The 115,343-nt window shown below is 52.7% G+C and carries 107 protein-coding genes, 3 tRNA genes, 2 rRNA genes and 1 riboswitch (1 of these 113 running past the window's edge); of the genes, 92 read left to right on the forward strand and 20 right to left on the reverse strand.

Features of this window, described 5'->3' with window-relative positions; all coding sequences use genetic code 11:
• Window positions 1-148: 148 nt before the first annotated feature.
• The 13 genes from rrf (PT964_RS05885) to PT964_RS05945 all read left to right on the forward strand — a co-directional run bounded on the left by rrf (PT964_RS05885) (window position 149) and on the right by PT964_RS05945 (window position 10,977).
• A 5S ribosomal RNA gene (gene rrf / locus PT964_RS05885) occupies window positions 149-265 on the forward strand.
• 662 nt (window positions 266-927) lie between these two features.
• Window positions 928-1,044, forward strand: a 5S ribosomal RNA gene (gene rrf, locus PT964_RS05890).
• A 557-nt stretch (window positions 1,045-1,601) separates the two neighbouring features.
• Window positions 1,602-3,062 (forward strand): IMP dehydrogenase, encoded by a 1,461-nt coding sequence (gene guaB, locus PT964_RS05895; RefSeq protein ID WP_274362412.1) that lies wholly within the window; start codon window positions 1,602-1,604, stop codon window positions 3,060-3,062.
• Between the two features lie 135 nt (window positions 3,063-3,197).
• On the forward strand, window positions 3,198-4,478 hold the full coding sequence (locus PT964_RS05900; RefSeq protein ID WP_274362413.1) for a D-alanyl-D-alanine carboxypeptidase family protein: 1,281 nt from the start codon (window positions 3,198-3,200) through the stop codon (window positions 4,476-4,478).
• Between the two features lie 90 nt (window positions 4,479-4,568).
• Window positions 4,569-5,450, forward strand: a complete 882-nt coding sequence (pdxS, locus tag PT964_RS05905) for a pyridoxal 5'-phosphate synthase lyase subunit PdxS (RefSeq protein ID WP_274362414.1) — start codon at window positions 4,569-4,571, stop codon at window positions 5,448-5,450.
• 48 nt (window positions 5,451-5,498) lie between these two features.
• Window positions 5,499-6,089 carry a pyridoxal 5'-phosphate synthase glutaminase subunit PdxT gene (pdxT, locus tag PT964_RS05910; protein ID WP_274362415.1) on the forward strand — a complete coding sequence of 197 codons (591 nt, stop codon included), beginning with the start codon at window positions 5,499-5,501 and terminating at the stop codon, window positions 6,087-6,089.
• A gap of 16 nt (window positions 6,090-6,105) precedes the next feature.
• Window positions 6,106-7,386 (forward strand): serine--tRNA ligase, encoded by a 1,281-nt coding sequence (serS, locus tag PT964_RS05915; protein WP_274362416.1) that lies wholly within the window; start codon window positions 6,106-6,108, stop codon window positions 7,384-7,386.
• An 83-nt stretch (window positions 7,387-7,469) separates the two neighbouring features.
• Window positions 7,470-7,559 (forward strand) — tRNA-Ser (locus PT964_RS05920).
• Between the two features lie 602 nt (window positions 7,560-8,161).
• Entirely contained in the window at window positions 8,162-9,730 is a 1,569-nt protein-coding gene (locus tag PT964_RS05925; protein WP_274362417.1) for a methyl-accepting chemotaxis protein, read from the forward strand.
• 33 nt (window positions 9,731-9,763) lie between these two features.
• Window positions 9,764-10,177 carry a chemotaxis protein CheW gene (locus tag PT964_RS05930; protein WP_274362418.1) on the forward strand — a complete coding sequence of 138 codons (414 nt, stop codon included), beginning with the start codon at window positions 9,764-9,766 and terminating at the stop codon, window positions 10,175-10,177.
• 93 nt (window positions 10,178-10,270) lie between these two features.
• Window positions 10,271-10,618, forward strand: coding sequence for a hypothetical protein (locus tag PT964_RS05935; RefSeq protein ID WP_274362419.1), 348 nt, complete (start codon window positions 10,271-10,273; stop codon window positions 10,616-10,618).
• Entirely contained in the window at window positions 10,615-10,803 is a 189-nt protein-coding gene (locus tag PT964_RS05940) for a hypothetical protein (protein WP_274362420.1), read from the forward strand. Before PT964_RS05935 ends, PT964_RS05940 begins: the two co-directional genes overlap by 4 nt.
• A 6-nt stretch (window positions 10,804-10,809) precedes the next feature.
• On the forward strand, window positions 10,810-10,977 hold the full coding sequence (locus PT964_RS05945) for a small acid-soluble spore protein P (RefSeq protein ID WP_274362421.1): 168 nt from the start codon (window positions 10,810-10,812) through the stop codon (window positions 10,975-10,977).
• Window positions 10,978-11,034: 57 nt separating this feature from the next.
• Here the strand turns inward: PT964_RS05945 and PT964_RS05950 are convergent, their stop codons facing one another.
• Together PT964_RS05950 and PT964_RS05955 are read right to left on the reverse strand one after the other, a co-directional pair.
• A complete protein-coding gene (locus PT964_RS05950) occupies window positions 11,035-11,787 on the reverse strand; it encodes a hypothetical protein (RefSeq protein WP_274362422.1) in 753 nt (250 codons plus the stop codon).
• A 109-nt stretch (window positions 11,788-11,896) separates the two neighbouring features.
• Window positions 11,897-12,565 (reverse strand): glycosyltransferase family 4 protein, encoded by a 669-nt coding sequence (locus PT964_RS05955; RefSeq protein ID WP_274362423.1) that lies wholly within the window; start codon window positions 12,563-12,565, stop codon window positions 11,897-11,899.
• A 187-nt stretch (window positions 12,566-12,752) separates the two neighbouring features.
• Here PT964_RS05955 and PT964_RS05960 point away from each other — a divergent pair, with 187 nt between their 5' ends.
• A complete protein-coding gene (locus PT964_RS05960; RefSeq protein ID WP_274362424.1) occupies window positions 12,753-13,025 on the forward strand; it encodes a hypothetical protein in 273 nt (90 codons plus the stop codon).
• Between the two features lie 60 nt (window positions 13,026-13,085).
• On the opposite strand, the gene PT964_RS05965 is transcribed toward PT964_RS05960, so the two are convergent.
• The 4 genes from PT964_RS05965 to PT964_RS05980 all read right to left on the reverse strand — a co-directional run bounded on the left by PT964_RS05965 (window position 13,086) and on the right by PT964_RS05980 (window position 16,192).
• Window positions 13,086-13,358 carry a hypothetical protein gene (locus PT964_RS05965; RefSeq protein ID WP_274362425.1) on the reverse strand — a complete coding sequence of 91 codons (273 nt, stop codon included), beginning with the start codon at window positions 13,356-13,358 and terminating at the stop codon, window positions 13,086-13,088.
• Window positions 13,359-13,508: 150 nt separating this feature from the next.
• Entirely contained in the window at window positions 13,509-13,742 is a 234-nt protein-coding gene (locus tag PT964_RS05970; RefSeq protein ID WP_274362426.1) for a cold-inducible protein YdjO-related protein, read from the reverse strand.
• A 76-nt stretch (window positions 13,743-13,818) separates the two neighbouring features.
• Entirely contained in the window at window positions 13,819-14,496 is a 678-nt protein-coding gene (locus tag PT964_RS05975; RefSeq protein WP_274362427.1) for a TraX family protein, read from the reverse strand.
• Window position 14,497: 1 nt separating this feature from the next.
• The gene (locus PT964_RS05980) at window positions 14,498-16,192 is read right to left on the reverse strand and encodes a M3 family oligoendopeptidase (protein WP_274362428.1); all 1,695 of its coding nucleotides are present in this window, start codon (window positions 16,190-16,192) and stop codon (window positions 14,498-14,500) included.
• A 261-nt stretch (window positions 16,193-16,453) separates the two neighbouring features.
• On the opposite strand from PT964_RS05980, the gene PT964_RS05985 reads away from it, so the two are divergent.
• From PT964_RS05985 to PT964_RS05995, 3 genes are all read left to right on the forward strand, one after another.
• On the forward strand, window positions 16,454-17,035 hold the full coding sequence (locus tag PT964_RS05985) for a histidine phosphatase family protein (protein WP_274362583.1): 582 nt from the start codon (window positions 16,454-16,456) through the stop codon (window positions 17,033-17,035).
• 14 nt (window positions 17,036-17,049) lie between these two features.
• Entirely contained in the window at window positions 17,050-17,793 is a 744-nt protein-coding gene (locus PT964_RS05990; RefSeq protein ID WP_274362429.1) for a metallophosphoesterase family protein, read from the forward strand.
• An 87-nt stretch (window positions 17,794-17,880) separates the two neighbouring features.
• Window positions 17,881-18,399 (forward strand): hypothetical protein, encoded by a 519-nt coding sequence (locus tag PT964_RS05995; protein ID WP_274362430.1) that lies wholly within the window; start codon window positions 17,881-17,883, stop codon window positions 18,397-18,399.
• 311 nt (window positions 18,400-18,710) lie between these two features.
• Here PT964_RS05995 and PT964_RS06000 read toward each other — a convergent pair.
• Window positions 18,711-18,784 (reverse strand) — tRNA-Pro (locus PT964_RS06000).
• Between the two features lie 227 nt (window positions 18,785-19,011).
• On the opposite strand from PT964_RS06000, the gene PT964_RS06005 reads away from it, so the two are divergent.
• Entirely contained in the window at window positions 19,012-19,416 is a 405-nt protein-coding gene (locus tag PT964_RS06005; protein ID WP_274362431.1) for a hypothetical protein, read from the forward strand.
• Between the two features lie 110 nt (window positions 19,417-19,526).
• Here the strand turns inward: PT964_RS06005 and PT964_RS06010 are convergent.
• From PT964_RS06010 to tadA, 5 genes are all read right to left on the reverse strand, one after another.
• A tRNA-Arg gene (locus PT964_RS06010) sits at window positions 19,527-19,601 on the reverse strand.
• 89 nt (window positions 19,602-19,690) lie between these two features.
• A complete protein-coding gene (locus PT964_RS06015) occupies window positions 19,691-20,389 on the reverse strand; it encodes a Crp/Fnr family transcriptional regulator (protein WP_274362432.1) in 699 nt (232 codons plus the stop codon).
• A gap of 26 nt (window positions 20,390-20,415) precedes the next feature.
• Window positions 20,416-21,534, reverse strand: a complete 1,119-nt coding sequence (locus PT964_RS06020; protein WP_274362433.1) for an HD-GYP domain-containing protein — start codon at window positions 21,532-21,534, stop codon at window positions 20,416-20,418.
• A gap of 137 nt (window positions 21,535-21,671) precedes the next feature.
• A complete protein-coding gene (locus PT964_RS06025) occupies window positions 21,672-22,136 on the reverse strand; it encodes a GNAT family N-acetyltransferase (protein ID WP_274362434.1) in 465 nt (154 codons plus the stop codon).
• Complete coding sequence (gene tadA / locus PT964_RS06030; protein ID WP_274362584.1) at window positions 22,133-22,627, reverse strand: tRNA adenosine(34) deaminase TadA; 495 nt, start codon at window positions 22,625-22,627, stop codon at window positions 22,133-22,135. The genes PT964_RS06025 and tadA overlap by 4 nt, the downstream gene beginning before the upstream one ends.
• 235 nt (window positions 22,628-22,862) lie before the next feature.
• Between tadA and ychF the strand changes: the two genes are divergently transcribed.
• From ychF to glyA, 10 genes are all read left to right on the forward strand, one after another.
• Window positions 22,863-23,963, forward strand: coding sequence for a redox-regulated ATPase YchF (gene ychF / locus PT964_RS06035; RefSeq protein ID WP_274362435.1), 1,101 nt, complete (start codon window positions 22,863-22,865; stop codon window positions 23,961-23,963).
• 163 nt (window positions 23,964-24,126) lie between these two features.
• Window positions 24,127-25,203 (forward strand): peptide chain release factor 1, encoded by a 1,077-nt coding sequence (gene prfA / locus PT964_RS06040; RefSeq protein ID WP_274362436.1) that lies wholly within the window; start codon window positions 24,127-24,129, stop codon window positions 25,201-25,203.
• 11 nt (window positions 25,204-25,214) lie between these two features.
• Window positions 25,215-26,090, forward strand: a complete 876-nt coding sequence (prmC, locus tag PT964_RS06045; RefSeq protein WP_274362585.1) for a peptide chain release factor N(5)-glutamine methyltransferase — start codon at window positions 25,215-25,217, stop codon at window positions 26,088-26,090.
• An 840-nt stretch (window positions 26,091-26,930) separates the two neighbouring features.
• Window positions 26,931-27,614, forward strand: a complete 684-nt coding sequence (gene spoIIR, locus PT964_RS06050) for a stage II sporulation protein R (RefSeq protein WP_274362437.1) — start codon at window positions 26,931-26,933, stop codon at window positions 27,612-27,614.
• Between the two features lie 51 nt (window positions 27,615-27,665).
• Window positions 27,666-28,772 carry an L-threonylcarbamoyladenylate synthase gene (locus PT964_RS06055; protein ID WP_274362438.1) on the forward strand — a complete coding sequence of 369 codons (1,107 nt, stop codon included), beginning with the start codon at window positions 27,666-27,668 and terminating at the stop codon, window positions 28,770-28,772.
• A gap of 111 nt (window positions 28,773-28,883) precedes the next feature.
• Entirely contained in the window at window positions 28,884-29,444 is a 561-nt protein-coding gene (locus tag PT964_RS06060) for a manganese efflux pump MntP (RefSeq protein WP_274362439.1), read from the forward strand.
• A 60-nt stretch (window positions 29,445-29,504) separates the two neighbouring features.
• The gene (locus tag PT964_RS06065; RefSeq protein ID WP_274362440.1) at window positions 29,505-30,095 is read left to right on the forward strand and encodes a low molecular weight protein arginine phosphatase; all 591 of its coding nucleotides are present in this window, start codon (window positions 29,505-29,507) and stop codon (window positions 30,093-30,095) included.
• A 54-nt stretch (window positions 30,096-30,149) separates the two neighbouring features.
• Window positions 30,150-30,229: riboswitch (ZMP/ZTP riboswitch) on the forward strand.
• A gap of 90 nt (window positions 30,230-30,319) precedes the next feature.
• On the forward strand, window positions 30,320-30,778 hold the full coding sequence (gene rpiB / locus PT964_RS06070; protein WP_274362441.1) for a ribose 5-phosphate isomerase B: 459 nt from the start codon (window positions 30,320-30,322) through the stop codon (window positions 30,776-30,778).
• Between the two features lie 74 nt (window positions 30,779-30,852).
• Window positions 30,853-31,458 (forward strand): TIGR01440 family protein, encoded by a 606-nt coding sequence (locus tag PT964_RS06075; protein ID WP_274362586.1) that lies wholly within the window; start codon window positions 30,853-30,855, stop codon window positions 31,456-31,458.
• 53 nt (window positions 31,459-31,511) lie between these two features.
• Entirely contained in the window at window positions 31,512-32,759 is a 1,248-nt protein-coding gene (glyA, locus tag PT964_RS06080) for a serine hydroxymethyltransferase (RefSeq protein WP_274362442.1), read from the forward strand.
• 61 nt (window positions 32,760-32,820) lie between these two features.
• Here the strand turns inward: glyA and PT964_RS06085 are convergent, their stop codons facing one another.
• Entirely contained in the window at window positions 32,821-33,828 is a 1,008-nt protein-coding gene (locus tag PT964_RS06085; protein WP_274362443.1) for a Gfo/Idh/MocA family protein, read from the reverse strand.
• Window positions 33,829-34,131: 303 nt separating this feature from the next.
• On the opposite strand from PT964_RS06085, the gene PT964_RS06090 reads away from it, so the two are divergent.
• Complete coding sequence (locus PT964_RS06090) at window positions 34,132-34,959, forward strand: endonuclease/exonuclease/phosphatase family protein (protein ID WP_274362444.1); 828 nt, start codon at window positions 34,132-34,134, stop codon at window positions 34,957-34,959.
• 12 nt (window positions 34,960-34,971) lie between these two features.
• On the opposite strand, the gene PT964_RS06095 is transcribed toward PT964_RS06090, so the two are convergent.
• From PT964_RS06095 to spoIIP, 4 genes are all read right to left on the reverse strand, one after another.
• Window positions 34,972-35,547: a permease gene (locus PT964_RS06095; RefSeq protein WP_274362445.1), complete on the reverse strand. Its 576-nt coding sequence runs from the start codon at window positions 35,545-35,547 to the stop codon at window positions 34,972-34,974.
• Between the two features lie 279 nt (window positions 35,548-35,826).
• The gene (locus tag PT964_RS06100) at window positions 35,827-37,473 is read right to left on the reverse strand and encodes an RNA polymerase sigma factor (protein WP_274362446.1); all 1,647 of its coding nucleotides are present in this window, start codon (window positions 37,471-37,473) and stop codon (window positions 35,827-35,829) included.
• Between the two features lie 472 nt (window positions 37,474-37,945).
• On the reverse strand, window positions 37,946-38,281 hold the full coding sequence (gene ymzB, locus PT964_RS06105; RefSeq protein WP_482194165.1) for a protein YmzB: 336 nt from the start codon (window positions 38,279-38,281) through the stop codon (window positions 37,946-37,948).
• Window positions 38,282-38,372: 91 nt separating this feature from the next.
• Complete coding sequence (gene spoIIP, locus PT964_RS06110) at window positions 38,373-39,647, reverse strand: stage II sporulation protein P (RefSeq protein ID WP_274362448.1); 1,275 nt, start codon at window positions 39,645-39,647, stop codon at window positions 38,373-38,375.
• Between the two features lie 188 nt (window positions 39,648-39,835).
• Here spoIIP and upp point away from each other — a divergent pair, with 188 nt between their 5' ends.
• From upp to PT964_RS06175, 13 genes are all read left to right on the forward strand, one after another.
• A complete protein-coding gene (gene upp, locus PT964_RS06115) occupies window positions 39,836-40,465 on the forward strand; it encodes a uracil phosphoribosyltransferase (protein ID WP_274362449.1) in 630 nt (209 codons plus the stop codon).
• A gap of 47 nt (window positions 40,466-40,512) precedes the next feature.
• Window positions 40,513-41,637 carry a non-hydrolyzing UDP-N-acetylglucosamine 2-epimerase gene (gene wecB / locus PT964_RS06120; protein ID WP_274362587.1) on the forward strand — a complete coding sequence of 375 codons (1,125 nt, stop codon included), beginning with the start codon at window positions 40,513-40,515 and terminating at the stop codon, window positions 41,635-41,637.
• Window positions 41,638-41,805: 168 nt separating this feature from the next.
• Complete coding sequence (locus PT964_RS06125; RefSeq protein WP_274362450.1) at window positions 41,806-42,027, forward strand: hypothetical protein; 222 nt, start codon at window positions 41,806-41,808, stop codon at window positions 42,025-42,027.
• Window positions 42,020-42,397 carry an ATP synthase subunit I gene (locus PT964_RS06130; RefSeq protein ID WP_274362451.1) on the forward strand — a complete coding sequence of 126 codons (378 nt, stop codon included), beginning with the start codon at window positions 42,020-42,022 and terminating at the stop codon, window positions 42,395-42,397. Before PT964_RS06125 ends, PT964_RS06130 begins: the two co-directional genes overlap by 8 nt.
• An 8-nt stretch (window positions 42,398-42,405) precedes the next feature.
• Window positions 42,406-43,203 (forward strand): F0F1 ATP synthase subunit A, encoded by a 798-nt coding sequence (atpB, locus tag PT964_RS06135; protein WP_274362452.1) that lies wholly within the window; start codon window positions 42,406-42,408, stop codon window positions 43,201-43,203.
• 87 nt (window positions 43,204-43,290) lie between these two features.
• Window positions 43,291-43,506 carry a F0F1 ATP synthase subunit C gene (gene atpE, locus PT964_RS06140; RefSeq protein ID WP_274362453.1) on the forward strand — a complete coding sequence of 72 codons (216 nt, stop codon included), beginning with the start codon at window positions 43,291-43,293 and terminating at the stop codon, window positions 43,504-43,506.
• 112 nt (window positions 43,507-43,618) lie between these two features.
• Window positions 43,619-44,110 carry a F0F1 ATP synthase subunit B gene (atpF, locus tag PT964_RS06145; RefSeq protein ID WP_337995009.1) on the forward strand — a complete coding sequence of 164 codons (492 nt, stop codon included), beginning with the start codon at window positions 43,619-43,621 and terminating at the stop codon, window positions 44,108-44,110.
• Window positions 44,107-44,652, forward strand: a complete 546-nt coding sequence (locus tag PT964_RS06150) for a F0F1 ATP synthase subunit delta (protein WP_274362455.1) — start codon at window positions 44,107-44,109, stop codon at window positions 44,650-44,652. Before atpF ends, PT964_RS06150 begins: the two co-directional genes overlap by 4 nt.
• 12 nt (window positions 44,653-44,664) lie before the next feature.
• Entirely contained in the window at window positions 44,665-46,179 is a 1,515-nt protein-coding gene (gene atpA / locus PT964_RS06155) for a F0F1 ATP synthase subunit alpha (RefSeq protein ID WP_274362456.1), read from the forward strand.
• 23 nt (window positions 46,180-46,202) lie between these two features.
• On the forward strand, window positions 46,203-47,063 hold the full coding sequence (gene atpG, locus PT964_RS06160) for an ATP synthase F1 subunit gamma (protein ID WP_274362457.1): 861 nt from the start codon (window positions 46,203-46,205) through the stop codon (window positions 47,061-47,063).
• Between the two features lie 152 nt (window positions 47,064-47,215).
• Entirely contained in the window at window positions 47,216-48,604 is a 1,389-nt protein-coding gene (gene atpD / locus PT964_RS06165) for a F0F1 ATP synthase subunit beta (RefSeq protein WP_274362458.1), read from the forward strand.
• Window positions 48,605-48,621: 17 nt separating this feature from the next.
• The gene (locus PT964_RS06170) at window positions 48,622-49,032 is read left to right on the forward strand and encodes a F0F1 ATP synthase subunit epsilon (RefSeq protein WP_274362459.1); all 411 of its coding nucleotides are present in this window, start codon (window positions 48,622-48,624) and stop codon (window positions 49,030-49,032) included.
• A gap of 524 nt (window positions 49,033-49,556) precedes the next feature.
• Window positions 49,557-51,707, forward strand: a complete 2,151-nt coding sequence (locus PT964_RS06175) for a YhgE/Pip domain-containing protein (RefSeq protein WP_274362460.1) — start codon at window positions 49,557-49,559, stop codon at window positions 51,705-51,707.
• Window positions 51,708-52,259: 552 nt separating this feature from the next.
• Here the strand turns inward: PT964_RS06175 and PT964_RS06180 are convergent.
• Window positions 52,260-52,742 (reverse strand): DinB family protein, encoded by a 483-nt coding sequence (locus PT964_RS06180; RefSeq protein ID WP_274362461.1) that lies wholly within the window; start codon window positions 52,740-52,742, stop codon window positions 52,260-52,262.
• Window positions 52,743-53,126: 384 nt separating this feature from the next.
• Here PT964_RS06180 and PT964_RS06185 point away from each other — a divergent pair, with 384 nt between their 5' ends.
• The 29 genes from PT964_RS06185 to PT964_RS06325 all read left to right on the forward strand — a co-directional run bounded on the left by PT964_RS06185 (window position 53,127) and on the right by PT964_RS06325 (window position 92,034).
• Window positions 53,127-53,486 (forward strand): NADH-quinone oxidoreductase subunit A, encoded by a 360-nt coding sequence (locus tag PT964_RS06185; protein ID WP_274362588.1) that lies wholly within the window; start codon window positions 53,127-53,129, stop codon window positions 53,484-53,486.
• On the forward strand, window positions 53,471-53,989 hold the full coding sequence (locus PT964_RS06190; RefSeq protein ID WP_274362462.1) for a NuoB/complex I 20 kDa subunit family protein: 519 nt from the start codon (window positions 53,471-53,473) through the stop codon (window positions 53,987-53,989). Before PT964_RS06185 ends, PT964_RS06190 begins: the two co-directional genes overlap by 16 nt.
• Window positions 53,986-55,215, forward strand: coding sequence for an NADH-quinone oxidoreductase subunit C (locus tag PT964_RS06195; RefSeq protein WP_274362463.1), 1,230 nt, complete (start codon window positions 53,986-53,988; stop codon window positions 55,213-55,215). The genes PT964_RS06190 and PT964_RS06195 overlap by 4 nt, the downstream gene beginning before the upstream one ends.
• A 6-nt stretch (window positions 55,216-55,221) precedes the next feature.
• Complete coding sequence (locus tag PT964_RS06200; RefSeq protein ID WP_274362464.1) at window positions 55,222-56,325, forward strand: NADH-quinone oxidoreductase subunit D; 1,104 nt, start codon at window positions 55,222-55,224, stop codon at window positions 56,323-56,325.
• The gene (gene nuoH, locus PT964_RS06205; protein WP_274362465.1) at window positions 56,325-57,341 is read left to right on the forward strand and encodes an NADH-quinone oxidoreductase subunit NuoH; all 1,017 of its coding nucleotides are present in this window, start codon (window positions 56,325-56,327) and stop codon (window positions 57,339-57,341) included. The genes PT964_RS06200 and nuoH overlap by 1 nt, the downstream gene beginning before the upstream one ends.
• Before the next feature lie 21 nt (window positions 57,342-57,362).
• Complete coding sequence (nuoI, locus tag PT964_RS06210) at window positions 57,363-57,815, forward strand: NADH-quinone oxidoreductase subunit NuoI (RefSeq protein WP_274362466.1); 453 nt, start codon at window positions 57,363-57,365, stop codon at window positions 57,813-57,815.
• A gap of 1 nt (window position 57,816) precedes the next feature.
• Window positions 57,817-58,329: an NADH-quinone oxidoreductase subunit J gene (locus tag PT964_RS06215; RefSeq protein ID WP_274362467.1), complete on the forward strand. Its 513-nt coding sequence runs from the start codon at window positions 57,817-57,819 to the stop codon at window positions 58,327-58,329.
• The gene (gene nuoK, locus PT964_RS06220) at window positions 58,326-58,640 is read left to right on the forward strand and encodes an NADH-quinone oxidoreductase subunit NuoK (RefSeq protein ID WP_274362468.1); all 315 of its coding nucleotides are present in this window, start codon (window positions 58,326-58,328) and stop codon (window positions 58,638-58,640) included. The genes PT964_RS06215 and nuoK overlap by 4 nt, the downstream gene beginning before the upstream one ends.
• 18 nt (window positions 58,641-58,658) lie before the next feature.
• Window positions 58,659-60,530 carry an NADH-quinone oxidoreductase subunit L gene (nuoL, locus tag PT964_RS06225; RefSeq protein WP_274362469.1) on the forward strand — a complete coding sequence of 624 codons (1,872 nt, stop codon included), beginning with the start codon at window positions 58,659-58,661 and terminating at the stop codon, window positions 60,528-60,530.
• Complete coding sequence (locus PT964_RS06230; protein ID WP_274362470.1) at window positions 60,531-62,174, forward strand: complex I subunit 4 family protein; 1,644 nt, start codon at window positions 60,531-60,533, stop codon at window positions 62,172-62,174.
• A gap of 3 nt (window positions 62,175-62,177) precedes the next feature.
• Complete coding sequence (locus PT964_RS06235; protein ID WP_274362471.1) at window positions 62,178-63,710, forward strand: NADH-quinone oxidoreductase subunit N; 1,533 nt, start codon at window positions 62,178-62,180, stop codon at window positions 63,708-63,710.
• A gap of 158 nt (window positions 63,711-63,868) precedes the next feature.
• Window positions 63,869-66,433: a S8 family peptidase gene (locus PT964_RS06240; RefSeq protein ID WP_274362472.1), complete on the forward strand. Its 2,565-nt coding sequence runs from the start codon at window positions 63,869-63,871 to the stop codon at window positions 66,431-66,433.
• A gap of 38 nt (window positions 66,434-66,471) precedes the next feature.
• A complete protein-coding gene (locus PT964_RS06245) occupies window positions 66,472-66,726 on the forward strand; it encodes a DUF1146 domain-containing protein (RefSeq protein WP_274362473.1) in 255 nt (84 codons plus the stop codon).
• Between the two features lie 281 nt (window positions 66,727-67,007).
• Window positions 67,008-68,333: a UDP-N-acetylglucosamine 1-carboxyvinyltransferase gene (gene murA / locus PT964_RS06250; protein WP_274362474.1), complete on the forward strand. Its 1,326-nt coding sequence runs from the start codon at window positions 67,008-67,010 to the stop codon at window positions 68,331-68,333.
• Between the two features lie 225 nt (window positions 68,334-68,558).
• Complete coding sequence (gene spoIID, locus PT964_RS06255) at window positions 68,559-69,626, forward strand: stage II sporulation protein D (RefSeq protein WP_274362475.1); 1,068 nt, start codon at window positions 68,559-68,561, stop codon at window positions 69,624-69,626.
• A gap of 78 nt (window positions 69,627-69,704) precedes the next feature.
• Window positions 69,705-70,418: a M23 family metallopeptidase gene (locus tag PT964_RS06260; RefSeq protein ID WP_274362476.1), complete on the forward strand. Its 714-nt coding sequence runs from the start codon at window positions 69,705-69,707 to the stop codon at window positions 70,416-70,418.
• 176 nt (window positions 70,419-70,594) lie between these two features.
• Window positions 70,595-70,885, forward strand: a complete 291-nt coding sequence (gene spoIIID / locus PT964_RS06265) for a sporulation transcriptional regulator SpoIIID (protein WP_274362477.1) — start codon at window positions 70,595-70,597, stop codon at window positions 70,883-70,885.
• A gap of 142 nt (window positions 70,886-71,027) precedes the next feature.
• Window positions 71,028-72,023 (forward strand): rod shape-determining protein, encoded by a 996-nt coding sequence (mreB, locus tag PT964_RS06270; RefSeq protein WP_274362478.1) that lies wholly within the window; start codon window positions 71,028-71,030, stop codon window positions 72,021-72,023.
• Between the two features lie 19 nt (window positions 72,024-72,042).
• Window positions 72,043-72,930 (forward strand): flagellar hook-basal body protein, encoded by an 888-nt coding sequence (locus tag PT964_RS06275; protein WP_274362479.1) that lies wholly within the window; start codon window positions 72,043-72,045, stop codon window positions 72,928-72,930.
• Window positions 72,927-73,790, forward strand: a complete 864-nt coding sequence (locus tag PT964_RS06280; RefSeq protein ID WP_274362480.1) for a flagellar hook-basal body protein — start codon at window positions 72,927-72,929, stop codon at window positions 73,788-73,790. Before PT964_RS06275 ends, PT964_RS06280 begins: the two co-directional genes overlap by 4 nt.
• Window positions 73,791-73,817: 27 nt before the next feature.
• Entirely contained in the window at window positions 73,818-74,051 is a 234-nt protein-coding gene (locus PT964_RS06285; protein WP_274362481.1) for a DNA-directed RNA polymerase subunit beta, read from the forward strand.
• Between the two features lie 186 nt (window positions 74,052-74,237).
• A complete protein-coding gene (fabZ, locus tag PT964_RS06290; RefSeq protein ID WP_274362482.1) occupies window positions 74,238-74,663 on the forward strand; it encodes a 3-hydroxyacyl-ACP dehydratase FabZ in 426 nt (141 codons plus the stop codon).
• Between the two features lie 23 nt (window positions 74,664-74,686).
• Window positions 74,687-76,402 (forward strand): phospho-sugar mutase, encoded by a 1,716-nt coding sequence (locus PT964_RS06295; protein ID WP_274362483.1) that lies wholly within the window; start codon window positions 74,687-74,689, stop codon window positions 76,400-76,402.
• 19 nt (window positions 76,403-76,421) lie between these two features.
• A complete protein-coding gene (locus tag PT964_RS06300; protein WP_274362484.1) occupies window positions 76,422-78,479 on the forward strand; it encodes a DUF5693 family protein in 2,058 nt (685 codons plus the stop codon).
• On the forward strand, window positions 78,452-79,570 hold the full coding sequence (gene csaB / locus PT964_RS06305; protein ID WP_274362485.1) for a polysaccharide pyruvyl transferase CsaB: 1,119 nt from the start codon (window positions 78,452-78,454) through the stop codon (window positions 79,568-79,570). Before PT964_RS06300 ends, csaB begins: the two co-directional genes overlap by 28 nt.
• A gap of 12 nt (window positions 79,571-79,582) precedes the next feature.
• On the forward strand, window positions 79,583-80,332 hold the full coding sequence (locus PT964_RS06310; RefSeq protein WP_274362486.1) for a WecB/TagA/CpsF family glycosyltransferase: 750 nt from the start codon (window positions 79,583-79,585) through the stop codon (window positions 80,330-80,332).
• Between the two features lie 147 nt (window positions 80,333-80,479).
• The gene (locus PT964_RS06315; RefSeq protein WP_274362487.1) at window positions 80,480-81,556 is read left to right on the forward strand and encodes a glycosyltransferase family 4 protein; all 1,077 of its coding nucleotides are present in this window, start codon (window positions 80,480-80,482) and stop codon (window positions 81,554-81,556) included.
• Window positions 81,557-81,822: 266 nt separating this feature from the next.
• Window positions 81,823-87,387: an S-layer homology domain-containing protein gene (locus tag PT964_RS06320; RefSeq protein ID WP_274362488.1), complete on the forward strand. Its 5,565-nt coding sequence runs from the start codon at window positions 81,823-81,825 to the stop codon at window positions 87,385-87,387.
• Between the two features lie 456 nt (window positions 87,388-87,843).
• The gene (locus tag PT964_RS06325) at window positions 87,844-92,034 is read left to right on the forward strand and encodes an S-layer homology domain-containing protein (protein WP_274362489.1); all 4,191 of its coding nucleotides are present in this window, start codon (window positions 87,844-87,846) and stop codon (window positions 92,032-92,034) included.
• Window positions 92,035-92,319: 285 nt separating this feature from the next.
• Here the strand turns inward: PT964_RS06325 and PT964_RS06330 are convergent, their stop codons facing one another.
• Both PT964_RS06330 and PT964_RS06335 read right to left on the reverse strand, forming a co-directional pair.
• Complete coding sequence (locus PT964_RS06330; RefSeq protein WP_274362490.1) at window positions 92,320-94,866, reverse strand: hypothetical protein; 2,547 nt, start codon at window positions 94,864-94,866, stop codon at window positions 92,320-92,322.
• Window positions 94,867-94,884: 18 nt separating this feature from the next.
• A complete protein-coding gene (locus PT964_RS06335; protein WP_274362491.1) occupies window positions 94,885-95,721 on the reverse strand; it encodes a stalk domain-containing protein in 837 nt (278 codons plus the stop codon).
• Between the two features lie 111 nt (window positions 95,722-95,832).
• Here PT964_RS06335 and PT964_RS06340 point away from each other — a divergent pair, with 111 nt between their 5' ends.
• The 21 genes from PT964_RS06340 to rfbG form a co-directional block, all read left to right on the forward strand.
• Window positions 95,833-96,432 (forward strand): hypothetical protein, encoded by a 600-nt coding sequence (locus PT964_RS06340; RefSeq protein WP_274362492.1) that lies wholly within the window; start codon window positions 95,833-95,835, stop codon window positions 96,430-96,432.
• Between the two features lie 87 nt (window positions 96,433-96,519).
• Window positions 96,520-96,828: an alpha/beta-type small acid-soluble spore protein gene (locus PT964_RS06345; RefSeq protein ID WP_274362493.1), complete on the forward strand. Its 309-nt coding sequence runs from the start codon at window positions 96,520-96,522 to the stop codon at window positions 96,826-96,828.
• Window positions 96,829-97,012: 184 nt separating this feature from the next.
• Complete coding sequence (gene metK / locus PT964_RS06350) at window positions 97,013-98,218, forward strand: methionine adenosyltransferase (protein WP_274362494.1); 1,206 nt, start codon at window positions 97,013-97,015, stop codon at window positions 98,216-98,218.
• A 313-nt stretch (window positions 98,219-98,531) separates the two neighbouring features.
• Window positions 98,532-101,186, forward strand: coding sequence for a stalk domain-containing protein (locus PT964_RS06355; protein WP_274362495.1), 2,655 nt, complete (start codon window positions 98,532-98,534; stop codon window positions 101,184-101,186).
• A 25-nt stretch (window positions 101,187-101,211) separates the two neighbouring features.
• The gene (locus tag PT964_RS06360) at window positions 101,212-102,381 is read left to right on the forward strand and encodes a sensor histidine kinase (protein ID WP_274362496.1); all 1,170 of its coding nucleotides are present in this window, start codon (window positions 101,212-101,214) and stop codon (window positions 102,379-102,381) included.
• 15 nt (window positions 102,382-102,396) lie between these two features.
• Window positions 102,397-103,131 carry a response regulator gene (locus PT964_RS06365; RefSeq protein ID WP_274362497.1) on the forward strand — a complete coding sequence of 245 codons (735 nt, stop codon included), beginning with the start codon at window positions 102,397-102,399 and terminating at the stop codon, window positions 103,129-103,131.
• Window positions 103,132-103,286: 155 nt separating this feature from the next.
• Window positions 103,287-103,703, forward strand: a complete 417-nt coding sequence (locus PT964_RS06370) for a hypothetical protein (protein WP_274362498.1) — start codon at window positions 103,287-103,289, stop codon at window positions 103,701-103,703.
• Window positions 103,704-104,207: 504 nt separating this feature from the next.
• Complete coding sequence (locus PT964_RS06375) at window positions 104,208-104,891, forward strand: DNA-binding response regulator (RefSeq protein ID WP_274362499.1); 684 nt, start codon at window positions 104,208-104,210, stop codon at window positions 104,889-104,891.
• A gap of 46 nt (window positions 104,892-104,937) precedes the next feature.
• The gene (locus PT964_RS06380; RefSeq protein ID WP_274362500.1) at window positions 104,938-106,647 is read left to right on the forward strand and encodes an ATP-dependent helicase ComFA; all 1,710 of its coding nucleotides are present in this window, start codon (window positions 104,938-104,940) and stop codon (window positions 106,645-106,647) included.
• A 287-nt stretch (window positions 106,648-106,934) separates the two neighbouring features.
• Window positions 106,935-107,474 (forward strand): ComF family protein, encoded by a 540-nt coding sequence (locus tag PT964_RS06385; RefSeq protein WP_274362501.1) that lies wholly within the window; start codon window positions 106,935-106,937, stop codon window positions 107,472-107,474.
• Between the two features lie 77 nt (window positions 107,475-107,551).
• Window positions 107,552-107,950 (forward strand): TIGR03826 family flagellar region protein, encoded by a 399-nt coding sequence (locus tag PT964_RS06390; RefSeq protein ID WP_274362502.1) that lies wholly within the window; start codon window positions 107,552-107,554, stop codon window positions 107,948-107,950.
• Window positions 107,951-108,036: 86 nt separating this feature from the next.
• Window positions 108,037-108,306, forward strand: a complete 270-nt coding sequence (gene flgM / locus PT964_RS06395) for a flagellar biosynthesis anti-sigma factor FlgM (RefSeq protein ID WP_274362503.1) — start codon at window positions 108,037-108,039, stop codon at window positions 108,304-108,306.
• A gap of 18 nt (window positions 108,307-108,324) precedes the next feature.
• Window positions 108,325-108,828, forward strand: a complete 504-nt coding sequence (locus PT964_RS06400) for a flagellar protein FlgN (RefSeq protein WP_274362504.1) — start codon at window positions 108,325-108,327, stop codon at window positions 108,826-108,828.
• Between the two features lie 35 nt (window positions 108,829-108,863).
• Window positions 108,864-110,441 (forward strand): flagellar hook-associated protein FlgK, encoded by a 1,578-nt coding sequence (gene flgK, locus PT964_RS06405; RefSeq protein WP_274362505.1) that lies wholly within the window; start codon window positions 108,864-108,866, stop codon window positions 110,439-110,441.
• Window positions 110,442-110,468: 27 nt separating this feature from the next.
• The gene (gene flgL, locus PT964_RS06410; protein WP_274362506.1) at window positions 110,469-111,380 is read left to right on the forward strand and encodes a flagellar hook-associated protein FlgL; all 912 of its coding nucleotides are present in this window, start codon (window positions 110,469-110,471) and stop codon (window positions 111,378-111,380) included.
• A gap of 37 nt (window positions 111,381-111,417) precedes the next feature.
• Window positions 111,418-111,987, forward strand: coding sequence for a DUF6470 family protein (locus PT964_RS06415; RefSeq protein ID WP_274362589.1), 570 nt, complete (start codon window positions 111,418-111,420; stop codon window positions 111,985-111,987).
• A gap of 69 nt (window positions 111,988-112,056) precedes the next feature.
• Window positions 112,057-112,527 (forward strand): flagellar assembly protein FliW, encoded by a 471-nt coding sequence (gene fliW / locus PT964_RS06420; RefSeq protein WP_274362507.1) that lies wholly within the window; start codon window positions 112,057-112,059, stop codon window positions 112,525-112,527.
• Window positions 112,528-112,531: 4 nt separating this feature from the next.
• A complete protein-coding gene (gene csrA / locus PT964_RS06425; RefSeq protein WP_274362508.1) occupies window positions 112,532-112,762 on the forward strand; it encodes a carbon storage regulator CsrA in 231 nt (76 codons plus the stop codon).
• A gap of 59 nt (window positions 112,763-112,821) precedes the next feature.
• Complete coding sequence (gene rfbH, locus PT964_RS06430; RefSeq protein ID WP_274362509.1) at window positions 112,822-114,381, forward strand: lipopolysaccharide biosynthesis protein RfbH; 1,560 nt, start codon at window positions 112,822-112,824, stop codon at window positions 114,379-114,381.
• 19 nt (window positions 114,382-114,400) lie between these two features.
• Window positions 114,401-115,198: a glucose-1-phosphate cytidylyltransferase gene (gene rfbF, locus PT964_RS06435; RefSeq protein WP_274362510.1), complete on the forward strand. Its 798-nt coding sequence runs from the start codon at window positions 114,401-114,403 to the stop codon at window positions 115,196-115,198.
• Window positions 115,195-115,343: the beginning of a CDP-glucose 4,6-dehydratase gene (gene rfbG, locus PT964_RS06440; RefSeq protein ID WP_274362511.1), read on the forward strand. It continues 919 nt past the right edge of the window; the window shows 149 of its 1,068 coding nt (coding positions 1-149); it begins with the start codon at window positions 115,195-115,197; the stop codon falls past the right edge of the window. Before rfbF ends, rfbG begins: the two co-directional genes overlap by 4 nt.

Raw genomic sequence — 115,343 nt, forward strand, 5'->3', positions numbered from 1 at the left:
AATGCGTGGAGCTGACGAATACTAATCGGTCGAGGGCTTATCCTAATAAGCAATACACGGAATGATGTCTCACGTTTCGCATCCGGTTTTCAGGGGGCAAGACTCCTTGAACCGCATAAATGATGTTTCTTGGCGGAAACATCGATGGTTTGGTGATAATGGCGGAAGGGAACCACGCGTACCCATCCCGAACACGAACGTTAAGCCTTCCAGCGCCGATGGTACTCGGACCGCAGGGTCCCGGGAGAGTAGGACGTCGCCAAGCCGACAACAGAGNCGTACCCATCCCGAACACGAACGTTAAGCCTTCCAGCGCCGATGGTACTCGGACCGCAGGGTCCCGGGAGAGTAGGACGTCGCCAAGCCGACAACAGAGCGCCCTTGATCGAATCAACGATCAAGGGCGCTTTTTTCGTGTCGATCTAGAACAAGGTGACGAACATGAGCCTAACGGAAACGAATGTCCGCTAAAATGGGCAAGTTTACATAATTCGGCCATTTAACGGAACGCGTTGTCCGCTAACACGGGGTTTTTTCACGATATTTTGACTTTTCAACATATTAGCGGTCATCTTGTTCCGCTAATTCGTAAAATTCCGCCGTTTGCTNCATTTAACGGAACGCGTTGTCCGCTAACACGGGGTTTTTTCACGATATTTTGACTTTTCAACATATTAGCGGTCATCTTGTTCCGCTAATTCGTAAAATTCCGCCGTTTGCTGCGAATTAGCGGACAATGTGTTCCGCTAATTTCGCTCGAAAGCGCATGCCAAGCAAATCATTACGAATGTCAGCCTGCCCCAATGTCCGGACACACGTCCAGAACGAACTGTTTCGCGACTAAATAAGAAACAGTCAACAAAAGATGGCAAACAGATTCAAAGCGTTAAAAATGGCATTTGAATGCGGTTGGCAGAAGCATCGATGGTTTGTGGGCATGGCGAAGGGGAACCACGCGTACCCATCCTGCACACGAACGTAAAGCCTTCCAGCGCCGATGGTATTCGGACCGCAGGGTCCCGAGAGAGTAAGACGTCTCCAATCCGACAACAGAGCTCAAAAACTGACCTTATTTGAACTCATAGAATCAATAATTGACTTTAACCGGCGGGAAGCCGAGAAACGAGCGCCATTTTGAGCCGTTTAAGCTCAAATAATGACATTAACCGACTAAGATGCGGCAAAGCATCGTTCATAAGCTCACGAATTGAGCTTATGCGATAAGATAGCATCAAATATTGAACTAACGTCGATGGTACATGGACCACAGCTGCCTGTGGAATCAGACGCTGCCAAGCAGACAACAGTGCGCCCACCCTGAAGTGATTACGATCATGGAGGGTTATTGTTCCAGCATATTCGCGGACAACGGATCCGTAATTCTATAGCCGAAAATGTCACAAATAAGGAACCTTATGTCCGTATTTTCTTGAGCCGCAACCATGTAATCGTACATAGATCACTACCGTATTTGGAATCCCAATTTTGTACTCATTGTGACTTCCTTGAATCTTCATATCCACTCTGATACTATGGCAATAATATCTTTCTAGAGGGCCCCCAAAAAAGGCGATCGATTGTTATATTGAGGAGGATCTGTTTTGAGCTGGGAAACGAAATTTGCAAAAGAAGGCTTAACCTTTGACGATGTGTTGCTGCTTCCGCGCAGGTCTGAAGTATTGCCGAGAGATGTGGATGTTTCCACACAAATGACGCCGAAGCTGAAATTAAACATTCCGTTAATCAGCGCCGGGATGGACACGGTAACGGAATCGAAGCTCGCCATTGCGATCGCCCGTGAAGGCGGAATCGGCATTATCCATAAGAATATGTCCGTTGCTCAACAAGCGGAAGAAGTGGACCGGGTAAAGCGCTCGGAGAGCGGCGTTATAACGAACCCGTTCTCTCTTACTCCGGAGCATCATGTGTATGACGCGGAAGAGCTGATGGGCAAGTATCGAATTTCCGGCGTTCCGATTGTCGACAACAACAACAAGCTCGTCGGCATTATAACGAATCGCGACCTTCGTTTCGTTCATGATTACTCGATTTTGATTAAAGAGGTCATGACAAAGGAAAATTTGGTTACCGCTCCGGTCGGCACTACGCTGCAAGAGGCGGAGGTCATTCTGCAGAAGCATAAGATCGAGAAGCTTCCATTGGTCGACGAGAATTATCAGCTGAAGGGTCTTATCACCATTAAGGATATCGAGAAGGCGATTCAGTTCCCGAACGCGGCGAAAGACCAGCAAGGGCGTCTCGTCGTAGGCGCCGCGGTCGGAATCGGCAAAGACACGTTCGAAAGAGCTGCGGCGCTTGTCGCCGCGGAGGTCGATATGCTGGTCGTCGATTCGGCGCACGGACATCACGTGAACATCATCGAAACGGTCCGCAAATTGCGCCAGCTATATCCGGAGCTTACGATCGTAGCCGGAAACGTTGCAACCGGAGGAGCGACCAGGGATCTCATCGAGGCAGGCGCTTCGATCGTGAAGGTGGGCATCGGACCGGGTTCGATTTGTACGACACGCGTAATCGCCGGGATCGGCGTACCGCAAGTTACGGCTATTTACGATTGTGCATCCGTTGCAAAGGAGTATAACGTTCCGATCATTGCCGACGGCGGCATTAAATATTCAGGCGATATCTCTAAGGCGATCGCGGCAGGCGCGAACGCGGTCATGATCGGAAGTCTCTTTGCAGGAACGGAAGAGAGCCCGGGGGAATCGGAAATTTTCCAAGGTCGGCGCTTTAAGGTTTATCGCGGCATGGGCTCCATCGGAGCGATGAAAGAGGGCAGCAAAGACAGATATTTCCAAGAAAATGAAACAAAGCTGGTTCCGGAAGGAATTGAAGGACGGGTTCCTTACAAAGGGCCGCTTAAGGATTCGATACATCAATTAATCGGCGGCCTGCGCGCAGGAATGGGCTACTGCGGCACGAAAAACATTGAGGAGCTGCGCAATGAGACGCAGTTTATCCGCATTACGGGCGCCGGTCTCCGCGAGAGCCATCCGCACGACGTGCAGATTACGAAGGAAGCGCCGAACTATTCGCTTTAACGACTAATGAGCAGAGCCAGCCGGTTCTGCTCATTCCTTTTTTCGGCATAAGTCTTTCGCTTCTTTTTGGCTCGTCCATTGTTATGATACAATAGTGGAATGAACGAGAATTAAATGGGTGAAGGAGAAGAAATAATGTTGGGGAAACGCACCGGTCGATTGGCCGCCATTTTATCGTGTTCGTTATTAGTGCAAGGATTGTTCGCCGGAGCGCCGCAAGCGAATGCTGCAGAGTCCGCTGATCTTGGACTTAACGTAAAAGCAGCTATCCTAATGGACGCTTCCACCGGGCAAGTCTTGTACGCATTTAACGAGGACGAACCTCGGCCTCCTGCAAGCATGGCAAAGATGATGACGGAATATTTGGTTATGGAAAAGATCGAAGAAGGCAAAATCAGCTGGGACGATCAAGTGTTTACATCGAAGAACGCCGCCGATTCGATCGGTTCCGGCCAAATGATGGCGGAAGGCAAGTCGTACCCGTTACGTAAAGTGTTTGAGGCATTATCCATATATTCGGGGAATGACGCCGCGGTCGCGCTTGCTGAGCATATTGCCGGTACACAGGATGAATTCGCCAAGATGATGAATGCTAAGGCCGATGAGATCGGATTGTCGGACGGCGCGCATTTTATCAATGCCACGGGATTGGATCGCAAGGATATGGTGGAGGAGCCTTCGATCGAGGGCGAGACGCGGATGAGCGCGAAGGATGCGGCCATTTTGGCTAGACATATTTTGACCGAGCACCCGGATGTACTTGAAATTACGAAAATCCCGCAAAAAAAGTTCGAGGAAACCGATAAATACCCGATGGTGAACTGGAACTGGATGCTTGAAGGGAATAAGGATAATAAAAACTTAAAACAATATGCGTATGAAGGCTTGGACGGTTTGAAAACAGGTTCCACCAAAGCGGCGGGTTACTGCTTTACCGGCACCGCGATGCGTAACGGCATGCGATTGATCAGCGTCGTAATGGGCGCAGGCTCCGAGAGCGCTCGGTTTAACGAAACACGCAAAGTTTTGGATTACGGCTTTAACAATTTTGAATTGAAGACGGTGCTTGTAGCCAAGACGGAGCACCCTGAAATTAAAACGGTCCACATTAAAAACGCTGCAAAACGCGATGTGCCCGTTGTGATCGGGGAAGGCCTGGAGGTTGTCGGCAAAAAAGGCGAGGACGCGCTGGAAGCGGTCGGCTACGAATTGTTTGACGAATCGAAGCTTAAGGCGCCTATGCAAGCCGGAGACCAAGTCGGGGTCGTTACTGTAAAATATGCGGGCAACGATTATCAAGTGCCGTTGATTGTGAATGAGGATGTTGAAAAGGCCGGTTGGTTCAAGAGTTTGATGCGCGGGATCGGCGACTTTTTCTCCAACTTGTTCTCAGGAATTGTAGGCTTGTTCGGATAAGGAATTCATTTGCTATAAACCGAGCGAATAATGTAATATTATATGTTAGTAATTATCGTTAATTCAGAGGATAACCGGGGGGTTGGACATATGGAAACAGGTACTTCTCGCGTAAAGCGGGGCATGGCCGAAATGCAAAAGGGCGGCGTCATTATGGACGTAATGAATGCGGAGCAAGCCAAAATCGCGGAAGCGGCAGGCGCGTCGGCGGTAATGGCGCTCGAGCGCGTTCCCGCTGATATTCGCGCTGCCGGCGGCGTAGCCCGTATGGCGGATCCGACAATCGTCGAGGAAGTGACGAAGGTCGTATCGATTCCGGTTATGGCGAAGGCTCGGATCGGACATTATGTCGAAGCGAAGGTGCTTGAGGCGCTTGGCGTTGACTATATCGACGAAAGCGAAGTTTTGACGCCGGCCGACGAAGTGTTCCACATTAACAAGAATGAATTTACGGTTCCGTTCGTATGCGGGGCCAGAGATTTGGGCGAGGCGCTCCGACGGATCGGCGAAGGCGCATCGATGATTCGTACGAAGGGTGAGCCGGGTACGGGCAATATCGTCGAAGCGGTACGCCATATGCGCATGATCGTCGGCCAAATTCGTAAGGTACAAGGCATGTCCAAGGACGAGCTGATGGCCGAAGCGAAAAATTTGGGAGCTCCGTACGATTTGCTGCTCTACGTTCACGAGAACGGAAAGCTTCCGGTTGTGAATTTCGCAGCCGGCGGCGTAGCGACTCCGGCCGATGCGGCGCTGATGATGCACCTTGGAGCTGACGGGGTATTCGTCGGTTCGGGAATTTTCAAATCCGACAACCCTGAGAAGTTTGCCAAAGCGATCGTTGAAGCGACAACGCATTATACGGATTACGGCTTGATCGCAAACCTTTCCAAGAACTTGGGTACGCCGATGAAGGGCATCGAAATTTCCAAGCTGGAAACGAATCAAAGGATGCAAGAGCGGGGTTGGTAAAACTCCCCGCTTTTTCGCATATAAGGACGGAAAGCGAGAGTGACGGTCATGAAAATCGGTGTTTTATCCTTGCAAGGCGCCGTTGCTGAGCATATTCGCATGATTGAGGCGGGGGGAGCAACCGGGGTTGCCGTCAAACGCAAGGAACAGCTAGACGAGCTGGACGGACTCATTATTCCCGGCGGCGAAAGCACGACGATCGGCAAATTAATGCGCACGTACGGGTTTATCGATGCCATTCGGCAGTTTTCCGAACAAAAAAAACCGATCTTCGGCACCTGCGCCGGGTTGATCGTATTGGCAAAGCAATTAAGCAGCGGCGAAGAGCCTCACCTTGGACTGCTTGATATAACGGTTTCCCGCAACGCGTTCGGAAGGCAGCGGGAAAGCTTCGAGGTCGACCTCCCGATGAAGGGCTGGGACAAGCCGATTCGGGCTGTATTTATCCGCGCTCCGCTCATTGAGAAGGTGGAAAGTCCGGTTGACGTTTTGGCCACATACGGTGACGGCATTGTAGCGGTTCGGGAAGGCCATTTGCTCGGAACGTCGTTCCACCCCGAGCTTACGGACGATACGGGAATGCATGAGTATTTTATAAAAATGGTGCGGGAATACGCCGCATCGACTGGTAGCCGCTAAGGAGGTCACGTTTCCATTGCTCGACATAAAATTGCTGCGTAATGATCCTGACAAAGTAAAACAATCGTTGATCAACCGGGGCAAGTCGTTGGACGATATTTCGGCGTTCGACACGCTGGACGTGAAAAGACGAAGCCTTATTCAAGAAAGCGAAGCGTTAAAAAACCGCCGAAATACGGTGTCCCAAGAAGTCGCGCAAAAGAAAAAAGCAGGAGAAGACGCAGAAGCGCTCATTCTTGAAATGCGTGAAGTCGCCGACCGGATTAAGACATTGGACGACGAAATCCGCGTGCTGGATACGGAGCTGGATTCGCTGCTGCTGGCCATTCCTAACGTGGTGCACGAATCGGTCCCGATCGGAAAATCCGAAGAGGAGAACGTAGAAGTTCGGAAGCACGGAGTTCCGCGGGAGTTTTCTTTTGAGCCGAAGCCTCATTGGGAGATTGCTCAAGATTTGGGGATTGTCGATTTCGAGGCTGCAGGAAAAGTTACCGGTTCGCGGTTCGTGTTTTACAAAGGATTAGGGGCGCGTTTAGAGCGTGCTCTAATCAATTTTATGCTTGATCTTCATACATGCGAGCACGGCTATACCGAAATGGTCCCGCCGATGATCGTCAACCGTGACAGCTTGACGGGTACCGGACAGCTTCCGAAATTCGCGGAGGATGTTTTTAAGCTCGAAAATTTGGATTATTTCCTCGTGCCTACCGCCGAGGTGCCGGTGACGAACTATCATCGGGAGGAAATTTTGTCCGCGGACGATTTGCCGAAGTATTATACGGCGTATAGCGCGTGTTTCCGTTCGGAGGCGGGTTCGGCCGGACGGGATACGAGGGGCTTGATTCGTCTCCACCAATTCAACAAGGTCGAGCTCGTAAAGCTCTCGCTCCCGGAAAATTCTTACGATGAGCTTGAGAAGATGACGACCGACGCTGAGAAGGTTTTGCAGGTTCTTGGGCTGCCGTATCGCGTCTTGGCGCTCTGTACGGGGGATATCGGCTTCTCCGCAGCCAAAACGTACGATCTGGAGGTTTGGCTGCCGAGCGGGGGGTCTTACCGCGAAATTTCGTCCTGCAGCAATACGGAGGACTTTCAGGCGCGTCGTGCGGGCATCCGTTTCCGCCGCGATCCGAAGTCGAAGCCGGAGTTCGTGCATACGTTGAACGGTTCGGGATTGGCTGTGGATCGTACGATCGCGGCGATTCTGGAAAATTACCAGCAGGAGGACGGCAGCGTCCTGATTCCTGAAGCATTGCAGCCTTATATGCGCGGAGCGACGAGGATTACCAATAAGTAATCATTGTCATTCGCTTGCGGGTTGTGATACAATGCTTGTTGTCGTCGGCTTTTTGGCCGATTGGACCGGATTTGCCGGTTCGCGGAGAGGTGGTCGAGTGGTTTAAGGCAGCGGTCTTGAAAACCGCCGTAGTCGTGAGGCTACCGTGGGTTCGAATCCCACCCTCTCCGCCATTATTTTAAATAAAATGAAAATTACATACGAGAGGGCGGGTGAGAACCTGAGAAGTGGGTTCGTCGGAGCATTAGCTTCGTTAGGATCGCTTCGCAGTCTCCAACAGCCGATGTGAATCGGCAGGAGGAGTATCCCACCCTCTCCGCCATTATTTTAAATAAAATGAAAATTACATACGAGAGGGCGGGTGAGAACCTGAGAAGTGGGTTCGTCGGAGCATTAGCTTCGTTAGGATCGCTTCGCAGTCTCCAACAGCCGATGTGAATCGGCAGGAGGAGTATCCCACCCTCTCCGCCATTATTTTAAATAAAATGAAAATTACATACGAGAGGGCGGGTGAGAACCTGAGAAGTGGGTTCGTCGGAGCATTAGCTTCGTTAGGATCGCTTCGCAGTCTCCAACAGCCGATGTGAATCGGCAGGAGGAGTATCCCACCCTCTCCGCCATACATTGAAATAACGACCCTTCGGGGTCGTTATTTTGTTAGTGCGGAAGTCAATGGCAATTTACGAGATTCAAATCATTTCGACAAAATAAGACACATCCCTTACATTATAGGTGAAAAGTCGCAGATGAGAATCGTTTAAGGGAGAGTGTCGGCATGAAAATATCTACCTTATTGAAAACGATCGGTATTTTGTTTTTGGCTTTGTCTTGTGTGCTTATTTATACGGTTCAAATGTTGAAATTCAGTTTTAGCGATGTTCGCACCGCGGTTGCCAGACAAGCGGAATTTAAGCAGCTTGGTTTGGACCTCGCCAACGCTTCGGACTATTTGACGAATGAGGCCAGACAGTACGTACAATTCGGCAATCAAGTCCATTACGACAATTACTGGAAAGAGGTTAATGAAACCAAATCCCGGGATAAAGTCGTCGCTAGGCTAAAAGAACTAAACGCTCCCCAAAGCGAGCTCGATTTAATTGCAAAAGCGAAGGATAATTCCGACGCTTTGGTAAAGACGGAGGATGCCGCAATGAAAGCGGTGGAACAAAACGATTTCGACACCGCCCGCCAGCTGATGTTTGACGATCGATATGAAGCGAACAAAAAAATTATTACGGATCCGATCAATGAGTTCCAGTCAAAAATGAACTCGAGGGCGGAAAATGAAACGAAGGCAGCCGAAAGCCGGTTTTTCTTTTATCTGAATATTACGATTGCCACCATTTTATTAGTGAGCGCTTGTATGATTGCTTCGGTTATATTTCTTTTCCGGAAAATGAAACCGCTTCAAAAAGTAGCCGACAAACTTGTGGAACTGGCGGGAAATGCGGGAGATTTGACCGCAAGACTTGCAATATCCTCTAAAGATGAAATCGGTCAATTGGCACAGGCGTTCGACCGCATGCTCGATAATTACCAAAGCTTCATACGCGACATTGTTAATTCGTCTTACAATTTGTCTGCGGCGACCCAGCAAATATCTTCAGCTACGGAAGAAATCGCAAGCGGCAGCGAAAGTCAGGCCCATGCAGCGCAAACGATCAACCAGCTGATCAAAGAGCTGAGCATCGGCATGGAAACCGTCTCTGCCAATGCAGACGCCGCAGCTTCATTATCGGAGGAAATGACGAAGATCGCCCGTGAAGGGCGGATGGTGATAAATTCGTCGCTTGAAGGCATGAACCGGTTAAGCGGGCAGATGGCCGTTCTGGAGAAAGATTCGGACCGTATTGGGGATATCATCGAAGTAATCGATGAAATCGCGGATCAGACAAATCTGTTGGCGCTCAATGCGGCTATCGAAGCTGCAAGGGCGGGGGAGCAGGGTCGAGGATTCGCCGTTGTTGCGGATGAAGTCCGCAAACTGGCGGAACGCAGCCGTGAAGCAACGAAGCAAATAACAACCATAATTAAAGGAATGCAAGAAAATATGCAGCATAGTGTGACGGCTGTCGGTGAAGCCGTTCAATTTTCGGATCGAAGCGGCGAAGCCTTTGAGTCCATTGCCGATAGGGTAGGCGAAACATCCGATAAAGTTTCGGAAATTGCAGCCGCTGCCCAGGAACAAACCGCACAATCGATGCAAATCTTAGGCTCGGTCGAATCGATCGCCGCAGCCAGCGAAGAAGCGTCGGCGGCCGCCATCGAGACTGCATCCTCTTCCCAATCCTTAGCGAAGTTGGCCGAGCAGCTGCAGCAATCCGTATCGACCTTCAAAGTTTAGCGATATGCATTGAAATAAGGAAGGATAATTCTTATGGAACAATACGTGGAGTTTGGGGTCGGTTCAGAGCGATATGCCGTTCGCATTCAAGATGTTAACGAAATCATAAAAGTACAAAAAATAACACCGTTGCCAAACATCGACCCTTTTATAAAAGGAGTAATAAATTTAAGAGGGAAACTCGTTCCGGTTGTGACGATACACAGCGTATTCGGTTTTCCGGAACCTGAGTATTCCAAATCCACCCGGATCATGGTTATTCATTACAGTGACGAAGCAATCGGGATCGTGGTAGATCATGTAAACAAAGTGACTACATACGAAAATATTCAATCCCCGCCTGAGCAGATCAAAGGTGTACACGGAAGCTTTTTTTCAGGGATCGGTGTTGCGGAAAGCGGGCTTATAGGCCTTCTGAAGCTGGAACAAATATTGTTGAAAAATTAATGGCGATGCATGCAGGTGGGAAAAGCTTCGCACAGCTTGAGTCGTGCATAAAACACCCCCGGATTCCCCAATTTAAAGGGGGAGGTGTTTGCGATGAGCAAGACTGCGGTATTATCCGTCGATCCTCAGAAGCTGGCCGACGCCTGGAACGAGCAGCTTCCCTTCGTATTAAGTCCGTCCGATAAGGCAACGGTTACTCCGGACGAGAAGGACTCCGACGTCCTTCACATTCATGTTACGACTGCCGGCCGGACGCAATACACGTTAGACTTCAAATGCACGTACAAGGACACCCGCGAGGTGCACGTCGAATTTGTCGATGTCGATAACGCGGGCATCCCCGCCAACGAGCAGCGCCAGGTCATTCAAACCTTGATCGAGGACTATATCCGTCACATTCACGAATGCGCACAACGTCTGAAAGGGCTGACGAATCCATGACGAAGGCGAAAAACGGTGTAGACAAAAACCTGCAGAACGTTACGGATGAGCTCGCTCAACCGGAAATCAACTCGTACATGAATATGAAAATGGAGCAGGATAAAGCAGATCGCCGTCATACGGATCGATTAAGTGTAGGATCACAGCGTCACGAAGCGGAACAAAATCACGAATGGGAGAAGTGATCCGCCATGTCCAAAGAAATTTTCACCATAGATCCTCACATAGGCAGCAATCCGGCCAAGGAGAATGCGGGACGCTTTAAGAAAAATCCTCATCAACCCGTAGAACCGCTCTCCGGGTCCAAGAAGGTCAAAAACAGAAACCATTCCAGAGCGAACCACGGTGAAGGATCGTAAAATCAAAAAGAGCCCTTGGCACTCTGACAGATCAGAGCGGCCAAGGGCTTGCTTCACTTATTTCGTAGTTACTACTGAGTTAATCATCGGATAAAATCTCGGTCCGACGCCTTCCGCCGGCTCGCCGTTCGGAATATTCATCGTGTAAAGGTAATAAGCTCCGGTGGACTTCATCAGAATCATATTGCGGGAAAGCGTGGAATCGCTCGAATGGAGGAAAAATTCCGCATGCTCCCGGACGTTCGGATCCCAAATGTTATCTCCTTCTTGAGAAACAACCTCGCCTAACGCATTAAGTCCCGCTTCCGCCGTCTTTCGGATATCGTCTACATTGATATTGGCAGGAAGCTTCTCGATTCGAATGTAATAGTCCGGGAAGTTCTTAAAGAAGATCATATCCTTCCCAGGTTCTTCAGGAGTAAACTCAAAGCCGTCCATCAGATAAAATGCGTAGCCTTGGTCGCTTTTCGTAAGCTTCGAAGCTACTTTTTCCTCATTTCCCTCAACGGTTACCGTGAGTTCCTTCGTTGCAGGCAGGTCGTCCGCATTTACCGCCTCGCCCCCGTCGCTCCCCGCACCGGCGCCAGCGCCTGCTTCCCCGCCGGTCTCATCGGCTGTGCCGTCCGCAGGTTGCTGTTCTCCTCCCGCAGCTCCGTCGGCAGCTTCTCCTGCTTTCCCGTCCTCGGAAACCGCCGGTGTGTCCTCTCCGGGCTGGTCTTTATTGCCCGTATTTCCTCCGGTACATGCCGCCAGTGAAACAGCCAATGCGGCAAGCGCAATGACAAGCTTCCATCGATTCATCAAATTCATCTCATCCGCCTCCTAAAGCGTATCTCTATTTAGGTTGGCCATTATGTCGGCCCCCGATTCAGAGATAATAACGAAATAAGAGACGGAATAGTTGCATTGCAGAAATATGTTACCCTCGCAAAGACGCGTAAACGTTCAAAGTTTCCGAGAGCAGCCGGTCATTGTCCGCTATGATGTAAGGCTCTGTCGCAAGCTGCCGTTCAGGGATTCCTCGGATTGTGACATATTCTTGCTTCAGCCGTTCCGGAACGATGGCGATATCGCTCGACATAATTCCGTAAAACTCCTCCGTAAGGACAAACTTACGCCTTAATATATCCCCCTCCGGAATATTGCCGCTGTCCGCCAGCTCTTGAACAAGCGAGCCGTGAATGGATGTTACGAACGGCAGATCGGCAGGCGTAAGCCGTGCAAGGGCTCGCGATGCAACGGCGTCTTGGCAATGGATTACGTCGTACGCCCTAAGGTCTTCAATTAAATAAGCGGCGGCCAGCTCGAACGTATACCGGTCGATCTCGCGGGAAACAATCCACTTCTCGATTTCTTTATAGTGCATGTCGTAATACATAAGCAATTCTCTCGATATCGGGTCGCGCAGCTTCGCCCTCGGGATAGAGCGGGGATTGTCGGATTGGAGACGATAATGGTTCGAAAAAGCGTCGAAAATGAGTTCGTCCACCTGATGACCGAGCGATTCCAGCCCTTTTTTTAAGGCTTGAATATAGCTGTGTTCATCCTCTTCCGGCGCAGCCCGGGACGACGCCAGCAATATTTTCACACTGATTCCTCCTTACACACGATTACAAAAAAATGACTTGCTATATCGTATTCAGAAGGGCGAATGGCAGGAAGGGCAAATAACCCGGTATTTGCTGACGTAATTATGCGCGCGTCCAATCCGCGGTTCCGCGGATGCATATAATGCAGTAACCCATTGATCCTGATAATGAAAAGGAGGGCAAGAAATGACGACCGAGGCGAAAACGAAAACTTACGCGGTACCGCCCGGCTTTTCAACGCCTTATGACGGTTTATTCGAATTTCGAACGTACGATTTCGGGCATTATTCGTATTTGGACCCTCGCATATGGGGCACTATTATTGAACGTGTGCCAAAAACATACGCCATTTTAGACAACGATGTGGTGGAAAGCTTTCTAAGCGCAAGCGGCATAACGGTGAAGTCGAAACAAGCCATCGATGCCGAATATGAAGCGAAATCCCCAAGAGCAAAGTAAATCGATTCAAAACGAATATTGCCCTTTCGCTCGGTATGCACCGGGAGAAAGGGCAATGCTTTACACGGAACTCTTAAGCTTATGCCGTAAAAGGTCGGCTTTCGTCCATTCCCGCAACGGAAGCGCTTCGGCCGGCTTCGGCGGCTCCGTAGGTTCGGGTACCGGCTGAGCTTGCGGCAAGACAAGCAAGTAATGCGATTGAAGCCGCTTCGGAATTTTTCCCCACATATTATGCTCCGGCTGGATATCGCTGTTTCGGTCCTCCCTTTTTCTACGGCTTGATGTTTGGCTTTTTCGCTCGTCGCGAACTTTTTTTCTGCTCCTTTTGTCCATTCTCAGTCCTCCCTTACTGCCGTTTTAATATCCTATGTGCGATTGCCCGTTGTTGAAATGGTTGAATGTCTCTATGTAAAAACCGGTAAAGAGGCCCCTCGACATCGATTCGAGGGGTTCCAGCGCGTTCGGATAAGGGCAGCAAAGCCGTTATCCTTCTGTGCTTTTCGCTTTCTTCCTCCTTGCTGGCGTCTTGACCTCAGGCAAATGCTTCAAGCTTCTAACGACCGGGCCTTTACAAATGGGACAAGCGGAGACCGCCTCATCATCGGCGAACTCGTCGCGGACCCAAGCTTTGCAGCTCGCATCTTTGCATCCCCAAATTTTGGTCAATACAAGTTTGGGCTTGGTTTGCTCCGGTGGAAGCGTCGTTGTGCTTGTCATATTGCAACCATCCCTCCCTTCAGCCGGATTAGTTTCCCCTTATGAAGACCGCCTCATACGAAAAAAGCCTGCCGTTCTAAAACGGCAGACTGTTCGGACCGATCCAGAAGGAAACGATCGTCAATACGGCAAGATGCGCAGGATAGAACGATCTCCAAAGCCAACGGGGCGCTTGGAGCCGGTAGATCGGGCTGCCGCCGGCGCTTCCGGTCAAGCCGTTCCCGCCGGACGACGGAAACGTGAATGCGAACAAAAACGTCGGCAGCACGCTCCATATTTGCAGGGTATCGGGCGCTTGCAGCCAAAGCAGCGCATTCATGCCCAGATGGCCCGCCCACATCGCTACCCCCTGCGAGTATCTGTACAGCATGATCAGCAGCAAACCGTATGCGCCGTAGTCAAAGTCGATAACGGTCATCAAGACGGAGGCGACGGCGATCCAACCCCATTTGAGTAGCGGGTTCTCGGTTGTCTCCATTCGCTCAATCGCAATGACGGACACGAGAAACGTGCCGATCACGTTGACCGTCCACGTATCGAACAGAAGCATGAACGGCAGCTGGGAAGCGGCGGCAAGGAAGGCAAGCCGCCGAATATAGGCGCGAAGGCTCCGCGTCCGCGACATGCCTATGGCGATGTAATACGCGTAGATCGGAAACGCCAGCCGCCCGATCAGTCTCCATACCGGCGAATCCGGGAACCATACGGCGCCGACGTGGTCTATAAACATCGTGACGATGGCGATCCACTGCATTCTACAAAGCCGAATCGTCGACGCCGGCTAAGTAGCTCCGCGCGGCCTCGATGACCGAGGCGATGCAGCCGTCCTCGAACGGGGATACCAAGCCCGCTTCCTTCACCAGCTCGGTAAACGGCTTGGAGCCGCCGGTGCGGCACAGCTTTACATAATCGGACCAAGCCGCTTCGCGGTTTTCCATCGTGCGCTTCCAGAACTGGAACGCGCAAATTTGGGCGAGCGTGTAGTCGATATAATAGAACGGCGAACGGTAAATATGGCGCTGGAACTGCCAATAACCGCCGCGTTCCAGGAAGTCGTTGCCTTCATAATTGCGGTGCGGCAAATAGACTCGCTCCAGCTCGCGCCATTTCGCTTTGCGTTCGGCCGGAGTCGCCTCGGGATTTTCGTATACCCAGTGCTGAAATTCATCGACCGTAACGCCGTACGGGATGAACTGAAGCGAATGAACGACGTGATAATATTTGAATTTTTCCGTATCCGCTTCAAAAAACAGGTCCATCCAAGGCCATGTGAAAAACTCCATGCTCATCGAATGGATTTCGCATGCTTCCAGCGTCGGCCAGTGATATTCCGGCACTTCGTAGCCCATGCTGTTGTATACCTGGAATGCATGGCCGGCTTCGTGCGTCAGGACGGTGACGTCATGAGCCGTGCCGTTGTAGTTCGCAAAGATGAACGGCGCATTGTGCAGCTGGAAGTAGGTGCAGTAGCCGCCGCCCGCCTTGCCCGGCTTCGATTCGAGGTCCATCAAGTTGTTGTCGAGCATGAAGCGGAAAAACTCGTCGGTTTCTTTGGAAAGCTCCTTGTACATCTTGGCGCCGCGCTCGAGCTGCCACTCAACGCCGCCTTTCGGATGCGCATTGCCGGACGGAAAGTAGTAGTCCATATCGTAGTACATCAGCTTCTCTACGCCGATCCGCGCGCGCTGCCGCTCCCAAAGGCCGGTAACGAACGGAACGAGCTGCTCCCGTACCTGTTTGCGGAAGTTCGCTACCTTCGCGGCGTCGTAATCGGTACGGTTCAACCGGTCGTAGGCTAGGCCCACAAAGCTGTCATAGCCGAGCTTCTTAGCAATGGAGGTACGAACCTTAACCAGCTTATCGTAAACCTCGTCAAGCTTCTCTTCGTTGTCGCGGTAAAACGCCCATCTCGCCTCGGAAGCGCGTTTCCTGACGTCGCGATCGGCGGACTCTACAAACGCAACAATTTGTGAGAGGTTGTATGTACCGCCGTCGAATTCGATCGAAGCCGATGCCAGCAGCTTTACGTAATCGCTGGCGAGCTTGTTTTCCTGCTGAAGCTCCTCCACGATTTCCGGCGAGAATGTGCGGATTTCGGCATCGGCCAGAGCAAACAGATGGCTTCCCCATTTAGTCTCCAGCTCGGCTCTAAACGGCGAGTTAACGAGCGCCCTGTAGTAATCGGAAACGAGTCCTTGCGCAGTCGGGCCCGCTTCGTCGAAGAACGTGCTTTCCGCCTCGTAGAACGGGTCCTTCGTATTGATCGTATGGCGCACATGAGCGATGTTGTCCATGGTGGAAAATTCGGCACGGAGCCGGTTAATTGCGGCCAGCGCTTCATTCTGCGCTTCTGCCGATGTTGCGGAGGAGAAGCGGTTCAGAAGAGACCGAAACTCCGAAACGTATTTCTCCATGTCGGGCCGTTGGTAATGAAAATCTTGAAATTTCATCGAAATATCACTCCTTTATTGGGACTACATGACGATACGCAGCTATTTCTCCATTCCATTTTATAACACGTCCATCGGCGATGCACTTTATTTTTCCAGTCAACGGATTTCGCGAAATAGGGGAAGAAACGCTCATATTATGGTAGAGTATTAGCTAACGGATTGCGTTCATACGGCATGGGATAAATTGTGCGGAACAGGCGTATTCATGTTTGAAAAGCCCCTTACCGGTTTGAAAACAAGGATGTGTTCGAATTGCAAATGTATTTCATTCGGCATGCTCAAGGGGAGCATACCGTAGATTGGCCCCGGTCTCTCGAGACGATTCACCCGTCGCTGACCGCGCTTGGCCGGCAGCAGGCGGGCGCGCTTCGCAGCAAGATGATGCCGAAGGAATCGGATTTGGTAGTGGCCAGTCCCACGATGAGAACGCTCGAGACGGCCGAAATTTTGGCCGCGGGGTCAGGCGCTCCGATTTATGTCACACCGCTCGTCGGTCCTCGGATGTTTCCTCCGGTTACGGATGAGGAAGGACTTGCTACGCTGTTGTGCGATTATATTTTGAGCGCGAAGGCGGTCAAACGGAAATTTCCGCAGGCCGTCATCCTGTACGAGCATTATAAAGGCTTAAGCAACGAAGGCTTGAATCGGATGGATTCGCAGCGGTACGGGGAAGCGGTGGGCACTTTGCTGGAATGGATCCGCATGCAGCGGAGTGAACGCGTTTTCATTGTAAGCCACGACGGGACGATAACGGATTACCGTCAGCGTCTGACGGGCCGCCTGTTGACTAGAGATGATTTCTTAGGCGATGCGGGATATATTAAACTAGAGATGGACTAGGAGGAGGGGTGCGGATGGAGCGCATCGCGGTCATTTCGGACATACACGGCAATATGCCGGCTTTAGAAGCTGTACTTGGCGACATCAGAGAGCGCGGAATCGGCCGTATCGTCTGCCTTGGCGATCTCATCGGCAAAGGCCCGCACTCCGAACGGGCGGTAGATTTGATCCGTGAAAGCTGCGATATTGTCGTGCAAGGAAATTGGGATGAGTTTATTACAAGACCTACCGATAAACCGGATTTGCTGTGGCACCGGGACCGGCTTGGCGAGGAGCGGCTGGCATATTTGAAAAAGCTGCCGTTTTGCGTGGAATTTTGGTGCAGCGGCCGGTTTGTCCGTTTGTTCCATGCCTCGCCCGAAAGCGTGCATAAGCGCATTCAGCCGTGGGATACGGTGCAGACCCGGCTGACGATGTTCGATAATACGGAAAGCACCGGGGTCCCCGAGCATGGAGGGCAGCCGGATGTGATCGGGTACGGAGACGTGCATAATGCGTATGTGCAGCATTTTCCGGGCAGGATGCTGTTTAATGCAGGCAGCGTAGGCAACCCTTTGGAAATTACGCAAGCTTCCTATGCGGTCATCGAAGGGCATTACGAGAGCCGGGAGAACGGTTCGTTCTCCGTATCGCTTGTTCGAGTACCCTACGACATCGAGGAAGCGGTTCGGATGGCGGCGGAAGAGGAAGGAATGCCATTCATGAAGGAATACGTGCAGGAGCTGCGTACGGGCCGTTACCGCGGATTATCGGTTTAAGCGGCTGATCGGAACGAGCATACATAAAATGGTTCGGCATTGCGCATCTTACATCCGAATGGGTTTACCAGACAGGAGGAAAAGAGAATGCGCAAACTGTTCGTATCGGTAATGGCCGCTGCCGTAGCGCTGTCGGCTTATGCAGGGGCAGCGTCGGCGTCGGCGCCGGAGGCTCCGAAGGCTCCGAAGGAAAAGCGCGAGCATCACCACCGCCACGGCGCGTATAAGGGCTCCGTTCATCAAGGCATGTATATGCAGCTGCTGGCTGAAAAATATGCGCCGGAAACGAAGGCGGAGTGGAAGCAAGTGTTTGACGAGCGGAAGCGGTTGTTCGAGCAAATCCGCAGCTTGGACGAGAACAGCCGGGGCGGCGTGCGCGATCGGATGAGACAGCTGTTTGAGGATCGGGAAGGCAAAATGAAGGTCCACATCGAGGCTGTGACCGAATTCACGAAAGCCGTAGAGAACGGAGACGAGAAGAAAATCAAAGAGGCGCTTCCGAAGCTGCTCGCGTCGGAGAAGCAGTTCAACCAAGCGCTGGCGGAAACGTTGAAGAACCCTAATCCTAACCCGAACCCAGGCGCGGGGAAAGGGAAGAAGAAATAGGGTTGATTGCCCCCTCCTTCGAGGGGGTTTTTGTTGCTAACGGAAAGAAATGTCCGCTAATTTGCGGTTGTTTACATAATACCGGCGATTAACGGAACATGTTGTCCGTTAAATTGCGATTTTACACAGGAAATGCGGATTTTTGTGCGGTTAGCGGACAAGCGGTTCCGCTAATTGCTGTTTTTAGGGGCTTTTCGCCAATGTAGCGGTCATTCGGTTCCGTTAGAGGGAGCAGGATGGGGGAGCGCCGCACCATAACAAAAAGCTCCCCTGCCCGACGGACAAGAGAGCTGCGATTGACAATAAAAATATCGAGACGACAGGATTCGAACCTGCGACCTCTTGCTCCCGAAGCAAGCGCTCTACCAAGCTGAGCCACGTCTCGATGATGCCGCGTCGATTTAATGTTTCGCGACGACAACGAATAATTTATCATGTTTTTCGTATGAAATCAAGTGTGTAATTATTTCCGGACGCTGGATGTGGGTCTCATATAAAAATAAATGTAAATTTTTCTATTTTACGAAACCTTTTACTGAATATGGCGTCTATTATCATGCAATTGATATTCATTGACAAATATATTCATCTTATTCCAGGAGGTTGTTGATGATGAAGAAATCGATCGTTGTCATGCTTTCGCTTGTCCTTTTCACACTAGGAACCGGGCTTGTATCCGCGGCTCCGCCCGCACCGGCCGCTAACTCAGATACGACCAGAGACAACCCGATGTTGGCCAGCGTTTTCGCTTTATCAAATACAACGGTAGAATTTGTTTTCACGAAGCCGATTTCTAAAGAAAGTGCGGAGGATGTTAACAATTATACTATTCGTGAAAAATACGGCTTAACGCGCCCTTTTTTGACCATCGTTTCGGCCAAGTTGGTAAAACCGAATACTGTGCTGCTTACTACGTCCAGTCAGAATAGCCAAACACTCTATGAAGCAAACGCCTATGTGATCGGGAAGAACGGAGAGCGCATTATCGGAGGAAATAGCCCTTTTGTAGGCAAGTAAGTAATACTTAACTTAATACCTTGTATACCAATTGCCGGCCCCTTATGGGGCCGTTTTCGTTGAGAAACAAAAAAACCCTTGATTAACAAGGGTTTCACGTTCATATGGTACGCGCCACGGCGGGATTCGAACCCGCGACGCATAGTTTAGGAAACTATCGCTCTATCCTGCTGAGCTACGGGCGCTTGAAGTAAATATAAATCTAACATGAAACGGCGACCGATGCAAGGTGAAAACGCTGGCGAAGCTTCCGGTTCCGTGGAAAAATCCATGCCTAGAACTGGATCGACTTGCTCAACCGCACCGGGTCCATAATAATGATACGCTTCTTGTCTACGGATATGATTCCATCGTCCTGAAGCTCCTGAAGCACCTTAGTCACCGATTCGCGAACCGTTCCCACCATATTCGCGATCTGCTGGTGCGTAAGCTTCAAGTCGATGCGCGTTCCTTCGGGCACTTTCACCCCATATTCCGTCGAAAGACGTTCGATATTTTTTATAATGCGCGACCGGACGTCCAGGAACGTTAAATCGTGAATTTTGTCGTTCGCTTTGCGGAGGCGTTTCATCGTTACCCCCAGCAGCTTCAGGCACAGCTTCGGGCTTCGCACCAGAAATTGAGCGAAATCGTTCCTCGACAGCGTAAAAACCGTGGTGGCATCGATCGTCTCCGCTGTGGCCGAACGGGTGGCGCCGCTCTCGATTAACGCCATTTCTCCGAAAAAATCGCCGTCTCTAAATAACGATAACGTGATTTCCTTCGTTTGGTCGAGCGTTTGCTCGAGGCGGTATATTTTCACGAAGCCGGTGCTGATGACGAACAGCTCTTCGCCGGGGTCCCCCTCGAAGAACAAAATCGTCCCCTTCTTAAACGTGCGCTCCTTGAACAAAGGCGCAATCGCGGCCAATTCTTCGGAATCGAAGTCCTCCAAGATCGGAACGTTCTTCAATAATTTCGTGATATCGTGCATATTCATGCCCCCGACGGAATTCCAGCCTAAAATAAAGGAGCGGCCGCCAATTCCTCCCCAACCCGGTTGATCATTACGCTCAGCTTCTGGGAAAGGTCAATCTCAAAGGGCTTCTGCAGTTCCAGTCCATAGCGGTTTCGTAATATTCGGACGACCGGCCTGTGTTTGCACATCGGATTTACTTTGGATACAATGCCTTGCTCTCCTGTATTCAATGATACACTAACGCCAACTGGGAAAACAGCCACTTTATTTCGAAATAGCTCAACTTTTTCCTTATCGAAAAAGGTTCCCGTATTCGCATACAGCATATCAAGCGCCTCATGAGGCAAAAACGGTTGTTTCCGGTAACATCTCGAATGGGTTAGCGCGACATAAGCGTCGGCAATGCCTACCAGACGGGCAAACGGATGGATCGCCGAACCCTTCAGTCCGAAAGGGTAACCGGAACCGTCCACCCGCTCATGGTGCTGCAATGCGCATTGCGACGCAGCGAAGAGGATTCCGGGTTCCGCCTTCAACAATTGGAAGCCTTGAAGCGTGTGCGTCTGGACCTCCCGGAATTCCTCCGCCGTCAACGGGCCGGGCTTATGGAGAAGCTCCGCAGGGATGCGAAGATTTCCGATATCGTGAAGCAGCGCCCCAAGCGACAATGTATATAAATCATCGCCTTTGTAGCCTTCGATCATGCCCAGCTTGGTCGCATATACGCAGACGTTGACGGAGTTTTGAATAAACATATCGACATTTCGCCCGCCGGGTTGTATCGGGTGATCGGTCATCATGATCCAATCGTCATGCCGGTTGGCCAGATCGCGTATAGCCATCATAATGCTGTCGTGGCAATGCCGGGAAAGAGATAGGGTTCCTTCAGACAAAGAGGAGGGGGCCGTAGAAACGAGATTGCAAATTTTCCGCATCGTATTTACTAGCGCTATTTCGACTCGAATGCTGTCTTCGATGAAGATGTCTTCCGTAAGAGGATCTTCCACATATACGTATTCGTAGCCTAATTGCTGCAGCCTGGAGATAATGTGATGCGTCAATTCCACTCGATAGCCTACAAGCACATGCCCCTCGGCCGTGTAGATCGGGCGGCCCAGCTTCATGCCGGGCAGGCACCTTGCGGTCGGGATCAGTCTCATGGCTAATTTCACCTATGTTCCTAAAATATAACGAGCCTCCGGAAAGCAGACCGGAGGACTCGGTTCATGAGAAACATTATGTCACAATATGGAATCCCGTTTCTGTGTGTTACTCAACAAAAATAATGTGTACTTTTTCACAAAACCATCGGTTTTTCGAATAGCGTTATCGTTACTCCCGGCGCAACCTCGACGCGTTCCTTCTCCTTGAAGCCGTGGCGTTCATAAAGGGTTACCGCGGGAAGGTTGGCAGACCCGGTGGAAACTACGGCTTTGTTTACGCCCGGAACAGACAGGGCGGCAGTGAGCAGCGTATTGGCGATGCCTTTGCGGAACCGCTCGGGGTGAACCATCATCCGATGAATATCGATCGTGCCGCCGTCCATTTTGTAAGCGACCGCTCCGATCAGCCGGTCCCCCTCAAAGCACCCGATAAATTGCTCTCCGCATCCCATCAATGTTTCCACCGTATCAAGCAAGGGAGGAAGCGTTTCAAGTCCGATCAGCTGCGCTTCAATCGGATAAGACAATTGCTGCAGCTCCTGAACGTTTCGGGCGTGCTGCGGATCCGTGATGTCAAAGGGACAGTATGTAAATGTCATTGCGTATCATTCTCCTGTTTTGTTTTTTGGCGAAGCCGCCTAAAGAAATTCGTCAGCATATCGGAACATTCCTCCTGAAGGACGCCGGCCGTTACTTCCGTTTGGTGATTGAAGCGGGATTCCTGCAACAAATTCATCAGCGTTCCGGCGCAGCCCGCTTTCGGATCGGGGGAAGCATAGACGACGCGGCGGATGCGCGATTGGATAATGGCGCCGGCGCACATCGGGCAAGGCTCCAGCGTCACATATAAATCGCAGTCCGTCAGCCGCCAAGCGTCCAGCGAGAGGCTTGCTTCTTTAATGGCGATCATCTCTGCGTGAGCCGTAGGGTCGGCGTTCGTTTCCCTCAGGTTATGGCCGCGGCCGATGATTTGCCCGTCCTTTACGATAACGGCGCCGATCGGCACTTCTGCGATCGCCTCGGCTTTGCGGGCTTCGGCAATCGCTTCGTTCATCCAGCGGATATCTTCGTTTTGGGGATCGTTAAGCATCAAGTGTCATTCCTCTCGGTCCCGGGCTGTGGATAAAAAGGCGAACAAGCATTCTTTTGTTAACATGGTGTGTATAATTATGTGGATAACTTAAAAAAGTCTTGTGGACATGCGCTTCTCATGGTAGTAGTGTATATTGAAAAATGCTCCCAAGCAAATTGTGCTTGTGGACATCCTACTATATAATGTACAAGAAGATTGACGGAAAATAATCGAACGGGAGTTGTGTAGATAGATGGCTTTAAAAGCGGGGATTGTCGGATTGCCGAACGTGGGCAAATCGACGTTGTTTAATGCAATCACACAGGCGGGGGCGGAATCGGCGAACTATCCGTTCTGTACGATCGACCCGAACGTAGGCGTGGTGGAGGTTCCTGATGAACGCCTGCAAGGCTTGGCGAACATTGTGAGCCCGCAGCGGATCGTGCCGACGGCTTTCGAATTTGTGGATATTGCCGGTTTGGTGAAAGGCGCAAGCAAGGGCGAAGGACTCGGAAATAAATTTTTGGCTCATATTCGCGAGGTGGACGCAATCGTTCACGTCGTCCGCTGCTTTGTAGACGAAAATATTACCCACGTGTCCGGCGGCGTCAATCCGCTTAGCGATATTGAGACGATTAATTTGGAGCTTATTTTGGCCGACTTGGAGTCCGTGGAAAAACGGCTGGAGCGCACCAAGAAAAATTTAAAGAGCGGCGACAAAAAATATGCGATCGAGGCCGAGGCGTTGGAGCGGGTCAAAGAAGCGCTTTATAACGACAAGCCGGCGCGCAGCGTCGAGCTCAGCGACGAAGAGCGTCTGCTGCTCCGCGATCTGCATTTGATTACGATGAAGCCTGTGCTGTATGCGGCGAACGTCAGCGAGGAAGAGGCGGCAAATTCCGAAGGGAATCCGTATGTGGCGAAGGTTCGCGAGTTTGCGGCGGCGGAAGGGGCTGAGGTCGTTCCGATCAGTGCCAAGGTGGAGTCGGAAATCGCCGAGCTGGAAGGCGAAGACAAGGCGATGTTCTTGGAGGAGCTGGGCCTTAAAGAATCCGGGTTGGACCGGCTGATTCAGGCTGCTTACAAGCTGCTAGGGTTGTATACTTACTTCACGGCGGGCGTACAAGAGGTTCGCGCATGGACGATTCGTGCGGGTACGAAAGCGCCGGGCGCCGCGGGCGTCATTCATACCGACTTCGAACGCGGCTTTATTCGTGCCGAGGTCGTGAGCTACGATGATCTGATCGCTTGCGGTTCCATGAACGCGGCGAAGGAGAAAGGCTTGCTTCGCCTTGAGGGGAAAGATTACGTGGTGCGCGACGGCGACGTCATGCATTTCCGGTTTAACGTGTAATTGAGTGCGATTGGGATTCAGGCGGTTGAAGCTGGGGCTTAGCCGCCTTTTTTGCTTGGGGATGGATTGATGCTGGAAGGATTGGAAGCGTTGTTTCGTTGACATCTGTTTTTCGGGCATCATATACTTAAAGGATGAAGATACTAGCTAAGAGGTGAGATCCATGCTTGATCGTTTAGAAGCGCTTGCCAACCGGTACGAAAAGCTTAGCGAGCTGCTTTGCGATCCGGATGTGGCCAGCGACAGCAAGAAGCTGCGCGAATACTCCAAAGAGCAGTCCGATCTGCAAGAGGTGTATAACGCGTATCAAGAATATAAATCGGTGTCCGAGCAATTGTCGGACGCTCGCACCATGCTCGGAGAGAAGCTTGACGACGAAATGAAGGAGCTTGTGAAGCTTGAGGTTTCCGAGCTGACGGAGCGCAAGGATGCGCTCGAAGAGCAAATTCGCGTGCTGCTCCTGCCGAAGGACCCGAACGACGACAAGAACGTCATCGTGGAAATTCGCGGCGCGGCGGGCGGCGAGGAAGCGGCTTTGTTCGCGGCGGAATTGTACCGCATGTATACGAAATATGCCGATATGCAGGGCTGGCGGACGGAGCTGATGGAAGCGAGCGAGAGCGATCTCGGCGGGTTCAAGGAAATCATCTTCGTTGTCAAAGGCAAAGGCGCCTATTCGAAGCTTAAGTTCGAGAGCGGCGCGCACCGCGTGCAGCGCGTGCCGGAGACGGAATCCGGCGGACGGATCCATACGTCGACTTCGACCGTTGTCGTTATGCCGGAAGTGGAGGACGTGGAAGTTGAGATTAAGGAAAGCGATATTCGCGTCGACACGTTCTGTTCGTCCGGCGCAGGCGGACAGTCCGTCAATACGACGAAATCGGCCGTGCGCGTAACGCACCTTCCGACAGGCATCGTGGCGACATGTCAAGACGGCAAATCGCAAAACTCCAATAAAGAGATGGCATTGCGGGTGCTCCGCGCCCGTATTTACGAGAAGAAGCTGCTGGAAGAGCAGGAGAAATACGATTCGGAGCGCCGGAACAAGGTCGGCACGGGCGACCGAAGCGAGCGCATTCGGACGTACAATTATCCGCAAAGCCGGGTGACGGACCACCGGATCGGTTTGACGCTGCATAAGCTGGACCAAGTGTTGAACGGCGATATAGAAGAGATCATATCCGCGTTGACGGTCGCATCCCAATCGGAGATGGCCGAGAGAGGGGAATATTCCGCGTGACAACATCCGGAATGACAACTAGAGAAGCCTTTATGAGGGCTTCTTCTTTTTTGCTCGGGCGCGGGGTAAGCGAGCACGCCGCTTCGGCGGAGCTGCTGCTGCAGCACGTGCTTGGCGTCTCGCGTACCAGATTGCTGCTGGTGTGGAGCGATCCGATCGAAGAGGAGGCGTTCGGCAAGCTATGGGACCTGCTGCAGCGCCGCGCGGCGGGCGAACCCGTGCAATACATTATGGGGGAAGCTTACTTTTACGGGCTGCCGTTTCGGGTGACGCCGGCGGTGCTTATTCCGCGTCCGGAGACGGAGCTGCTCGTGGAACGCATTGCGGCGATCGGCCGGGAGCTGTGGGAGCCCGGGTCCGGAGCGCGTCCGGTCATTGTGGATGTCGGGGCCGGAAGCGGCGCTATCGGTGTTTCGCTGGCGGCGGAGAACCCTTCGTGGCGCGTGTTTTGCTCGGATATTAGTGTTGATGCGCTTGCTGTTGCGGCGTCCAACGCGGAGCGCAATGGCGTAACGGATCGAGTGCGGTTTCTGGAAGGGGATTTACTGGAGCCTGCCGCACGTGAGTTGGGGGAGACAATCGATATGTTGGTGTCCAATCCGCCTTATATTCGTTCGAGCGACATTAACGAGCTGCAGGTGGAGGTTCGCGACTATGAGCCGCATCTTGCGCTTGACGGAGGTCCGGACGGACTGGCACCGTATCGACGGATACTTGAGCAGATGCGGGAATTCAACGTGTGGCCGCGTTTGGTCGGCTTCGAGGTCGGAATGGGCCAGGCGCGCGATTTGGAGCAGATGCTGAGGGAGACGTGCCGCTGGACCGAGCTGCTCGTTGTACCGGATTTGGCGGGGATTGAGCGCCATGTTATCGGGGTTCGCCGTTAAGAGGTACGGGTGACGGGACCGCATACGATAGAGGAAGCGCGCGAACCCGTTGGTACACACATACCGGAAATACGATTGTCATTGTTGACGCGTATATTGGCGTGCGGGTTGGCGTGGCGGTTAGTTGCCGCTTTTGGGGCAGCGGATAGGATGGGGACCCGGTAGTGGATAAGCGATACGGGGAAACCTGTGACCTGTGATTATCCACTTGTGGATGTGTGTAATGTTGATAAGTTTGTGGGTAAGTGGATATCCACTGTGGATATTCGCTTGAATCGTGTGGATGGCACGTTATGAAATGTGGATAAATTATGTTCGGCCGGGGAGTTATCCCCGGTTTTTTTGTTGTGTTGTGGTTGAGAGGGTGCAGCGGGAGAAGTTCCGTTGGAGGGGGCAGAGTGTGGTAAGAGGGGAGGGCAGCGGAAGAAAACTCCGTTGGAAGTAGCAGGAGGTGGCGGTTGAGAGGGTATAGCGGGAGAAAGTTCTGTTGGAAGTAGCTGGATGTGGTGGTTGAGAGGGTGCAGCGGGAGAAGTTCCGTTGGAGCACATGAAAATAACAACACTCTGAGTTGCTAAGGGGCCTATTTTGGACACCTTCAGAAAAATAGCAACACTACGAGTGGCTATTCGGCGAAAATCAGGTGTGGGAGGCTCATTTTCAGCTTGATAGCAATCTGTAGTGTTGCTATTTTCTACAAGCCCCCTAAAACAAGTCCGATAGCAACACGTAGTTTGCTTAATTCCGAGCCAACTAAAAACTACAGCTAGATTTATAGAATCATAGGTTTAGAGAGTCCCTCGGCTGTCCATACTGTGGGTATGAGGCAAGGTCGAGAGGGGATGGCACGGGTGAAGCAATCATTTTGGAAATCATTCTTTTTTGTACATGTAGCTTTGATGGTGCTTGTCATGTCTTGGGAGCAAGGGAAAAATGACGCAGTGATCGCCGCGGCGGCTAACGACGTTACGATTCCGCAGGAATCGATTCGGCTAAGAATTCTCGCAGACTCGGACGCGACAGAAGACCAACTGCTGAAGCGCCGCATCCGCGATGCGATTATCGAGCAGATGAACGCATGGGTGAAGGGGCCGCAAACGATCGAGGAAGCACGAGAAACCGTTCGCACACACATACCGGAGCTGGAGACGCTTGTCGGCCGATATGTAAGAGAAGCGGGATATGACTATACTTACAAAGTGGAACTCGGCATCGTGCCGTTCCCTACTAAAGTGTACGGAGATAAAGTATACCCGGCCGGGGACTATGAGGCGCTGCGCGTCACGCTCGGACGGGGACTCGGTCAAAACTGGTGGTGCGTGCTGTTTCCGCCGCTTTGCTTCGTGGACGTGACGGCGGGCGAATCCCCGAACAAGGATAAGGATCAGCCGGCGAAAAGCGGCGGCGAAAAGGTTGCCGCAAATGCAACCGCAGAGGCGACAGGCTCCGATGAGGTGGAGTTCCGTTTCTTCCTGTTCGACTGGTTCAAAGGCTTCACGCATACGGTGCAATCGTGGTTCGCGTAATTGTGATATAATGGGAGCGCATCATAACAAAAAGGACGGAAGAATACCCGAATGCCAGCGAACCAGAACCAAAACCAAAACCAGAACCCAATCGGAACCAAATTATGGAATGTCCAACATATACCAAGCGACAGCCTCCGGGGCAACCTCTCGGAGGCTGCGGCTTTGCTGCGCGAGGGCGCGCTCGTAGCGTTCCCGACCGAGACCGTGTACGGGCTCGGGGCCGATGCGCGGAACACCGAAGCGGTGGAGCGGATATTCGCCGCCAAGGGACGACCGTCGGACAATCCGCTGATCGTGCATATCGCGGATGTGGAGGCGGCGGAGCAGCTGGCGGAGCATATTAACGAGACGGAACGCAGACTGATCGAGCGGTTTTGGCCGGGGCCGCTCACGCTCGTACTGCCGGTGCGGCCCGGCGCGGTTTCGCCCCGCGTGACGGCGGGGCTCGATACGGTCGCGGTGCGCATGCCCGCGCACGAGACGGCGCTTGCGCTGATCGCGCAAGCAGGGGTGCCGGTGGCGGCGCCGAGCGCCAACCGGTCCGGGCGGCCCAGCCCGACGCTTGCACGTCATGTGCAGGAGGACCTCCAGGGCCGCATCGAGGGCATCGTCGACGGTGGACCGACCGACGTGGGCTTGGAGTCGACCGTAGCCCGGGTCGACGAAGAAGGGGCCGTACATATATTGCGGCCCGGAGGCATCACGGCGGAGTCGCTTCGCGACGCCGGGTTTATTGTAGCGGCGCATCGGCTGAGCGGCGCCAAAGAAGAGGAAGCTCCGCGCTCCCCCGGCATGAAATACACGCACTACGCCCCCAAAGGGCGCTTGTGCGTGGTGGAAGGCGCAGCGGACGCGGTCCGCGCGCACATCCAAAATCGCGTTGACGACGACGCCGCGCAAGGGCTGCGAACCGCGGTGCTCGCGTTCGCGCCAACACCCGGCGCGGCGCTGCCGTACCGCGCCGACTACACCGTCGCCCTCGGCGAACGGGGCGACGCAACGACCGCGGCGCACAAGCTGTACGCCGCTTTAAGAGAATGCGACGCTCGGGACATCGCGCGCATTTACGCCGAAGCCGTCGACGCTTCCGGTCTCGGCTTCGCCTTCATGAACCGGCTGGAGAAGGCCGCCGGCGGCAACATCATCCGCGTCTGAACGCAACGCCGGTCAGGGACGAACACCTGTCTTCCGACCGCTCAGACATGTTTCCCCTCTTGTCCGCATAGCATGGTTAGTGATAAGCGGACAAACTAGGGGGCGGAAGCTTTGGCGGAAATTACGGAACATTTGGGGCAAACTCTCACCATCCTCCTGATTGCCATAGCGCTCGGGATGGACGCATTCTCGCTCAGCCTCGGCATCGGGATGAGGGGCATACGGCTCAGAGACGTCGCCAAAATCAGCGCCGCCATTGCGCTATTCCACGTGTTGATGCCGTTGGTGGGCTTTTTCACGGGAAAATACATGAGCACGCTGCTTGGGGATTTGGCGGTAGCCATTGGCGGAGGGCTGCTGATGGCGCTGGGCGCCCATATGATTTACAGCTCGCTTCGGGGGGAGGCCGTCCGATCGATCAATCACGGATCGTTCTTCGGGGTGCTCGCCTTCGCGTTAAGCTGCAGCGTCGATTCGCTGTCGGTCGGCGTGTCGCTCGGCATGTTTTCGACCGACCTCATTTTGTCCGTCATGATGTTCGGGCTGCTCGGAGGCTTCATGTCCGCGGTCGGGCTCATGGTCGGGCGGAGAGTCGGGGCGATGATCGGCGAGTACGGGGAAGCGCTGGGCGGCGCGGTGCTGCTCGCCTTCGGTTTGCTATTTTTATTTTGACCTTTCTTTGGTTTACAATAGAGTTGATTAGGTTCCTAGGCCGAAGGAAGGAGGATGTTCATGCAAAAGCATAAGCGTTTGTTGTTCGTCTGTACGGGAAACACCTGCCGCAGTCCGATGGCGGAATCGCTGTTCCGAAAGCTGGCGGCGGAGAGCGGGCTCGAAGCCGAAGCCAAATCGGCGGGCGTTGCCGCGCTTAACGGAACGTCCATGTCCAAGCATTCGGCAACGGTGCTGAAGAACAAGGGAATCAAAGACACTCACCGGTTTCAATCCTCCGAGCTGACGAAGGAGCTCGTCGATTGGGCGGATCTGATTTTGACCATGACGTCGCATCATAAGCGTCACGTGCTGGAGTCGTACCCCGGCGCCGTGGACAAAACGTTCACGCTAAAAGAATACGCGGACGACAGCTCCGATCTGGACGCGCTGCACCGGGAGCGGGAGTCGCTCATTGCCGACTTGCAGGTCAAAATGGCGCTAAAACAACACATTACCGATGCCGAGAAGGATAAATTGTTCGAGCTGGAACAGCGTGTTCCGAATATGGATATCGTCGATCCGATCGGCGGCTCGTTAAAAACATATGAAGTCGTCGCCCGAGAGCTGGAGGCAGTGTTGCTCGGCATTATCGAAAAGCTGAAGCAATGATATTTGGAGCTTTACATCGAAGAGGCTTTTGCGATATGATGATTTCAACATACGGGACCCTGATGTAACTGGCGACATTCGTGGACGACCACAATGGAGCATCGGGGCATACGCCGGTCGCCTGGGCAAGAGCATGGACGCGCAACGCGTGTCGTATGCTCTTTTTTGCATGTTAGGGTATAATATGGGGCGAACGAATATGGAAGCTAGGAGAGATGAGAACGATGAAAATTGCCATCGGCGCGGATCATGCAGGCTATAGACTGAAAGCGGAAATTATAGAATATGTTCGCTCCCTCGGCCACGAGGTGGAGGATTTCGGGGTGAACGGGCCGGATTCGGTGGATTATCCCGATTTCGCGGCGAAGGTGTGCGCCAAAGTCGTTTCCAAGGAAGCCGACCGCGGCATCTTGATTTGCGGCACCGGAATCGGTATGTCGATTGCTGCGAATAAAGTGCCCGGCATTCGCTGCGCGCTTGTTCATGACGTGTTTTCGGCTAAGGCGACGCGGGAGCATAACGATACGAACGTGCTGGCGATGGGCGAACGCGTCATCGGGCCGGGGCTCGCGCAAGAAATCGCAGGAACGTGGCTCGGGACCGAATTTTCTCAAGGGGAGCGTCATAAGAACCGCATTGCGAAGGTGACGGCGCTGGAAGGGCAGCAATCCATTCATCCTTAATGAACAATGTACCGCCTGATTCGAACGATCGGAGGGATGCGCGAGTGGCAGAACGTGAACCCGACTTGGAAAAAATGGCGTATGACATTTATACAATCGCCAAAGAAGTGGCGCAAGCGGGCGGAATAAAAACCGGGCAGCTTGTTGTCGCAGGCGTAAGCACAAGCGAGGTGCTAGGTCAGAGGATCGGCAGCCACGGCACGTCGGAGGTCGCTTCCGCCTTATTCGCAGGACTGCAGCGGTTTCAAGAGGAGATCGGCTGCTATGTGGCATATCAATGCTGCGAACATTTGAACCGGGCGCTCGTCATCGAACGGGAAGCGGCGGAGAAATACGGCTTTGAGCCGGTGAGCGTCGTTCCGGTGCCGAAGGCGGGCGGGGCGATGGCCTCCTGGGCGCACCGCCATCTGGACGACGCCGTGATCGTGGAGGAAATCCGGGCCCATGCGGGCATCGATGTCGGCGAAACGCTGATCGGCATGCACCTGCGCCGTGTAGCGGTTCCGTTCCGGCCGTCGATCCGATTTGTCGGGAACGCCCGAGTGAACGCGGCGTTCACGCGTCCGAAGCTGATCGGAGGCGCGAGGGCGGTCTACACGCTGCCGCAGGAAGGCATGGAGCCCGTCCCGGCAGCCACGGCAACTCCGGAAACCGGGACGCTTACGATGGAGGATATGTAGTCGCAGTCCGAATAGATTCAACATAACCAACTAAAAAAAGGGAGCTGGAGAAAATGGAACAACTGAGGGTGCAAGATCCGGAAATGCTGAAAGCGATGGGTGAAGAGCTTGGCCGCCAGCAGCGCAATCTGGAGCTGATCGCTTCGGAGAACATTGTCAGCGAAGCGGTTATGCAAGCTATGGGTTCGGTACTTACGAACAAGTACGCGGAAGGATATCCTGGCCGCCGCTACTACGGCGGCTGCGAATACGTGGACGTCGCCGAAAACTTGGCGCGCGACCGCGTGAAGCAGCTGTTCGGCGCGGAGCATGCGAACGTGCAGCCGCACTCCGGCGCGCAGGCGAACCTCGCGGTATACTTGGCCGCGCTGAAGCCGGGCGACACCGTCCTCGGCATGAACCTGGCGCACGGCGGACATTTGACGCACGGCAGCCCGGTCAACGCATCCGGCATCCTGTATAATTTCGTCGCTTACGGCGTCAATGAAGAGTCGCATTACATCGATTACGACGAAGTGCGCAAGGCGGCGTTCAAGCACCGCCCGCGTCTCATCGTGGCGGGCGCGAGCGCGTATCCGCGCATCATCGATTTCGAAGCGCTCGGCAAAATCGCGAACGACGTCGGCGCGCTGTTCATGGTCGACATGGCTCATATCGCCGGCCTCGTGGCGGGCGGACAGCATCCGAGCCCGGTGCCGCATGCGCATTTTGTAACTTCGACTACGCACAAGACGCTCCGCGGTCCCCGCGGCGGCCTCATTCTGTGCCGGAAGCCTTGGGCGGCGGCGATCGACAAGGCCGTGTTCCCGGGTACGCAAGGCGGACCGTTGATGCACGTCATCGCGGCGAAGGGCGTCGCATTCGGCGAAGCGCTTCGTCCGGAATTCAAAGACTACGCGGCGCAAGTCGTTGCCAACGCGAAGGCGATGGCGGAGCAGTTCCTTGCCGAAGGCATCAGCCTCGTTTCCGGCGGAACGGACAACCACTTGATGCTTGTCGACCTGCGCGGCTTGAACGTAACCGGCAAGGAAGCGGAGAAGCTGCTCGACGAAGCGGGAATTACCGTCAATAAGAACGCGATCCCGAACGATCCAGCGGGTCCGATGATCACCTCCGGCATCCGGATCGGTACGCCGGCAGTGACGACCCGCGGCATGAAGGAAGACGACATGCGCGCGATCGCACGCATCATCTCGATGGTGCTGAAGTCGCCGAAGGATGCGAGCGTCGTAGAGAAGGCGCGCGGCATGGTGTACGAACTGACCGCGAAATATCCGATCTACCCGAACCTCGAATATTAAAATGACGAAGCCCCCGGCTTGCTGGCTATTTCAGCGAGCTTGGGGGCTTTTTTAGGCGTTGTTAGAGCTGTACCTTTGTGCCGGTTCGGGCGCTTTCGATCGCGCCGTACACCATGGCCACGCTTTTGATATTGTCGCGGCAGTCCGTTTCGGCCGGGCGGCCTTCGTTCAGTGCTGCGAACATTTCGTCCAAGCAGCCGTGATGATACTCGTTGCCGCTCCAGGACGTCTCCGCCGTGAAGCGCTCGAACTTGTTTTGGAACGGCTTCCCTTCGGGTTGAACGATCGTTTCATATACGGGCGCGTTTGTTCCGTCCCACAGAGCGGTGCCTTTGGAGCCGACGATCCGCCACGACGATTCCCACGAGGTGGGGTAGCCTTCCGCGCACCAAGAGCCCCGATAGTTGAAAACGGAGCCGTCCCCGTATTCGAAGATGCAAACGGCGGACGCGTTCCCTTTGTACCAGGAGCCTTCCGGATTGAATTCGTGGCAGTATACCGATATGGGATCTTTACCGGTAATGAATCGGGCTTGGTCGAACGTATGTATCGCCATATCGAGAATGAGCGGCGAATCCATCGCGTCGCGGAAGCCGCCGAAGTGCGGGCCCAGGAAGAAATCGGCGCAGACGAAGCCCGGATTGCCTATGGCGCCGGAGACGATTGTCTCGCGGAAGGCGCGGATGTTCTTGATGTAGCGGCGGTTTTGCATGACAGAGTACGTCTTTCCGGCGCGCTCGACGGCATCGATCATCGCGCGGGCGGCATCGAGCGAGTGAGCCATCGGCTTTTCGCCGAAGACGGCGCAGCCGAGCTCGAGCGCAGTGGTGACCACTTCGTAATGGCTGTCGGGTATTGTGATGTCGAACAGAAGGTTGGCGCCCGTTTCTTTAATTGCTGTACGGACATCGGTGAACGTGCGGCCGATCCCGAATTCCTGCTGATACCGTTTGGCATTGTCTTCGAAGATGTCGACGAAAGCGACGATCTCGCAGTCGCTGCGCTTCATCGCGTACTCGATCCAAGTCCGGGCCATGCCGCCGCAGCCGGCCACTACTACTTTATGCATGATTCCTGCATCTCCTTTCGCCGATGGCGAATGATGTACTTATTGTAACGCAAAAGCCCGCCGCATCCTATGGATGTGTCGAGCTATTTTGCCGTAAGATAGAGGGAGCTAACGGATGGATCCGGACTGATATTGATGAAAAAGAAATAGGGTTGGCGGAAGAACGGGCGGATTACGGGTTGGTGCAAGTGAAGAAGCTTGGTCGATTACGGAGCGGGACCGAACGGAAGAGTTCGGAGGATTTCGAAGTGAGAGCGGACGGAACGGCTCGAGCGGATTGCGAATGGGAGGGGGCTGGCGGGCATGTCGGAAACGGAAATTGTGACGGAGTCTAAAGGGATAATGACGTCGGTAATGACGTTCAACTTGCGGCGCAGCTCGTGGACCGACCGAAACAATGCATGGCGGTTCCGGAAGCGAAGCGTCGCGGAGACGATTCTAAGATCCGGAGCGGAGTTCATCGGCACGCAGGAAGGCTTGCCGCTCATGCTCAAGGAGCTCGATGGACTGCTGCCCGGCTATGGCCGCGTCGGTCAAGGGAGGGACGGCGGCTCCAAGGGCGAGCACTGCGCGATCTATTACGTTAAGGAGCGATGGAAGCCCGCGGAGCACGGAACGTTCTGGCTCTCCGTCACACCGGAGCTGCCGGCAAGCCGCGGGTGGGGAGCCATGTTCCCGCGAATTTGCACGTGGGCCGTATTCGAACCGGCCGACGGAGGGATCCCGCGCTTAGCCGTATACAATGTGCATCTCGACCACATCAGCGGCCTTGCGCGGGAGCGGGGAGCCGCGCTGGCGGCGGCGCGGCTGATCGAGCGGCGGGCGGCCTCCGGCGTGCCCGCCGTCCTTGTCGGCGACTTCAACTCGTCGCCTCGACGCCCTGCGGTCGCGCAGCTGAGCGCGCCGCCGTATTCGCTCGTCGATGCCTGCGACGAGCTGCCGGGAGGCGCCGCCGCAGCCGGCGCCACGTACCACGCCTTCCGCGGGGGCGGGGAAGGCGGGAAGCCGATCGACTATATATTCGCGACGGACGATATCCGTATCGAACAGATCGTCGTCGATCGGGAGAAGTGCCTCGGCCGGTTTCCGTCCGACCATTATCCGGTGATCGCGCACATCTCGCTGCCATAACGATTCGCGGCCTTATGCTCCAATGCCGAACACGTCCGTGATCAGCGATAGGATGAGCAGCAATCCCATAATGCCGCTTGCCGCCAACGCTTTTGATTTATTCGGCAGTCCCGCCCGATGGAGGACGGAACGGAAGTACATGACAAACCCTATGGCAATGAGTGCAAATTCTACAGCCATGCTGGCCGCCGGATAGTTCCACAGATGCAAGCCAAGCAGCGGCAAATCTCCCGCGTTGCCGGGCAATATCGGCAGGTCCCTGCGATGAACGAGCAAATCCAGCATCCAGTGGCTGAATACGACCGAGCCGATGACGATGCCCGCTCTTTTTCCCCATGCCCGCCGCGCAAAGAACCCGGCAATGACCGCAATCGCAATGGCGCCGACCAAGGAGTGCGTATAATCGGCATGGATGATCGCTTTGCCGTACCCGGTTCCCGCAGGCGAATCGATCGTCTCCACACCCGACAGCAATAAGGGAACGAACAAAATATCCAACAGTTGCGTAGCCGCCATGAGGGACCAGAGCGGCACCCCCGGCTCTTTCGCCTTGACCGCCGCAGCGAGTCCGAAATGTCCTGCAAACATGTTACTTCACGCCTTTCTTTGTATGGTGGGTTGTCGCCCGATTGTCGAGCCAGTTGGCCAAAACAGTGAACAGCAAAATAAAAACAATAAAATTCATGCGGCTCTCTCCTTCAAAAATAATCATATTCGCCATAAAACTAATAGTGTTAGTTTAAATATAACTAACGTTATTAGTTTCGTCAACACTATTTTCTGTCGAATATAAAAAACACAACTGTACCGCCTCTCGGACGGGTACGCGTCCGGGTTGAAAGAGGCGGCACTGTGCTTCAAGCGATTCTATTTTCTAAAATGTCCCATTAACGTGGTGATTGTCTTTCTTTGCTCCGGCAGCGGCTCTCGAAGCTTGCCTTTATCAACGAGGTGCTTCAGCACGTAGGGGATGAGTGCGCAGCCCGCTACATCACCGCGTGTCATATAAGCGATCTGAGGTGCAAGGTGCTTCGGCTGGTTGATCATGGCAAGCTTCAACCGTTCTTCGTAAAGCGTGGAGACAGCCGGTTTATAAAGCTCCGATAAGTCCGGGATCAGACGGTTGACAGCCGCTGCGGTGTCCGGAGTGTCGATCCACACTGCGTTGAAAAGATAGCCTTTTTCCTTCTGAATGATGTATTTCTTTGACAGCAGGAAAGCGTAAGTTTCCCGATTTTCCTCGGTATCTTTCAATTCATTTCTTCTGAATGCGTCGCACAGCTGTACATCCCTAGAGTGCAAATGCCGCCACCCGGGCCGATCGCTCCAATACGTGTCCATTTGCCACAAATGAAGACTGCCTCCTCCTCCTCGATTCATCGGCCCAACCGCTTTGTAAAATTTCTGCTCATAGCTTACGGCAGGTTGGAGAGGCCTCCTTATTTCGGTATAAACAATGTACTTGCCGCCATCCTTTCGCAACGGAATGATTTGCTCCGGATCGTCGGCGGCGGGGAGTGAACGATTCCCTTGGTTTTCGACATTTTTCGGGAGGAGGGTCCACAACAAGAAATTGTAGTCGTTATTAGGAACGTACAGATCGGTCTCTACCATTTGACCACGAATGTCCATCAGCGCCTCATAATGCCGGTCGGCGATTTTTGCGGCGCATTGCTTCAGCAACTTATGGCCTTCCTCTTTATGCTCAATAACGGGGTCCTGGATAACGATATTCGCAGCGTATTTTCCAGGGGATGTTTCCGTAATGTAATCGTATTCCGCCAAAAAGGCGACCTCATCTTCAACAAATGCGGCAGGCGTTCCAAGCTCATTCGCAAGCTCTTTAACGGATAGAGGCTTGTTGTACATGGCGTAAATTATGTTTTGGGTCAAAGTCCGCCCGAGAAAATCGGGGCCTTCCGCCAACCAACCCGGACTGCCGATATGGCCTGTCGTCGAGAAACGAATCGGATTAAAGCTGAGCTCTCCGGTTCTTCGCACCTTTTCCATCCCTTTCTTCATCTCCTTCTTCGCATCGTGTAGATGCCATTTTACGGTTCCGACAGGAAGGTTAAGGGCGGCAGCGATCTCGCTTTGCTTTAGGCCGTCGTAATAATGCATCGTGACGATCCGCCTTTGCATTTCCGACAGCAGGGCGATTTCTCTGCGCAACGCTTGAACCGATTCGCTTTGCAGAAGCAAATCGAGCGGCCCTTCGGTTGGATCTGCGGGTAGGTCGGACATGCCGTTATTGTCCGTATAGTGCCTTCGGTTAGACGCATTCTTCACCCAGTTCGCCCATACGTACCGGGCAACGGTCCAAACGTATGCATCCATATTGGAGATCGCGGCCCCTGCCGCAACGGATTTGAATAGTTGAAGCATGATCTCTTGAGCGAGATCCTCCGCTTCCTGCCTATGCCCCGCACGCTTCAACGCAAATCCGAATATCGGTCGGGCGTACCGTTTCGCAAGGTCCTCTGCAGTTATGTTTGTGGCGGTATGGGCGGGCATGCTGCTTCCTCCTTGCAATCCTGTCAAATATAAAGTGTGGAGACGGTATAAAAGGTTGGAAGTTTTTTTCATTATGTCAAAATGTACGAAAAAGAGACAGTGTTGCACGCCGCAGCTTACACTCCCGCACGCAATTTGGCAAAAGGATGTTTATATTGTGCTGTCCTTTTTCCATAAATTCGCCGAAATCCGGCTTTAACCAACCATTATGGCAAAAGTGTGTTCAAAAACGGTAATGGCGACAGCATGTTTTGAACACAGTTTTGCCAATACATCATTAGACGAGGGAAAAAACCGCAAAATTATGACCGAACCGCAACCGATTATAGACAACCTTTTTCCAAACGGAGGAGGGTACAGCCGACAAACCGCCATGTGCGGATTCGGCGCACATACAGGCTAACCCCGCCTCCCGCCATGCACGCCAAAAAGGCCGCCCCCAAAAAATTGGAGACGGCCCCGAAAAACTTCCTCAATGCCGTATAGCGCCTACCCGGTATGTAGCCCGTTCGGTTTGAATGTGCAGCTCATGATTTTGAACGGAGCCTCGAATATTCCCGGCCAGCGCGATTTCGTACGAGCCTCTCGGGAGCTCGGCGGCGCCCGAACCTCCGTCTACGGTAATCGTGCCTTCGCCGTGCAGGATAATCCGGTCGTCGTTGACGAAATCGTCGCTGTCCGGTCCGCCGGTGCCGTAGGCCACTTTCTGCAGCTTCAGCATGACTTGATCGGTGTCGCCGTTCTCCTCCTTGCGGATGAGCAACGTTTCGTTCACGTGCCCAAGCAGCCATTCCGTCATTTGTACCATATCCACCGTTTGATCGCCTCTTTCCTTAACGCTGCTTCGTCTAATGCTTCACCTTTGTTAAGGTAACCAGTTCGAAGGCAAATTAACACCTTTACCCTCCGGCGGTCGTTCGGCTGTTCGCTTCGCTTGGCGCAGGCGGCGTGTCGGCCTTTTCCGTATCCTGGTTGTCCCAGTACATTTCCGCGATGGCTTCGGCGAGGACGTCCATGGAGCGGTAACACTCCTCCAGCGTATTGTCGACGCCGCCTACTTCAATCAGAACGCTATACGGGGAAAGAGACTGATTGAATTCGGCGTTGGAATGCTCGAGCTTTTTTACGATGCCGCGGGATATTCCGGGCAATTTTTCCTCTACGCGGGAATTCATTTCCCCGGCGAAGGCAAAGTTTTGCTCGAAGTTCGGGTTTTTTTCCCCGATGACGAAATACAGCTTGGCGTAAGATGTCCCGTCTTTCGTCAAGGTTGTAGCATCTCTTCTGGCGGAGTCGCGGTGAAGGTCTAGAATAAATTGAAGCCCCTCGTTTTTTTGCATGACTGCTTTGACGGTTTTTCTAGACTCGGTATAGGCCGTCTTCCATGGGTACTGCGCATCGGAGTGGAGCCCTCCTATTCCCTTCTCCGCCAGCTTGTCGACAAGGTATTTGCCCACGTTCGTTATGGAAGTCGGCTTTTCTTTCGTCGAGTATGCGCGGTCCGGCTGCGTTTCGCCGTCCAGCTCCGGCAAATACGATTCCGTATTATGCGAGTGGTATACGAACAATATTTTTTTCGATAAGTCGGCGCCGTTCGGCGGTTCGCCCGGCTCTTGCGGAGGAGGGGCGCTCGGCTCTTGTTCGCCGGACTCGCCGCCAGCGGGCTCCTGTCCGCCCGCTCCCGGTTGTTGGCCGGTTTCCTCCGGCTGCCCTTCCTCAGGACTGTGGGAGCCCATTAAGTCGGGAGAAGGCGGAATTTCGAGCGGGTAATCGTGAGCCGCCGTGTTTTTGCCTCTGACGAGGATGACGTACTGATTGTTCGGAGCGCCGGGCAGCGTCTGCGCGGCCAGCGTGCGCGGGTCCCCGGGATCGATTCCGGTCGTAAGGCGCGTCAAAAATTGCGTCACGTTGCCGGTCGAGAATGAGGAGGCATCCTCGTTGCGCGGCAGCTGGCGAAACTCCATCCCCAGCATATCGATGAAAAATACGCTCGGCAATGACGCCGCCGCGCCTTCCAATTGCTGGACCGGGGAATCTTCCAGCTTCCATAGAATAGACACTAGCGATATGACGACGAAAGTTCCGATGATGCACCATACAACGAGAGAGGCGAAGGCGCGGGCCAAGCCTCCGGCTCCTTCGGCGATTGAACGCCCGAGTTGTTTCCATCGCATGTAAAGTTCTACTCCTTGTCCTCAAAGCGGTTATAGTGTTTTTTCATCCGCTTCTTACCCAATTCTATGAACCGGTGCTAGAAGGTAGAACCCCAGGTGCCATGAAGCGCATAGTGCAACGAAAGTGGGACAATGTTATAATGGTTAAGATTTTTTTGCAACCAATAATCGGGAGGCCGAACAAACGAATGAGTAAAGTGTTCCTGTGTGATCACCCGCTGATCCAGCATAAGCTGACTTACATACGCGACGAACGCACAAATACGAAGGATTTCAGAGAGCTGGTCGACGAGGTGGCGACGCTGATGGCCTATGAGATTACCCGGGACATTCCGCTAGAGAGCACCCAAGTGAAGACTCCGGTAGCCGTTACGGAATCGAAGATCATCTCCGGAAGAATGCTCGGCTTGATTCCGATTTTGCGCGCGGGGCTCGGCATGGTGGACGGCATTCTGAAGCTGATCCCGGCTGCGAAGGTGGGACACATCGGCCTATACCGCGATCCGGATACGCTGCAGCCGGTGGAATATTATGCGAAGCTGCCGACGGACGTGACCGAGCGCGAGCTGATCGTGATCGATCCGATGCTGGCAACCGGCGGTTCCGCCATTGCGGCGATCGAGCTGCTGAAGAAGCGGGGCTGCAACCAAATTAAGCTGATGTGTCTGATCGCGGCTCCGGAGGGCGTGAAGGCGATGCAGGAGGCTCACCCGGACGTTGACATTTACACGGCTTCCATCGACGAATATTTGAACGATCACGGCTACATCATTCCCGGACTCGGCGACGCCGGAGACCGGTTGTTCGGCACGAAGTAAAATATAAGGAATCGGGGGAATCGCCGGTGGTAGGTCGCATTAAAGTAATGACCGTCTTCGGAGGCCGCCCGGAAGCGGTGAAGATGGCTCCGCTCATTCTGGAGCTCGGGAAGCATAAGGACAAGATCGATTCCGTCGTCTGCGTGACGGCGCAGCACCGCGAAATGCTCGACAGCGTGCTGGAAGTGTTCGGCATCCGGCCGGATTACGACTTGAATGTAATGAAGGCGCGGCAGTCGCTGAACGAAATTACGATTCGAGTGCTGCAAGGGCTCGAGCCGGTGCTGATGGAAGAGAAGCCTGACATCGTGCTCGTTCACGGCGACACGCAGACGACGTTCCTGGCAAGCTACGCGTCGTTCCTGCAGCGTATCAAAGTCGGGCACGTGGAAGCGGGGCTGCGCACCTGGAACAAGCTCTCGCCGTACCCGGAGGAGATGAACCGTCAGCTGACCGGCGTGCTTGCGGACCTGCACTTCGCTCCGACGAATTGGTCGGCGGACAACCTTCGCAGGGAGAACAAGCCGGAGGATTCGATTTTCATTACCGGCAACACCGTCACCGATGTCGGCCGATACATTGTGAAAGAAAGCTACGAGCATCCGCTGCTTGATTGGGCGAAGGACAAGCGTCTGATTCTGATGACGGCGCATCGCCGCGAATCGCAGGGCGAGCCGCACCGCCGCGTATTCCGCGCCGTTCGCCGCATTGCGGACGAATTCGACGACGTCGCGATCGTCTATCCGGTTCACTTGAACCCTGTCGTACAGGAGACCGCGCGCGAGCTGCTCAGCGGACACCCCCGCATCAAGCTCGTAGATCCGCTGGATCTCATTGAGATGTACAACTTTTATCCGCATACGCATTTGATATTAACCGATTCCGGGGGTTTGCAGGAGGAGGCGCCTTCGTTCGGCGTTCCCGTCCTTGTGCTGCGGGACACTACCGAGCGGCCGGAAGGAATCGAAGCGGGCACGCTGGAGCTGGTAGGCACCGACGAGCAGCGGATCTATGAAAGAACGAAAGCGCTGCTGACGGATTCCGCTACTTACGAGAAAATGAGCCGAGCGGCCAACCCTTACGGCGACGGAAGGGCGTCGGAACGGATTGTACAAGCGATCCTTCATCATTTCGGATTGTCCGAGCGCAGGCCGGAGAAGTTTCAAGCATAAAGCTGGAAGATTACAGCATACAGTTGCACTGTATGGTTTGAGAAGCGGGAAAACTGTTGCCGCGCAAGGGTTTTCCGCTTGTCCGTTCACGGAATGTTTGAAATTACGTGAATTGACAAACCTTACGCCGGATGGATAAAATATATGAGGGTTAGCAGGGGTAGGGCTATGAATAAGAAGAGCAATAAAGATAATCCGTGGCGGGCCGCCGGTTTGGTAGGCGTCATGGGGCTTGATGTTGCGATTTGCATCACCCTGGGCTTTTTTCTCGGCGATCGGATCGGCGGTTCGCGCGGCTGGGTTGCCTTCGGCATCTTAGCGGGGCTGGCAGTCGGCATTCTCTCCTGTGTGGTGCTGCTGAAACGCTTACTGGAGGACTCCGATGGTTGAAATATTGAATAAAGCCGTACGGACAGCTCTTTTTTTTATGTCCGCCTTATTGGCTGCTTGGGCATTGGTTCCTGAGGGAAGAACGGTTGCCGCCGGCCTGATTCTGGGCACCTTGGCGAGCGTTGTGAATGCGTTTTTATTGCGTAGAAGGGTTGAGTTTCTAAGCAATCTCGCGGAACAAGGCGTCGTCAGGAAGGGCATGGGGTTGGCAGGACGGCTCGCGACCGTGCTGCTTGCCGTTATGGTTGCCAAGCGGTATCCGGAATACTTTGCTTTGCCCGCTACATTGGCAAGCTGTTTTTTTGTCCAAATTGCGGTGTTTTTTACAGCAATTGTACACAATAATAATCGTTCCGATGGAAAGGGGTGAAGCACAGTATGCATATATTCCCGGTGGTGGAGATCGGCGGGCTCCATTTTGACATTTCGGCGATTATAGCAATTCTCGTTTCGTCGATTGTTGTATTTGCTCTCGCAAGAGCGGCGGTCGCCAATATGTCCGTACGAAATCCGACGAAAATCCAGAACTTTATGGAATGGGTCGTCGAATTCGTCCATAACACGATTGCCAGCACAATGCCGTTAAGCAAGGCGAAAACATACATCTCTCTTGGTATGACGCTGATCATGTTCATCTTCGTTTCCAACTTGCTGGGTTTGCCGTTCGGTATCGTTACCGATGTGGCTCCGGATAATCACGGCCCGGTTACCTTTGCAGGCATGACGCTTTTGACAGAACATGATATAGAAGTAGCGCACGAACAAGGCAAGCATCTTTCGTTCGCTTGGTGGAAGTCGCCGACGGCCGACTTGTCGGTAACGGCAGGCCTCGCGCTGATCGTGTTCGTGATGGTTCATTTCCTTGGACTGACGCAGAACACAAAGCATTACTTGAAGCACTATTTCGAACCGTTCCCGATTTTCTTCCCGCTTAACATTATGAAGGAGCTCGCTAAGCCGCTTACGCTCGCACTGCGTTTGTTCGCGAACATTTTTGCGGGCGAGGTGTTGATTTCGACAATCCTCATGATGGGCTGGATCGGGTTGCCGCTCATGGCGGCATGGCAAGGCTTTAGTATTTTCGTAGGCGCCATTCAGGCGTTCTTGTTCACGATTTTGACGATGGTGTATATTTCGCAGGCAACGGTTCACGAGGAGCATTCCGCCGAGCATTAAGCTTCGGTTGAAGCAAAGCTTGAATCCGAGCTTTCGAAACAAAAATATGCAATAACAGACCACCTAAAATTTAAGGAGGATTTTCAAATGGAATTTTTGGCAGCAGCTTTGGCAATCGGTTTGGGCGCGCTCGGCGCAGGTATCGGTAACGGTTTGATCGTAAGCAAGACGGTAGAAGGCATCTCCCGTCAACCTGAACTTCGCGGTACGCTTCAAACGACGATGTTTATCGGCGTTGGTATCGTCGAGGTCGTTCCGATCATCGGCGTAGTTATCGGCTTCCTTCTGTACTTCGGAGCGTAAGCCGCTTCTATAAGTGCGAATATGGCGGGGATGGCTTGAGCCCTCCACGCCTTCAATTTGATAACGTCAGAATGCGCTTATAGCGGCTGGTTAGGAACACCAGTAGAAAGGAGTGTCCGCTTTGAACTTCGTTTGGGAGTCGACGGTAATTACGATCATTGCCTTTGGTATTTTGTATTGGCTGCTTAACAAGTACGCTTTCGGTCCATTGTTCAACATGATGGAGCAGCGTAAACAATTGGTGCTTGGCGAGCTCGAGCAGGCGGAAGCGAACCGCAAGGAGTCTTCGGCATTGCTTGACGAGCAGCGCAAAGCGATCGAACAAGCCCGCAAGGAAGCTCAAGACATCGTTGAGCAAACCCGCAAAATCAGCGCGAAGTCGGCTGAAGATATCATCGAAGCCGCTAAGAATGAAGCGCAGCGCTTGAAGACCAGCGCTATGGAAGATATCGTGAACGAGAAAAATCAAGCGATTGCGGAGCTTCGCAATCAAGTCGGCGAAATGTCCGTCAAGATCGCTTCCAAGATCATCGAGAAGGAAGTCGACGCCAAGGCGCAAGACCAGTTGATCGATAAGTACCTGAAAGAGGTTGACAATCGATGAGCGGCATGGCGGTAGCGGCCAAAAGGTACGCGAAAGCGCTGTTTGAGACGGCGAAGGATAAAGGACAGATCGAGGAGACGGGAGAACAATTGCAGGCGGTTGCCCAGGCGCTGGCCGGCAATCCGGAAATCCAAGCGTTCTTCGATCATCCGAAAATCGGCAACGACGTGAAGATTCGCGCCGTAAAGGACGCAGTCAGCGGCAAAGTTTCCGAGCAAGTCGTGAACACGCTGCAGCTTCTGATCGACCGGGGCCGCGGCTCGTCCGTCGGGCTTGTGGCACAGGCTTATAAAGCTATTGCAGACGAATTCCTGGGGCGCGCTAACGCGTATGTAACCTCCGCGTTCGATTTGACGCCGGAGCAGCAGGAAGGAATCGCGCGTCATTTCAGCGCCGTAACAGGCAAGAAAGTGACGGTTGAAACGGTTGTAGATAAGTCGCTCCTCGGGGGCATTCGCATTCGAATCGGCGATACATTGTATGACGGCAGCTTGGCCACCAAGCTGGCGGAGCTAGAAAGATCGTTCAATAAAGCACGATAGGGGTGACGTTCATTGAGTATCAGACCCGAAGAAATCAGCACGCTCATTAAACAGCAAATAGAACAATATCAATCCGAAGCTCGCGTCGTTGAAGTCGGCACAGTCATCACGATCGGTGACGGTGTTGCCCGCGCACACGGACTCTCGAACGTAATGGCCGGGGAGCTGCTCGAATTTGAGAACGGATCCGTAGGTTACGCGTTGAACCTGGAAGAAGATAACGTAGGTATCGTTATCCTCGGTCCGTACAAGGAAATTAAAGAAGGACAGCAAGTAAAGCGTACGGGCCGCATCATGGAGGTTCCGGTAGGCGAAGCGCTGCTTGGCCGCGTCGTAAACCCGCTCGGCCAGCCGCTTGACGGCAAAGGCCCGGTTAACACGACGGAAACTCGTCCGGTTGAATCTCCGGCGCCAGGCGTTATCGACCGGAAATCGGTTCACGAGCCGATGCAAACCGGCATCAAAGCGATCGACGCGATGGTCCCGATCGGCCGCGGTCAGCGCGAGCTCATCATCGGCGACCGTCAAACCGGTAAAACATCGATCGCGATCGATACGATCCTTAACCAGAAGGGCAACGGCGTAATTTGTATTTACGTTGCCATCGGCCAAAAGCAATCGACGGTTGCTCAGGTCGTAGAAACGCTCCGCCGCCACGGCGCAATGGAATACTCCATCGTCGTGAACGCAGGCGCATCCGAGCCGGCGCCGCTCCTGTGGTTGGCTCCGTACGCGGGCGTAGCGATGGGCGAATACTTTATGTACAAAGGACAGCACGTCCTGATCATCTATGACGACTTGACCAAGCAAGCGGCCGCATACCGCGAATTGTCCTTGCTGCTCCGTCGTCCTCCGGGCCGCGAGGCTTATCCGGGCGACGTATTCTACTTGCACTCCCGTTTGCTCGAGCGTGCGGCGAAGCTGAACGACGCTCTCGGCGGCGGCTCCATTACGGCGCTTCCGTTCATCGAGACGCAAGCTTCCGACGTATCGGCTTACATTCCGACGAACGTGATCTCGATTACGGACGGACAGATCTTCTTGGAGTCCGACCTGTTCTATGCGGGTCAGCGTCCTGCGGTCAATACGGGTATTTCCGTATCCCGCGTAGGCGGCTCCGCGCAAATCAAGGCGATGAAGAAGGTCGCAGGCACACTGCGTCTTGACCTCGCGCAATACCGCGAGCTTGCTGCGTTCGCGCAGTTCGGCTCCGATTTGGATAAATCGACGCAAGCGCGTTTGACGCGCGGTGCGCGCACGATGGAAATCATGAAGCAAGGCGTTAACCAGCCGATGCCGGTCGAAAAGCAAGTCGTATCGATTTACGTCGTTGTGAAGGGCTTTGTAGACGACATTCCGGTCGGCGACGTCCTCCGCTTCGAGAAAGACTTCCACGCGTATGTCGATGCGAACTACCCGCAAATCTTCGGTGCCATTCGCGATTCGAAAGACTTGAGCAAAGAGACCGAAGCACTTATTACGGAAGCGGTGGAAAAGTTCAAAAAGGGCTTCTCCGTCACGGCGTAGGCGCGGAAGGAGCGTGACATACCATGGCTAAAGGGATGCGCGATATAAAGCGCCAAATCAAAGGCTACCAGAACACTAAGCAGATTACGAAAGCGATGGAAATGATCGCGGCCTCCCGGCTGAAGCGCGCGCAGGATGCCGCTCAGTCGGCACGGCCTTACGCGGATAAGCTTCGCGAAGTCATTGCCAGCGTCGCGTCCGCGGGCGGCGGCGTCAAGCATCCGATGCTTGAGAAGCGCCCGATCAAGCGGACCGGTTATCTGGTCATTACGTCGGACCGCGGTTTGGCGGGCGGCTACAACGCGAACTTGCTTCGGAAGCTGTCCTTGATGCTTCGCGAGAAGCATCGCTCCGCGGACGAATACGAGCTGTATGTTGTCGGCCGGAAGGGTAGAGACTACTTCCTCCGCAGGAACATGCCGGTTGTGGCGCAGACGACGGGCTTGCCGGACTTCCCGCGCTTCTCCGATATTAAAGAAGTTGCTTCTGCAGCCGTTAATGCTTACGAAACGGGCACAATCGACGAGTTGGTCTTGGTCTACAACGAGTTCAAATCGGCGATTTCCCAAACGCCTGTCGATAAGACTTTGTTGCCGCTCGGCGAAGTAACGTCCGCGAGCGGAGCGAAGGCGAGCTACGAATTCGAGCCTTCTCCGGAGGCGGTATTGGAACACATTCTTCCGCGCTATGCGGAAACGATGGTGTACAGTGCGGTTCTGGAAGGCAAGGCGAGCGAGTTCGGAGCGCGCATGACGGCGATGAGCAGCGCGACGAAGAACGCGACGAAGCTGATTTCCTCGCTTACGTTGCAATACAACCGCGCACGTCAGGCTTCGATTACGCAAGAAATTACGGAAATCGTCGCCGGCGCGAACGCGCAATAACGGGTAAACGTGAACGGCGGCTTCGGCCGCCTACGCATAAAGATTTTGCATAAGGCAAACGGCTCGTTTGCCGTGAAATGCTTCGAAATGAAGCCTGAGACAATCAAAGGTTGTCGCGTAATCGCTTCGATATGAAGCTAGGAGGGAAATCGATGAATAAAGGACGCATTCTCCAGGTAATGGGACCGGTCGTCGACGTAGAGTTCGAACGCGGCCAATTGCCTGAGATCTCTAATGCGATTAAATTGGTTCGTGACGCCGATACGGTCGTAACCGCGGAAGTGGCGGTTCACCTCGGCGATAACGTAGCTCGTACGATCGCGATGTCTTCTACGGACGGCTTGGTGCGCGGCGGTGAAGCCGTTGACACAGGAGCGCCGATTTCCGTACCGGTAGGCGCAGTGACATTGGGCCGCGTGTTCAACGTGCTTGGCGAATCCATCGACAACGCGGGCGATGTTTCCCGCGAAAAGGTGCTGCCGATTCACCGTGCGGCTCCGGAATTCGCTGAGCTCTCGACGCAAGCGGAAATTCTTGAAACCGGGATTAAAGTTATCGACTTGCTGGCTCCGTACGCTAAGGGCGGTAAAATCGGCCTCTTCGGCGGCGCGGGCGTAGGCAAGACGGTATTGATCCAGGAGCTTATCAACAACATCGCACAAGAGCACGGCGGTATTTCCGTATTCGCCGGCGTAGGCGAGCGTACCCGCGAAGGTAACGACCTGTACCACGAGATGAAGGACTCCGGCGTTATCGACAAAACCGCGATGGTATTCGGCCAAATGAACGAACCGCCGGGCGCGCGTCTTCGCGTTGCATTGACGGGTCTTACGATGGCCGAGTTTTTCCGCGATGAAGAAGGCCGCGACGTGCTTCTGTTCGTCGACAACATTTTCCGTTTCACGCAGGCAGGCTCCGAGGTATCCGCATTGCTCGGACGTATGCCGTCCGCGGTAGGTTACCAGCCGACGCTTGCTACCGAAATGGGTCAATTGCAAGAACGGATTACGTCCACGAAGAAAGGCTCCGTAACGTCCATTCAGGCGATTTACGTTCCTGCGGACGACTACACCGACCCGGCTCCTGCGACTACGTTCGCGCACTTGGACGCAACGACGAACCTGGAGCGTAAAATTTCCGAGCTCGGTATTTACCCTGCGGTTGATCCGCTGGCATCCAGCTCCCGGATTTTGTCCCCTGAGGTTGTCGGCCAAGAGCATTATGACGTAGCTCAAGGCGTTAAGCGTCTCCTTGCCCGTTACAAAGAGCTGCAAGATATTATCGCCATCCTCGGTATGGACGAGTTGTCCGACGAAGATAAGCTGACGGTTGCACGGGCTCGTAAGGTACAACGCTTCTTGTCGCAAGCGTTCCACGTTGCCGAGCAATTTACCGGCCAGCCGGGCAAATACGTTCCGGTTAAAGAAACGGTTCGCAGCTTTAAAGAAATTCTCGAAGGCAAGCACGACGACCTTCCGGAAGCCGCTTTCCTCTACGTTGGCACGATTGAAGAAGCAGTAGAAAAAGCGAAGAAATTGTGATCGGGGGTATATAGCCCATGAGCACATTGCTGTTGGAAATCGTCACTCCGGAGAGAAAAATATACTCGCAACAAGTTAAAATGGTGATCGCCAAAGGCATCGACGGCGAGCTCGGCATCCTGCCGAACCATATTCCGTTGGTGACGCCGCTTAAGGTTTCTGCGGTGAGAGCTAAGGCAGAAGGACAACAGGAGCACGTCATCGCCGTTCACGGCGGCTTTATGGAGGTTCGCAAGGATAAGGTCATTATTTTGGCCGAAAGCGCCGAGCTTCCGGAAGAGATCGATGTAGACCGCGCCGCTCGGGCGCGCGAACGCGCGGAAGCGCGCTTGCGCCAAGCAAAGCAGGAAAACGTCGATTACAAACGTGCGCAGCGTGCGCTTGAGCGCGCAATCCTGCGTTTGAACGTTAGAAATCGGGATCTTTAATTTTTTAAAGCTGTCCGGCAAGGATGTACCTTGTCGGGCAGCTTTTTTGTCTGTTGGGAGTAGCTGTCCCGCCTTAATGAAACTGTGTGAACCTCCGAAATCAATACCTTTCGATCAGCTATCCTACCGGCTGACCGCACATACCGCGCACTTAAGTACATCTGGATATCGCTAAACGGAGATGGGTGCACTGTAAACTTGCATGCACCTTCCAAATAACTACCCTTCAAACCGCTATTGCCCCGAGTAACCATACATACCGCGCACTTAAGTACATCTGGATCCGCTAAACGGAGGTGGGTTCACTGTTAACTTGCATGCACCTTCCAAATAAGTACCCTTCAAACCGCTATTGCCCCGAGTAACCATACATACCGTGCACTTTAGTACATCTGGATCCGCTAAACGGAGATGGGTGCACTGTAAACCTGTAATTAACCCACAAAGTACACGAGTGACCGGTAAGGAATGACTGTGGGAAAACTTGCAATACTAACCGAAAAACAACATCGGAGCCATGAGCCATGAAACAGGCTGGATTTATTTTTCTAAGAGACATCCGGAGTATTGCAAGCAATTGGGCGGCGCTTGTCGTAATTGCAGGACTCGCTTTTTTGCCTTCCCTTTATGCATGGTTCAATATCGAAGCGTCTTGGGATCCTTACGGGAATACGAGCGGGATTAAAGTGGCTGTCGTCAATTTGGATCAAGGCGCGACCGTACGCGGCACTCCGATCCATGCAGGCAACGAGATCGTAGAGTCGCTGAAAAACAACCGTGATATAGGCTGGGTGTTCGCGGATGAAAGGACGGCGCTGTATGGGGTAATGCACGGAGATTACTACGCAAGCATTACGATTCCGGAAAATTTCTCGAGCCGGATCGCGACCGTAGCGGCGGACGTTCCCCGGAAAGCGGAAATCATCTATACGGTGAACGAAAAAATTAACGCGGTGGCGCCGAAAATTACCGCAAAAGGCGCCAGCGGCATCGTAGAGCAAGTGAGCCAAAGCTTCGTAAAAACCGCGAATGAAGCCATATTTGAAGTGCTTAACAGCATCGGCGTAGAGCTTGAGCGAAATTTGCCGGCGATTCTAAAGGTGCGGGATACGATTTTTACTTTGGAAAAAATGATCCCGCAGCTGAACCATGCGTTAGATATCGCGGAAAGGGACGTATCCGCCGCGAATCGCATTGTCGGGAAAATCCAAGGCAATTTGCCGGAGGCGGCTCGGATCGCGCAGGAGGGAGAAGCTTTTGCGGCGAATCTCGAACAGCTGCTTGACCGCAGTGCGGCAGGTCTGGATGCGGCAATTCCCAATATAGAGCAGGATGTCGCACTGCTTCGTCAGCATGTAAGTACAGTAGAGGGGCTGGCTGGAGCATTACAGGACGCCAAGATCGAACCGGACGCTGCGGCCACGATGCTTGCCCGGGCGGAGGAACGGCTTTCAGCCGCCGATGAGCTGACGGACGGTTTGCTGGCGATGCTTGGGAGGCTGCAACGTTTTTCGGACGGAAGCGGACTTACTTTTGCAGTGAGCGAGCTCGGGCTAATCCGAAACCGGCTCGCGGAGCAAATCGCCCTCCTAAACCGGCTTCAAACTGCAGTACATAACGGGACGGCTATGCCGAGCGAGGAAGTCGATCGGCTGCTTCATCTGTCGCAGGATTCCTCGCGACGCGTCGGCGGCCTGCTTGACGCCTTCGACAGCCGCGTCCTTCCGACGATTTCGCAGGCGATTGGGAAGGCGAAGCAATCCGCCTCCGACGCGCGAGCGATAATGGCCGATGCGGCGGCAAGCGTGCCGGATGTGGAGCGCATCGTGCAGGATGCGGCGAAAGGATTGGCCGTCGGCAAGCGGGAGCTTGACGCCTTCAAACGCGATTTGCCTGCGGCGGAAGCCAAGGTGAAGGAGCTGGCGGCGCTCATCCGCAAGCTGGAGCAAGAAGGAAGCCTCGGCGAGCTGATCGATTTGTTGGAAATGAATGCGGAGGAAGAAAGCGAATTTTTTGCCGAACCGGTCGTGCTTAAGGAAAATAAGCTGTTTCCGATCCCGAATTACGGGTCGGCGATGTCTCCCTTTTTCACGACTTTATCGTTATGGGTCGGAGCGCTGCTGCTCGTGTCCCTTCTAACCGTCGAAGTTCATGATACCGGGGCCGACTATCGAAGTTACCAAGTATATTTCGGGCGTTACATGACGTTTCTTGCGGTGGCTGTATTTCAATCTCTTTCGGTCACCCTGGGGGATATTTGGATTTTAAAAACGTATGTGGCGGACAAGCTGTGGTTCGTTCTGTTCGGCGTTTTATTAAGTGCCGTGTTCATGCTGATTGTTTACACGCTCGTTTCGGTTTTCGGGAATGTGGGGAAGGCGATGGCGATCGTATTGCTCGTGCTGCAGCTCGCCGGGTCCGGAGGGACGTTTCCGATTGAGGTGACGCCGCCCTTTTTTCAGCTGATTCATCCGTTCCTGCCTTTCACGTATGCGATCGGCATGATGCGTGAAGCGGTCGGGGGCATTCTTTGGGATGTGGTTGCGAGGGATGCGTCGATGATGGCGGTTTATGCCGGACTTGCAATGGTCGTCGGACTGGCGCTGAAAGAGCCCATTAACCGCGTATCCGGTTCGCTAGTGAAGAAAGCGCGAGAAAGCAAACTGTTTCATTGATGAAGCCGGAGGGGAGTCCCTTCGGCTTCAGCTCTGAAATGAAAATGCAGTGTGGGAAATAGAAATAAGGCGGTCAAACTTCACTATTTCGATTCGGGAAACGAATTTTCGGAAAATAGCGATGTGAAACTTCACTATATCCACTTCTAACCGGCTCAAACGTAGGGAGCAGCTGGAATAAGGCGGTCAAACTTCACTATTTCGATTCGGGAAACGAATTTTCGGAAAATAGCGATGTGAAACTTCACTATATCCACTTCTAACCGGCTCAAACGTAGGGAGCAGCTGGAATAAGGCGGTCAAACTTCACTATTTCGATTCGGGAAACGAATTTTCGGAAAATAGCGATGTGAAACTTCACTATATCCACTTCTAACCGGCTCAAACGTAGGGAGCAGCTGGAATAAGGCGGTCAAACTTCACTATTTCGATTCGGGAAACGAATTTTCGAAAAAATAGCGATGTGAAACTTCATATTTCTACAGTTCCCACAGGCTGGAGATGGTGGCGTCCTCTGGAATCGGATGTTGCTGACGCCAATTATAACCGTTCTTACATAAGGGCGGCTTTTCCTTGTTGACGGCGAAGCAATGCGATTTGTCCCGCATGGAACGCATCATGGTGAATGATTTGCAGCACCAGCTCCATGAATGGCGGCTTGTTGCCTTCACGTGGAGCTTCGAGGCGACTGTCTCCCATGTCGGCGACGGTTTCGGCAAGCTTTTGCCTGGACTGAACGACCCGTGCCTTCGCGGACTCCCATTCATCGGCGGTGAGCGGCTGCGGCGACTGAACCCAGCTTTGTTCTTCGATCCATTGGGGAGTGTTTCCTTGCAGCCTGGAAGTGGCCTCTTCGACGCTGTAAGCGAGGTGTACCGCAAGCTCGTAGATGGTGTGCCCGCCGCCCTCGGGACGCCAAACCGCTTCTTCAGGCGTAACGGATTCAAGCAGCTCGATCAAGGATGCGTGCCAAGAGTTATTGTTAGCAACGAACTCCATTTGTTTTTGAATCAGATGAGTAAGAGAGAGTGCCATTAGCTGTAACCTCCTAAATTCATTTTGATAGTGTTATCATAAATGGCGGGACAGCGGATGTCAACATTTGGAACGGAAGAACATGCAAAATTACCATTGTAAGCGGTTTTACTTACCCCGGCTATTTTGTTAAAATGTTTGAGTGCATTAAATTTCGGACACGACCCGATTTCGCATCAGAAAGAACTCAATGTCATATACCTCGATGGGACTTTCTGATATAATAATTACGGCTTACGGGGAAATATTGGTTAATAGCACTTTCGCATCGAAGCAAAGACGCAGCCGCCGGATGCGGCATCTCCGTCCCAAGTTCATACCATTGACACATAAACCAAGGGCAAAATTACGTAAACAGGAGGACTGGAAGCTTTGAGTCATTACATGAATAACTACGTGCTGGTGGCCATTTTCATCGGCTTGGGAGTTTTCTTGCCGGTCGCCGCGCTGACGCTCGGCCGTTTTCTGCGCCCGCACAATCCGACACCGGAAAAACAGACCACCTATGAAAGCGGTAACGAGCCGGTCGGTTCGGGTCACGTGCGGTTTAATATCCGCTACTACCTGTACGCGTTAATGTTCGTTATTTTTGACGTAGAGGCTGTGTTCCTGTATCCGTGGGCGGTCGCTTACGACCAATTGGGCCTTTTTGCGGTTATTGAAATGCTGATATTCGTATCCCTGCTTGTCGTCGGACTTGCATATGCGTGGAAGAAGAAGGTGTTCAAATGGACCTCGATTTAACGAAAATTTCACCTGAAGAGCACGAAGAGCTGCAGCGCAATGTGTTCATGACGACACTGGAGCAGCTGAAGGCGTGGGCGCGAAGCAATTCGTTGTGGCCGCTGACCTTCGGTCTGGCATGCTGCGCAATCGAGATGATGGGCACGGGCGCATCCCACTACGACCTCGACCGGTTTGGGGTCATTTTCCGCACGTCTCCGCGTCAATCCGACGTAATGATCGTGGCGGGCACGGTAACGAAGAAGATGGGGCCGCTGCTCAGAAAGCTTTATGACCAAATGCCCGAGCCGAAATGGGTGATCGCGATGGGCTCCTGCGCAACCGCGGGCGGACCGTACGTCAAATCGTACTCCGTCGTCAAAGGCGTAGACCAAATCGTGCCGGTAGACGTATACATACCGGGCTGCCCGCCGAATCCGGCCGCACTTATTTATGGAATCAACAAGCTGCAGGAAAAAATCCGCTATGAAGCCAAGACCGGAAAGCGGGTGACGGATCAGTGAGCGATAACGAATTGAAAAAGGATCCGCAAAATCCGAACAACGGAGCAAACGACGGTAACGGCGCGGAGCAAAGCAACAATCCGGAAAGCGGAAAGCCGCAGGACACTCCGGTCGAACAAGCCGCCGAAGCGCTGGCGAAGGAAAGCGGCGGCAACCCGCCGGAGCAAATGCCGGAAGGCTACGACGTTTCCGTTCCGGTGAACGAGAAGGAGGTTGCCGATTTTACGCCGGCGCCTGAGAAAGACGCAAGCGCAATGCAGAATGCGCCTGACGATAAGGTGAAGGTGAAGGACGGCAAAGCGACTCCTACGGAAGAAACGGTCGCAAAGACGCTCGAGAAGCAGCAGCCGGGCGGCGAAACGGCCGAAGCGGTCGCGAAGGAGCGGCAAAGAGACGCCGAAGCGGCAGCCGAAGGCAAGAAGGAGCATGCGGAGACGAGCGCCGCGGACATGCAGGGCGAAACGGCTCCTGAGCCATCTGCGGAAGCGCCTGCCGCAGCAGCTCCTCCTGCGGATACGCCGAAAGCGCCGAAGGCTCCGCTGTCCGAAGCCGAGAAGGAAGAGCGCATCAAGCGTGCGCTTGAAGCGAAAGCGGCGCGGGAAGCGGCAAAGGCTGCAGAAGGCGGCGGCGAAGCGAAGCCGGCGGGCGAGGCAGGCGATGCGGCAGCAGCCGCGGCCCCGAAAGCGCCCCGAGCGCCGCGAGCGGCGAAAGCGGAAGCAGCGGAGGACGCCGCACCGAAGGAGCCGTCGCCGAAGCAGCCGCTGCTCGACCGCTGGGCGGCGATCATACGCGAAGCCGTTCATGAGGGAGCGGTGGAAGCGGCGGTCATCAACGAAAAGAACGGACACATGCCGACGTTGACCATAAGCAATGAACACTGGTCGAAAACGGCGGAAACGATCAAAAATCATCCGGAGTTTTCGATGAATTACTTGCGGAACGTTTCCGGCGTCGATCAAGAAACGCATCTTGAGGTTGTTTACCACTATATCAATATGGCTGATAAGAACGAGCTTTGCGTAAAGGTGAAGACGGATCGCGAGAACGCATCCGTCGCTTCGGTAACGCCGTTGTATGCAACGGCGAACTGGACCGAGCGGGAAGTGTTCGACCTGCTGGGCATCGACTTCCCCGGACACCCGGACCTTCGCCGCATTATGATGCCGGACGATTGGGAAGGCTATCCGCTGCGCAAAGACTACGAACCGCTGGATCCGGAGGTGTAGGCTGACATGGCATTAAGAACGGAAGAGCTGTTACTGAACGTCGGTCCGCAGCATCCAAGTACGCACGGCGTATTCCGGATCATCGTAAAGCTGGACGGCGAGGTCATTCGGGAAGCGATCCCGGTCATGGGATATTTGCACCGCGGCACCGAGAAGCTGGCCGAAAACTTGACGTACACGCAAATTATTCCTTATACCGACCGAATGGATTACGTGTCTGCCATGACGAACAACTACGTGCTTTGCAACGCTGTTGAGAAGCTGATGGGCGTAGAAATTCCGGAGCGTGCGGAATATTTGCGCTTAATCGTGATGGAGCTGCAGCGTATTGCATCACACCTCGTATGGTGGGGAACGTATCTGCTCGATATCGGGGCAATGAGCCCGTTCCTGTACGCTTTCCGCGATCGGGAAATCATTATTAATTTGTTCAATGAGCTTTGCGGCGCACGGCTTACTTACTTCTACATGCGCGTAGGCGGAGTGAAGTGGGATGCTCCGGAGGGCTGGATCGAGAAGGTTCGCGATTTCATTCCTTATATGAGAGAGAAGCTCGAAGAGTACAACAATCTCGTCAGCGGCAACGAAATTTTCTTGGCCCGGATCAAAGGAATCGGCAAATACGACGCTCAGACGGCGATCGATTACGGCCTAAGCGGCGCTAACCTTCGCTGCACCGGCGTAGAGTGGGATTTGCGGAAGGCGCAGCCGTACAGCTTGTACGACCGCTTCGAATTCGACGTGCCTGTCGGCAAGAACGGCGACTGCTACGACCGTTATTTGATCCGCATCGAAGAAATTAAACAAAGCCTTCGCATTCTGGAGCAAGCCGTCGAGCAGTTCCCGGGTGACGGCCCGATCATGGGCAAGGTGCCTCGGGTCATTCGTCCGCCGGAGGGCGAAATTTATTCGGCGATCGAATCGCCGCGCGGCGAAATCGGCTGCTATATCGTCTCCAAGGGCAAAGACAAACCGTTCCGGCTCAAGTTCCGCCGCCCGTCCTTCGTCAATCTGCAAATATTGCCGAAGCTGCTCGTCGGCGAGACGATGACGAACTTGATTACGATCTTGGGCGGGGTAGACATCGTTGTCGGGGAGGTTGACGCTTAATGAATTGGCTATTTGAAAACCCGCTCACTTGGACCGGGTTTTTCGCCATGCTGGGAGTCGGCGTACTGATGCTGCTCCTCATTCTCGGGTTCGTAACGTATGCCATATACTTCGAACGCAAAGTCATCGGCTGGATGCAGCTGCGGATCGGACCGAACCGCGTAGGCCCGCTCGGCTTGCTTCAATCGGTGGCCGACGTTGCGAAGCTTCTTATTAAAGAAGATACGATTCCGGCGAAAGCGGACCGGTCGCTGTTCATCCTTGCGCCGGTCATCGCGTTCGTACCCTCGTTCGCGGTCATCGTCACGCTGCCGTATACCGGCAATTTGTACGCCGCGGACTTGAATGTCGGCCTATTGTATTACGCAGCGCTTTCCAGCATCTCGACGCTGGGCATCGTGCTCGGCGGCTGGGCGTCCAACAACAAGTACTCTTTGCTCGGCGGCATGCGTTCGGCGGCGCAGATGATTTCCTACGAAGTGCCGCTTGTCATGTCCGTTACGGGCGTTATTATGCTGACGGGAAGCCTGAGCTTGAAGGATATCGTAGAAGGCCAAGCCGGCGGCTTCTTCACCTGGAACATCGTTCCGCAAATTATCGGCTTCGTCATCTTCATCATCGCGGCCGTATCCGAATTGAACCGTACGCCGTTCGACTTGCCGGAAGCCGAGTCCGAGCTTGTTGCGGGTTATCACGTCGAATACAGCGGCTTCCGATTCGCATTCTTCATGTTGGCGGAATATGTGTATGTGTTCGCAATCGCGGCGCTGACGACGGTGCTATTCCTCGGCGGCTGGCACGCGCCGGTGCCATGGCTGGACGAAGTGCTGCCGGGACTGGCAATCGTCTGGTTTCTGCTCAAGTTTTCGTTTATCGTGTTCTTCCTGTTCTGGCTGCGCGCCACGATGCCCCGCATCCGGGTCGACCAGCTGATGGGATTTGCATGGAAATATTTGCTGCCGCTGGCCCTTGTGAACATTTTCTTAACCGCGCTGGTCAAAGAGCTTTTCTTCTAAAGGGAATGGAGAGGTGAGACTATGAAAGGCTTGGCCAAAGGATTGGGCGTTACGCTCAAGAGCATGACCAAAGAGAAAGTAACGTATGCGTACCCCGACGTGCCGCTTGTAATGCCCGATCGATTCCGCGGCATTCAGCATTTCGACCCGGACAAATGCATCGTCTGCAACCAATGCGCCAGAGTTTGCCCTACCGAATGCATTACGTTGACCGGCAAACCGAACCCCGATCCCGAGAAAAAGGGAAAGGTCATCGATACGTTCGACGTCAACTTCGAAATTTGCATTCTATGCGATTTGTGTACGGAAGTGTGCCCGACGGAAGCGATCGTCATGACGAACAACTTCGAGCTGGCGGCTTATACGCGGGACGATTTGTTCAAAAACATGAAGTGGCTCAACGAGAACAATACCCACGTCCGCAGCGAAAACACAAGGAACCCGCAGCCGGGCGGCAAAGGGGGAGCCAGTTAACATGCCGTTTCTGACAGGCGAGTTGGTCGCCTTCTTTATCTTTGCGCTGCTGATTATTGGTGGGGCGATCTTTATGATCTCCTTCACCAAGGTCGTACATATGGTTGTTTCTTTGGCGTTCGCCTTCTTGAGCCTCGGCGGCTTATATGTGCTGTTGGAAGCGGAATTCGTAGCTTTCGTTCAAATATTGATCTACGCGGGCGCGATTTCGATCCTTATGATTTTCGGGATCATGCTGACGAAGCACTCGGACGAACCGCAGCACGAACCCCGCACCGCTCATGAGGCGCTGACGGCGGTCGGCTGCGCGGTGTTGTTCGGCATTCTGTTCTTCGCGATCCAGAAGGTCGATCTGACGACAGCGGGAACGTTAAACCCGGGTGAGGACAACACGCGCGAAATCGGAATGCTGCTGTTTACGGAGCGCGTCATTCCGTTCGAGCTCGTTTCGGTGCTGCTGACGGTTGCCTTTATCGGAGCGATTGTGCTTGCCAGAAGGGAGGGCGAACAATGACCGTCAACCTTGCAACCTCGTATTTAACGCTTGCGGCGATTTTATTTTGCATCGGATTATACGGCGCTTTGACAAAGCGGAACGCGGTCATCGTGCTGCTGTCGATCGAGCTGATGCTCAACGCGGTCAACCTGAACCTGGTCGCATTCGCCAAGTACGGAATCAACCCGTCGCTCGACGGGCAAATTTTTTCATTGTTTAACATTGCGGTGGCGGGTGCGGAAGCGGCCGTCGGCATTGCGATCTTGATCGCATTCTTCCGAGCGCGCGGTTCCAGCGAAGTCACCGATATGGATGAGATGAAGCATTAAGGAGGGAGGAACAGACGAATGGACTATACTTATTCGCAATACGCTTGGTTAATTCCGCTGCTTCCGCTCCTTAGCTTTCTTATCTTGACGGCTTTAGGGAGAGGCGGGAAAGCAGCCGGCGGCGTCATCGGCACGTCGGCGGCTTTCCTCTCGTTCGTGCTTGCCGCTCTTGTGTTTATCGAACGGACGGGCGGAGCGGCGGCGGACCGCACATGGGACGATTGGAAATGGCTCGATATTGCCGGCTTCTCGCTGCATATGGGCTACGAAATTACGAATTTGAACGCGCTCATGCTGGTGATCGTTACGTTCGTCAGCTTTCTCGTGAACCTGTATTCGATCGGATATATGAGCCACGATGAGCGCAAAACGACTTTCTTCGCTTATGTATCGCTCTTTACGTTCTCGATGCTTGGGCTCGTCATTTCGTCCAACATCTTAATGCTCTACATCTTCTGGGAGCTCGTAGGGGTTTGTTCGTTCCTATTGATCGGCTTCTGGTATCATAAGCCGGAAGCGAAGGCGGCGGCTAAGAAGGCGTTTATCGTCACGCGGATCGGCGACGTCGGCCTGTTTATCGGCATCCTGCTTTTGTTCTGGGCGATGCCGGGCCATTCGCTCGATTTCACGTCGATCCATAACGCGTTCGCCGGCGGAGAAATCAATCAAGGCTTGGCCACGGCCATTGCCGTTCTGATCTTCGTCGGAGCTGTCGGCAAGTCCGGCCAGTTCCCGCTGCACACATGGCTTCCGGACGCGATGGAAGGCCCGACGCCGATTTCGGCGCTCATTCACGCCGCAACGATGGTTGCCGCGGGCGTTTATTTGGTCGCGCGGACGTTCGATATTTTCCAAGCGGCACCTGCCGCGCTGGATGTCGTGGCATACACCGGCGCGTTCACGGCGCTGTTTGCCGCAACGATTGCGGTGGCGCAGAACGATATTAAACGGGTGCTCGCCTACTCGACCGTATCCCAGCTCGGCTATATGATGATGGCTTTGGGGCTCGGAACGGAGCTTGGGGCTTCCGCGGGCATTTTCCACTTGTTCACTCACGCATTCTTTAAGGCGCTTCTGTTCTTGGGAGCGGGCAGCGTCATTCATGCGATCGATCAACAAGATATCCGGTTTATGGGCGGTCTGTTCGGCAAAATGAAAATTACCGCGATCACGTTCGCGGTCGGTACGCTGGCGCTTTCCGGACTGTTCCCGTTCGCAGGCTTCTGGTCCAAGGATGCGATTTTATCGGAGGCGCTGCATACGGGGCGTCCGGTATTGTTTGCCGTCGGTTTGATCGCGGCGTTCTTCACGGCTTTCTATATGACGCGATTGTATGTCCTAGTATTTCTCGGGAAATCAAGAGGAGACAATCATGCGCACGAATCGCCGCTTGTTATGACGCTTCCGCTCGTTCTGCTCGGCATTCTGGCGGTTGCCGCAGGCTTTATCAATATGCCGGGACAGCCTTGGCTCACCGGTTGGCTTTGGGGCGAGCCGCATGAGGAGCATGCAAATTGGACAGTCATTCTGCTTTCCAATGTCGCCGCAATTGCAGGCATCGTAATCGGCTATTTGATCTATAGCCGGAAATCGGACGCAGCTTCGGAATCGGCGGACGGCGGGTTGTACGGCGTTCTTCGCAACAAGTATTATATCGATGAAATATATGAGGCTGTAATCGTCAAGCCTTACGCCGCGCTTGGGCGGCTGCTGGAATGGTTCGACATCTATATTGTGGACGGCGCGGTGAAGCTGTTCACGGCTGCCGCCGTCGGTATAGGACGGGTCGGGACGCGTTTACAAAACGGCCAATTACAAACGTACGGGGTTGTTACATTACTTGGGTTAGTGCTGTTTGCCGTCTTGTTGGCGGGAAGGAGGTTCTTCTAGATGCCGGATGGATTTCCGATTTTGTCGCTTATTACTCTTTCCCCGCTCATTGGCGTGCTCGCGCTCTTGTTTGTTCCGAAAGATAAGGGCAGCTTAATTAAGTGGATCGGTATTGCAACGACGCTGATTCCGCTGTTGCTATGCGTGTGGTTGTACGCAAGCTTTGATACGGGCAGCGGAGCGGCGCAGTTTGCGGAGAAAGCGCTATGGATCGACGCCGCATTAAATAAAGAGCTGCTGGAGCACACCGGAAACTTCGCCGTTTACGGGTTCCAGTTCAGCTATTCGCTTGCCGCGGACGGAATTACGCTGCCGCTGGCGCTTCTTACGGCGCTCGTCAGCACGATGGCTGCGCTCGCGTCGGTTCATATCAAGAAACGGTGGAAATTGTATTTCATTATGTTTTTGCTGCTGGAGGCAGGCATTTTCGGCGTATTCTTTGCGAGAGACTTGTTCTTGTTCTTCATGTTCTTCGAGATTACGCTCGTGCCGATGTTTTTCCTGGTCGGGATTTACGGCTACAACGAACGGGAAAAAGCGGCAAACCGCTTCCTTGTGTATAACGGCATAGGTTCGGCGATTATGCTTGTGGCGTTCCTGCTGCTTGTGGCGACGGCGGGAATGACGTACGCCGAAGCACCGTCGGGAGCGGCGCTTATTTATTCGGGAAGCTACGATGTCATCCTGGATAATTTGAGCCGATCCAACACGTTTGTGAACGGCGGGCCTGAGCTCTCGCCCGGATTTCCGAACCCGTTCTACTTAACGGAAGGACTGCGGACGGGATTGTTCTTCATGCTGCTGCTCGCATTCGGGATCAAGCTTCCGATTTTCCCGTTCCATACGTGGATGCTGAAGGTTCACACCGAGGCGCCGCCATCGGTTGTCATGATCCACTCGGGCATATTGCTTAAGATGGGCGCATACGGCTTGCTTCGTTTCGGCGTGCTTCTGTTCCCTAACGAAACGAAGGAATGGGCGCTCTTACTCGGTGTGCTGGGTGTCGTGAACATTTTGTACGGGGCGGCTCTCGCTTTCGTACAGAAAGATTTCAAGCTTGTGCTTGCGTATTCGTCCATCAGCCACATGGGAATCGTACTGCTCGGTCTCGCGGCGCTGAACGGCATCGGCATTCAAGGCGCCGTGTTCCAAATGGTGTCGCACGGTTTAATTTCGGCGCTGATGTTCTTGATCGTCGGCAGTCTGTACGAGCGTACGGGGACGACGCAAATCGGCGAGCTCGGCGGCTTGGCAAAACCGATGCCGTTCATGAGCGGGATTTTGCTGGTAGCGGGTATGGCATCGTTGGGACTTCCCGGATTGTCGGGCTTCGTGAGCGAATTTCTGGCATTCCTCGGGCTGTATGACGTAATGCCGGTTGTAACGGTTATAGGCTGCTTAGGCATTATTCTTGCCGCGGTTTACGTGCTGCGAGGGGTTCTCGCCATTACATACGGCGAAGCTCGCGAGCAGACGGCTCAATATAAAGATGCCAGACTGGTCGAAGCGATTCCGATGATCGTGCTCGTGGCGTTCATCCTGCTGCTCGGGGTATATCCGGCGGTGCTGAGCGAGCCGCTGCAAGCGGCGATCGGCGGGTTTGACCAGGTGCTGCAAGGACTTCAAGCGAAGGTGGGAGGTTAAAAGATGGATGAGCTGCAACGTTTGCACGTTGAAGATTTAGCCTATCTGGCTCCCGAACTGACGCTGGTCATCGCAGCGGTGGTCCTGTCCGTAATGGATTTGCTGATGCCGCGTACGGCGAGCCGAACGGCGATAGGCTGGTTGGCGCTGGCCGCTTTGGCGGTATCGGGCGTATTTACGGTAATGCAGGGCGGAACGAGCGAGCCGACCATTCTCATGAACGGTTCTTACCGGATCGATGATTTTGCCGTCGTGATGAAGCTGATCTTCCTGGCCGGTACGGCCTTGACCGTGTTGATCGGCATCGGGATGAACAAAGAGCGGCTGAGCACGGACGATGTGGGGGAGTATTATTACTTCTTCCTTCCGGCAACGCTTGGGGCCATGATTACGGCTTCCTCGACCGACATGATTACGCTGTACGTCGGACTAGAACTGCTTAGCATCACCTCTTATATTTTGGTAGGCTTCCGGAAAAAGGTTTCCGTCTCCGGCGAAGCGGCGTTCAAATATATCGTAATGGGCGCCATATCGTCCGCGTTCATATTATACGGGATGTCGTTCTTGTACGGGCTGTCCGGATCCACCAATTTGTTTGAAGTAAACGACGCGCTGCGCAACGCCGCAGCCGGCAATGAAGCGCTCCTATACGTCAGCTTCTTCCTCATGCTGGCGGGTCTCGGCTTCAAGGTCGCAGCCGTTCCGTTCCATACGTGGGCGCCGGACGTTTACCAAGGCTCGACAACGCCTGTAGCGGCATACCTTGCCGTTGTATCCAAAGCCGCGGGCTTTGCGCTCTTGTTCCGGCTCATGTACACGGTCTACTTCCAAGTAGGCTCCGGATCGGAGGATTTTCCGATCAAGGACGATATATTTTTATCGTTCGCGGTGCTGGCTGCGCTCGCTATGATTGTCGGCAACGCGATGGCGCTTCGCCAAAGCAATATGAAGCGGCTGCTGGCGCTTTCCGGCGTTGCGAATGCGGGATACATGCTTGTGCCGATCGTCTCCAATTACGAGATTGGAATATTCCATATGAGCGGCTTCGCTGAGCTCGTTTATTATTTGGCCGCATACCTGCTGATGAATCTCGGCGCCTTCGCCGCGCTCGCGATCGTCAGCGCATCTTCAGGGAACGAGGAGCTTAAGGCGTTCGAAGGACTTTATCATCGAGCGCCGGTGACGGCGATCGCCATCATCATTATCGTGCTGTCGCTGGCGGGCATTCCGATTACGGGCGGCTTCTTCGGAAAGCTGTTCATCTTGTTCGGAGCCCTGCAGATGAAGCTCATTTGGCTGGCGCTGATCATGATCGTTACTAGTGCCGTTGCGTTCTATTACTATTTCGGCGTCATCCGCCAAATGTTCATGAGGCCCGGTCACGGCGCCCCGGAAGTGAAGGTTCATCCGGTGCACGGCACCGTCTTATGGCTGACCGCGGCGGCAAGCGTAGTCCTCGGCCTCGTTCCGGGACAAATCTTGAGCTTGCTGGAAAACGTATTCCGGTTCAGCACCGACTTCTTCTTTACAAAATAATTATGCGAATTTTTATGGCGCCTGCCTTGCATCGCTCATCGATGCGGGGCAGGCGCTACTTTTTTCCTAAAGGGTTTTCGAAGGTGCATATCGAATAAATAGAGGAATGGAGCATACACATGATACTCGTGGAACAAACAGAACAAGGATGACTCGCGATGAAAAACATTTGGATTGCATTCGGGGCGGCAATTGCCGCGTTCGCGCTGCTGCTCGGCCAAGGGAGCGCGGCCGCCGCTCAGGCTGCCGCGTTGCCCGTGAACGATCCTCATTACGATAAACAAAAATATTTAACGCAGATTCATGTTCCGGAAGCCTGGGAATATTTGAAGGGGCGCCAGCTGAAGACCGTAACGGTCGCCATCGTGGATAGCGGCATCGACTTAAACCATCCCGATCTTAAGGACAGGCTGGTGGAGGGCAAGAACATACTGGAGCCCGCGAAGCCGCCTCAAGACGACCATGGGCACGGTACGAACGTGGCCGGAATTATTGCGGCGATTCGGAACAATGAGAAGGGGATTGCGGGGATTGCGCCCAACGTCAATCTTATGCCTGTGAAGGCGATCGGCAGCGACGGCAAAGGGGACGAAGAACATTTAGGCGAAGGAATCAAGTACGCAATCGATCACGGGGCGGACATTATTGTGCTGTCTCTCGGATTGAATCTGTATTCAACCTATTTGTATGAAATCGTGAACGAGGCGGAGCAGAAGGGGGTACTGCTGATTGCCGCCACAGGCAATGAGGGGCAAACCGTGAAATATCCGGCCGCATATCCGACGGTAGTCGGCGTCGGAGGAGCCTCGGTAACGAATGAGTATAAAGCGATGTCCAACTACGGCCCGGAGGTGGATCTCATTGCTCCGTGGTACGTATATACAACGGCCGTAGGCGGAAGGTACGTATATAAAGAAGGCACGTCGATGGCTGCGCCCCAAGTGGCCGCCGTCGCCGCGCTTATTCTCGGGCTTGAGCCCGATCTTAAGCCGTACGAAGTTCGCAACCGGCTGCGCCAATCCGCCGAAACGTCACATAAAGACGGTTGGAACCTCTATACGGGTTACGGAATGCTCCGCGCCGACCTGGCGCTGTCCATGCCGCCGGTCGAAGATATGAACGAACCGAACAATTCGTTCGGCACGGCCAAGGCGCTGTCCGTCTCCAATTCGATCAGCGGCGCCTTTCAGGGAAAGTCGGACAACGACTGGTTTTATTTGGACCCGCCGTATCAAGGCGAAATCGGGTTTCGGCTTACGGATGAAGAAGGCAAGCCGATTCCGGCGGAGGCGGTGTACTACGGAAAGAACGGCGGCTTGCCGAAAAAAGTGCTCGATCTGTCGACGGGAAAATTCGTGCGGCTTCCGGTAACGACCGACAGAGTGTATATCGATCTTCGCCCGCAGGCCGGCAAAGCGAAAGCGATGGAGGAAGTATCCCCCTACCGGCTGGAAACGGAGTTTCATATTTACAAGGATCCTTTTGAAGATAACGACAAAGCGTACAAGGCTTATCTTCTTCCGGAACGGAGCCAGACGGTAAGAGGCACGTTCCACCAGGTGAGCGACCAGGACTGGTTCGCAATGAACTTCACGACTCCGGGCACGCTGCGATTAAAGGTTGAGACGGATACCCCCCGGATCGATCCGGAGCTGTATTTCGCATCCGAAGGCGGCTCCATTGCGGAAACGATCGACGAAGGGAGCGAGGAGGATCCGACGGAGTACAGTCCCGCGTATCAAGTGAAGCCGGGCAAATATTATGTGCGCGTCAGAAACGTAAAAACGCCCTTTCCGCTGCCGGTAACCGGAGAGTATACGTTAACGGTCGATTTCGAGAAGAAGTTTATCGACGGGAATGAGCCGAATGACCGATCGTTCCAGGCGACGACAATGATCGGCGGCACGGATTATAAAGGCGTCTTCGACAGCGCCTCCGACGAGGATTGGTTTAAGTTTCAGCTGGGCGGCAGAAGCCTTGTGACCGTAGAAATTACAGGAATACCGAAGGATCGTTATATGTACTACACGTTGTACAATGCGAGCGTGAAGCAGAAATTCGGCAAAACGAGCCCCTTCGGCACAACGAAGCTGCAGCTTTCTCATGATCTCGGCGCGGGTACGTATTACATCAAGCTGAAAACGGACGCCGCATATCAAGACAAACAATATAATATCAGGATCACCAGCGAGCCGCTTTATGCGGGCTTCCGGGATATTGCCGATCATTGGGCGCGCGACTCGATCGTGAAGCTCACGGAGGGGAAAGTGGTGACCGGCTATGCCAACTACCGCTTCCAGCCGGATCGGAAAGTAACGCGCGCCGAGGCGGCCGTCATGATTGCCCGCGCATTCAAGCTGAAGAGTTCGGGTAAAGCGGAGCCGTTTCCGGACGTGAGCGATAATACATGGTACGCCGATGCGATTGCGGGCGCGACCGCCGCGAAAATCGTCAAAGGCTATCCCGACGGGACGTTCAAGCCGAACGAACCGGTCACCCGCGCGGAAATGGCGGCCATGGCGGCTATAGCGGCAGGGAAGAAGCCGACGACGACGGGGACGGTCGTTTTTACGGATATGACCAGCAGGCACTGGGCTGCCGGATATGTCCAGGTTCTGGTGCGGGAGAAGCTGGTCAACGGCTTTGACGACGGCTCCTTCCGGCCTAACGTTCCGGCGACCCGGGCGGAATTCGCCGCCCTGCTCGACCGGTTATTGAAGTAGAGCGGCGATACAATATAAGGGGTGGGAGTGAAGAGACTATGGACCCGGAAGTAATCGTTTCGGATGCTTCATTAATATACGGTCCTGCCGTATCGCTTGCCGTCATGCTGCTCAGCATCGGCATTTGCTGGTGGGCGCTGCTTTGCCTGAAATTCGAGCGAATCGTGAGCACGCCGGGAAGCCCTCAGGCGAAGCTGCTGCATCTTATATTGGCGGTCATTTTGGGCAGGCAGTTCGGGAGTTTTTTGCTTGAATATGTTCACATTACCGCATTGTTCGGCGAGGCATTCTAGGTCGCTGCCGAATAGGATAACCTCGCTTTGTTAACAATGGATAGTAATACCGTCTGAAATCGAAAACTCGTTACGAATACTGTTGAAAGTTTACAGTTGTTTCAGCCGCTTCCTGATGCTACACTGAGTTGAGTGTGCCGAAACAAGTCGATTTTTGTAAACGAAAAGCTTTCTTAACGGCGCGATCGCCCCTCATTGAAAGGGGATTCGGCTGAAGTTTTTCATGCTTTATTCGTAACGACATTTTCTTACCAGAGCGGAGTAGCGCGGAGGGAACCTACATGAGCAAAATTGTAATCCGCGGAGGCAGACGTTTGTCCGGTAATGTGAAGGTGAGCGGTGCAAAAAACGCCGTTCTGCCGATTATCGCGGCCTCGATTTTAGCGTCGGAGGGAGAGTGCCGAATACATGAAGCGCCTCCACTAGACGATGTAATTACGATCAGCCAAGTGCTGCAAAGCCTCGGAATCGAAGTTCATTATAAAGACGAAACGGTCTACATAAATGCGCAAAACCTCGAGCGATGGGAAGCCCCGTATGAACTGGTTCGCAAAATGCGCGCATCGTTTCTCGTCATGGGTCCTCTTCTTGCAAGAACGGGATATGCCCGAATCGCGCTCCCGGGCGGCTGCGCCATCGGCACAAGGCCGATCGATCAGCACCTCAAGGGCTTCGAAGCGATGGGCGCGGAGATCGATCTCGGGCAAGGCTTTATCGAAGCGCGCACGAACGGCAAGAAGCTGCAAGGCGCGAAAATATACCTCGATGTAGCAAGCGTCGGCGCAACGGAGAACATTATGATGGCGGCCGTTCTTGCCAGCGGAGTAACCACGATCGAGAATGCGGCGAAAGAGCCGGAAATCGTCGACCTCGCGAACTTCCTCAATGCGATGGGGGGGAAAGTTCGCGGCGCGGGGACCGGCATCATTCGGATCGAGGGAGTTGAGAAGCTTTGCGGCGTAACGCATACGGTCATTCCGGACCGCGTCGAAGCGGGCACGTACATGATTGCCGCCGCCATTACCAAGAGCGACGTATACATTGAAGGCGCTATTGCCGACCACTTGGCTCCGGTCATCTCGAAGCTCCAGGAGATGGGAGTGGTGATCGAGGAGGATGAGAACGGCATCCGCGTCCGTTCCGGCGGAAGCTTGAAGGCCGTCGATATTAAGACGCTGCCGCATCCCGGCTTTCCGACCGATATGCAGGCGCAGATGATGGCGCTGCTCACGGTGTCGGACGGCACAAGCATCATTACCGAGACGGTATTCGAGAACCGGTTCATGCACGTTGCGGAATTTAAAAACATGAACGCGCAAATCAAGGTCGAAGGCCGGACCGCCGTTATTAAAGGCAATTCCCGGTTGAAAGGCGCGAAGGTATGCGCGACCGATCTCCGCGCGGGAGCCGCGCTGATTTTGGCGGGACTCGTGGCGGACGGAGAGACGGAGCTTACGGGCTTGCATCATCTGGATCGCGGATACGTCGATATCGCGGGCAAGCTGAGGAGGCTCGGCGCCGACGTAACGAGGTTCGACACGAACGCAATCATCGAAGAAGAGCAGCAAGGCTTGAGCCTGTTTGCGATCACGCCTTCATTGGCGTAATAATATGGCTGGAAGCGGGTCCCCGTCCGGTTTTCGGACGGGGATTTTTTGCGTTTGTGTCAAAAATTGAGCTTATTGCTTCAATAGACTCAAATCCGCGGAATGACCGTATGCTCCTAAAATAGCGTTGTGAAATCCTAATATAGCGCCTCGCGTCCTCCGCGGTTCTAGCATCGCCGGCTCGTTCATAGAATAGCAATGCGAGGAACGGGAGGATGCATACCTATGCGCAAAATGAGAACGATACGCAAACGACCGAACGGTATGATGAAATGGCAGCTCACTATTGCGGGTGCGGCGGTATTGCTGGCCGTATTTCTGCTCATTCCGCTCATTCTAGTAAATAAATTTGAAGAGTGGGACAAGGCGGCGCAGGCGATCCTGCCGCTTCAGCCGCAGGAACGGCTGGTGCAAGTGGAGGAAAGCATTGCGGTTCCCGTATTTTTGACCGCGGAGAAGACGACCGTGTCGGTTCCGCTTGAGGAATACGTCCGGGGTGTCCTGGCGGCGGAAATGCCGGCCGAATTCGAGCTGGAAGCGCTGAAGGCTCAAGCGATCGCGGCGCGGACTTACATAGTCCGGCGGCTGGCGGACGGAGATAGGAGCTCGATGCCCGAGGGGGCCGATTCGGCGGTTGTGACCGATACGGTCGTCCATCAGGCGTATTTAACGGAACAGAAGCTTAGGGATCGGTGGGGGCTTTTTTCTTACGCGAAAAACATAGACAAGCTGACAAAAGCCGTCAACGAAACGAAGGGGCTGATTGTTGCTTACGAGGGCCAGCCGATTCATGCAACCTTCTTCTCTACGAGCGACGGATATACGGAGGACTCGGAAAACTATTGGAGCGAGCGGGTGCCCTATTTGAGAAGCGTAGAAAGCCCATGGGACCGTCTCTATTCGCCGAAATTCAAAAACACGACGGTTATCAACCGTTCGGAGGTATTTCGCAGGTTAGGGTTATCCGAGTCGAAAGGCCAGCTAAGTTTAAAGGTTATTGAGCGTTCGCCGACGGGCAAAATTATGAAAATCGAAGCGGGGGGCAAGGTGTTCACGGGCCGCGAATTCCGAGAGAAGCTGGAGCTTCCGTCTACCAATTTTACATGGGCGCTGAAAGGAAAGACGCTTACGTTTACTTCATCCGGCTACGGCCACGGCGTCGGAATGAGCCAATGGGGCGCGAACGGCATGGCGAAGCAAGGCAAATCGGCGGAGGATATTCTGCACTATTATTATACCGATGTAGACATCGTGCCGCTAGGCGATGTTCTCCCTCCGGCGGCCGTATCCTAAATAATTTTTTCTATCACCGGAATAGCCACGTATAAAAGAGTTGTAGCTGGCAACAATGGCTACTGAGGTGATAGAACAATGAAAGATGAAAACAAGATTCATCCTTTGCAGGGGGAGCAAAAAGAATCTCCTAATACTAGCGAAGGAAGAGAGACGGCGTCGTTCTGGAAGCGTCTGCTCGCTAAGAAATGGGTGTTCCCGGCAACGTATATGGCGGCTGCGGCAATCATCCTAACTCTGATGTGGGTCTATCAAGATTCCGCAAACGCGCCGAAGACGCAAGACGAAACCGGGCTCGGAGTAGAAACTGCGGGAGACGCGACTTCGGGTGACGCATTGCCGGTGACGGCGGGAGCCGAAACGCTCGGCTGGCCGGTAGGGAACAAGGACAGCTTGGAAGTAACGATGGAGTTTTTCGACGTGAATGCATCCAATGAAGACAACCAGGCGGCAATGGTCGAGTACGGCGATACGTTCACTCCGCACACCGGTATCGATCTGACAAGCCCGAACGAAGAGGCATTCGACGTTCTCGCCGCTATGAGCGGAACCGTTACTCGCGTAGAACAGCTGCCGGTAGTCGGTTACGTGGTGGCGATCCAGCACGACAACGGGCTGGAGACGGTATACCAAAGCTTGGCGAACGTACAAGTGTCCAAAGGCGATGAAGTGAAAAAGGGCGAAAAAATCGCTACCGCGGGCCGCAGCGAGATCGAAAAAGACAGCGTGCACCTCCACTTCGAAGTATGGAAAGACGGCAAGCCGGTAAATCCTGAAAGCGAACTGCGATAAAATCGGCGTAACTGAATAATACAATGGACTCGGTATCTCATGATGCCGGGTCATTTTTTTGTGTTTTTGCAAATTATTGCGAAAGAGCGGGCTTGTCAGGCTTGGTTATAGAGAATAAGTGTGTCTACCCCTCAATATAATGTACCAATCATCTCGAACACAGGGAGGCGAGGGGCGTGCACGATTATATTAAGGAACGGACCATAAAGATCGGCCGCAGCATCGTGGAGACCAAGAACACGGTTCGAACTATAGCGAAGGAATTCGGCGTGTCGAAAAGCACGGTGCACAAGGATCTCACCGAACGGCTTCCGGAGATCAATCCGGAGCTTGCAAATCAAGTGAAGACGATTCTTGAGTATCACAAGTCGATTCGCCACCTGCGCGGCGGGGAAGCGACCAAAATCAAGTACAAGAAGACGAAACCGAAAGCGAAGCAGACGCCTGTGCTCTCCGGGCGTTCTTGACCCAAAAAACCTCGTAAGTTTCCCTGCTCCCTAAAAGAGGATTTTATCAATTTGCGGCGAATATCCTTATAGTTAACGTGCTAAATATGATGACATCGGACTTTTCTCCCTTTTTTGGGTACCCCGTGAGGAGGCTTACTGGATGTTTGGCAAAGATATCGGCATTGACTTGGGGACGGCTAACGTTCTCATTCATGTCAAAGGCCGCGGCGTAGTATTGGATGAACCTTCCGTTGTAGCGATCGAGAGCGAAACGAAGCGCGTGCTGGCAGTGGGCGAAGAGGCGAGGCGGATGGTCGGCCGTACGCCGGGCAACATTATAGCGGTTCGCCCTCTGAGGGACGGCGTAATTGCGGATTTTGAAATTACAGAGATGATGCTCAAGCATTTTATCGGACGTGTCGGCGGCAGAAATTGGTACAGCCATCCGCGGATCCTGATCTGCGCGCCGACTAACATCACCTCCGTAGAGAAGAAGGCCATTCAGGAAGCGGCCGAGCGCAGCGGCGCGAAGGAAGTATTCTTGGAAGAGGAGCCGAAGGCGGCGGCCGTAGGCGCAGGGATGGACATTTTCCAACCGTACGGCAATATGGTGGTCGATATCGGCGGGGGGACGACGGATGTGGCCGTCCTGTCCATGGGCGATATCGTAACCGCCTCTTCTATTAAGGTCGCGGGGGACAAGTTCGATGCGTCCATTATGAAATACATAAAGGACAAATATAAGCTGTTGATCGGCGAACGGACAAGCGAGGACATAAAGATCAAGATCGGTACGGTCAAGCCGGACGGACGCAGCGAGGAGATGGACATTCGCGGCAGAGATATGGTGAGCGGACTGCCGCTGACCATCACCGTTCACAGCAGCGAAATTAAAGAAGCGCTATGGGAGCCGGTATCCTCCATCGTTGTCGCCGCCAAGTCGGTGCTGGAGCGGACACCGCCGGAGCTGTCGGCGGATATCATCGACCGCGGCGTCATCATTACGGGAGGCGGAGCGCTGCTTCACGGGCTGGATCAGCTGATGGCCGAGCAGCTGAAGGTTCCGGTGTTGATCGCAGAGGATCCGATGCATTGCGTCGTGAAGGGTACGGGGATTATGCTGGACAACCTTGACCGCGTGTCGCGAAAAAAATAGGATGAGGTGACGGTACAACGTGTTAAGAGGATTAAATACGGCGGCGGCGGGCATGATTGCAAACCAGCGCAGACACGACACCGTGACTAACAATATAGCAAATATCAACACGCCGGGGTATAAAGCGAACGTGGCTATTTCGCGCTCGTTTCCGGAAATGCTCATTTCCTTCGTTGATGAAGGAAAAGCGCCGGCCAAGCTGGTGAAAAGCCTTGGGCGGCTCAACACGGGCGTCTTCGTCGAAGAGGTTCCCCATATTTTCAAGCAGGGGGAGCTGATGGAGACGCGGGATCCGTCCGATTTTGCCATTATATCCAATATTCAAATCGACGGCGTTACCTTCGACGCATCCGGCAAGTACGTTTCTCCCGACGGCGAAGTGACCTACCAGCCGCAGGCGATGTTTGCGACAAGGGATGCGGAAGGCCGGGAACGCTATACGCGGAACGGCAAGTTTACGATCGACGCCGCCGGGCAGCTCGTCACCTCCGACGGTCATCTGGTACTCGACAGCCGGCGCCGCCCGATTCAATTCGACCGCTCCGTCTCCGAAGTGAAGGCGACGGAGAACGGCACATTCATTGACGGCATTACCGGTGCTCCGATCGTGGATGCGAACGGCGATCCGATTTCGCTGATGGTTGTCCGGATCGAAAATCCGAACCGGCTCGTTCGCGACGGCTTCGGAAACTTCCGCTTGCCGGAAGAGGACGATCCTCCTCAAGCGGTGGGACCCGGCGACGATCTGACGGTGTATCAGGGCTTTGTAGAAAGCAGCAACGTCGACCCGATTCAATCGATGACCGATTTGATGGCGGCGCAGCGGGCTTACGAGACGAACCAGCGAATCGTCCAATTTTACGACAAGAGCCTGGAGAAGGCGGTTAACGAGGTGGGCAGAGTATGAACCATTCCATGATTAACGCCTTCGTCTCGATGCAGGCGCTCCAACAGAAGCTCGACGTGCTCGCGCACAATATCGCGAACGTGAATACTACCGGATATAAGCGGCGGGACGCCTCGTTCCAGGATATTTTGACGAACGTTTCGAATCAGCCTGCAACGTTCGAGCGCAACGGGCGGTTAACCCCGCTCGGGCTGCCGCAAGGATGGGGCGCGAAGATCGGACAGGTAGAAATAAACTTGGAGCAGGGCGCGCTCAACTTGACCGGGAATCCGTTCGATATCGGCATCGAAGGCAACGGCCTGTTCGAGGTGCAGACGGATAGCGTAGATGATGCGGGAAATCCTAAAGTCGCATGGACGAGGGACGGCTCCTTCAAGCTAACCCCGACCGGAGACAATCCGGACGAGATGTTTTTAACGACATCGGAAGGCTATCGGGTGTTAAATGCCAATAATCAGCCGATTCGCATTCCGCTCAATTATGAGATCGTCGTAAGAGAGGACGGGGCGATATCCGCCCGGAATTCGGCGGCTCCGGAATCGACTCCGGTGGAGATCGGACGGCTCAAGCTCGTTCGGGCGATTTATCCGCAGGTGCTTATTAACGAGGGAAACAATTTGTTCGGCATGCCTCCTGGAGTAACGGCGGATCAAGTGCTGGAAACCGTGACGGCCGCGAACAACAATATTAACGAATCGACCAGAGTGGCCGTGCGTCAAGGCTTTGCGGAGCAATCGAATGTGAATTTGACGGAAGAAATGACGGAATTGATGACCCTTCAAAGGGCATACCAGATGAACGCAAGAGCGATCACCTCGAGCGATACGCTTATGAGTCTCGCCAATAATTTGCGAGCGTAATTCAAGAAATGCAAGGAATGAATGATTATGCCAAACAGCAGCAATGCAGGACCGAAGGATAAGCCTTCCAAAAAGCGCAATCCGGCCGTCCGCCGAATGTTTACAGTCATTAAATGGATAACATTCCCTATCCTTTGTATTGCCGGGCTTTATGTCGGACTGCGGATCGGTTACGCCAATTTCGGCGGCGGCGACCCGGCGGACGTTTTGCGCATCGATACTTGGAAGCATATGCTCGATTTAGTGTTTGCGCCTGCTTAATAGATCGAACTCCCTCCTGCTTTAGAGGGAGTTTTTTTTCTCATAAGGGAACGGTATAATGATGGGGAATTGCCGAAAAAAGGGCATAAGCCGCTTTTCGTGTAGCGGTTACGCCCCTTATGTGAACCCTCACTACTGCAGATCGTGAAGGGACAATGGTTATTGTATCCGAAGGAGGACTTATTCATGCTTGACGTACGTCAGTTGCAAGAGATTATCCCGCATCGTCCGCCGTTCCTGCTGGTGGACCGCATTTTAGAACTGGAGTCCGGGGTGCGTGCCGTCGGAATCAAGAACGTGACGATGAATGAACCGCATTTCCTCGGGCATTTTCCCGAATTTCCGGTTATGCCGGGCGTGTTAATCATAGAAGCGCTTGCCCAAGTCGGGGCGGCAGCCATTCTCAGCGTTGAGGAAAACAAAGGGAAAATCGCATTCTTCGCCGGAATTGACGGAGCGCGCTTCCGCGGGCAAGTCGTTCCCGGCGACACGCTTCGGCTTGAAGTGGTCATAACCCGCATGAAGGGAACGATCGGCAAAGGAAACGCTACGGCGACGGTCGACGGAAAGGTCGTAGCGGAAGCGGAGCTCATGTTTGCCATCCAGAAATAAGTGTTCGCGAGGAGGATGACCGGATGAATGACAGTGTCATAATGAAGCTTTACCGCAGCTGGCTTAGCGACCCGGCTGTCGATAGCGGAACGAAGGCCGAGCTTCAAGCCTTGGAAGGGAACGATAAGGAAATAGAGGATCGGTTTTATCGCGATTTGGAGTTCGGGACCGGCGGTTTGCGCGGCGTAATCGGCGCCGGAACGAACCGGATGAACCGTTATACGGTCGGCAGAGCGAGTCAGGGGCTTGCCCAATATGTTAATGCGATGGGTATGCAGGAGCCCTCCGTCGTCATTGCGTATGATTCCAGAAATCAATCCCCTGAATTTGCCTTGGAGGCGGCGCTCGTTCTTGCCGGCAACGGCATTAAGGTATACGTATTCGACAGTCTGCGTCCGACGCCGGAGCTGAGCTTCGCGGTACGGTATTTGAACGCTTCCGCCGGCATCGTGATTACGGCAAGCCATAACCCGCCGGAATATAACGGCTATAAAGTGTATGGGCCCGACGGAGGCCAGTTGGTGCCCGGCGCTGCGGAGCAGGTTTTGGCGGAAATTGCTTCAGTGGATATGTTCCGCGACGTCGTAAGAGCGGAGCGTGCTCAGGCGGAAGCGGACGGCAAGCTCGTATGGATCGGAGAGGAGATCGACGAGCAATACAATCAAGCGGTTGTCGGAGCCAGTCCGAACCCTTCGGCCGCGCGCGATGCCGAAGCGGAGGGCGTATCGATCAAGATCGTATATACGCCTCTTCATGGAGCCGGCAATGTGCCGGTTCGGCGGGCGCTTGCGGCGGCCGGCTTTAAGGACGTCCTTGTTGTCCCGGAGCAGGAGCTCCCCGATCCGCAATTTTCGACCGTAAAGTCGCCCAACCCCGAAGAACGCGAAGCGTTCACGCTCGCTCTTCGGTTGGCGGAACGGTCCGGGGCGGACCTGCTTCTAGGCACGGACCCCGACTGCGACCGCGTAGGAGCGGTGGTAAAGGGCGGGGACGGGTCCTACTTCGTGCTGAACGGCAACCAAACCGGGGCGCTGATTGCCGAATATATCATGGAAAATTTATCGGCGCGCGGAGCAATCCCCTCGAATGCCGTCGTCATCAAGACGATCGTAACCAGCGAGCTGGGCGGCGAAGTGGCCCGCCATTACGGCGCTAAAGTGATCAACACGCTGACGGGCTTTAAATACATCGGGGAACAAATGACGCAGTTCGAGCGGACGGGAGAGCACTCATTTATATTCGGATACGAGGAAAGCTACGGATATCTTGCCGGCAATTATGCCCGCGATAAGGATGCCGTTCTCGCTTCGCTGCTTATAGCCGAGGCGTGCGTATATTGGAAACACAAAGGATTATCCATGTTCGACGTTCTGCAGCGATTGTACGAGCGGCATGGACATTATTTGGAATCTTTGCAGGCGAGAACGCTCAAGGGCAAAGACGGCCTTGAGAAAATGCGCGCACTGATGGACGAATGGCGGTTGCATTCGCCGAGCGCCGCCGCCGGAATTCCTGTCGCGGAGAAGCTGGATTATTTGCAGGACGTGCACGGTTTGCCGCTGGAAAACGTTCTGAAATTCAAGCTTGAAGACGGTTCCTGGTTTTGTTTGCGTCCGTCGGGAACCGAGCCGAAAATAAAAACGTATTTTGCCGTAAAGGGTACAAGCGGCCCCGATGCGCAAGCTAAGATGGATGCCCTCGTTCAAGACGTCATGTCGAAGATCGATTCTGCGATTTAATCAATAAGGAGTGTTATTTTTGCTTTCTTCCTACTTCCGCTTGTCGCGGAGAATCAAACCCGTCCTATGGGCGTTGACGATTGCCGGAATATTATGCACACTGCCGCTTGCCTTCCAACGAATCGAAACCGAGCGATCTTCCCGTTCCGTTGAATTTGTATTCGATTATCGCGACCTGCTGGAAGTGTCGGCATTTCGGAGCAAGCCGTCCGAATATACGCTGGAACGTCTCATCGAGATGAAGGAGGCGGGGATTCATTCGATGGCCGTTTACGAGAGCTCGCTCCGCGAGCTGGAGTTAAGCGGCCGGATCCAGTCGCTCTCCTCCTCCGAGGCGGCTATTCTTACAGGCTTCAAGGTCCCCGCCAACGATAAAAGCACATACGTGCTTTTTCTCGGGGACGCGTCGGAGCGGTTAATCCGGCCTTTGGTTGAAGAAGCGTTCTCCGCTTTGCAGGTGGAGGTAACCCCGTGGCAGTATGACGGTCTGCAAGGCCTGAAGATTGCCATGCCGAAGGACCAGGCATCGCTTCAGGCGATGGACCCGGATCCGATTACGATGGCGGAGCTGCAAAAATTAGGGTTTCATCTTGTCATTCGATTGACGGATCAACGGCCTTTTAATCAGGAGCATATGGAGAAGCTTCTTGACGGATTGGCGGAGCGTGGCATCAATCGCATTATATTTGAAGGCTCGGCCGTAACCGGCATGAAGGACAACGCGGAGAAAAACTCTCTTGCCGCAATGGCGGAGATGATGAACGAGCGAGGCATCGGTCTTGCCACGATTGAATTGGCCAAGCCTCAGAAAGGGCTGAATACGCTCGCGTATCTTACCGATTACAATGTCGTTCGTCTGCACTCGCTGCCGGCCAATATGTCGGGAAGGTCGTCTGACGATCTCTCCGACAGGTTCGCCCTAGCCGTTCAGGACCGCAATATTCGAATGATCTTTCTGAACGTCCAAGCGTCGATGGATGCGGAGAACGGCGTGCGCAAGGATACGATCGGCAATGTGCTGCTAAGCTTACGCGGACCGGAAGGCGCCTTGGCGCGCATTCAGAAGGAAGGAAGCACGCTAGGGGAAGCAAAGCCGTTCGTGAAGGCGGATCTGTTCCCCGCCAACGGGGCTGAGCTGCCATTAAAAGCAGTTGCTACGCTCGGTGCGATCGCGTTGATCGCATTGATGTTCGAGCTGTTCTTCCCGCGCCTTGCTTTGGCCGTGTTTGCTCTCGGTCTAATCGGGTCGGCAGGCTTGTACGTGCTGTCCCCTTCGCTTCTGGCTCAAGGACTTGCGCTCGGTGCGGGCATTGCCGCTCCGACGATCGCCATTGTGTTCGCGCTGCGCAGGGCGTCCGCGCGCAAAGCGTCGCATCGCAATGAAGCCGGAACCGCGTTCGGAGCGGCGTTATACGGAGTCAGACTGCTCGCGGTAACGACCGCCGTCTCTTTCGCGGGTATTTTCTATATTGTAGGGCTTCTGCAAGAAGTCAGCTATTTATATGTGCTTCAACAGTTCCGCGGAGTCAGCCTGCTGCATCTTTTGCCGATTGTACTAGCGTTCGGATATTTACTGTTTTTCCATCGGGAGCGGGAGAACGACAACCGGTCGGCGTTGAAGCGGATCGTAGATTTTCTGCAAACCAACGTCACGGTGCTGTGGGTCATCATTGCGGGCATCGGGGGGCTTGCCGTCCTCTACTACTTGTCCCGTACGGGCAACGCCGGCCAAACGTCGGATTTGGAGCGGTTATTCCGCCAGACGCTGCAGGATACGCTGGGAGTAAGGCCGAGAACCAAAGAGTTTTTGTTTGCCCACCCGATCTTCGTTCTGGGGGTATATTTGACCGTATTCGCCCGTCAAAGGCTCGGCTTGTTCCTTATTGCCGCGGCCTCGATCGGACAGCTTTCGGCGGTCGATACGTTCGCACATCTTCATACGCCGGTCTTCATATCTTTCATTAGAGTGATGTATGGCGTAATTTTCGGCGCAATGATCGGCGTTATTCTGACAGCGGTATGGAGAATCGCCGACAAAGGATGGAGAGTATGGGCCAAGTCAATCATAAAAGAATAGTCATCTCCGGCTATTACGGCTTCCGAAACAGCGGGGATGAGGCGGTGCTTCATTCGATTGTATCCGCGCTTCGCGAGGAGAGCGAGCGGCAGGGCGTCTCCGTTACGCCCGTCGTCTTGTCGGCGAACCCGGCGGAGACGGCGCGGATGTACGGCGTGGAAGCCGTACACCGCATGCGCCCCAAAGAGCTGATTTCAGCCGTGCGGAGCGCCGGCGCATTGATCAGCGGCGGCGGCAGCTTGCTGCAAGATGTAACGGGAGTCAAAACGATCCCTTACTATCTTGGCGTCATAAAGCTTGCTCAGCTGATGGGCAAGCCGACGTATGTTTACGCACAAGGCATCGGTCCGGTGCTTCGCCGCGGTTTGTTCGGACCGATGATTCGGTCCGTGCTCCGCGCGTGCAAATACGTATCGGTGCGGGACGAAGAGTCGAAGGAGCTGCTCGCCGCACTCGGCCTGAACGGGAAAGAGGTGCAGGTCGTTCCCGATCCGGTTATGGGGCTCGGGGTGTCGGCCCGTTTACGGAGGTCCGGCGCCGATCGCGGCAAAACTGTCGGTGTATCGGTGCGATTTTGGCGGGAGGACCGTGCGGATCTGGATGCCGTTGCGGTAGGCCTCGCTTTGCTTATGGAACGTTCCGATTGCGGCGTAACCTTTTTGCCGTTTCACTTGCCTTCGGATTTGGATGCCTCTCGAGTTGTGGCGGAAAAGCTGTTATCGATGGGGTTCGGTCCGGATCGCGTAACGGTGCATCCGGGCACGGAGCACCCTGAGGATATGCTGCGGGAAGTATCGCAGTGTGCCGCGCTGATCGGCATGCGGCTGCATTCCTTGATCTATGCGGCCACTTCGTTCATTCCGGCGATCGGCGTATCTTACGACCCTAAGATCGATCAGTTTCTAAGAAGGCTGGGAGACGCGCCGGCCGGGACGACGGACTCGCTGTCGGCGGAGACGTTAGCCCGAACGACATTGGAATGCATTAGGACTGCGGACGCTTGGGCGGCTCAAAGGCGTGAGGCGATCGAACGATTACAGCGGGATTCGCTTGAACCCGCGAAACAAATTGTGCGAGAATTACGTATATAAGGTTGGTCGATAATGGAATTAGACAACAAATTCGAAACCGTTACCGTGTTTGGCATACCGATTTCCAAAATGAACATGCGGCAGACGGTTCGTTACTTAACCGAGGCAGTCCATGAGCGGAACGCGCATCACGTCGTTACGGCGAATCCGATCATGGTAATGGAAGGGCTGCAAAATCCGAGCTTCATGGCCATGCTGAAGAACGCGGATATGGTGGTGCCGGACGGAGCGGGTCTTGTATGGGCCGCTTCCCGCGTCGGCAAGCCGGTAGCGGAGAGGGTCGCCGGCTTCGATCTGGTGCAGGAGCTGTTTAAAGTCGGCAACGAAGAAGGTTGGCGCGTGTTTTTTCTCGGGGCGTCGCAGGAAAACATTGAAGCGGCACGCGACAATATGGCGGTGAAATATCCGGGACTTCGATTCGTCGGGTGCCGAAACGGTTATTTCGGACCGGATGAGGACGACAGCGTAGTGAAGGAAATTGTCGAGGCTGCGCCGGATTTACTTCTGGTGGGGCGCTCGATGAGCACGCAGGACGTATGGATTACGAAATATAAGGACCGGCTGAAGGTCCCGGTCATGATCGGCGTGGGCGGAAGCTTCGACGTTATGTCGGGCCGCATCAAGCGGGCGCCGAAATGGATGCGGGCCGTCAAGCTGGAGTGGCTGTACCGGCTGGCGCAGGAGCCGTCCCGATTGCCTCGAATGACGGTGCTGCCGAAATTCGCGTTAAAAGTGCTCCTTAAGGGAGAAAATATTCGCTAACGGTGGGCTTATATGCTCTGCATACTGAAAACATCGTGAAAACGGATGAAAAACGTTGAAATTGGCAATTCACGCCTCTGGCAAACCCCATGGTAACCGGAGTATAATGGGCACTGTTAGTTCAAGAAGGGGTGGAATTAGAGAAATATGTATTTAGTATATATTCTTGGATGCATTGCCGCGTTGGCGTTTGCCGTAGGGCTGACTCCGCTTGTCAAAAAGTTTGCAATCGCCATAGGAGCCGTTGACATGCCGAATCACCGCAAGGTACATACCCGGGTGATGCCGCGTCTGGGCGGGTTGGCGATTTACCTTGCGTTCGTATGTGCCTTCTTCATCGTGCTTCCGGTGTTGGAAGGTTATAAGGCTCACGTAGTATGGGGGCTGCTGATCGGGGGCACGATTATCACGATTGTAGGGGCTTTGGACGACCGCTTCGAGCTTTCCCCGAAGGTGAAGCTGCTCGGCCAAATTATAGCGGCCGGCGTTGTCGTCGCTTTCGGAATTAAAGTGGACTTCGTCAACCTGCCGTTCGGCGATTCCGCCCAGATGGGCTGGCTTTCGATTCCGATAACGATATTTTGGATTGTCGGCGTGACGAACGCAGTCAATCTGATTGACGGACTGGACGGTCTCGCGGCCGGCGTTTCCGGCATTGCCACCGCGACGATCTTGGTGCTCTCCTTAATAATGGGTAATGTGACCGTTGCGTTGTTGAGTGCCATTTTGCTCGGAAGCATTCTTGGGTTTCTGGTGTTCAACTTCCATCCGGCAAAAATATTTATGGGCGATTCCGGTGCGCTGTTCCTCGGGTTTTGCTTGGCGACGTTCTCCGTACTCGGATTTAAGCAAGCAACGCTCGTTTCGTTCATCGTACCGATCTTTATTCTCGGCGTGCCGCTCTCCGATACGTTCTTCGCGATCGTGCGGCGTACGGTCAACAAGACGGGCATCTCGGTCGCCGACAAAAACCATCTCCATCACTGCTTGCAGAAGATGGGGTTGAGCCACCGCAACACGGTGCTTGTGATTTACGGCATCGCCGCTATGTTCGCGACAAGCGCGATTTTGTTGTCCACCGTAGCGCAGTGGGTTGCTCTGATTGTCGTCGCGGTGACGCTGCTGGTTTTGCAGCTTGGGGCCGAGGCGATCGGAATTGTGAGCAAAAGCAAGCGGCCGTTGATTCATTTCGTGCAGCGGCTGTTTTCGACATCGAAATCTTAATATATTTTATAATATGCTTGATTGAGGCGCCCTACGGGGCGCTTTTTTGGTTTGACCGGGAGTGTCGGCGGCAAATCCCGTCTAAAGTTTTTGGGGTTTCCGGCCGATATATTGAAGTACGCGAAACTTTTTTCACTGGCGGCATGTCTAAAGCAGTAGTGCCAGGAAATGGGTGAAAAGGAGGACGGAACGATTCGGAGAGAGCAAGGGTGGAGCGACGGAATACATACAACCTTGATGGAAGAGATGAGAAGGAGGAATTTTGCTTGAAACGGTTTTATCGCCCGTGGTTACATATCGTTCTGATCATTACGTTATTGGCCAGCTTGCTGCCGATGTCCACGGCTTCGGCAGCTTCGCGGATCAGCATTGTGAGCCTGTACGTTACCGCGTCCCCGAGCGACATCGTGAACGGCCGTCCGAAGGACGACAACAAGGTGCCGCGCGTGACGACAAGCACCATTAACTTAACGGCTACGGTGGAAGGGATCAGCGATGCGCAAATTTCTTCGCTGTACCTCGACATCACGAACGTAACGTCGAATCGGTCCGTCAAGGAAGACGGAATTAAGGCGCAGAAAATTCCGAATTCGTTCGATGTCGTGTTCAACGGCGTTCCGCTGACGGAAGGCTTGAACAAAGTCGTGGTCAAGCTCGGAGAGACAAGCATCGTCGAATCGGCTCCGGGTTGGGTGTACTACACCGCTACGACGAATATTTCGGATTTGACGATTAACGGCGAGCCGTTCTTGGATAATACGATTTATCCGCTCAACCCGGAACAGTCGACCGCCGTTTCGATCCGCGGCGTTGCCCCGAATGCGACGGGCGTCGAGGCAAGCATTAACAACGGATCTCCGGTATCGGGATTTTTCAGTCCCGGCGACGGTATTTTTTCTTTTATCGGCGACGATATCAATAAGGCGACTTCAATCGCGAATTTGAAGCTTACGCCTGGCGACAATCCGATTACGTTCCTTGCGAAGAACAGCTCGAAGGCGTTCCAGCTTGAACGGAACTTGATTTATGACAACGGAAAGCCGTTCGTGTTCGGGGCGAATATTCAGTACGACGCGGACAACAACCCGAATACGGTCGATTGGTCGACCGCTCAGAAGCTCATTACGAATCCGACGGTAAAACAGCCTCGCGTTAAGGTGGACGCCAAGCTGAAGGTTGACCTCGACACGAACGGTCTGCCGCAGTACCGCTATGTAGAGGTTACTTCCGGAGGCGAAAAGTACGGCCCGTTCGATCTGGGTAAGTCCGGCGCCGCCCAGCGGGTTACGGATTTGTTCCCGAAGTCGATTATTGCGGGGCACAGCCAGTTTGATTTTACGGTTGTGGGCACGGCTGTGGATGACGTGAAATTGTATTGGAATACAAACTCGGGCAACGGTTTGGGTACAGCTCTTACTGCCGGTACTGTTTCGGAAGACAAAACATTGAAAATTTTCACATTGCCTGCAAGTATGTTTATAACAACGGATTCTCCATACAAATTGACCGCAACGAAGGCTGACGGAGCCACAGTATTGGGCGAATTCCAAGTGAACGTTAGCACACCCGTCGGAACGACAGTGCCTACGGTTTCGAACATTGATGTAATCAATCCGGGTCCTCCCCAAACATTGGTGGGTCTCAACGCATATAACTTGAAACAAGGCTATGGGACGACGAATCTGCGGGTAACATTTACAGGAGCCGTTCCGGATGCTTCGAAGTCGAGCAAAATCGAAATCGTAAACATGGCCGGAACTACGGTTATGGGAACGCGTACGGTTTCCACTTATAACGGGGGCACTTCATTTGATTTTGTAATGCCTCCAAACTTGGTGCAGGGCGAATACAAAATGCGAGTCTTGTACAATAACAACATTTTGCATGAGCGGTATTTCAAAATCGGCTATCCGGATCCTGCCAATCCGGTTATTACATCAGTAGTAACCAACAAAATTCTTCCGGGCAATGCCGCCAATCCGACCGGAAAAACATACCTATATGTTCAGGGCAACGGATTCGGCATGAACCCGAATACGCAAATTGTTCCGAAAGCTTTTGGAGACAGAACGCTTACATACGTCGATCATAAAGATAACTTGGTTATATTTGAGCTCGACCGGGAATATTTGCCTAACAACACTCAAGACTCTTTAGACAGCGGTACTTACAATGTAGATTTCGATGTTAAGTACGACGTCGACGGGAACGGATCGTTCGATATTACGAAATCGGCCGGTCCGGCAGTTGCGGGTGCAAATCAGGTGCAAGCTGTAACACCGCCTGCTGCGGACTATAAGGACATGACGGTCACTTCTATTAATCAATCGCAAGTGTTGGTCGGAAGCGCGTCTAATATTATTTCAGTTAACGGGAAAAACCTTTCGGATGCCCCTTCCAACCTGCTGCTTGCAAGAATCAGCTTGGAGAACGGAACGTTCACCGGCCAACAAACGGCTGTAACGGTAACAAGCGCCACTTACGATAAAGGTGAATTCACGCTTCCGGCTTTGACCGCCGACAACTATATTCTTCAATTTGTCAGCAAAACGCCGACGGCCGAAACGATCGTTGCCCAGTATCCGTTCTCTGTCGCAAATCCGTCTCCGGCTGCTTTGAATCCAAGTGTGGTCGATCGGGATTTGCCGGATGCGGATCGAGACGGGTATTTGACTTTGACAGGCGCTGGCTTCGGCCGGGATACGGACCTGCTTCAGTTGAAATTTACTTCGGATGCGAACTCGAGCTTAATGTATACGGAGACCGCCAAGAACATCATTAACGGTTCGATTGCGAAGTTTGACGCGCCGTCGGGTATGGGGCAGGGCTCTTATACCGTTAGATTGCTATATGACGGCAACGAGGTCGGAGCCCCGATGAAATATACGGTTTCGCTCGCTGCCCAGCTTCAAGAGAACGCACAATGGTCGAAGAAGAATGAGTACGTCGTTTACGATTTCTCTTCCGTGTTCGACCTCCCGCCGGACCGCCGTCAGGATATGAGCTTCAGATTCTTCAACATTCCGACGGACAACGTTCCGCCGACGACGTTCGTATTTTATTACGAGAACGATACGCTTCCTTACATCAGCCATGCAGCGATCGACAATTCCGGCGCTGCGCTTCGCCTGAGCGAAGGGGCAACCAACGCAATAACCGAAATGCCCGCAACACTATATATTTACGCCAATGCGAAGACGAACAGCATTAACTATTATGTCGGCGAGTATAAACCAAGCTCGACGCCGAAGCGGGCTTCGCGCAACTTTACGATCGACCCGGTTACAGGCTTGCGAAAATTTACGGTCACACTTAACACGTTGCCGAGCGGGCTGAATGACATTACGTTCGTACCGAGTATTACAACGTATACGACGGATAATGATTCCAGCACCGCGCCCGGTGTGCCGACAAGTAAATCGGGTGAGAACCTGGCTGCGAGAAAGCCATATCGTTTTAACGTCTCCAGCACTCCTTATGTAATTGTCAATAACCTGTTTAACGGTATGGTTATCAAATCGTCGGTGGAAATTTCCTGCGGGACGACAAGCAGCACGTTAACCCAGTGTATCCAAGGGCGCCTCGTCAACATCCCGGATTTCACGAAATACCGGATCGTTGTCCAAATCAACGACGATTCATTCACGTTGACGAAGCCGACGGACTTCAAGGACTCTCTGAACCCGGATAAATTTACGTTCTGGTTCGGGCCTGGAAGCGATCATCCGCTGCCGGGAGGTACGGCCGGCGATCTTAAAGAAGGAAAGAACGTCATCAAATTTTTAATTTACGATGTCGGGGGAACAAGGCCGATTACCGAAGCGTCGTACGAAGTGTTCAAGTTCAGCAAGAACGCTCCTGAATTTATCAATATCAAACCGATCGAGTCGGGCGATATTTCTAAGTACATTCAGAGCGAAAATCAGCAGAACAGAGATGCCTATGCGACGAACGAAACGACCGTAGCCTTCAGCGGGCAGTTTGCCAACGCCGAAGAAATCAAATTGACGGTGCGAACGATCGACCCGGTTACGAACCAGACCATCACGCTGTATGACAGAAGACACGGTTCGAATTTCAGCCAATTTGAACCGACATCCAGTAATCCGAATTATTTTGCCGGAATCAATACGCCGCAGGCGGGGCAGTTCACGACTCGTCAAATTACGCTCTCTCCGAAAGGGGATACCGTATTCGAGTTTTCGATCACGAACTCGACGAACATTGTCGTGACCAGAACGCTTACGATTACAAGGGAGCCGTTGCCCTATGTTATTGTCAGCCCGAAGCTGATAAAAAATAACAAGGGGCAGGACCAAGCGAATATTAACAGCAACTATTATGAGATCGAACTGGAAGCGGAGAATGCGGATGATGTGTTGTTTGGCAAAGACAAAGCGGTTCCGCGCCAAGTTATTGATCCGGCAACGGGTCTTCCCAAAACCCATTTCTTTTATGAGGCGCGCGATTTAAAGAACGGCGCCAACACGATTAGTTTTACGGTTACTAGGGGGACGGAAAAGGTAAAGGGCAACTTCATTCTCAACAATGTGAATACTCCGATCGAAGGTGCGCAGTTCAAATCGCCTATAAAGACGAAGCTCTCCGTCTTTAATAAGCAACTGGAGCTTTCTTTCCCTAGGGGAACGGTACTTCGCAGGAACGATCCGTCTGCCGTTAATCAATTTATTACGACGGACCGGCAAATTTTGTTCGGCATCGCAAACAGTATCGACGGACGCGTGAATAAATACAAGCATCCGGCGCCATACGACGGACAGATCGGCAATCCGAACCCGCCGATCAGCTCCGATGCGCGGCTGCTGTTGACCGAACCGACGGGACGCTTCCGCCCGGTTAGCCCGCTCTTTTGGATCGATGCAGGAACCATTTTGTCCAACGAGACGGATTTGCGCAAAGCGCTCAATGGAAGCGGCGAGCTGCCTTATGACGGCGCAGGCTTCTACAATAGAAGTCTGAAGGATTTAGTCGTGCCTTCACAGGTAGGAACATTGACGCTGCAGTACGATCCCACTATTCGTCAGGATGCATGGAAGTACGTCTCTGTGTATCATTACGATATCTATGAAGACTATCGCGGCGTAACCGGCCCGAGATGGCGCAATATCGGCGGCGTGGTCGATCCGAAGAAAAATACGATCACAGTTCCGTTCGAACGTTTCGGTTATTATCAGGTGGTTTATATGGACCAAAGCTTCGATGACGTCATTGCGCATGCTTGGGCGCGGGATGATCTTGATATCCTGTATTCCAAAGGAATTATGCTGAACAAGACGTCGACAAACTTTGTTCCGAACGATCCGATCACGCGCGGCGAATTTGCGACGCTGTTAGTTAAGATTTTCGATATACCGTTAAATTATTCGGAGGATCCGACCTTCTCCGATGTATTGCGAGTCAATCCGCTTGCTAACGGACTTTACGACTATAAGTACATCGAGACGGCTGCTAAGGCAGGCATCGTTCGCGGCGCCGGAGGCGGACGCTTCCAGCCGGATAATGCGATTACGCGCCAGGATGCCGCGGTCATGATTGCCAGAGCTGCGAATTTGAAGCTCGGCACGGATCCTGACAAGGTGTTAAAGTCGCTCCAGAAGCAATTCACGGATGCTAACGGTATCGACATGTACGCCCGCAGCGCAATTGATGCGGTTGTGGGTAAAGGCCTGATCCTCGGTAAAGAAAATGTTCTTTTGGAAGGGCAGAAAAAGGCGACATACCGTTTCGATCCGACGGCAACCTTCACGCGTGCGGAAGCGGCTGCCGTGGCGCTCCGCGTAATGAAGGATCAGAAGAAGGTTCCGAAGTAATAAATACGGCATAAATGGAGCAGCTTACTGGATTTTTTCCGTAAGCTGCTTTTGTTTTTGTGGAATGGAAATGGAAAATGTTAAGCGGTGACGCGGGTGATAGATATAGATATACTAAGTTTCGTAGACGAACGATATATACGCACTTGCAATAAATATTTTTTTGAAAAAACTTTTTTCGCTGAAGGCGCAACTTTTTTAAAACCTTTGCGTTTAATATGTTGAAGCGAAGCGAAAAAGCCTCAAAAATTGCATAGGTAATGCTTCATGCGTCCGGAATCGTACTGAGACATGGAACTTTTTCTCATTTACCTCTTTACGCTGTTTGCCTACCAATGTATAATTGTAAAGTGGCTTTTCTATCTTTGTTTACTAGTTTCTGCGCGCCATTATTAAAATAGGCAGCAGACTCCAAATAACAAACACGCTCAACCTTGGAAAGGGGGTGAATCGGCGATGAGGGAATCGAGCTATATTACAAAAAACATTTCTCACACACCGCACCATAATCGAGGAGGAGAAAAAAAGGTTATGAAGAAAGGTTTATCGCTGCTTCTTGCAGCTTCCATGGCTCTTTCTGCATTCTCGTCTGCAGCTCTTGCAGCTGATCCGATGACTGCACAAGAGAAATTCGACGCATTGAAAGCAAAACAAATTTTCGAAGGTTACCAAGACGGCACTGCAGGTCTTGACAAGCAAATGACTCGTGCGGACTTCGCAACGGTTGTTAAGCGCTTGTTGGGTCTTGAAGAAGTTAAAGGCAATACCTTCACAGACGTACCGGCTGACCACTGGGCAAACGGCGCGATCGAAGCAGGCGTTAAAGCAGGCTACTTCAATGGCCTCTTGGACGCTAAAGGCAAACCGATCTTCAATCCGAAAGGCAGCGTAACGCTTCAAGAAATGGCGAAAGTCTTTGTTGAAGTGCTCGGCCTTGAAGTTGACGAGAACGCAACGGTTGAAGGCACAACGAAGCCTTGGGCAACGAAATACGTAGCAGCAGCAGTTAAAGCTGGACTTCTTCCGGAATCTTCCGATTATACGGTTCCTGCTCTGCGCGAAGCTCTTGTTAATGCTTCCTACACTGCAGAAGATGCGCTTAACAGCGAAATCTCCGCAACTGCAACAGTTAACGCTAACGGTACGGTAACGATCGCTGGCGAAACTACTTTGTCCGAAGTAACTGTTACTGTTAACAAAGGCTCTGACAAAGTTGCTGAAGAGACTGTAGCAGTAGTAGACGGCAAATTCTCCTACACTACAAAAGCTCTTGCAGCAGGTACTTACTCTGCAACTGTAGTTAACGGCGACGAGTCCGCTTCCGTTGAGTTCACGATTGCTGCAGCAGCATTCAAACTTAAGTCTGCTAAAGCTGTCACTAACACTTTGGTAGAAGTTAAAGGCGAAGAAGCTGTGAACGCGGCTAACGCTGGCGCATTCACGATCGTTGACAAAGACGGCAAAGCTCTTGAAGTGAAAGGTGCTACTGTAGCATCTTACGATGCTGACAAGAAGACTGTTGTTGTTGAAACAGCTGCACAAACAGCTAACCAACTTTACAAATTGACTGTTGGCGATAAGACAGTTAACTTTGCTGGTCTGGCTGCAGACACAGCAAAAGCTGTCCTTGACGGCGGCGTAACGGTTGACTTCCAAGAAGCGAAAGTGAAGTTCAACAAGCGCGTTGATATCTCCGGCGCAACTTTCACAATCGCTGAGAAGTATGGCAACAAAACAGCTCTCGAAGTATCCGGTGCTACGCTTGGTTCCGACCAAAAAACCGTCACTTTGGCAACGGCAGCTCAATCCACAGCTCTTTATGAGTTGACAATTAAAGGCGTTAAGTCGATCAACGGCGTAGCTAGTGATGAAATCAAAGTTACGTTTGTTGGTAAGCCTAACTCCACTGCTGATCAATCCGTAACTGGCGCAGTTGCAATCAACGACAAGCAAGTTGAAGTTACCTTCGGCGTGAACGTTGATAAAGCACTTGCAGCTAACGCAGCTAACTTCACTGTTAAAGAGAAGTATGGTTCGCAAGCGGCAATCGCAGTTAAAGGCGCAGAAATGAAGACTGACAGCAAAGACACTGTAGTGTTGACGCTTGACGGCTCCATGAAAGGCGCTACGCTTTACGAAGTAACAGCTGCTAACGTAACAACTATGTTCGGTAAAGCTCTTGGATCCAACAAATCCACGACTTTCGTTGGCGTTGCTCCTGACACTAGCAAGTTGAATGTAACGGGTGCAAATGCTACTAGCAACACAACGGTTCGCGTTAACTTCAACGACGACCTTGCTAAAGAATTGGCTGAGAACACAGCTAACTTCACAATCAAAGAGAAGTACGGCTCTCAAGCAGTTCTTAACGTTGTTAAAGCTGAGTTGAAAGACAGCGACAGCAACGATACAAACAACGGTTCGAAAGTACCTTATGTATTGTTGACTACTGACGCTCAAAAGTCTGCAACATTGTACGAAGTAACTGTTGCTAACTTGACTGACGACGCAGGCAACGCTCTTGACACTAAGACGACTACGTTTGTTGGTAAAGCTGTAGCAGCTAAGATCGACTCCGTATCCGCAGTGTTGAATTCGAACGATGCAACTCAGTTGGAATTGACATTCAACCGTGACGTTGATGCTGATTCTGCAGAAGACATTTCTCACTACTACATTGAAGGTATTGGCTACCCGACATCTGCTTCGAAGGACAGCGACGTTGCAAACAAAGTCAACATTACTGTTCCTAAGACAGAAGACGGCAAGCTTTATACTGTGAAAGTTAACAACTTGTTGAACGTCGACAAAGTTAACATGGAAAAAGAAATTTCCGCTACATTCGTGGGTAAAGGTAACGTTCAAGGTCTTCCGAAGCTTCAAGCAGCAATCGCTGTTGACAAGCGTACGTTGCACCTTTATTTTGACCGCGATGTAACTGGAAACACAGTTTTGAACCGGATCTGGACAGATGCAGCAACTGACGCACAGCCGGCTGGTGAAATTCTTGGCGGCTTGGTCCAAATCAAGCAAAACAAAACTGGTAGTGCTTATGCTTCCTTGACTCAAGCAGAGTCCGAAGTATATGTTGACTCCAACAACAAGAACGTGCTTATCATCCGCACGGACTCCGACAAATTCGCTGGCGGCGTGGATTACAACAGCTTCTTTGTTCAAATCAACAGCACAACGCTAGTTGACCAAGACAACAAAGAAGTTCAGTTCGCAGCAGGTTCCGCTGATGCTGTAGGCCCGGCAATCATTGGTGTAGCTAGCGAAAACCGCAACACTGTGGTTGTATACTTCGACCAACCGGTTAGCGATGTTCAAGCTGCTGACTTCCAAGTTTGGACTGGTACAGGACGTACAGGAACTCAAATTGCTGTAACGAACGTTGTGAAAGTTGACTCCAACACTTACAAGTTGTCCACGGCTAACATGAGCGCTGTTGCATACTACTTGTCTGTACATGGCGCAATTGACGCAAACAAAACAATCGAGTTGATTAAGGATGCTTCCGGATTGCTTGAATTGCAAGCAACAACCGACAGCACATCTGCGGCTGACGTAGCAGAGCTCCAATTCGCTGGTTCTGCTGCAGAAGTTTCCAAGATCACTGATGTTTATGCAGTAGCTCAAGACGATCGTACAGTTGTTATCTACTGGCCGGAAGCTATGAATTCTACTGACGCAGTTGACTTGAACCTGATCAAAGTTGTTGACTCCAACAAAGCAGCAACTGGTAACCAACCTGCAGCAGGTCGTGCCGTTTACAACGCTGATTTGAAACAAACAACGTTGTACTTCACAAGTGATCTGTCTGGTACAAATGGTTACATCGCATTTGACGACTCTATCCGCAATGAACTTGGCACAGCTACTGTTAAAGACGATGTTGCAATCGCAGCATTCGCTGGTGGCAGCGGTATTGTGAAAGAGTTCGCAGTTAATACTGCAGATCACAAAGGTGCAACTATCGCTAGTGCGACTGTTTCCGATGACAAGCAATCTATCACGATCAAGTTTGACCGTGACGTGACGCTTGGCGCGGCAACATATAATGCAGGTCAAACAACTGTAACGGGCGCAACGTACACTAACTTCATTGCTGCATTGACTCTTACTGCTACAATGGCTGACGGGTCCGCATTCGAAGGCGCTGATGTTGCAAGCGTAACGAACGTAGCAAACGATACTAAGACGATCGTTGTCAATTTGAACAATGCTCTTCGTCTCGGAACATCTGCTAAGATCAAAGTTAACACCGGCGCACAAATTGCCGACAAAACTAACACTTTGGCAGTAGTAGATAACGAGCTTACGTTCGGTGTTGACTCTGTAGTAGTGTACGACGCTACAGCACCTGCTGTTCAAGCTGGTAGCGCACTTTCCCGCAACATTGCGGCAAACAGCACTTCCACATTGCTCTTCACAGAAGAGTTGAACGCAACAGCTAAAGCGGCAGTTCAAACTGCACTTACTAACGCAGTTGCAACTGGTACAGCTACTGACCTTGAGTTCACATGGGATGGCGCTAAGCTGACTGTGAAGAACAAAGGCACAACTACAGCTATCACTTTCAACGCAGCAACAGCAACAATTGCTGACCTTAACGGTGTAACTGGTGGCGTAGTAGCACTTAACTAATTAGAAATAAAAAGAAACCAATCACTTCGGTGATTGGTTTCTTTTTGTATGTCCTGTATTTGTATAATTTTTGAAGCAAAAGTCTCGAAAGGATAGTCGATTAGGAAACTGACAATGAACTGATGCAATGGAATGGATTAAGTTGCTTTCAACTCTCAGAAAGTCATTAAAACCAACCGACATATATCCCCGAAAAGTATCAATACAAACAATTAATAAGAAAGAAACCTCATCTACATCCGAAAAAAAACGGAAATAGATGAGGTTTTATTTATATTAATTTAATTACTCATAAACCTTAAAATAATCATACGATGAGGAAGCAATCGGGATCTTATGGCCATCTACAACATCATATACCGTTACTTTGAAGCCATTGAGTGACTGCATTTTGAAATCGGAGAACGAAATTGTCATCGAACGATTTTCGCCGGTTTTAAATCCATTCGCATCATTCGGATCGTTCAGTGTTTTTTCAGTCGATGTATATGTCGTATTTGTCCAGGAGTCGGTTAGTTCAAACAATATTTTATGATCTGCAGGGAAAACTTCAAACTCATTGCCGGTTGAGGTTAGCGTGTAGTTAAACGAAAGATCAACAACCGAAACTGAAGATGAACTTAACCTTCCTTGAATCTTACTCAAAGTCAAAGTATACGGTTCAATCTCAAGTTTGTTCAAACTACTAACTGTGCCGGTAGACGATGCTGTTGTTTCAAATCCTACAGCATTCACATAAGCATTAGGCGTTCCGTTGTTTGGCGTGAGCTTATCGTCCGTGATCCCAAGACCAAGAATAAGCTGCATGCCTTCCGTGTTAACGGTCTTAGGCAGTTCCGCCTTGGCGGCTAGAAGCACTTTGCCGTTAGGCGTTATTTTCTTGTTCACCGGAGTAATATTGGCTTTGTAGTACGTGCCGTCTGTTGTCTTATAGAAACCTACTAATGGAGCCGTAAAAGCTTGACGGCTTTCCAAGTTCGTAAGCTCATAAGTTCCGTAGAACAAGTTTGTATTGGAGGCTGTATAGACCTTCATATCCTTTTGCACCAAGCTGGATTGGATTCCGGTAGCAGTTATGTTGTGTACCTCTCCGGATTTAAGCACCTGCAAATTCACTTCTCCAGGAGCATCTTCGAAACCGAACACTTTACTGCTTGTTTCTCCAACCTTACTGGATAATTCAAAATTCACTTCATTGAACGAATAAGTATAAGGAATCTTAGCTAAATAAACTAACTGAGCTTCCGATTTAGGCGGAATGGAGAAGAAGTCGTCAAGAGCAATTCGTTTCGCTTCAAATTTAGATCCATCAACGCCGTCAAACCATACGGACCCTGCCCATTGTGGCAGCGGCACTGCAGTATTTCCGTTATTTTTTACATTAACATGAAGAGTTATCATATCTTCATCTTCCCAAGGCATGCGTTGAATCTTGGTAAGGGAGATATCGTATGTCCCTTTATCATCGCTATAGGTGTAAATATCGCCAAGCGCATAAGTTCTGTCTACAGTAAAGGTAACGTAGAAGGCAGCAATAGGAAGCTTCTGGATCGGAATTTTAGAATCGGGATCTTTCGCTTCCGTAATTTCAACGGTCAAACCGTTAGGATCGATGATGGAAGGCAAAACGGCTGTCAGCGGTACTTCTTTGGTTACTTTCGGCGCCAAAATAGCATCTTTGAAAGCGGAAGTATCCATCGTGTAAGAATAGCCTTCTTTTGTCCTCAACGTGATATCGTACAAAGGTACTTTCGTTGATGTCGTGTCTTGGTTCTCAAGGCCAAGAGTGATTGTAACGTTATGATTATTGTTTACCGTTTGGGACTTAGCCGATTTGATGAACACGTCGACATTTTTCTCATTCATTGTAATGGTCTTTTTACCTGTTGTCGGCTCTGCCGAAGTAATTTCGGAAGGCGGCGGTATCAAGAAAAAGGCCAACGGCAGGACTACGGCTCCAGCTCCTTCTTTATTAGAGGCGGTTTGAGTCCATACAAGCTGAGAAAAATCAGTCTTTACTTCATTCGGAACTGTGGCTACAAGATCTATTTCCTTAGTATCTCTCGGATTAATCGAAAGGTCTTTCAAATCATCCGTTTGAAGAGGGTATAGTAATCCGTCTCTAGTCTTAAGATACATCGTATACTCTGGAAACTTGACAGACTTTGTGCCTTGATTGCTTATTTCAAGCGTTAATGATAGGTATTGGTACGATTTGTCCTTAGTTACTGTTGAACGAGTGACCGATGCTTGAATCGGAAATTCATTGATCAAAACATTTTGTTTGGAGTAGGCGGGGGCAACATTTTTGTATGTTTTCGGGATCCCGATCTCACCAAGCTTACGTTCATAATTAGGAGCGTTAAAGTCCCAGCGAATCACTTCCAGTTTCAAATCGGAACCTGTAACATTTGAAGGTGTTGTAACATAAAAATGGAAATCTCTCTTGGAATTCGGCGGAACTCGGTCAAATTCTTTTCCAGGAACCATCTGAAGGCTATATTTTGCACCGTTAACGGAGCTTACCTTAAACCAATAATAATTAAAGTCAAGTTCCGTATTTCCGTTGTTGTAAATGGTAGCGATGTAGTAGAACGTTTTGCCTTCTTCCCCTTGGAAAGCAGTGACCCTTTTCAATTGAACGGCGCTGTTAGCGGTCAAGTTGACTTTTCCTAATGCGGTAGGCTGGAAGAAGGTTGTAGAACTCCCCGCAGTAGCCGTTGCGGAAGGCACTTGGGTTGAAGTGGTGGCGGCAAGAGCGGCGGCAAACGGACTAACCGCTACAATGCTTGCAATTGATAATGAGATAGCTTGTTTAGACGACAATTTCATAATGAAGCCTCCAGAACGTTATTCGTATTTGGTTGTAGCAATTTTCGATACATACCAACGATCTTGAATTTGAATTAAAGTAATGAGCGTTTGAGAAAAAGTCCCATCGGAATTGGCCAACAATGCTCGGTATTCATTCGCCTCGCTTGCTGGCGACAACGTTAAGCAAATGTTTTTGCTGCCGGAAGGTGGAAGGTACTTAATTAAAAGATTTTTTATATCATCGTTAGGCATTCCGTTGATAATGGTCTCTTGGTGAAGAGTCATTCTTGGGAGCTCGGACCAGTATGGCTTGATGTCGTCAATGTGGATGTACAGTTCTCCAGTCCAATGTTCTTTAGGAGTTTGGATACTGCCGTAAACGATGCCCATTTGATCGATATCGATCTTACGTAAGTACATGCTGTTATCGACAAAATTAACAAGAACGGGATATGATTTGCCGTTATAATCGAAGCTGTAACGAATGACATCTTTAAGCTTGATTTCCGCCGGCCGCTGAACGGCAACCTGCGGCGGTACCGATGTCGAGCTCGAAGATGAGCCGCTCCCCGAATTTGCAGCAGGAGGAGCTGTTGCTGCGGCGGAGTTAATGTGAGCTGTTTTGTTCTTTTCGTCCCAAGTAACCTCAGCACCGGTCACAGCAGCGATTTCCCGCAAAGGCAAATAACTTGTGCCGTTATATACGAGGGGACTTTTCTCCAGCTTCTTCATTTCCCCGTTCAATGTAATCTTTATATCGGGTTGAACATAAACAAGCACTTGCTCTAATTTATCAGCCGCAGCGGCGCCGCCCGCAAAGGATAAAACCGATAATGCAAACGCTCCGGCAGCAAGCTTCGTCCCACTCTTCAAGAGACCACCCCCCTAGTCTATTAAACGATTGCATGAATAAAAAAGTTGCGTAATTTCGGGTGAAAAGGCTATCATTAACATAGATTTTCGGGATGGGAGAGGGAGAGCTTCATGAAATGGGGAAAAGCGGCCGCGGCTATTGCAGCAGTGAGCTGTGGCGTGTTGGCCGGCTCGATGCTGACGTCGTTCGCAAACAGCATACCGTCTGCCGGGCAGCCCGGTTCAGCGGAAGATCCGGTTGTTACCAAGAGTTATGTCGATGAGCAAATTCAGAAGGCGCTGACAGGACAAGCCTCCGGCCAAGCAAGCACGATGGAACAAACGATTAATACGCTCAAAACACAAGTCGCGGCGCTCGAAGCCGCATTAAAACAAGTAAAGGAAAGCAAGCCAAGCTCATCGGTTCCATTTACAGTAGTAACTTTAAAGCCTGGCCAGACGCTCCTTGGCGGCATGGGTACGGAATTTATAGTGAGGGCGGGGAAAGCGAACATTCACAGCGGAACGGAGAACGGCATTCCGGACCTTACGGACGGCGTGGATCTAAAGAACGGAGCGCAAGCACCGAAAGACCACCTGCTGCTCATTCCGCGTGAAGGCCGCGGGCTAAAGGTGGATCCCGCGATGAAGAGCGATGCGGTCATTACCGTCAAAGGATCATACATTCAACTCGATGCGGACGGCAACGCCGTAGTTCCTGCTTCTCCATAATTTCGGCCGTTTGACAACATGTTATACACTTGAGCCGTCGAAGCCCGGGTCATACTAGAGGTACACCCAACAAGGAGGTGACCTGCTGTGGCCAGAGGTTCGGGCAGAAGCAACCAAAAACTCGTGCCGGAAGCGCACAAAGCATTGGATGCATTGAAGTACGAATTCGCCGCAGAATTAGGCTTGCCCGTGGGACCGAACCGTCCCGGAATGAACGGTGCGGATACCGAGTTCGCGGCGGAGCTTGGTACTGTATCGGCCGGGGGAGGATCGTCCCGCGAAGATTATTGGGGACATATTGCGTCCCGTGACGCCGGCGCTGTCGGCGGACGGATTACGCAACACCTGGTCCGTAAAGCTGAGAGGGATTTGTTCGATTTGGCACAGTTTTCCTAAGCAAATAAAAGGACACGCGAGGACTCATAAGCAAATTGACACGAATCGACAAATGCTATATGATGGAACATTGAAAGGCTTGAAACCTTTTCCTCCTGGAAAAGGTCATTTTTTTGTGTATGCGTCCTTATAGCATAGATTGTTTACCGGCGCAGCAAAATATTCTTTATAGGAGGTCGATCTCATGACATCAAAACGCGGACGTCGCCTGTTTACGTCGGAATCCGTAACCGAAGGGCATCCCGATAAAATTTGCGACCAAATTTCCGATTCCGTGCTTGATGCGTTTTTGCGCAACGACCCGAACGCTCGGGTAGCCTGTGAAGTGTCCGTTACAACAGGCTTAGTCTTGGTAGCTGGTGAAATCAGCACACGTTCCGAATACGTCGATATTCCATCCATCGTTCGCAACACGATTAAAGATATTGGATATACTCGCGCGAAGTATGGCTTTGATTACCAAACTTGCGCCGTGCTGACGTCGATCGACGAGCAATCCGCCGACATCGCTATGGGCGTTGACAAGGCGCTTGAAGCGCGTGAAGGCAAGATGAGCGATGAAGAAATCGAAGCGATCGGCGCCGGCGACCAAGGCCTTATGTTCGGCTTCGCCGTGAACGAGACGCCGGAGCTTATGCCGCTACCGATATCGCTCGCTCACAAGCTGGCGCGCCGTTTGACGGAAGTGCGCAAAGAGGGCATCGTCGAATATCTTCGTCCGGACGGAAAGACGCAAGTCACGATCGAATACGAAGACGATAAGCCTGTGCGCGTAGACACGATCGTTATTTCCACGCAGCATGCGGACGAAATTTCGAACGAGCGCATTCGTTCGGACATTATGGAGCAAGTGATTAAAACCGTTGTTCCTAAAAACCTGCTCGACGACCAGACCAAATTTTTCATCAACCCGACCGGCCGTTTCGTGATCGGCGGACCGCAGGGCGATGCGGGCTTGACCGGGCGCAAAATCATCGTCGATACATACGGCGGATACGCTCGCCACGGCGGCGGCGCGTTCTCCGGCAAGGATCCGACGAAGGTAGACCGCTCCGGCGCTTATGCCGCTCGTTATGTCGCAAAGAACATCGTTGCAGCGGGCTTGGCGGATAAATGCGAGGTGCAGGTTGCATATGCGATCGGCGTAGCGCAGCCGATCTCCATTGCAGTCGATACGTTCGGCACCGGTAAAGTTGAAGAAGAGAAGCTTGTTGAGCTTGTGCGGAAGCATTTTGACCTGCGTCCTGCCGGCATTATCAAGATGCTCGACCTTCGCCGTCCGATTTACCGCCAAACGGCGGCATACGGCCACTTCGGCCGCAACGACCTGGATGTTCCTTGGGAGCGTACCGATAAGGCCCCGATCCTTAAGAGCGAAGCAGGCGTATAAGTAACCGATCATACAATCCCGACCGAACGGCTTTGTGCCGCAAGGTCGGGTTTTTTTTATCCGCATTAGTTATTTTGAACCAAAAAAATTCCCGGTAACGGACACAAAGAGGAAAAGCGGTACGAAAGATATAGTAAACTAGCCAGTTTCATATATGAAAGAGGGTGGATAACTTTCTGAAGCAATCGGGGGGGCAGGTAGTGCAAGCATACTAACCAATAATTCCCCAGCAACTTTTCCCTATTTAATTGAGTCTATTAGAGTTAGAGAGTTACTAGACTCGTTTTGAAGGATAGGAGAGAGAAACACGCTTATGTTGGGGAAACGTTCAGCGCGCCATGCGCAAAAAATAGCCGCCGCCGCCACGGCCGGCGCATTGCTTTTCGGACAGCCGCTCATGGTCGTTCATCCGGTATACGCCGCGGAAGCCGCAAATGCGACTACAACGAATGCGGCGCAGCCAAAGACTGCTGTGCCTGTACTAACTTTGGTAGAAGAACAAATCGTATCGACCGGAGTCGCATTGCGGCACTACGATTGGAACGGGGCGAAGGTTCAGGTGATCGTCGCCGATCTGGCCAATCCGTATGTGAAGCTGGACGTCATCTCAAGTTCAACCGGCCAGCCGAAGCGGGACGACGTGCTGGATATGAGCAAGAATGCGGGGGCGATTGCGGGCATTAATGCGGACTTTTTCGATATGTCCAATTCCCAATCGTCTGCGCTCGGACCCGAAGTAACGGGCGGGAAATTTGTGGCGAGTCCGTCGCAAGGGTTGACCGGCATGTATGCATTCGGCATTACAAAGGATAATCGCCCGATTATCGACACGTTTAACTTCAAGGGTGTGATTACCGCGGCGGGCGGCCAAACGTTCGCCATATCCGCAGTAAACAAAACGCCGAGTTCATACGCCATGCACGTCTATACAAGCGCTTGGGGGAGCAAAACTCGGGGCAGCAACGAGAAGACGCCTCCGACCGAGGTGCTCGTGGAAGACGGAATCGTCAAGCAAATTTCCATCGGAATGCCGATCGACGCGCTTCCGCCTGCGAACGGATTTATTTTACGCGCAACGGGAACGGGCGCCCAGTTCGTTGAAACCAACGTAAGAATAGGCGAACCGCTTCAAGTATCCTACCAGCTGACTTCGGTGGAGACAGGGACGGTGTATACGCAGGACAGCTTCCAAATGCTTGTCGGCGGGCATACGATTCTAGTCGCTAACGGGCAAGCGGCCGCCTTTACGAGAGACGTGACGGGACTGGGCCTGAATTCTCCCCGGTCCCGATCCGCAGCGGCTTTCTCGCAAGACGGGCGCTATGTGTATCTGGTCGGGGTCGAACGGTACGGGGGCCAGGGCGGCGCAAGTCTGACCGACCTGCAGAAGCTGCTCATTCAGTTGGGCGCATGGCGGGCGGTCAATTTGGACGGCGGCGGATCGACAACGGTCGTATCCAGGCCGCTCGGCGATTTCCAGCCGACGCTCGTCAATACGCCGGAAGAAGGAACGCTGCGCAACGTGATTAACGGCATCGGCGTATTTACAACGGCGCCGGCCGGCGAGGTCCAAGGCTTCTTGATCGGCGGTGCGAGCCTGCTATGGAAAGGCGAAACGGCCGTTTACAAAGCGAAAGCGTACGACACCCACTACAACCCGGTGGATCTTGCGACGCTTGCCGCGGCTCCGGTCTGGAGTCTGGAAGGCAATAATGCGCTTGTGACGCCCGGCGGCGAGGTAACCGCAACGGCGGCGGGCAATGCGACATTGTCGCTCACATTGGGCGCCGCTAAACAAACCCAAGCGATCGAGGTGGCGGACGGCAACACAATCGCGAAGTTGAACATTGTAACGGATACGCCGCCGGAGCGCTGGGTGCCGGGCCGCAATTACAAATTGACGGTAAATGCGACGCTGCGCGACGGCAGGGAACGCGCAGTTCCGCCGGGGCTGCTCCACTGGGAGCGTCACGGCATAGCCGGGACGATTCAGGGCGATACGCTTACGTTCACCGGATTTACCCCTGATGCGAAGGAAGCGATGCTGGTTGCACGCTATGACGGCTACAGCACCCTGCTGAACGTTCCGGTTCCCAAGGAGAAGCTGGTTACCGATTTTGAATCGGTGCCGTGGATGATCACTTCTTCGACGTATCCCGCCATTGCCAAAGGTAGCGTGAAGCTTTCCGACGTGTACACGACCGACAATGACGGGGCGAACAAATCGCTTGCGCTGCAGTACGATTTCGAAGCCGGCGACGGTCAAACGAACCTGGCGGCCTACGCCAACCTGAACGGCGAGAACGGCATAACGCTGTCGGGGACGCCGACCGCCATTCATGCCGACATTTACGGCGACGGCAACGGGGGCTGGCTGCGCGGAGAGTTTGTCGACAAGAACGGCAAGCTTGTATTAATTACATTTGCAGATAAGATCGATTGGTTCGGATGGCGCACGGTAGCGATCGATTTAACGAACACGGGGGCGCTCAAGCTGAAGCGGATATACGTTGTAAGCAAGGCGAAAATCAAAGGCGAGATCGCGATCGACAACCTGAAGCTTGCATACCCGGAAGAGCCGAAGCCGGCGGCGCCGCAAGTGAAAATGACGATCGGCAAAACTACCGTAACGGTCGGCGATCAAGCGCAAAAGCTCGATCAGCCGCCGATTGTAGAGAACAACCGCACGTATGTGCCGCTGCGTTTTATCGTGGATGCGCTTGGCGGAGAACTGAACTGGAATCAGACGGAGAAGAAGGTGACGGTCCGCAGAGGCGGCCACTTGATCGAACTGTGGGTCGACCGGCTCGAACTGATCGCCGACGGCGAGCGGATTACGTCCGATGCGGCGCCGATCGTGCGCAAGGGAAGAACGCTGCTCCCGGTCCGCCTTGTGACGGAGCAGCTCGGATTAACGGTCGATTGGAATCAAAAAGCACGCGAGGTCACCATCAAAGAAGGACAGTGACATTGTTGCGGGAAACATTTTCATCATGAAGGAAGGTTCGGCCTTGGACAGTCAAATCGATTCCATTGAACGGGTGTTAAAGCATGCAACGGATGTTATGGAAAACAGCAAATACCAAATTTTCGAGATTTGCGAGGCGGCACGGCAAGAGAGGGAGTCGCTGAATAAAGAGCTCGAAAAGGTGTTTGCGGAGCTGGACGCCACGATTGCGACGGTAGACAAACTGGAGGCGGAATTGCGGCGGGCGCGGGCGCGTTTGGTTGAGGTCAGCCGCGACTTCCAGCGCTACAAGGAAAAGGATATCCGCGAAGCGTATGAAAATGCGAACCGGCTGCAATCGTCATTATCCGTAAACCGCGAGAAGGAAGAAAATTTGAAGGCAAGGCGAGACGAGCTTCATAAGCGCATCCGCAACATCGAACGGACGATCAATCGAGCGGAAAGCTTGTTTTCCCAAATGAACGTGGTGCTCGAGTATTTGTCCGGCGATTTGACAAAGGTGCCAAGCTTGCTGGAATCGGCTAAAAACCGACAGCTGATCGGACTCAAGATCATTATGGCGCAAGAGGAAGAGCGGAAGCGGATCGCCCGTGAAATTCACGACGGACCGGCGCAGTCGCTCGCGAACCTGATCCTCCGGACGGAAATTGCGGAGCGCATGCTGGCCATGGGCGAAACCGCCGTCGTAAAAGAGGAGCTGGCCGATCTGAAAAGCCAGGTGCGGACGGAGCTTGAAGAGGTGCGGAAAATTATCTTCAATCTTCGGCCGATGGCGCTGGACGACTTAGGGCTCACGCCCACCATTCGCAAGCTGACCCAAGACTTCGAGGAGAAGACGAAGCTGCGCACCAAGCTCGAGGTGAAGGGTAGGGAGCGGCGGCTCGAATCCGGAATGGAGGCGGCTCTGTTCCGGCTGGTGCAGGAAGCGCTGTCCAATATTTTGAAGCACGCGCAGGCGACCTACGTGTTTGTGGAGCTGACTTTTGGCGCGGAATCGGTTCAATTGATCATTCAGGATAACGGCGTCGGCTTTGACGTGACCCGCTTGGGGCGCAGACTGTCGAGCGACGGGGGACATTTCGGCCTTGTGGGTATGAAAGAACGAGTTCAGCTGCTGGAAGGAAAATTCAATCTCGAATCGAATGTTAATGCAGGAACCAAAATCACGATCGAAGTGCCGTTCGTCGAATTGTAGAGGAGGATGTAAACCATGCTGGAACGCACTGCCACGAACATGACCGAGGTGAGGATCATTCTCGCCGACGACCACTCGCTGTTTCGTGAAGGTTTGAAGAGAATTCTGAATATGGAGCCGGGCTTGCGCGTCATCGCCGAATGCGGCGACGGACAGCAGGTTGTGGATAAATGCCGCGAGCTTTCCCCGGACGTTCTGCTGCTCGATATCAATATGCCGATTGCGAACGGCGTTGAAGTGACGCAGACGCTGCATCATTCGATGCCTGAGCTTAAAATCATTATTCTATCGATTCATGACGACGAGAGCTATGTGTTTGAAACGCTGCGCAAGGGCGCGTCCGGGTATTTGCTCAAGGATACGGAGACGGAAACGCTGATCGAAGCGATCCGCACGGTAATCGCAGGCCACGCATATATTCATCCGCGGGTGACGGGCAAGCTGATCTCGCAAATCCGGAGAATGACGGACACGGATACCGAGCAGGAAACGGCTGTGACGGGCGAGGTGTTCCAGCAGGGGCTCGGCGTGCGATTTATTCATACGGACGACAATCCGTTGACGAAGCGGGAAGCCGAGGTGCTGCGACTGATGGCGGAAGGCAAGAGCAACCGCGGGATCGGCGATTATTTGTTCATCAGCGAGAAGACGGTTAAGAATCATGTGAGCAGCATTTTGCAGAAAATGCATGTTGACGACCGAACGCAAGCGGTTATTATCGCGATCAAGAACGGCTGGGTGACCTTGTAAGAGGAAAACCGGCATGTGGCGGCGGCGCTAGGCTGTGACGGGCGGTACCGGGCGGATGCCGGGCACGTCGGCGCAGCGGGCAGGCTTTTCCACGTTCGACCTGTCACCTCCTTATCTTCGGCGGCATATGTTGAAGACATAAGGAGGGAGCAGCGATGGTGGAAGAATTGCTTGCCATTGCCGCGGCTTACGGACTTGGGATCTGCCTCATGCACTTACTATACGGCCGCTTTAAGCGTGAGGCGTTCCACATCGTGCTGGTGACGAATGACGCCGGTTCGTCTATTGAGTGGCATTTGCGTTCGATCGCGTTGATGAGCTGGCTGCGTTCGCGCGATACGGTCGTTACGGTGCTGGACGAAGGCTCGACCGACGATACGGTCCTGATCGCCATGCGGCTTGCCGGCAGCTCGCGGATGCGTTCTCGCGTCATTTCCGCGGCATCGGCGGAAGAGGCGGAACGGTGGCTTCACGAGCAATCGGGCGGCGTCGACCAAGTGATCCGTCTGAACGGCGCGGCCGGTGTTGCAGGGGGCGGGGGAAAAGCTCCCGGAGCGGCATCCGTGTCCTAAGACGCGAAAGCGTTGTCAATTGTGGCGCAATTGTGGCGGATGCTTGACATGGGTTGTCATGTAATCAGGACAGCGATATAATGAAGACAGTGAAGCACACTTTTTTGAGGAATCGTCCTCGGGGAAGTGTGTTTTTTATTTTTCGGCGAAGTTTGAAGGACCGGCATCTAGCCTCTGTTAGTCTTTTGTCGTGTCATTCTCCAGCCGTTTCCGGACGAATCCCCGCAAGCCGAACCTCCGCCGATCGGAGAGGGCAGATAGCGGATGCAGACGTACTTATATGCCATGAGAGAGGCGGTGGAACGGGGAATAGCGGATTCGAAGGTATTTATTTTGGTGGCGGCAGGCAGTTGGGGAGGTGTATCGAGTCAGATAGCGGATGCAGACGTACTTATATGCCATGAGAGAGGCAGTGGTACAGGGAATAGCGGATTCGAAGGCATTTATTTTCGAAGGGGATGGAGGGTGGAACTCTTAATATCTTCCGGAAAAAGGAGGCTATAGATGGATAAGTTTGAAAAAGCATATAAGGAATGGTTGGCTTTCCACAAGTCTCAAAGTAAAGGTGAAAGACTGCGCCGTCTGGAAGAAGGCCATGGAGAACCGGAAAAACTCTTCCTTAAGAACGTATGGTGGGAAGTCGTAGGGAATCTTGAATATTTGCATCCTGAGTATGAGGTTGTTGACTTCAAGGGCGGACCCCGGTTTATCGATTACGCATATATACGCAGATACCATAAGATAGCATGGGAAATACTCGGATTCGGCCCTCACTGGAGAGATATAGACCGTTGGAAGTTCGGTGATGATTGGGTGCGACACTGCGATCTGGTAAACGATGATTGGATAGTTATGCCGTTCGCCTACGATTATATCGATAAAAAGCCGCGAATTTGTCAACGAATCGTTCAGCAGACGTTAGGCAGGTTGTTCGGAATGGGCCAGGATGAAAGCAATAGTTGGAGGTTAACCGTTTACGAGGAAAGATTGATCCGCCGGATAAAACAGGCTGAGATAACAAGAGTTACACCGAACGATGCCAGTCGGTTAGTCGGCCTTGAGGCCAGGGCAGCGAGGGGAGTCTTAAAATCGCTTAGCAATAAAGGAATTCTTTCTCCGGATCAGAACGCCGAAAGAACAAGAGTATACTCGCTTGCAAAGGATCTTTCGAGGATACAGCTATACTAATTGCTTGATATGGAGGTGAATAATACTGCGGGGTTACTGCTACGGTGTGGACGACGGAAGCGGTTGGAGCTGGCGCGTTTCGGTATCGTTGGATGCCGATTTAGCTTGGTGGGCGAGCAAGGGAATCAAGCGGATCTGGGTGAGAACACTTGTGAAAATGTCGCTGGGACAAGCCTTCGAGTGGGTGGAGCAGCAGCGCGGAGGGAGTGCGTTGGTGCCGGACGATGAGGGTGAGTGGGTGCCATGCTCGCCACGAGCGGAGGCTGGCATCTCTCTGAGCGGTTACCGGAGATTGATTGAAGTATTGGAGGGCAGGTGCCTTCTACGGGAGGAGATGGAGCCGTTTCTATCCTATCATGGGCTGCCGGAGGATGAGGAGACATGGCTGTACTTTGTGCAGCAAGGTGTGCTGGAAGGAACGATTCGAATCCGGCACGGCGTGGAGCGGGAGAAGAGGAGGCGCGGGCTGTTTGGAGTACAGGGCAAAATTGCTTACCGTTGCGTTCGATGCGGAAGCGGGGAAGAGCGGCTGCATCGAACGCCATGTCCTCACTGCGGTACGAATTGCCCGTATTGTGAAGCTTGCTTGACGATGGGCAGGGTGCGGTTTTGCGGATTGCTGGTACAGGGATTGCGGCGAGGCAGGGACACACTGAACGTAGCCGGCGCTTCGCATGAAGAGGTTGCTAAACAGTGGAGCCTGAGCCCCGCGCAGTCGGATGCGGCATGGCAGGCGCTGCGGTTCTTGAAAGAAGGGGGCCGCAGCGGCCATTCGTTTTTGCTGTGGGCTGTGACCGGAGCAGGTAAGACGGAAATGATGTTTCCGCTCGCGGATCATGTGCTCCGTGGCGGCGGGCGTGTATTGATCGCAACACCTCGAAAGGACGTCGTACTCGAGCTGCAACCGAGAATACAGGCGGCGTTCCCGATGAAGAGAGTTGTAACCCTCTACGGTGGAAGCCGCGAACGATGGGAGAGCGGGGATATTATCCTGGCCACGACGCATCAATTGTATCGGTTCCGCGAAGCGTTCGATCTTGCGGTCGTTGACGAGATCGACGCATTTCCTTTCCACGGCGACAAGCAGCTGCTTCATGCGGCGAGGGAGGCATGCGCTAGGAACGGCAAGTTCATCCTGCTCTCGGCAACGCCGCCCAAACAGCTGCGCCTGCTCGCGGAACGCGGCCGGCTGCCGCACGCCAAGGTGTGCGTGCGGTTTCACAGGCATCCTCTGCCGGTGCCCCGGCGTATATGCATCCCGCCGCTAAGGCGGTTCTCGGCGGCAGCGGCGGGATTGCCTATGCCGCTGAAGCACGCTATGCGGAATAGCATCGATCGAGACGCCCAGCTGTTTGTGTTTGTGCCTCATATCGAATCCATTCCGGGACTTGTGCGAATGATAAGTTCCGCATTTCCGCATGTCAGCGTAGAAGGGACGTCCTCTAAGGATAGCGACCGTTCGGTTAAGGTGGAGCATTTTCGCGGGAAGGATATTCGGATCATTGTGACCACGACCATACTGGAGAGAGGGGTAACCGTTCCGAAAACCGATGTGTTCATTATCGATGCTGACAGCCCGCTCTTTGACGATGCGTCGCTGATCCAAATGGCCGGGCGCGCGGGACGCAAGCTTGAGGATCCGCAGGGGCATGTATATTTTTGCGCGGCGGATTGGACGAAGGGGCAGCGGGATGCGGTGCGTCAAATTCGCGATATGAACGCACTAGCGCGGAAGAAAGGATATCTCGTTTCATGATGGCGGAACGGAGAAGCGCATGGGGCGGGTGGCTTCAAAGGGCAGAAAGCTGGCTGGCCCCGTCAAGCCGCAGCTGTTTGGTGTGCGGCGCCGCGAAGAAATCTGAACGAAACCGGCGAGATAGCGGCAACAGTGAATTGCTGAAGGATGCTCTGCGATCGGTGGGAAACCTTATTTGCCCAAAATGCGCCGAATCAATCCCATGGATTACCGAGTTGAAATGCCGTTACTGCGGAAGAGCCGAGGATTGCCCCGATTGCGTCCGGCGGAAGGAAGGGGAGCGGATCGTGAACCGTAGCGCGGTGCGTTACGATCCGCTGATGAAGGACTGGCTCGCTCTTTACAAGTATAGAGGGGCGGAGAAGCTGGAGCCGCTGTTTGCGGCGATGGGCAGTTATGCGTATCGGCAGCTTAGGGAAGAGCTTGCTCTGGATTCGTCCTCTGCACAGACAGTGATCAGCTATATTCCGCTAAGCGAACGGAGGCTCGGGGAAAGGGGCTTCAATCAAGCGGAGAGGACGGCGGCAGCAATTAGCGCGGAGCATGGATTGCCGCTGTTGTCGCTGCTTGTGCGGACCAGACATACGGAAAAGCAGAGTTATAAAACCAGGAGAGAGCGGCTGGAAAGCTTGGAGGGGGCTTTTGCGGTTGCGCCTGAAGGGTTGATGAGGTTGAAGGACTACTTGGTTCAAGGGCCAGTTAACATCATACTTGCGGACGATGTATATACGACAGGCAGCACGCTGCACCGCTGCGCCGCAGAGCTTTTATCTTCATACGGAGCAGGACAGCGCGTTAAGGTCTACGGAATTACTTGGTTTCGTTAAAAATTACACAATGTACAATTTTTCCACGCTGCATTACAATAGGACTAGAAACGTTTTTTTTTGCGAGGGGATGAATTATGGGTCTCGGTATTGCGAACTGTCCTAAGTGCGGCAAAATATATGCGAAAAATCCCAGGAATATGTGCCCGGATTGTTATAAGCAGATAGAGGATCAATTCGCGAAATGCGTAAAGTATCTTAGAGAGAATCGCAGATGCTCTCTAAAGGAACTGAGCGATGGTACCGGGGTAAGTACGAGTATGATTTCCAACTTTATTCGGGAAGGCAGAATCTCGATCGCCGAATTCCCGAATATGTCCTATGATTGCGAAGTGTGCGGCGCAGCTATTCGTGAGGGGCATCTGTGCGAGGCGTGTAGAACGAAGCTTTCCAGAGATCTTCAAAACATGAAAGAAATCGAACGCAAAAGAGCGGCGCAGCCCCAGCCGGGATTCGGATTTCTGAAAGACCGATAATTTAATATTAATGATTTGCGGAAGAGAACCGATATATTAATTATAGATATCGGTTCTTTTTTACGTTGAGAAGGCGGTGGTCAGTTGTGAAGATTAATGAATCAGGTCGGATTACATCACTTAATGCATATCGAAACAATGTAAGCGCGCGGGATTCGAAGGTGGCGGGCAAGAGCTCGTCGGCCAGAGACGGAGTACAGATTTCCGCCGAAGCCAAGGAGCTGCTCGAAGCGCAAAGAAACAGCGGAGCCGAGCGTGCGGAACGCATCCAAGAATTGAAGGCGCAGGTTCAATCTGGAACCTACCATGTGGATGCAGGCCGGATTGCCGAAAAACTGCTGCCGTATCTTAAATAGAAGTTAGGGTGAGTGAAAGTGCCTGTTCAACAATTGATTGGCGTGTTAGAGCGGTTGACGGAGGCGCACGAAAGTTTACTGGGGCTGGCCGAACAAAAGAAAGAAGCGCTTATCGCCAACAAGGTTGATGAGGTATCGGCTATTGTAAATAAAGAGACGAAGCTGGCCAAGGCGGTTGACGAACTGCTTAAAGAGCAGGCGGACGCAACGAATCTGTTCTTTAAGTCCAAGGGTCTCCAGCCGACCCGGGCAATCAATGTCACGGAGCTGTCGCGTCTTATCCACGATTCCCAGCTTAAGGGAGCCTTGCTTTCCGAGCGGGACCGGCTCGTTGCCGTAATCGAACGGTTGAAGGCTGTCAATCGATTGAACCAGGAACTGCTGGAGCAGTCGATCGCTTTTGTAAATTTTTCGGTAGATCTCGTCATGGGACCGCCCGTGGACGAACCTGTGTATCAACGTCCCGCACATCAGCAAGGAAATATAAAGCCAAGGCCGGGATTGTTCGACCGTAAAGCGTAAATTCCTACGAAATAATGAATGGAAGGTGGCGCGGAATGCGTTCAACATTTAGCGGTCTGGAAGTTGCAAAGCGGGCCTTGTTTTCGCAGCAAACGGCACTTCAGACTACAGGGCACAACATTGCCAACGCCAACACCAAAGGATACACGAGGCAGATTGTGAACTTAACCGCTTCGCGTCCTTTGGAGGCGCCGGGGTTGATGCGTTCGAATACGCCCGGCCAGCTTGGACAAGGGGTAGAGTTCGATTCGATCAAGCGGATTCGGGAAGGATTTTTGGATCAGCAATTTTATCACGAGAATAAAAACCTAGGGAGCTGGACCGTCCGCAAAGACGCATTGGAAAAGCTGGAATCGATCCTGAACGAGCCGTCCGAAACCGGGGTTAGACAAGTAATCGAGAATTTCTGGAACGCTTGGCAAGTGGTTAGCAAGGAGCCGGAAAACGCTACCGCGCGAGCCGCGTTAAAGGAAAGCGCCATTGCGTTGTCGGACGGCTTTAACCATACATCGAAGCAATTTCAGGATCTTGCCGGCGATTTGACGGAAAACATAACCGTGAAGCTGAACGAAGCGAATCAGATGCTTACGCAGGTTGCACGGCTCAATCAAGAAATATTCCGTGTCGAAGGGTTGGGCAACAGCGCGAACGACCTTCGCGATCAGCGCGATTTGCTCGCCGACGACCTTTCCAAAATTTTGGGAGTCACGGTCCGGGAAGCTCCGGGAGGATACGACATTTCCCTCGGCGGCGCCGCGCTGGTAACCGGCATTGAAGTGAATACGGTATTGACTCCGGCCGATATGGAGGCAATGTACCAGTCCGGGCAGTTGGACAGCGGCGAAGTGCACGGAATGATTTATTCCAGGGACGAATACGTGGCGAGCTACCAGTTTCAGCTCGATTCGATGGTGAAAGTGCTTGTCGAAGGCGAAGTGGAAGTGACGCTGCCGCAAGGGACGGTCGTTCCTAAGGGAACCGTAATTAACGGAGTGCCTTATAACGGCGACGTCGCATCCAGAACGTTAGGATCGGATACCAAGGTCAAAGTCAAAGGCATCAACGGGCTGCACGCGCTCGGTTACACCCTGGACGATCCGCCTAAAAGCGGCGTACCGTTCTTTACAATGAAGGACGGCTACACGACTTGGTCTGCGGCGTCGTTGCAATTAAATCCCGACATAAAAAATAAAGTGTCCAACATCGCTACTTCCGGACGGGTCATTGAAGAGGGCGGCGTTGAAAAGGTAGTTAAGGGGAACAACATCATCGCGCTTGAGTTGGCGGGCTTGCGCAACAAGCGTTTCGATTTCGAACCGAGTCCGACCGGCACTCCGATCTTAACGAACGGTTCGTTCGATGAGTTTTACCGGGCTATGGTAGGCCAGTTAGGAGTGCAAGCCCAAGAGGCGAACCGCCAGCAGGTTAACCAGAAGGCGCTGGTCGATCAAGTGGAAGGCAGAAGACAATCCGTGAGCGGCGTTTCGTTGGATGAGGAAATGGCCAATCTGATAAAGTACCAGCATGCATATAATGCGGCCGCTAGAGCGATGACCAGTAATGATGAAATTTTAGATAAGGTCATAAACGGAATGGGCGTTGTGGGCAGGTAGGATGATTAAATAAGGTGGGGATGCAGCATGCTGGGTAGAATTACGCAAGGCATGATGAATACGCAGTTGCTTCGCAATCTGAATTCGAACCTGACAAGAATGAATAATTTGCAGGATCAGTTGACGACAGGCAGACGAATCAACCGGCCTTCCGACGATCCGGTAGGGTTAAGCTATGCAATGCGGTATCGAAGCGACTTGTCGGCGACCGACCAGTACCAAGAGAATGTTGACACGGCTCTTTCATGGCTCGAGTTTACCGATACGATGCTGAACCAGGCGGGTTCCGTATTCCAACGTGCCCGGGAGCTGACGGTTCAAGGCGCCAACGGCACGAACTCGGAGCTTGCATTGGATGCGATCAAGGAAGAGATGAAAGAACTGTACAACCAGCTCGTTCAAATCGGCAACAGCGAGTTCAACGGAAAGCATGTTTTTAACGGCCAGCGCACCGACGTGAATCCGTTTACTGAAGGGAATGCCGCGAACGAATCCACAGATGATGGAATTATTGAATTTGAAATCGGAGTGGGCGTGCGCGTCCCTGTCAATGTCCCGGGAAACCAAGTGTTCGGGAGCTTAAAGCCGGACGGAACCCCGGTTGACGACAATGCTTTTAAGGTGCTGCAGAACATATCCGACGCACTGGATCGCGAGGATTTCGATGCAGTACGCGAGGGATTGGGAAAGCTGGATTCCCGAATCGATAAGTTTTTGGAAATCCGCGCGGACCTCGGCGCCAAAATGAACCGAGTCGAGCTGGCGAACGAGCGGCTCAAAGATATAAGCATCAATCTCCAAACACTGCAAACAAAGACGGAAGATGCGGATTACGCGGAAGTGATTACGAATTTAAAGACGAGCGAGAACGTGTATCAAGCTTCTTTATCGGTCGGGGCCCAAATTATACGTCCGAGTCTGGTGGACTTCTTGAAGTAACGGATTTGGCTTGTTGAAGGAGGTGGCGGTTGTGACGATGATTCCGTTTCCTACGGTTCAGATCCGGCAGCAGTATGCGAAAATCGGATTTGATGCCGATCCGGGACAATATGAAATCAAGCAGCCGCGCCCCTACTTCGAGATGCATACGACAAAGCCGCAGCTTGATGTTACGCCGCAGAAAGGCGAACTGACGATCGATCAAAGCCGTGCCTTCGAGGGGTACGGTGTCGGACCGCATTTTGATTGGTTAAAAAGTATTTATTCGGAGTGCAAGAACGTTGCATTACAAGGGATTGCGAGACGTGTGGAAAACGGCAACCGGTTATGGGCGATCCATATCAAGACCGATCCGATTCCGGAAATTGCGACGCGAGAGGCGTTTATGGACGTCAATATCGTGATGCCTGGGCCGGTTTCGTATCATCCCGTTGAAACCAGGTATACGCCGAGAAGGCCGATCGTGAAGTTTGAATACGGGGACGTTCACGTGGATTCTCACCCGAATCCGCCGGAAATCGAGTATCATAAAGGGAAATTTGAGCTGTATCAAGTGCAGAAAGCATCGGTTGAGATCATACCTCCGGAAATCGATCTGACGTTATAACATACAACGAATGCGAACTATAGGTTGCCAACAATCTATAGTTCTATTTTTAAGGGAGTGCCGAGTATTATGAAGCTGACGACTTCACGTTTCGGGGACATGGAAATCAATGAGAATGACATTATACAATTTCCGTTCGGTTTGCCGGGTTTCGAGCATACGCGGAGATATGTCATTATGGAAATTGACGCGGACATGCCCCTTGCCGTTCTTCAATGTGTGGACAATGGGGAATTGGCCTTCATTCTGACAAATCCGTTCAGAATATACAACGATTATGAGATCGTGCTCCCGGAAAGCACGCAATCTGCTTTGCAGGTGGAGCGGGAAGAGGATGTCGCCGTCTGGTCCATCGTAACGGCGAGAGAGTCCCTTGAAGATGCGACATGCAACCTGCTCGCGCCGATTGTCATTAATGCGTCTTCGCGTTTAGGAAAGCAAGTGGTCCTGCACAATTCGCCTTATACTACCAAGCATCGCCTGGTTCAGGCGGTTTCGGAATCTTCGCAAACTGAAGAAGCCAAAACGCTAAAGGGGTGACGAGATGCTGGTGCTTGCAAGGAAAAAGGGCGAATCGATCATGATCGGGGAAAATATCGAGCTTGTCATTATAGAGACGGAAGGCGATACGGTGCGTGTCGGGATTAAGGCGCCTAAAGAGGTGCAGGTGTACCGCAAGGAGATTTACACCTCGATTCAGGAGGCGAACCGTGAGGCTTCGCAGGGCGGTTTGAGCGCGGAGGCGCTGAAGGATTTGTTTCGGAAGAAGGAGTAAGGAAACCCGTCGGAAGCTTTACTAAGCGGCTAATAATTAATACATTGGGAGGATATTTGGTGTTTAGTTCAGGAGATATTATACAGATAGTTAACGATAGTAATTATACGGAGCAATTAGCGATTGTTCTGGAAGTTTATAAAGACGGCGTGTTGGCATTAAGTGCCGTTCCGGCGGATCGTTCCGATGAAGCAAGCTGTACGATAACTTTGGAAGATTTTCAAACCGTCACAGTAAAATACTCAAATAAATTATTTGTAGATAAAAAGCATGCAAAGAGAATTGGAAAGTTAAATCAAGAGTCATACGAAAAGGTAATGAGACAACAAATTTTGTTGAAAGTAGATGAGTTCTACCATTTATTCCACGAGCAGAAGAAACCTTTTGACCCTGATAAAACGTCGCTCTCATACGGCGGTCGAGTTTACGACGAAAAAGAAATGAAAAATTTGGTGGACTCCTCGTTGGATTTTTGGTTAACGGCCGGGAGATTTAGCAAGGAATTTGAAAAGGAATTTGCAAAGTTTATAGGCGTGAGATATGCGTTATTGACCAACTCAGGATCGTCAGCTAATCTCTTAGCGTTCTCCGCGTTAACCTCCCCAAAACTTGGCGACCGTAGAATCCGACCGGGCGACGAGGTAATAACGGTTGCAGCCGGCTTTCCGACCACAGTTACACCGATCGTTCAAAATGGAGTCGTACCTGTTTTTATAGATGTGGATTTAGGCACATATAACATTCTTACGGACAGGATCGAAGACGCAATTACCCCTAAAACAAAAGCCATTATGATCGCGCATACGATGGGTAATCCATTTGAGTTGCAAAAAGTTTTGGAGCTGGCGGAGAAATATAACCTTTGGGTTGTTGAAGATAACTGTGATGCTCTCGGCTCCCGCTATAAAGGCAAATTAACAGGAACCTTCGGCCATATTTCAACCTCCAGCTTTTACCCGCCCCACCATATGACGATGGGGGAAGGCGGAGCTGTTTACACGAATGACCCCCATTTAAAAATGATCATTGAATCCTTTAGAGACTGGGGAAGGGATTGCTGGTGCCCGTCCGGTTGTGATAACACTTGTAGTAAACGATTCGGATGGGAGTTAGGGACGCTCCCTTACGGCTATGATCATAAATACACGTACTCCCACCTTGGTTATAATTTGCGTGTTACCGATATGCAGGCGGCAATAGGATTGGAACAGTTAAAGAAAGTTCCTGACTTTACAAAAGCGCGGATTCGTAATTTCAATCGTTTGCTCGATGGGCTGACGGATTTAGGCGAATATTTCATTCTTCCAAGGGCAACCAAGGACTCGGATCCTAGCTGGTTTGGCTTTATTCTTACGGTTAAAGACAATGCGGGATTTACAAGAAATGAGATCGTAAGTTATCTCGAAAAAAGCAGGATTCAAACCAGAATGTTATTCGCGGGAAATCTTACAAGGCAGCCGGCATTCCAACATGTAAAATATAGAGTTCACGGGGATCTGAATAATACCGATAAAATTCTTAACGACACATTTTTATTAGGCGTTTTTCCGGGACTTACAGACGAAATGATAGATTATGTAATTCGCAAAATTAGAGAATATGTTTTGAATCACCATTAATAACCAAGGGGATATATAAATGAAGGTAGTTATTCTTGCTGGCGGATACGGCACAAGAATCAGCGAGGAATCTCACTTAAAGCCGAAGCCGATGATAGAGATCGGCCAGAGGCCGATACTTTGGCATATTATGAAAATTTATTCGAGCTACGGATTTAATGATTTTATTATATGTTTAGGGTACAAGGGTTATCTGATCAAGGAGTATTTTGCAAATTACTTTTTACATGAATCGGATGTAACGTTTGATTTTAGGAACGGAAATCAAAATATTACGCATAATCATTCCGCGGAACCTTGGAAAGTAACTTTGGTTAATACCGGAATTGATACCATGACAGGCGGGCGGGTGAAGCGAATTCAGCCGTACGTCGGCAATGAACCGTTCATGTTAACGTACGGAGATGGAGTTTCAAACGTGAATATTAGGGAACTGGTTGAATTTCATAAATGTAGCGGTAAACTTGCCACCGTTACATCGATACAACCAGACGGACGATTCGGCGTCCTGGACATTTCAGACAATAACGAAGTGAAAGGATTCCGGGAAAAACCGAAAGGGGACAGTACCTGGATTAACGGAGGCTTTTTTGTTCTCGAACCGGAGGTATTTGATTATTTGGATGGCGATCATACCGTCTTTGAAAAAGAACCGCTTGAAAATTTAGCTAAGCATGGAGAATTAAATGCTTATAAGCATAGAGGTTTCTGGCAGCCGATGGATACAATGCGTGACAAAAAATACCTTGAAGATTTGTGGACACGGAACGAAGCACCCTGGAAAATATGGGATAATAGTCGGGTGAACGTATTATGAGGGAATTCTGGAGAGGCAAGAAGGTTTTCGTAACCGGGCATACAGGATTTAAAGGATCATGGTTATGTATATGGCTGTCTTCGCTTGGCGCAAAAGTTGTAGGATATGCAACGAAACCGCCTACCGCTCCGAGTTTATTTGAGCT

Source organism: Paenibacillus thermotolerans (assembly GCF_028745515.1).
GTDB classification, from domain to species: domain Bacteria; phylum Bacillota; class Bacilli; order Paenibacillales; family YIM-B00363; genus Paenibacillus_AE; species Paenibacillus_AE thermotolerans.

Bases quoted from the DNA above. Each gene is read 5' to 3' on its own strand.
- PT964_RS06370 (WP_274362498.1), top strand. From the start codon at position 103,287: ATGGTGGAAGAATTGCTTGCCATTGCCGCGGCTTACGGACTTGGGATC.
- PT964_RS06240 (WP_274362472.1), top strand. From the start codon at position 63,869: ATGAAAAACATTTGGATTGCATTCGGGGCGGCAATTGCCGCGTTCGCG.
- PT964_RS05985 (WP_274362583.1), top strand. From the start codon at position 16,454: ATGTATTTCATTCGGCATGCTCAAGGGGAGCATACCGTAGATTGGCCC.
- flgL (WP_274362506.1), top strand. From the start codon at position 110,469: ATGCTGGGTAGAATTACGCAAGGCATGATGAATACGCAGTTGCTTCGC.
- PT964_RS06260 (WP_274362476.1), top strand. From the start codon at position 69,705: ATGAAAGATGAAAACAAGATTCATCCTTTGCAGGGGGAGCAAAAAGAA.
- fabZ (WP_274362482.1), top strand. From the start codon at position 74,238: ATGCTTGACGTACGTCAGTTGCAAGAGATTATCCCGCATCGTCCGCCG.
- upp (WP_274362449.1), top strand. From the start codon at position 39,836: ATGAGTAAAGTGTTCCTGTGTGATCACCCGCTGATCCAGCATAAGCTG.
- PT964_RS06025 (WP_274362434.1), bottom strand. From the start codon at position 22,136: ATGACATTTACATACTGTCCCTTTGACATCACGGATCCGCAGCACGCC.
- nuoI (WP_274362466.1), top strand. From the start codon at position 57,363: ATGAAAGGCTTGGCCAAAGGATTGGGCGTTACGCTCAAGAGCATGACC.
- PT964_RS05990 (WP_274362429.1), top strand. From the start codon at position 17,050: ATGGAGCGCATCGCGGTCATTTCGGACATACACGGCAATATGCCGGCT.
- PT964_RS06295 (WP_274362483.1), top strand. From the start codon at position 74,687: ATGAATGACAGTGTCATAATGAAGCTTTACCGCAGCTGGCTTAGCGAC.
- tadA (WP_274362584.1), bottom strand. From the start codon at position 22,627: ATGCTTAACGATCCCCAAAACGAAGATATCCGCTGGATGAACGAAGCG.
- PT964_RS05925 (WP_274362417.1), top strand. From the start codon at position 8,162: ATGAAAATATCTACCTTATTGAAAACGATCGGTATTTTGTTTTTGGCT.
- rpiB (WP_274362441.1), top strand. From the start codon at position 30,320: ATGAAAATTGCCATCGGCGCGGATCATGCAGGCTATAGACTGAAAGCG.
- PT964_RS06415 (WP_274362589.1), top strand. From the start codon at position 111,418: ATGATTCCGTTTCCTACGGTTCAGATCCGGCAGCAGTATGCGAAAATC.
- wecB (WP_274362587.1), top strand. From the start codon at position 40,513: ATGACCGTCTTCGGAGGCCGCCCGGAAGCGGTGAAGATGGCTCCGCTC.
- pdxS (WP_274362414.1), top strand. From the start codon at position 4,569: ATGGAAACAGGTACTTCTCGCGTAAAGCGGGGCATGGCCGAAATGCAA.
- PT964_RS06100 (WP_274362446.1), bottom strand. From the start codon at position 37,473: ATGCCCGCCCATACCGCCACAAACATAACTGCAGAGGACCTTGCGAAA.
- nuoL (WP_274362469.1), top strand. From the start codon at position 58,659: ATGGACTATACTTATTCGCAATACGCTTGGTTAATTCCGCTGCTTCCG.
- PT964_RS06185 (WP_274362588.1), top strand. From the start codon at position 53,127: ATGAATAACTACGTGCTGGTGGCCATTTTCATCGGCTTGGGAGTTTTC.
- PT964_RS06215 (WP_274362467.1), top strand. From the start codon at position 57,817: ATGCCGTTTCTGACAGGCGAGTTGGTCGCCTTCTTTATCTTTGCGCTG.
- PT964_RS06340 (WP_274362492.1), top strand. From the start codon at position 95,833: ATGAAATGGGGAAAAGCGGCCGCGGCTATTGCAGCAGTGAGCTGTGGC.
- csaB (WP_274362485.1), top strand. From the start codon at position 78,452: ATGGGCCAAGTCAATCATAAAAGAATAGTCATCTCCGGCTATTACGGC.
- PT964_RS05945 (WP_274362421.1), top strand. From the start codon at position 10,810: ATGTCCAAAGAAATTTTCACCATAGATCCTCACATAGGCAGCAATCCG.
- ychF (WP_274362435.1), top strand. From the start codon at position 22,863: ATGGCTTTAAAAGCGGGGATTGTCGGATTGCCGAACGTGGGCAAATCG.
- PT964_RS06170 (WP_274362459.1), top strand. From the start codon at position 48,622: ATGAGCACATTGCTGTTGGAAATCGTCACTCCGGAGAGAAAAATATAC.
- csrA (WP_274362508.1), top strand. From the start codon at position 112,532: ATGCTGGTGCTTGCAAGGAAAAAGGGCGAATCGATCATGATCGGGGAA.
- spoIIR (WP_274362437.1), top strand. From the start codon at position 26,931: ATGGCACGGGTGAAGCAATCATTTTGGAAATCATTCTTTTTTGTACAT.
- PT964_RS06390 (WP_274362502.1), top strand. From the start codon at position 107,552: ATGGGTCTCGGTATTGCGAACTGTCCTAAGTGCGGCAAAATATATGCG.
- flgK (WP_274362505.1), top strand. From the start codon at position 108,864: ATGCGTTCAACATTTAGCGGTCTGGAAGTTGCAAAGCGGGCCTTGTTT.
- rfbF (WP_274362510.1), top strand. From the start codon at position 114,401: ATGAAGGTAGTTATTCTTGCTGGCGGATACGGCACAAGAATCAGCGAG.
- PT964_RS06315 (WP_274362487.1), top strand. From the start codon at position 80,480: ATGTATTTAGTATATATTCTTGGATGCATTGCCGCGTTGGCGTTTGCC.
- PT964_RS06125 (WP_274362450.1), top strand. From the start codon at position 41,806: ATGAATAAGAAGAGCAATAAAGATAATCCGTGGCGGGCCGCCGGTTTG.
- fliW (WP_274362507.1), top strand. From the start codon at position 112,057: ATGAAGCTGACGACTTCACGTTTCGGGGACATGGAAATCAATGAGAAT.
- PT964_RS06360 (WP_274362496.1), top strand. From the start codon at position 101,212: ATGAAGGAAGGTTCGGCCTTGGACAGTCAAATCGATTCCATTGAACGG.
- murA (WP_274362474.1), top strand. From the start codon at position 67,008: ATGAGCAAAATTGTAATCCGCGGAGGCAGACGTTTGTCCGGTAATGTG.
- PT964_RS06200 (WP_274362464.1), top strand. From the start codon at position 55,222: ATGGCATTAAGAACGGAAGAGCTGTTACTGAACGTCGGTCCGCAGCAT.
- PT964_RS06235 (WP_274362471.1), top strand. From the start codon at position 62,178: ATGGATGAGCTGCAACGTTTGCACGTTGAAGATTTAGCCTATCTGGCT.
- PT964_RS06375 (WP_274362499.1), top strand. From the start codon at position 104,208: ATGGATAAGTTTGAAAAAGCATATAAGGAATGGTTGGCTTTCCACAAG.
- PT964_RS05970 (WP_274362426.1), bottom strand. From the start codon at position 13,742: ATGACAAGCACAACGACGCTTCCACCGGAGCAAACCAAGCCCAAACTT.
- ymzB (WP_482194165.1), bottom strand. From the start codon at position 38,281: ATGGTACAAATGACGGAATGGCTGCTTGGGCACGTGAACGAAACGTTG.
- PT964_RS06055 (WP_274362438.1), top strand. From the start codon at position 27,666: ATGCCAGCGAACCAGAACCAAAACCAAAACCAGAACCCAATCGGAACC.
- spoIIP (WP_274362448.1), bottom strand. From the start codon at position 39,647: ATGCGATGGAAACAACTCGGGCGTTCAATCGCCGAAGGAGCCGGAGGC.
- PT964_RS06325 (WP_274362489.1), top strand. From the start codon at position 87,844: ATGAGGGAATCGAGCTATATTACAAAAAACATTTCTCACACACCGCAC.
- PT964_RS05930 (WP_274362418.1), top strand. From the start codon at position 9,764: ATGGAACAATACGTGGAGTTTGGGGTCGGTTCAGAGCGATATGCCGTT.
- nuoH (WP_274362465.1), top strand. From the start codon at position 56,325: ATGAATTGGCTATTTGAAAACCCGCTCACTTGGACCGGGTTTTTCGCC.
- glyA (WP_274362442.1), top strand. From the start codon at position 31,512: ATGGAACAACTGAGGGTGCAAGATCCGGAAATGCTGAAAGCGATGGGT.
- spoIID (WP_274362475.1), top strand. From the start codon at position 68,559: ATGCGCAAAATGAGAACGATACGCAAACGACCGAACGGTATGATGAAA.
- PT964_RS06175 (WP_274362460.1), top strand. From the start codon at position 49,557: ATGAAACAGGCTGGATTTATTTTTCTAAGAGACATCCGGAGTATTGCA.
- PT964_RS06245 (WP_274362473.1), top strand. From the start codon at position 66,472: ATGGACCCGGAAGTAATCGTTTCGGATGCTTCATTAATATACGGTCCT.
- pdxT (WP_274362415.1), top strand. From the start codon at position 5,499: ATGAAAATCGGTGTTTTATCCTTGCAAGGCGCCGTTGCTGAGCATATT.
- PT964_RS06310 (WP_274362486.1), top strand. From the start codon at position 79,583: ATGGAATTAGACAACAAATTCGAAACCGTTACCGTGTTTGGCATACCG.
- PT964_RS05960 (WP_274362424.1), top strand. From the start codon at position 12,753: ATGACGACCGAGGCGAAAACGAAAACTTACGCGGTACCGCCCGGCTTT.
- PT964_RS06285 (WP_274362481.1), top strand. From the start codon at position 73,818: ATGCCAAACAGCAGCAATGCAGGACCGAAGGATAAGCCTTCCAAAAAG.
- PT964_RS06090 (WP_274362444.1), top strand. From the start codon at position 34,132: ATGTCGGAAACGGAAATTGTGACGGAGTCTAAAGGGATAATGACGTCG.
- PT964_RS06130 (WP_274362451.1), top strand. From the start codon at position 42,020: ATGGTTGAAATATTGAATAAAGCCGTACGGACAGCTCTTTTTTTTATG.
- PT964_RS05935 (WP_274362419.1), top strand. From the start codon at position 10,271: ATGAGCAAGACTGCGGTATTATCCGTCGATCCTCAGAAGCTGGCCGAC.
- PT964_RS06065 (WP_274362440.1), top strand. From the start codon at position 29,505: ATGCAAAAGCATAAGCGTTTGTTGTTCGTCTGTACGGGAAACACCTGC.
- PT964_RS05980 (WP_274362428.1), bottom strand. From the start codon at position 16,192: ATGAAATTTCAAGATTTTCATTACCAACGGCCCGACATGGAGAAATAC.
- PT964_RS05940 (WP_274362420.1), top strand. From the start codon at position 10,615: ATGACGAAGGCGAAAAACGGTGTAGACAAAAACCTGCAGAACGTTACG.
- PT964_RS05995 (WP_274362430.1), top strand. From the start codon at position 17,881: ATGCGCAAACTGTTCGTATCGGTAATGGCCGCTGCCGTAGCGCTGTCG.
- PT964_RS06075 (WP_274362586.1), top strand. From the start codon at position 30,853: ATGGCGTATGACATTTATACAATCGCCAAAGAAGTGGCGCAAGCGGGC.
- prfA (WP_274362436.1), top strand. From the start codon at position 24,127: ATGCTTGATCGTTTAGAAGCGCTTGCCAACCGGTACGAAAAGCTTAGC.
- nuoK (WP_274362468.1), top strand. From the start codon at position 58,326: ATGACCGTCAACCTTGCAACCTCGTATTTAACGCTTGCGGCGATTTTA.
- PT964_RS06085 (WP_274362443.1), bottom strand. From the start codon at position 33,828: ATGCATAAAGTAGTAGTGGCCGGCTGCGGCGGCATGGCCCGGACTTGG.
- PT964_RS06020 (WP_274362433.1), bottom strand. From the start codon at position 21,534: ATGAGACTGATCCCGACCGCAAGGTGCCTGCCCGGCATGAAGCTGGGC.
- PT964_RS06095 (WP_274362445.1), bottom strand. From the start codon at position 35,547: ATGTTTGCAGGACATTTCGGACTCGCTGCGGCGGTCAAGGCGAAAGAG.
- atpB (WP_274362452.1), top strand. From the start codon at position 42,406: ATGCATATATTCCCGGTGGTGGAGATCGGCGGGCTCCATTTTGACATT.
- PT964_RS05965 (WP_274362425.1), bottom strand. From the start codon at position 13,358: ATGGACAAAAGGAGCAGAAAAAAAGTTCGCGACGAGCGAAAAAGCCAA.
- PT964_RS06005 (WP_274362431.1), top strand. From the start codon at position 19,012: ATGAAGAAATCGATCGTTGTCATGCTTTCGCTTGTCCTTTTCACACTA.
- atpD (WP_274362458.1), top strand. From the start codon at position 47,216: ATGAATAAAGGACGCATTCTCCAGGTAATGGGACCGGTCGTCGACGTA.
- mreB (WP_274362478.1), top strand. From the start codon at position 71,028: ATGTTTGGCAAAGATATCGGCATTGACTTGGGGACGGCTAACGTTCTC.
- PT964_RS06365 (WP_274362497.1), top strand. From the start codon at position 102,397: ATGCTGGAACGCACTGCCACGAACATGACCGAGGTGAGGATCATTCTC.
- prmC (WP_274362585.1), top strand. From the start codon at position 25,215: ATGACAACTAGAGAAGCCTTTATGAGGGCTTCTTCTTTTTTGCTCGGG.
- metK (WP_274362494.1), top strand. From the start codon at position 97,013: ATGACATCAAAACGCGGACGTCGCCTGTTTACGTCGGAATCCGTAACC.
- PT964_RS05950 (WP_274362422.1), bottom strand. From the start codon at position 11,787: ATGAATTTGATGAATCGATGGAAGCTTGTCATTGCGCTTGCCGCATTG.
- atpE (WP_274362453.1), top strand. From the start codon at position 43,291: ATGGAATTTTTGGCAGCAGCTTTGGCAATCGGTTTGGGCGCGCTCGGC.
- PT964_RS06280 (WP_274362480.1), top strand. From the start codon at position 72,927: ATGAACCATTCCATGATTAACGCCTTCGTCTCGATGCAGGCGCTCCAA.
- PT964_RS06230 (WP_274362470.1), top strand. From the start codon at position 60,531: ATGCCGGATGGATTTCCGATTTTGTCGCTTATTACTCTTTCCCCGCTC.
- PT964_RS06355 (WP_274362495.1), top strand. From the start codon at position 98,532: ATGTTGGGGAAACGTTCAGCGCGCCATGCGCAAAAAATAGCCGCCGCC.
- PT964_RS06015 (WP_274362432.1), bottom strand. From the start codon at position 20,389: ATGCACGATATCACGAAATTATTGAAGAACGTTCCGATCTTGGAGGAC.
- PT964_RS05975 (WP_274362427.1), bottom strand. From the start codon at position 14,496: ATGCAGTGGATCGCCATCGTCACGATGTTTATAGACCACGTCGGCGCC.
- PT964_RS06190 (WP_274362462.1), top strand. From the start codon at position 53,471: ATGGACCTCGATTTAACGAAAATTTCACCTGAAGAGCACGAAGAGCTG.
- atpG (WP_274362457.1), top strand. From the start codon at position 46,203: ATGGCTAAAGGGATGCGCGATATAAAGCGCCAAATCAAAGGCTACCAG.
- PT964_RS05900 (WP_274362413.1), top strand. From the start codon at position 3,198: ATGTTGGGGAAACGCACCGGTCGATTGGCCGCCATTTTATCGTGTTCG.
- PT964_RS06180 (WP_274362461.1), bottom strand. From the start codon at position 52,742: ATGGCACTCTCTCTTACTCATCTGATTCAAAAACAAATGGAGTTCGTT.
- PT964_RS06330 (WP_274362490.1), bottom strand. From the start codon at position 94,866: ATGAAATTGTCGTCTAAACAAGCTATCTCATTATCAATTGCAAGCATT.
- PT964_RS06150 (WP_274362455.1), top strand. From the start codon at position 44,107: ATGAGCGGCATGGCGGTAGCGGCCAAAAGGTACGCGAAAGCGCTGTTT.